The sequence below is a fragment of the Pseudomonas sp. ADAK21 genome (assembly GCF_012935735.1).
Lineage (GTDB): Bacteria > Pseudomonadota > Gammaproteobacteria > Pseudomonadales > Pseudomonadaceae > Aquipseudomonas > Aquipseudomonas proteolytica.
In genome coordinates this window covers 3843160-3957725 of record NZ_CP052857.1, presented here as the reverse complement: position 1 = coordinate 3957725, position 114566 = coordinate 3843160, and the positions used below count along the sequence as shown (strand labels likewise).

The following is a 114566-nucleotide window of genomic DNA, read 5'->3' as shown; positions in this document are numbered from 1 at the left end:
CCCTTGGCCGCATGCACACTGGCTGTGGCGGTGTAGCAATACAGGTTGAGGAAGCGCTTGCCGGCCGCTTCTTTCTGGATGCGCATGCGCATCGGGCGATGGTCGAGGAACAGCCCGGTATCCAGGTAGTCGGTCAGGTTGACCAGCAGCTTCACCCCGCCTTCGCTGACTTCAGTGAACTTGCCCTGGGCGCTCTGGCGCTCGTACTGCTTGGTACCGCTCTGGCGCTCGCGGCGCTTGACCACTACGCGGCTCTTGTCGATGTTCAGCGCCTGGGGAATCGCAGCCAGGGCATCGAACATGCGCGCCGAGGCCTTTTCCGGATCGATGGACTTGGGCGCCACGTATTCCTGGACGTGCACCCAGTCGTGGTACAGGTCGATAGCCATGGAGTATTCCGGCATATCGGCGTCGTACACGCGGTAGCAATCGACACCCTCGCGCTTGGCCCACTTGCCCAGCAACTTGAGGTTCTTTTGCAGGCGGTTGGCAAACATCTGCCCGCCTTCGCTCAAGCGCGCCTGCTCGACCACCGGAGCCGGTGCCGGCGCGGGTTTGATCGGGTTACCGTTCTTGTTGTACTGGCGCTCTTGCGGCTCGGTCGGGGCCTGATCGTAAGCGGCTTGCTCACGTTCGGCCTGGCGCTGTTCCGGGGTGCGGCGCTCGCCGGTCACGAACTGGTCCGGGTTGACCTTGATCAGCAGCAGCTTGCACGGCAACGCGCCGTTCCAGAACGAATACTGCTTGTGGCTGCGGATCCCCATGCGCTTGCCCAGGTCAGGTGCGCCAGTGAATACCGCCGCCTCCCAGCCCATGCACGCCTGGCGCAGACGCTCACCGAGGTTCTGGTAGAGATACAACAGGCTGGCTTCGTCACCCAGGCGCTCGCCGTACGGCGGGTTGCAGATGACCAGGCCTTTCTGGTTCTGGTCCGGGCGCGGCTCGAAGGTACCGACTTCGCCCTGGTAGATCTTGATCCAGTGGCTCAGGCCGGCACGCTCGATGTTGTTGCGCGCAGGCTGGATCAAGCGCGGGTCAGCTTCGTAGCCACGGATCCACAGTGGCGGTTTGTTCATGCCGATGGCGGCACGTTCGCTGGCCTCGGTGTGGAGTTTTTTCCACAACGCCGGCACGTGGCCGAGCCAGGCGGTGAAGCCCCACTGCTCGCGATTGAGGTTGGGCGCCATGTCCGCAGCAATCATCGCACCTTCCACCAGGAAGGTACCGACGCCGCACATCGGGTCCGTCAGCGCGCCGTTTTCTGCGGCAATGCGCGGCCAGCCGGCACGAATCAGAATCGCCGCCGCGAGGTTTTCCTTCAACGGTGCGGCGCCCTGCTGCAGGCGGTAACCGCGCTGGTGCAGGCTATGGCCGGACAGGTCGAGGGAGAGGATCGCTTCGCCACGGTCCAGGCGCAGGTGAATGCGCAGGTCGGGGTTGATCTTGTCGATGGACGGGCGTTCGCCGGTCGGGGTGCGCAGTTTGTCGACAATCGCATCCTTGACCTTCAGCGCGCCGAAGTGGGTGTTGTCGATGCCCGAGCCATGGCCGCTGAATTCCACCGCGAGGGTGCCATCGGGGACCATATGGTCTTGCCATTCAATATCCAGTACGCCGTGGTACAGGTCTTCGGCGTCCTTCATCGGGAAGCGCTTGAGCACCAGCAACACACGGTTGGCCAGGCGCGACCAGAGGCACAGGCGGTAGGCGGTTTCCATGTCGGCCATGCCGCGCACGGCCGAGGTGTGCTCGCGGGCGTCTTCAAGGCCAAGCCCGACGGCTTCCTCGATCAGCAGGCCTTCGAGGCCCTTGGGGCAAGTGAGGAAGAGTTCGTAACGGTCCGACATGGGCATTCCAGGCTTTTCAGCAATAATTGAACGGGCGACGCATCGCGCGTTCGATTTTCAATCAAGCGCTTTTCTTGAAGAGCGCTCGCGTGGCACGAATGTGTGCCGTTCCACCCCGGCGTCCAGGCTTTGTGGGCCTTGATTGCCGGGGCAGAGAGATAATTTTTGCAACAAAAGGAAATATTCCGACCCTTCGTCGAATAATAACCGACTGCAGGCGGCGGGTATTCTCACTAAAGGATTAAACCCATCCTCTATACAGGGCACATCATAGCTGGCTTTGGCCAAAAAAAGGGGCGAAAAGCCATCCCAGCTTATGGCTATAGCATCGTTATCGTTACGTGCTTATGACAAAACGATCATTGAATCCATGTGACCTATTGGTTAGAACTCAACACAGGTTAGCGCCGCAACGACGCTGACACATTGGCTCGCCACGCCGGCAGCGAGCCGCACCAACGGCAGAAAAACTCTGCCCGGCCTCGGATGAGGTCGAAGGATATCAAGACAGTCAACAAGTGAGGGAAACACCCTATGAGAAGACTTAAGCGTGATCCGTTGGAAAGAGCATTTTTACGCGGATATCAGTATGGCGTTCATGGCAAATCCCGTGAGCTTTGCCCATTTACTCTACCGTCGGTACGCCAGGCCTGGATTAACGGGTGGCGCGAAGGACGCGGCGACAACTGGGACGGTATGACCGGCACTGCGGGGATCCACAGACTCAACGAACTTCACGCCGTCGGCTAATCAGGGCACTTAATTCCGACAACCACCTTGAAGAATGTAACGACTTAACCACGCACGCCCCATCCGGGCGGCGGGCTTCGGCCCAGGGGCTCCTTCGAGGAGCCCTTTTTTATGGCCGGACGTTCGCGTCAGGGTTTTGGCAAGGCCGCGATGGCGTCCACCGACTGGCGAATCAACGCCGGCCCCTTATAGATAAACCCGGAGTACAACTGCACCAGGCTGGCGCCCGCGGCGATTTTCTCGGCGGCGTGCTTGCCCTCGGTGATCCCGCCCACGGCGATGATCGGCAAACGCCCGGCCAGCTCGGCCGCGAGCACCTTGACGATATGGGTGCTCTGGTCGCGCACTGGCGCGCCGGAAAGCCCACCGGCCTCGTCACCGTAGGCCAGGCCTTCAACGCCAGCACGGCTGAGGGTGGTGTTGGTGGCAATCACCGCGTCCATCCCCGAATCCACCAGGGCCTGGGCCACCAGCACGGTTTCTTCGTCGCTCATGTCCGGGGCGATCTTGATCGCCAACGGCACACGCTTGCCATGGCGCACCGCCAGGTCTTCCTGGCGCTGGCGCAAGGCCTCGAGCAGTTGCTTGAGGGAGTCGCCAAACTGCAGGCTGCGCAGGCCCGGGGTATTGGGCGAGCTGACGTTGACCGTCACATAGCTGGCGTGGGCGTAAACCTTGTCCAGGCAGATCAGGTAGTCATCCACCGCACGTTCCACCGGGGTATCGAAGTTCTTGCCGATATTGATCCCCAGGATGCCCTTGTACTTGGCGGCCTGCACCCGCGACAGCAGATGGTCAACGCCCAGGTTGTTGAAGCCCATGCGATTGATGATCGCCTCGGCTTCCGGCAGGCGGAAAATGCGCGGCTTGGGATTACCCGGCTGCGGGCGCGGCGTGACCGTGCCAATCTCCACAAACCCGAACCCCAGTTGCGCAAAGCCGTCGATGGCCGCGCCGTTCTTGTCCAGGCCGGCGGCCAGGCCAACCGGGTTGGGGAAGTCGAGCCCCATCACCGAGACCGGCATTTGCGCCGGCGCCTTGCACACCAGGCCATTGAGCCCCAGGCGGCCGCCCGCGCCGATCAGGTCCAGGGACAGATCGTGGGAAGTTTCCGGGGAGAGTTTGAACAACAGCTGGCGGGCCAGGGTATACATGGGCGGGCTTGACTCGGATGGCGGCGAAAGGTGGCGGCGATTATAGCCGGGGTGGCGGGTGCGCGCGAGGCATGGCACACCGCCGGTCGATCATCCCCTGCGGGAGGCCATCAACTCTTCGTAGCGCGCCCAGATCTTGCGCGCATAGCGCAGGCGCAATTCATCACGTTCGGCCCCGGCTCCCGGCCCGGCGTTATAGGCGCCCACGGCGGTCCAGTTGTAGCCAAACTGCTTGATAAAAGCCGCCAGGATCGATGCCCCCACCTCCACCGACAGGCACGGTTCATCCAATAACCGTTGTTCGGTAATCCCCTGTTTAAGCAGGCGTGGCAGATGAATGCTGTTGATTTGCATCAGGCCAATATCGCGGGTGCCATTTTTGTTGCTGTGGTTCATGGCTTCGGCGCGGTAGCCGGACTCTACTGCGGCAATCGCCTGCAACAGCTCTGGCTCGATATCGTACTGGCGGGCGGCCTCGGCCCAGCAATACGCCTGGGCCTGACCGACTCCACCCAGGCTCAATAACATCAGTCCCAGCCGGCAAGCACGCCTCATACCCGCTCACCACACCATCCACAGGCCGGGCACACAGCGGTGTGTGACCGCACCGCCTGCACCAGCCCAGGGCACGCGACCACCCGCACCCGGCCATTGAAACGATAACCGCGGCCATACACCGTTGCGATCAACCCACGATCGCCCTCCAGTTGCTTGCGCAATGAGTAGATGCAGCGGGTCAGGGATTCTTCGGCAACGTCGATATCCGGCCAGACATGCTCCAGCAGGCAATCCTTGGTGACCAGCACCCCAGGCGTGGTCAACAACAGGCGCAACACGTGACTCTCTTTGGGCGGTAGCTGAATGTCGCGACCTTCGGTGGTCAGCCTGCCATCCTCCTGCAACGTCCACTGACCAAAGGCGAGGGACGCCGTCATCAAGCCCTCAACTGCAACAACCATTCAAACCTCTGTACCTGTCTGCGGGCATTCACGGCGCCTGAGGATTGCGTCACGCACCGTCTGGGAGAGGCGCGACTATAGAAACCCGTCATCAATTTCACGTTAGGAAAAAGCCCGATGCGTCGAAGTTTTGCAGGAGTTTTGCGTAGGAAATTTCGAAGCCTGGCGCTACTGCTCACCTACCCGGGCAAACGCGCGCCGTACACGTTCGTACTGATCGGCGCTCAGGGATGTCGAAGCGCCCTGCCCCTGGGCAAAAGAACGCGGGGGCACATCCAGTTCCGCCACCCGTTCCCTGATCATCCTTAGTTGCTGCTCACTGCCACTGATCAACAGGCTGTTGACCTGCGGATACGCAATCACCGTGATGCCGGTGCGCGCCTTGCCACCCAGTTCGGCGAGCCGCTTCTCGAGGAGCGTGGCGAGACCGGGTACGGTGATGGTCTGCGCGCCCCTGTCGTACTGGCGGTCTGCTACATCGGCGTTGAGCACCTGGATGACCCCGACTCTTTGCATGTCCTCACGCCGCGCCGGGCGCGGGCGGTCCATCAACTGGGCCAGGCGCATGACGTGATCGACATAGTTGGCGGGCCCCGACACGTAAAACAGACGGGGGCCGGCCTTGCGCAGGGGGTAGCGCGCCTCGTCGAGCCCCGAACGCCCCATGACGTCGCGCAGGCGGTCGACCGTCATGTGCCGCAGGGCCACCCCGGAACTCTTGGCCTCGCCAGCGTCGTAGAGATGCAGCACCTGGCCGTCGCTGTACCAGATCAATTCATGCTGCAACGCCACGGCCTCGAGGACGGCTTGCGCGTTGGCAAAATCAAACTGCCCGCTGATACGTTTGCCCGCCGCCAACTTGCTGACCACGATGGGCTGGCCGAGGGGCACCGCAAGCCGACCGAAGAAGCCTTGCAGGCTTTCGTCCCACGCCAGATAGGACTCGCCCATCGCCGGCAAGGCATTGAGCATCAGCAGAGCGCCCAGCAGCCAGCGCTGCAAAAGGCCCTGGACGGTCGCTGTGGTAAATCGGGCAAGGAGCACGCTGGGTTTCCTGGACGGTGTTGCCTGAAGGGCCGCCATAGTGAAAGGCCCCCACGGCGCAATCTTGATGAAAGCCTGACGGCCTACCCCATGCCACACGCCGTGGCATGTGCCTTGCTTTACCTTGCCCAGGGCAGCCCGCGCCAATGACGGAACGGGCTCAAGGACAAAGGCGTCGTTACCGCAGGTGGCTTGTAAGACACCCTACGGAGCGACGCCTTTTTTCACACAGAAGGTAGGTGTTGATGAGTGATCAGGTCGGCTACAGCCAGGCAACCAATCCCCTGGCCTGGGTCAACGGCAGCGATGCCCCGGAAAAGAGCAGCCTCGACCTGGGCTTCATGGCCTTGAGCGATTGCGCCTCGCTGGTGGTCGCGGCGACGCAGGGGTTTGCCCAACCGTATGGCCTGACCTTGAACCTCAAGCGCCAGTCGTCGTGGGCCGGGCTGCGGGACAAGCTGGTTAGCGGCGAACTGGACGCCGCCCACAGCCTGTACGGCCTGATCTATGCGGTCCACCTGGGCATCGGCGGCGTCGCTGCAACCGACATGGCGGTGCTGATGGGCCTGAACCAGAACGGCCAAGGCATCAACCTGTCCCAGGGCCTGCAACAACAAGGTGTGACCAGTCCTGAGGCACTGGAGCGCAAGGTGCACCAAAGTCGGACAAAACTCACCTTCGCCCAGACCTTTCCTACCGGTACCCATGCCATGTGGTTGTATTACTGGCTGGCCAGCCAGGGCATTCACCCGCTGCGGGATGTCGAGAGTGTGGTGGTCCCGCCGCCGCAAATGGTCGCGCACCTGCAAGCCGGACGGATCGACGGCCTGTGCGTCGGCGAACCCTGGTGTGCCAGCGCGGTGCAGCAGAACCAGGGCTTCACCCTTGCCACCAGCCAGGCGATCTGGCCGGACCACCCGGAAAAAGTCCTGGGCTGCACCCAGGCGTTTGTCGAGCAATACCCCAACACCGCACGCGTGCTGGTGATGGCGGTTCTGGAAGCCAGCCGTTTTATCGACGACAGCCTCGAAAACCGGCGCTCCACCGCGCAACTGCTTAGCGCCAGGGATTACCTGGACGCGCCACTCGACTGCATCGAACCGCGGCTGCTGGGCATCTATGACGACGGCCTGGGTAACCACTGGCAAGACGTACACGCGCTGCGCTTTCATGGCGGGGGCGAGGTCAACCTGCCGTACCTGTCCGATGGCATGTGGTTCATGACCCAATTCCGCCGCTGGGGCCTGTTGCGTGAAGACCCCGATTACCACGCCGTTGCCCGTCAGGTGCAGCAACTGGATCTGTATCGCCAAGCCGCAAGCGCCGTGGGCGTGGCGACCAAGGCCGAAGAAATGCGCAGCAGCCAGTTGATCGACGGCAAGGTCTGGGATGGCTCGGACCCGGCCGGCTACGCCCGCAGTTTCCGCCTGCACGCCCTGGCCGACGATGTCGTCCGCCACGCCTTGCGCTGACGGGAGGCCACCCATGTTGCGAATCCTGCTGATCAATGACACCCCGCGCAAAGTCGGGCGCCTCAAGAGCGCGCTGACCGAGGCCGGCTTTGAAGTGATCGATGAATCGGGCCTGACCATCGACCTGCCGGCGCGCGTCGAAACGGTGCGCCCGGATGTGATTCTGATCGATACCGAATCACCCGGCCGCGATGTGATGGAGCAGGTGGTGCTGGTCAGCCGCGACCAGCCCCGGCCCATCGTGATGTTTACCGACGAACATGACCCCGGCGTGATGCGCCAGGCAATCAAGTCCGGGGTCAGTGCCTATATCGTCGAAGGCATCCAGGCCCAGCGCCTGCAACCGATCCTCGATGTCGCCATGGCGCGCTTCGAGAGCGACCAGGCCTTGCGCGCGCAACTCATAGCCCGCGACCAGCAACTGGCAGAACGCAAGCGCATCGAGCTGGCCAAGGGCCTATTGATGAAAATGAAAGACTGCAACGAGGAACAGGCCTACACCCTGATGCGCCGCCAGGCCATGAGCCGCCAGCAAAAGCTGATCCAGGTAGCGGAGCAGATTATTGCCATGAGTGAGTTGTTGGGCTGAGATAGCGGCACCGACACACCTTTCAGACACTGACGCCCCCCTGTGGCGAGCGGGCTTGCCCCGCGCTGGGCTGCGCAGCAGCCCCAACAAGATCACAATGTTTTATCAGATAGTCCGAGGTGACTGATTTTGGGGCTGCTGCGCAGCCCAGCGCGGGGCAAGCCCGCTCGCCACAACAGCCGTGTCTGCCTGGATTTATGCGCTGCGGCAAAACTGCGTAGATGGCGGTGTCACGATTGGCGCAAGACTTGCTATGTAAACATCACAGGTAGCCAACGGCGGTTGCCCCTCCACGACAAAGACGTCGCACATCCGGTTTGCATACGCGAACCCGGTGGCGGCGTTTTTTCGTTTTGGTGGGGCGGCCTTCGCGGGTCGTTCCATCACCAGGCCTTCTACAAGATCCCCAATCGTGAGGTGCGTGATGAAATCAAGCTTCTGGAAATCCGGGCACACCCCGACCTTGTTTGCCGCGTTCTTGTATTTCGACCTGAGTTTCATGGTCTGGTACCTATTGGGCCCGCTGGCGGTGCAGATCGCTGCCGACCTGCAACTGACCACTCAGCAACGCGGGCTGATGGTCGCCACGCCGATCCTGGCGGGGGCGATCCTGCGCTTTTTGATGGGTATGCTGGCGGACAAATTGTCGCCCAAGACCGCCGGGCTGATTGGTCAGGTGATCGTGATTGTGGCGCTGTTCTTCGCCTGGAAACTGGGGATCCACAGTTATGAACAGGCGCTGCTCCTGGGGCTTTTCCTCGGTATGGCCGGGGCCTCGTTTGCCGTTGCCCTGCCGCTGGCGTCCCAGTGGTACCCCGCCGAGCACCAGGGCAAGGCCATGGGCATCGCCGGGGCCGGCAACTCCGGCACCGTGTTTGCCGCGCTGCTGGCGCCGTTGATCGCCGCCGCATTTGGCTGGAGCAATGTGTTCGGCTTTGCCCTGATCCCGTTGATCCTGACCCTGATCGTCTTTGCCTGGCTGGCGCGCAACGCCCCCGAACGGCCAAAAGCCAAATCCATGGCCGACTATTTCAAGGCCTTGGGCGATCGCGACAGTTGGTGGTTCATGTTCTTCTACAGCGTGACCTTCGGGGGCTTTATCGGCCTGGCCAGCGCCCTGCCCGGCTACTTCAACGATCAATATGGCTTGAGCCCAGTCACCGCCGGCTACTACACCGCCGCCTGCGTGTTCGGCGGTAGCCTGATGCGCCCTCTGGGCGGCGCCCTGGCCGACCGTTTCGGCGGGATCCGCACGCTACTGGGCATGTACGCCGTGGCAGCCGTCTGTATCGCCGCCGTGGGTTTCAACCTGCCCAGTTCCTACGCGGCACTGGCCCTGTTCGTCTGCACCATGCTGGGCTTGGGCGCCGGTAACGGTGCGGTCTTCCAACTGGTACCCCAGCGCTTTCGCCGGGAGATCGGCGTGATGACCGGGTTGATCGGCATGGCCGGCGGCATCGGCGGCTTCGCCCTGGCAGCGGGCATGGGCGCGATCAAGCAAAGCACCGGCAGCTACCAGTTGGCGCTGTGGCTGTTCGCCAGCCTGGGCGTGCTGGCGTGGTTCGGTCTGTATGGTGTGAAACGGCGCTGGAGAACCACCTGGGGTTCGGCTGCCGTCACCGCAGCGCGGGTCTGATGAGCCTGCAACTGAGTGTTGCCCAGGCCAGCGCCATCGGGCCGCGTGAGGAAAACCAGGACGCCATGCGCCTGGTTACCCCGGCCCCGGACCTGGCCGCCAGCAAAGGCTACCTGTGTGCCATCGCCGACGGCGTCAGCCAGTGTGCCGATGGCGGCCTGGCCGCGCGTTCGACCTTGCAGGCCCTGGCCCTGGACTACTACGCCACGCCACAAACCTGGGGCGTGGCCCAGGCCCTGGACCGGCTGTTGCTGGCGCAGAATCGCTGGCTGCAGGCCAATGGCGGCGGCCAGCCGTTGTTGACCACCCTCAGCGCCGTGGTGTTTCGCGGCCAGCGCTTTACCCTGGCCCATGTCGGCGACTGCCGGGTGTATCGCTGGTTCGACGGCGAGTTGCAGCGCATCAGCCAAGAACATGTCTGGGAGCAACCGGGCATGCAGCACGTGCTCAAGCGCGCCCTGGGCCTGGATCAGCATCTGGTGGTGGACTTTCTCGACGGTGAACTGCGCCAGGGTGAATGTTTCCTGCTGCTCAGCGATGGTGTGTGGTCGACCCTGGCGGATCACAGCATCCGTGCGATCCTGCGCGAACAGGCCGACCTGGACCTGGCCGTGAATACGCTGGTCAACGCCGCACACCTGGCGGGTAGCCAGGACAATGCCAGCGCCCTGCTGGTGCGCATCGACCAGCTCGGCGCCGCCACCCTGGGCGATGCACTGGTGCAGTTGCAGCAGTGGCCATTGCCGCCGCCGTTGAAGGCCGGGCAATCCTTTGAAGGCTGGCAGGTGGAGAGCGTGCTGGCACAAAGTCGGCAGTCGTTGCTGTACCGGGTACGCGATACCCAGCAGCAACCCTGGCTGCTGAAAACCCTGCCCCCTGGCCACGACGATGACCACGACGCCGCCCAGGCCCTACTCTCAGAAGAATGGTTTCTGCGCCGGGTGGCCGGACGGGCATTTCCTGAAGTCCATCCGGCCGGCGGGCGTCAGCATTTGTACTATGTGATGCGTGAATACAGCGGGCAGACCCTGGCCGCCCTGTTCCAGCAGCAAGGCCCCTTGCCGCTGGCACAATGGCAATCCATCGCCGAGCGCTTGCTGCGCGCGGTGGGCATGTTGCATCGCCGGCAGATCCTGCACCGCGACATCAAGCCGGAAAACCTGCTGCTGGGGGACGACGGTGAATTGCGGGTACTGGACTTTGGCCTGGCCTATTGCCCGGGGTTATCCGAGGACCGCGCTCACCTGCTGCCGGGCACCCCCAGCTTTATCGCGCCTGAAGCCTTCAGTGGTGAACGTCCGACCCCTCGGCAGGATTTGTACAGCGTCGGCGTGAGCCTGTATTACCTGCTGACCGGGCACTATCCCTACGGTGAAATCGAAGCTTTCCAGCGCCCCCGCTTCAACACGCCGGTCAGCGCCAGCCGCTATCGACCGGATCTGCCCGACTGGTTGCAGCAAAGCCTGGAACACGCGGTGGCGGCACAACCGGACCAACGCTACGAAACCGCCGAGGAATGGCTGCTGGTACTGGAACAGGCCGACCGCCGCGAGCTGAGCCTGCGCCCTCGGCCACTGCTGGAGCGCGAGCCTCTCAAGGTCTGGCAAACCCTGGCGCTGGTGTCGCTGCTGCTCAACCTGCTGTTGCTGTATCTGTTATCCCTGTAGGAGGCAGGCGCGCCAGTTGTGGGCATCGCGCCTTTAAATGGTGCGAAAAAGCCTTGTGGTATCCACCAGAACCTCAGTAAATCCGGCTTTTCACGACTTGGCACAACCACTGCATTAGCTCTTGCAACACCCCACATACAGCCCACCCCTCAACGACGAAGGTGGGGCTTTCCCGAGAGAACGGGACCAGGACAAAGGCGTCCTCGCTAGGCAACTAGCGGGACGCCTTTTTTTGTTTGCGCGTGATTTGTCGAGCCATTGCGGAGAACGACATGAAAAAACTCAAACTGGTGATGATCGGCAACGGCATGGCCGGGGTTCGCACCCTTGAAGAACTGCTGAAACTGAGCACCGAGCTGTACGACATTACGGTCTTTGGCGCCGAGCCCCACACCAACTACAACCGCATCCTGCTATCACCGGTGCTGGCCGGTGAGCAGACGTTCGAAGAGATCGTGCTCAACGACCTCGACTGGTACCTGCAAAACAACATCAAGTTGCTGCTCAACCGCAAGGTGGTGCAGATCGACCGGGTCAAACGCAAAGTCATCGCCGAAGACGGCACCGAGGCCGAATACGATCGCCTGCTGATCGCCACCGGTTCGACTCCGTTCATCCTGCCGATCCCCGGCAATACCTTGCAGGGCGTGATCGGCTACCGCGACATTGCCGACACCCAAGCCATGATCGACACTGCCAAGACCCACAAGCATGCCGTGGTCATCGGTGGCGGCCTGCTCGGCCTGGAAGCGGCCAATGGCCTGATGCTGCGCGGCATGCACGTCACCGTGGTGCATATCGGCGAATGGCTGCTGGAGCGGCAACTGGACAAGACCAGCGGCCAGTTGCTGCAAACCGAACTGGAAAGCCGTGGCCTGGTGTTTCGCCTGTGCGAACAGACCCAGGCCCTGCATGACGCCGGCAATGGCCGCGTGGGTTCGGTGCAATTCAAAAACGGCGACGTGATTCCCGCCGACCTGGTGGTGATGGCCGCCGGGATCCGCCCCAATACCGAACTGGCGGAAAAGTCCGGCATCCCGTGCAACCGTGGGATCCTGGTCAACGACACGATGCAAACCTACGACCCGCGCATCTATGCCATCGGCGAATGCGCCAGCCATCGCGGGATTGCCTACGGCCTGGTGGCGCCGCTGTTCGAGCAGGCCAAGGTCTGCGCCAACCACCTGGCCCAGTTGGGGTTCGCCACCTATAAAGGCTCGGTGACCTCGACCAAACTGAAAGTCACCGGTATCGACCTGTTTTCCGCTGGCGACTTCATGGGCGGCGAAGGCACCGAAACCATCACCCTTTCCGACCCCATCGGCGGCGTCTACAAGAAGCTGGTGATCAAGGACGACATTTTGGTCGGCGCCTGCCTGTACGGCGACACCGCCGATGGCGGTTGGTATTTCCGGCAGATCCGTGAGAACCATGGCATTGGCGAAATCCGCGACCACCTGATGTTCGGCGAAAACGCCTTGGGCGACGTCGGCCACCAAGGCCAGGACAAAGCCATGAGCATGGCCGACAGCGCCGAAGTCTGCGGCTGCAACGGCGTGTGCAAGGGCACCATCGTCAAGGCGATCCAGGAACAGGGCCTGTTCAGCGTCGATGAGGTAAAGAAACACACCAAGGCCGCCAGTTCCTGCGGCTCCTGCGCCGGGTTGGTGGAGCAGATCCTGATCAACACCGTGGGCGGTGCGGCTGACGTCAAGCCAAAGAGCGAGAAAGCCATCTGCGGTTGCAGCGACCTGAACCACGGGCAAATCCGCCAGGCGATCCGCGACCAGCACCTGCTGACCATCGCCGACACCATGAGCTACCTGAACTGGCGCACCCCCAACGGCTGCGCCACTTGCCGCCCGGCGTTGAACTACTACCTGATCTCCACCTGGCCGGGGGAAGCCAAGGACGATCCGCAATCGCGCCTGATCAACGAACGGGCCCACGCCAATATTCAGAAAGACGGCACTTACTCAGTAGTCCCGCGGATGTGGGGCGGTGTGACCAATCCTTCCGAACTGCGGCGGATTGCCGATGTGGCCGACAAGTACAACGTGCCGATGGTCAAGGTCACCGGCGGGCAGCGCATCGACTTGCTGGGCATCAAGAAACAGGACCTGCCCGGTGTCTGGAAAGACCTCGATATGCCGTCCGGGCACGCCTACGGCAAATCCATCCGTACCGTGAAGACCTGCGTAGGCAGCGAGTTCTGCCGCTTCGGCACGCAGAACTCCACACAACTGGGCATCGAGTTGGAGCATGACCTGTTCAATATGTGGTCGCCCCACAAGGTCAAGCTGGCGGTCTCCGGTTGCCCGCGCAACTGCTCGGAAGCCGGGATCAAGGACGTGGGAATTATCGGCGTCGACTCGGGCTGGGAGATGTATATCGGCGGCAACGGCGGGATCAAGACCGAGGTCGCAGAGTTCTTCGTCAAGCTCAAGACCGCCGAGGAGGTACGCGAATACAACGGCGCCTTCCTGCAGCTGTACCGCGAAGAAGCCTTCTACCTGGAGCGCACCGTGCATTACATGCAGCGGGTCGGCATGGACCATATCAAGAAGGCCGTGCTGGAAGACCCAGCGCGGCGCCAGGCCCTGAACGAGCGCCTGCAGTTCTCCCTGTCGTTTGAACAAGACCCATGGAAAGAACGCCTGGAGCAGCCGTTGCTGAAGAAGGAATTCGACACCATCGCCGTCAAACAGCTGGAGGTAGTGGTATGAACTGGCTGGATATCTGTGCCCTCGACGAAATCAACGCACTGGGCTCGCGCATCGTCAGCGGCCCGAAAGGTGAAATTGCGATTTTTCGGACCAGTGACGACGAAGTCTTCGCCCTTGACGACCGCTGCCCGCACAAGGGTGGGCCATTGTCCCAGGGGTTGATTTACGGCAAACGCGTAGCATGCCCATTGCACAACTGGCAGATCGACCTGGCGTCCGGCGAAGCCCAGGCCCCGGATATCGGTTGCGCCCACCACCACCATGCCCGGGTTGAAAACGGCCGGGTGATGCTGGCCCTGCGGGACGCTGGTTGATGAACCGCCAGGTCACCGCGTCGACCTGCTGCTACTGCGGGGTCGGCTGCGGCGTGCTGATCGAGCATGATGGCGCGCAGATCCTCGGGGTCAGCGGCGACCCGTTGCACCCGGCCAATTTCGGCAAGTTGTGCAGCAAGGGTTCCAGCCTGCACCTGACTGGCGACCTGGCAGCGCGGGCGTTGTACCCCGAATTGCGCCTGGGCAAAGGCCTGGCCCGTGGCCGTACCGATTGGGACAGTGCCCTGGACCACGCGGCCCATGTGTTCGCCGACACCATCGCCGAGCACGGCCCCGACAGTGTGGCGTTCTATATCTCCGGGCAACTGCTGACCGAGGATTACTACAGTTTCAACAAGCTCGCCCGGGCGCTGGTGGGCACCAACAATATCGACAGCAATTCCCGGCTGTGTATGTCCTCGGCGGTGGTCGGCTACAAGCGCAGCCTGGGGGCCGACGCGCCGCCGTGCAGCTATGAGGACCTGGAGGCCAGCGATTGCGTGATGATCGTCGGCAGTAATATGGCCTACGCCCACCCGGTACTGTTTCGCCGGCTGGAAGAGGCCAAGGCGCGCCGTCCGGAGATGAAAGTGCTGGTCATTGATCCACGGCGCACCGATACCTGTGACCTGGCGGATATGCACCTGGCAATCCTGCCGGGTACCGATGTCGCGTTGTTCCATGGGATTTTGCATCTGCTGCTGTGGGAAGACTGGATCGATCGTGACTTTATCCAGACTCATACCGATGGTTTGGTCGAACTCAAACGCCTGGTCCACGACTACACGCCGCAGATGGTCACGCAATTGTGCGGGATCAGTGTCGAGCAACTGCGCCAGTGTGCGCAGTGGGTCGGCACCTCGCCGAGCTTTCTGTCGCTGTGGTGCATGGGGCTCAACCAGTCCACCGCCGGCAGTGCGAAAAACAGCGCCCTGATCAACCTGCACCTGGCCACCGGCACCATTGGCCGCCCAGGTTGCGGGCCGTTTTCCCTGACCGGCCAGCCCAACGCCATGGGCGGCCGGGAAACCGGTAGCCTGTCGAACCTGCTGCCGGGCCATCGTGATGCCAACAACCCCGAGCACCGCGCACAAGTGGCCGCCTACTGGGGGGTTGAGCAACTGCCATCCAGTACCGGCTTGACCGCCATCGAACTGTTCGAGCAGGTACAGGCCGGCAAGATCAAAGCGCTGTGGATCGCCTGCACCAACCCCGCGCAATCGTTGCCGGACCAGAGCAGCGTGCGCCAGGCCCTGGCCGCGTGCCCATTCGTGGTGTTGCAGGAAGCCTTCCGCACCACAGAAACCGCAGCCTTTGCCGACCTGTTGTTGCCAGCCGCCAGTTGGGGTGAGAAAGAAGGCACCGTGACCAATTCCGAGCGGCGTATTTCCCACGTACGCCAGGCCATTGCCCCACCGGGTGAGGCGCGGTCGGACTGGGCGATTACCGTGGATTTCGCACAGCGCCTGGAGCAACGTTTGCGACCGGGCCTACCGAGCCTGTTTGCGTTTGCGCAACCGGCGCAGATTTTTGATGAGTTCAAACTGCTGACACGCGGTCGGGACTTGGACCTGTCAGGTATCAGCCATGCCCTGCTCGACCGGATCGGCCCGCAACAATGGCCGTTTCCCGCCGAGGCTCAGAGCGGCACACCACGGCTGTACACCGACGGCATCTTCCCGACCGACAGTGGTCGTGCGCACTTTATCGCCGAGCCTTATCGCGCTGCCAAGGAACAACGTGATGCGCGCTTTCCCCTGACCCTGATCACCGGCCGCCTGCGTGACCAATGGCATGGCATGAGCCGCACCGGTACGGCTGCGCAACTGTTCGGCCACGTCAGCGAAGCATTGCTCAGCCTGCACCCGGACGAACTACGCCGGCACCGCTTCAAAGAGGGCGATCTGGTGAGCCTGAAAAGCCGCCGTGGCCAGGTGATTGTGGCGGTGACCAGTGATGACAGCGTGCGGCCCGGCCAGGCGTTCCTGCCCATGCATTGGGGCGATCGCTTCCTCAAGGGCGGCGTCAACATGCTGACTCAGCCGGCATTCGATCCCTTGTCGAAACAACCCGAGCTCAAGCACAGCGGTGTGCGCCTGGAAGCCGTGCAATTGCCTTGGCAGCTGTTTGCGTTGATCGAAGGTGACGTGCAGCAACACTTCGAGGCGTTGCGTCCGCTTTGCGAGCGCTTTGCCTACGTCAGCCTCAGCTTGACCGGGCGTGAGCGGCCGGCGCTGCTGCTGCGTGCTGCCCATACCGAGGCGCCGGACCTGCAGTTGCTCAAGAACATCGACCAATTGCTGGGCCTCAATGACGGTCCGGTCATGGCCTATGACGACCCACGGCGCTCCATCGGCAAGCGGGTAAAAATCGAGAACGGCCGGATTACCGCGATCCGTCTGGCCGGCGAAACCCTGGCCCGTCATTGGCTGCAAAGCCTTTGGCTGGAGGGCCGGACCGATGAACAACTGCGCCGCTGGTTGCTGGCCCCGCTAAGCGCGCCACCCGGCGCGGGTACGAGCAGCAACAAAATTCTCTGCAACTGCAAGAACGTCAGTGAAAACGCGATATGTGCAGGCATCAGTCGCGGCCTGGACCTCGCGGGGCTGAAGCAAGAACTGGGCTGCGGCACGCAATGTGGCTCCTGCGTCCCCGAAATCAAACGGCTTTTGGCGAGCACCTCGCAGCCAATCGCTATCAGTGTGTGAGGGCAATAAATATGAGTGCAAAAGTCTGGCTGGTGGGCGCAGGCCCGGGTGATCCGGAGTTGTTGACCCTCAAGGCGGTGCGGGCCCTGCACGAGGCCGATGTGGTGTTGATTGATGACTTGGTCAACCCGGCGGTGCTTGAACATTGCCCAGGTGCGCGGGTGATTACCGTCGGCAAACGCGGCGGCTGCCGTTCCACGCCCCAGGATTTCATTCACCGTTTGATGCTGCGTTACGCGCGGCAGGGTAAATGTGTGGTGCGCCTCAAAGGCGGTGATCCGTGCATTTTTGGCCGTGGCGGCGAAGAAGCGACCTGGCTCAGGGAGCGAGGCGTGAGTGTGGAGCTGGTCAATGGCATCACCGCCGGGCTGGCAGGTGCGACCAATTGCGATATACCGCTGACGCTGCGCGGGATCAGTCGCGGCGTAACGCTGGTCACTGCCCATACCCAGGACGACAGCAGCCTGAATTGGCGGGCACTGGCCGAAGGGGGCACAACACTGGTGATCTACATGGGCGTGGCGAAGCTTTCAGAGATTGCCCGGCAACTGCTGGAAGGTGGCATGGCCGCTGATATGCCAGTGGCGATGATCGAGAACGCCTCGCTGCCCCAACAGCGTGAGTGCCGCAGCTCCCTGGCACGCATGCACGATGATGCCCAGGCATTCGCCTTGAAGAGTCCGGCTATCCTGGTGATCGGTGCGGTGGCGGCAGCGGCGGTTGAAGCAGCATTGGCCGCCAGCGCCTGAGGCAAATCGCAGGCGAAAAAAAGCCCGGCTCAAGAGCCGGGCTTTTTTCTACCACTCAGTAATTACTGAGCTTGAGCTTCAACCGATGCTTCTACGCGACGGTTAACAGCACGACCAGCTTCAGTTGCGTTGTCAGCAACTGGGCGGGATTCGCCGTAACCTACGGAGGTGATACGGCCAGCGTCAACGCCGTCTTTAACCAGGACTTGCTTAACAGCGTCAGCACGACGCTGGGACAGCTTCTGGTTGTAAGCGTCTGGACCGACGGAGTCAGTGTGACCAGCAACTTCTACGTTGGTAGCTGGGTACTGAGCCATGAAGTCGGCCAGGTTTTTGACGTCGCCGTAGCTGTTAGGCTTAACAACGGCCTTGTCGAAGTCGAACTTAACGTCCAGCTCAACACGAACAACCTGAGCAACCGGAGCTTCTGGCTCTGGAACTGGCTCTGGAGCTGGTGCTGGGGTAGGAGCTGGAGCGGCTGCGCCAGCGTTACCGCCGAAGTTTACGCCCAGGCCGACCAGTGCGGAGTAATCCCACTTGCCGTTGTCCAGACCGTAGTCAGCTTCAACACCGGCACGAGCGTACAGGTTGTTGGTGAAGTAGTACTTAACGCCAGTACCAACGGTAGCGAAGGTAGTCTGGTCGCGACCGGTGTGGCCATCAGCACGTACGTTGCCACGGCTCTGGTGACCGAAACCACCTTCTACGTATGGACGCAGGGAGTCGACGCCAGCTTGACCGAAGTGGTATTGGGCAACGAGGCTGCCGGTATCACCTTTGATCTTCTGGTTGCCAGTACCGTCAGTCGAACGGGTGTGGTTGGTCTTGTCGTAGGACAAGTTCAAGGACAGGTCGTCGGTCAGGAAGTAACCGATGCGAGCGCCAGGATTGAAGCCGTCTTCGATGTGCTTGACGCTATCGTTGTACTGCTTCTTGTAGAACAGCTCGCCTTCAACTGCGCCTTGGCCTTGTGCCAGAACGCCGAAAGAAGTAGCGGCAATAAGAGAACCAATGGCCAAGCCCAAGGTGTTTTTCAGTTTCATCCGTTAAATCCCCATCTGGTGATTGTAAAGCAGTCCCACATACCGGGGGACAACTCGGCGACAAGTCTAACAGAACTTGCCTACACGTAAGAGATATTTGCACCGAACTAAGTTTCAGTACTGTCCGCAAATTTCTCACGTAATTTATCAAGAGCACGTTTGTAACGCATTTTTGTAGCACTCAAACCCATATGCATAATGTCAGCGATTTCCTGAAATTCCAGTTCTGCGACAAATCGTAGCACCAGAATTTCCCGGTCAATCGGGTTCACATGCACCAACCAGCGATCAAGTCCGCCCTTCTCCTCGGGTGCCGGCGCCTTTTCTTCAGACGCTTCCTCAAGGGGGTCCAGACTCAATGCGTCCATCAAGCGACGCTTTCGCCGTTCCTTACGATACTGCGTGATGCACTCGTTGTACGTGATGCTGTAGAGCCAGGTTTTGAACTTCGATTTACCCTCGAAGTTCTTCAGGCCATACAACACCTTGAGCATCACTTCCTGACAGACATCATCCGCATCACGATCGTTCCCTAAATATCTTGAACAAACGTTGAACAGAGTGCGTTGATACCTGCGCATCAATTCTTCGTACGCGCGTGTTACGTGAAACAGCTCCGTGTGCGAGCGCGCGACCAACTCCTCATCAGAGAGCTCACGGGGGTCATAGCGCGTGGACAGCGTTTGGGCTTTATTCAAAACAAGTCGTGCCGACAGTCAGGTCAATGTCCGCCACATCCTGGATAGCCAGGATCGCGGCGGCGTACATTAGCAGGGTTTGCCGGGTTAGCGGCTACTGACCTGCTGTTCCAGCAGAACCCGATTGGACAGCGACACTAATTCGCCATCATCGGTCAACAGGGTGGTTTTCACCGTGCCGATCTCTTCAATCTGCCCTTCGACCTCGCCAACACGCACGCTTTGCCCCACCTGATACAACTCACGCACATAGATTCCCGCAAGAATCTGCCCGGCAATTCCCCGGCTTCCCAAACCCATGGCCAGCGCAACGGCCAGACCAACGGTAATCAAAACGATCACAATCACATGGTTGAGCAGGTCAGTCTTGACCTCCAACTGGCTGATCGCCACCGAAATACTGATGATGATCACCAGCCCTTGGGCAATTCGCCCCAGGCCACCTGCATAGTCCAGGCCTACGCCTTCAGCGGCGCCGCGCACCAGGCCATTGGCCAGTTGCGCCAGCAGAACGCCGACCAGCAACACCAGCGCGCCGCCGAATACTTTCGGCAAATACAGCGCCAGCATGTCGAGCGTAGCTGAAACTCGCTCAAGTCCAAGGGATTGCGCCGCAGAAACCAGAAAAATCAGCAAAACAAACCAGTAGACGATCTTGCCGATCAGTGTCGAGATCGGCACTTGCAGCCCGGCGCGCCCCAGCAACTTGGTCAATCCGGTGCCGGCCATCAAACGATCGAGGCCCAGCTTGGCGAGCAATTTGGAGAGCAGGGTGTCGAGCAGCTTGGCCACGACAAAACCCAGCAGCACCAGCACCAGCGCACCAAACAGGTTGGGAATGAAATTCGCCACCTTGGTCCACAACGCAGTCATTGCAGTGACCAGACTCTGCGTCCAGAGATCAAGTTCCATATTCAATCAGCCTTATCAGCAGTGCGAGCAATAGGTTTACGACGAGAAACAGGCGATACGTGGGCCGAACCATTGTTCAGCGCCATCATCAGTGCCGGTAGCCAGCGGCCAAGCAGACCAAACAGGTCGCCCGCGCCCACCTGGCGGTTGGCGGTTTTCAGTACGCGCCCCAGGCAAGCATCGTCGTCACGGTTGGACGGCGAAGCGTTAAGCATGTCACGCAAAGACTGTTCAAACGGATCGTGCATAGGGACCTCTCGCAAGTGATTTAAAAGACGAGGGCAAAATTCGTCTGGTCACATGACCTCTCCTGCCGTTCAGGTCACGTTCAGGTCAAACCCAGCGTAAACGTCGAAACAGCCACCACTGCCCAAGGGCCACCGAGACCATCAACAAGCAGGCAATCGCGAAGCCATAGGGGCTCTCGGAAAACGGAATCCCGCCTACGTTGATCCCCAGCAAGCCGGTCAGGAAACTCATCGGCAAAAAGATCCCGGTGATGATCCCGAAGCGGTACATCGTGCGGTTCATGCGCACGCTCAAACGCCGATCCTCGGCCTCCAGCACCAGCCCCACGCGCTCCCGGCTCAATTCCAGCTCTTCCAGGTAACGGGTCAGGCTGTTATTCAATTCATTCCAATAGTCAGCATCGTCATCGACGAACCAGGGCAGTTTTATGCGTGTCAGTTGCGCGAAAATATCGCGCTGGGGTGCCAGGAAGCGCTTGAGCGCGGCGGCCCGCCGACGGATCTGCAGGACGCTGCCATGCTCCGGGGTATACCGTTCGTCGGTATCCAGTTTTTCTTCTTCGATATCGACGATTTCAGACAAGTCGCTGACCAGATCCTGCACTTTATTGGTCAGGTACTGCGCCATGTACAGGATCAGCTCGGAAGCAGTCCTGGGGCCTTTTCCATCCGCCAACTGCACCAGCAACTCATCGGTAGCGCGCAAGGGCCGCAGACGCAGGGAAATGACCCGGTCAGCCGCAGCAAAGATACGCACCGACACCATGTCTTCCGGCTCCGCCCCCGGGTTGAGGTTGATCCCACGCAGAAACAGCAGCAACTCGTCGTCCGGTAGCGGCAGCAAACGTGGCCGGGTGTTCTCCTCCAGCAGCAGGTCACAGGCGAACTCGCTCAGGCCACTGGATTTGCGCAACCAGGTCTGGGTCTGGGGATGACTGCGATCCCAATGCAGCCACAGGCTTTCCTGGGGCTGCATTTGCAGGTCGTCAAGCTCAGTCCGGGCAATCGAACGCGCACCGCCTTTACCGTCCAGCACGAGGGCGTGTACCAGCCCCCACTGCGCGTTTTCTTCCTCGAACATCCTCACCCCTGTCGGCTATTGCAGTTATTCAGGCATTTTCAACGGGCTGGGCGAAACAATCACGCCATTGTTATCGGCATAGACATATTCACCGGGACGGAATGTCACGCCCGCAAATGTCACGGCCCCGCCCAGGTCGCCCACGCCTTGGCGATGGCTCTTTTTCGGGTGGCTGGCCAAGGCCTGCACGCCCAAGTCGGTCTGGGCGAGCACGTCCACATCACGCACACAGCCGTAGATCACCAAGCCTTCCCAGCCGTTCTTTGCGGCTCGATCGGCGATCATGTCGCCCAGCAAGGCGCAGCGCAATGAACCACCACCGTCGACCACCAGCACTTTGCCGGTGCCATCGAGTTCGGCCTGTTCCTTGACCCTGGAGTTGTCCTCAAAGCACTTGACGGTCACTATCTGGCCACCGAAGGAGTCCCGCCCCCCAAAGTTGGCGAACATCGGCTCCAGCACCTGTACCAGGTCCGGGTAGGCGTCACACAGGTCGGGGGTAACGTAATGGTTCATCGAAAAACTCCTGTCGGTGAAAGAAGGTGTCGAACATCCACAGCTACATCAAGAAAACGCATCGCAACCGGCATTCTTTAAGAATTGCCGCTGCAAGGGCGACAATGATCAGACCCGCCAGGCTGTAACGCAATAGCCACTGCGCGACTGAATATGACCAGAATAGCCCGGCGCGTCATATCTTAGCCGCAAGCTACCTCAAGCGAAACGCCCTCTTTAGAGCCTTTCTTCAGACAGCCGCCGGCACCTGCACCTGTGCACCCGCCAAAGGTGTCAGGGGATCTTTCAGCCAACGCTGCACCAACGGCCATACTTCGGCCTGCGCCGCTTTACTCACCAGCATCTCGACATGCCCGAAATCACCGCTGAACCCTTGCTTGCGCCCCAGGCACAGGTATTGGCGGTGCTCGCTGCCCACTTGGTCAAACAGCTTGCGGCAGGCCCAGTCCGGGTCTTGATGATCGCCAGCGGCACTCACTGCCAGCAGCGGTACATCGACCTCGGCCAGGCCTTTCCACCAGTCGCGCTCGGCATCGCCAAAACGCCCGAACAGGCCGTGCCAGCGCATGCTTTCCAGGGCCAGGCCGATGGGCTCGTCTTCCGGGCCACGCTTGAGTCGCGAACCGGAAAGCTGGGCAAAGCGCTTCAAGATCAAGCGCCCACCCCACTCCACCGGCGGAATTTTCAACGGCCAGTAAGTGCGACTGACCTGGCAGCCAAACAGCGCCACCGACGCCACGGCCGGCGCCCCCAGATACTGGCCACCCAGCGCTGCCGCCAGGGTCGTGCCGCCCAACGAGTGACCGATCCAGTGCGGGATCTGCGCACTTTGCTCACGCACAAAAGCAGCGATGGCCGGTAAATCGTAACGAGCATAGTCGGCGACGCGATTCTTGGCGTAGTCCTGGTTACGTCGGGAAAGCCCGTGACCACGCATTTCCGGGATCCATACATCAAAGCCCTGGCGCGCCAGATACGCCCCCAGGCCAATCCCTTTGGGCGAATACCAGAAACGGCGATTGGAAAAGCTGCCATGTACCAACACCACCGGTACGCCACGACTTTGCGCGACATCGGCCAGCCCCAGGCGTGTCACCGCCAGTTCTACGGTGCTGTCGGGGCTGTTGCCAGGCTTGAGACGGTAGACATCTTCACTCAGATCGCCACGACGCTCAGCGCTGATCAAGGCGACGGGAAACAGGTTGCTGCTGCTTTGCATAATGTTCTTGCACAAAAAAGGGCGGCGTCCGGAAGGAGTTCCGCCCTGTACAGAATGAGAAATGCCGTCCAGCCATATAGGCCGACCGGCAGATGGCAATTACGCCGAGGCTTGGCCTTCAGCCAGGAAGAACCAGGTTTCCAGCACGGAGTCGGGGTTCAGCGAAACACTTTCGATGCCCTGTTCCATCAGCCATTTGGCCAGGTCCGGGTGATCGGAAGGGCCTTGGCCACAGATACCGATGTACTTGCCAGCCTTGTTGCAGGCCTGGATGGCGTTGGCCAACAGTTTCTTGACCGCAGGGTTACGCTCGTCAAACAGGTGGGCGATGATCCCGGAGTCGCGATCCAGGCCCAGGGTCAGTTGGGTCAGGTCATTGGAACCGATGGAGAAGCCATCGAAGAACTCCAGGAACTCCTCGGCGAGGATGGCGTTGGACGGCAGCTCGCACATCATGATCACGCGCAGGCCGTTTTCGCCACGGGTCAGACCGTTCTCAGCCAGCAGGTCGACCACCTGGCTCGCTTCGCCCAAGGTGCGCACGAAGGGCACCATGATCTCGACGTTGGTCAGGCCCATCTCGTTGCGCACACGCTTGAGGGCGCGGCATTCGAGCTCGAAGCAGTCACGGAACGCTTCGCTGATGTAGCGCGAGGCGCCACGGAAACCCAGCATCGGGTTTTCTTCTTCCGGCTCGTAAAGCTTGCCGCCGATCAGGTTCGCGTATTCGTTGGACTTGAAGTCCGACAGGCGCACGATGACTTTCTTCGGCCAGAAGGCCGCCGCCAGGGTGCTGATGCCTTCCACCAGCTTCTCGACGTAGAAGCCAACCGGGTCGTTGTAGCCGGCGATGCGCTTGTCGACGCTGTCCTTGATTTCCACCGGCAGGCCGTCGTAGTTCAACAGGGCTTTGGGGTGCACGCCGATCATGCGGTTGATGATGAACTCCAGGCGGGCCAGGCCCACCCCGGCGTTCGGCAACTGCGCGAAGTCGAAGGCGCGGTCAGGGTTGCCGACGTTCATCATGATCTTGAACGGCAGGTCGGGCATGGCATCGATGGAGTTTTGCTTGATGTCGAAGCCCAGTTCACCTTCAAAGATGAAGCCGGTATCGCCTTCGGCGCAGGATACGGTGACGCCCTGGCCATCCTTGAGCAACTGGGTGGCGTTGCCGCAACCGACTACTGCCGGGATCCCCAGTTCACGGGCAATGATCGCCGCGTGGCAGGTACGCCCGCCACGGTTGGTGACGATGGCGCTGGCGCGCTTCATCACGGGTTCCCAATCCGGGTCGGTCATGTCGGAGACCAGCACGTCACCCGGCTGGACCTTGTCCATCTCGGACACGTCCTTGATGATCCGCACCTTGCCCGCGCCGATGCGCTGGCCGATGGCACGGCCTTCCACCAGCACGGTGCCGGTTTCTTTCAACAGGTAGCGTTCCATGACATTGGCCGAAGTGCGGCTTTTCACGGTTTCCGGACGTGCCTGGACGATGTACAGCTTGCCGTCATCGCCGTCCTTGGCCCACTCGATGTCCATCGGGCACTTGTAGTGCTTCTCGATGATCATCGCCTGCTTGGCCAATTCACTGACTTCGGCATCGCTGAGGCAGAAGCGCGCACGCTCGGCCTTGTCGACATCAACGGTTTTCACCGAGCGACCGGCCTTGGCCTCGTCGCCGTAGATCATCTTGATAGCCTTGCTGCCCAGGTTGCGGCGCAGGATCGCCGGGCGACCGGCCTCAAGGGTGTGCTTGTGCACGTAGAACTCGTCCGGGTTGACCGCGCCTTGTACGACGGTTTCGCCCAGGCCGTAGGCGCCGGTGATAAACACCACGTCACGGAAGCCCGATTCGGTATCCAGGGTGAACATCACACCGGCGGTACCGGTTTCCGAACGCACCATGCGCTGCACGCCGGCAGACAGGGCAACCAGCTTGTGGTCAAACCCCTGATGCACGCGGTAGGAAATGGCGCGGTCGTTGAACAGCGAGGCGAACACTTCCTTCGCTGCGCGGATGACGTTTTCTACGCCACGGATGTTCAGGAAGGTTTCCTGCTGGCCGGCGAAAGAGGCGTCGGGCAAATCTTCGGCGGTGGCCGAGGAACGCACGGCGACAGCCATGTCCGGGTTGCCCGCCGACAGGGTGGCGAAGGCGGTGCGGATTTCTGCGTTGAGCTTCTCGGGGAACTCGGCTTCCATGATCCACTGGCGGATCTGCGCGCCGGTCTTGGCCAGAGCGTTGACATCATCGACGTCCAACGCGTCCAGGGCAGCGTGGATCTGGTCGTTGAGACCACTCAGTTCGAGGAAGTCGCGATATGCCTGGGCCGTGGTGGCGAAACCACCGGGCACTGAGACACCGGCGCCCGCAAGATTACTGATCATCTCGCCGAGGGATGCGTTCTTGCCCCCCACATGCTCTACATCATGGACGCCGAGCTTATCGAGGGAAACTACGTACTCTACCAAGGTGATCTCTCCACTAACTGTGTTGGAAAAGCTCAGGGCGCCGGAGGCTCAATAGGAGCATTTACCGGCGTTTGTGGCCTGGACCTGGAAAATAAGTGAGAATGCGGCCCACTGTGGGACGGCAAAATCGCGCCTATCATATCCAAGATTCGTCATCAGCTTAAGGCCCAAGGCTCAAATGAAACGATCTGCTTTCTTCATCTCCGATGGCACCGGCATTACCGCCGAAACCCTGGGTCAGAGCCTGCTGGCGCAGTTCGAAAGCATTACCTTCGCCAAATTCACCCGGCCTTATATCGATAACGTGGATAAAGCGCGGGCCATGGTACAACAAATCAATCTGGCCGCTGAAAAAGACGGTGTACGCCCGATCATTTTCGACACCATCGTCAACCAGGACATCCGTGAGATCCTCGCCACTTCCAATGGTTTCATGATCGACATCTTCTCGACCTTTCTTGCGCCCCTGGAACAGGAGCTCAGTGAGCATTCCTCATACTCCGTGGGCAAGTCCCATTCCATTGGCCACAATTCCAACTATATGGAGCGGATCGAGGCGGTGAACTTCGCCCTGGACAACGACGACGGCGCCCGCACCCACTACTACGACAAGGCCGACCTGATCCTGGTCGGCGTGTCGCGCTGCGGCAAGACCCCGACCTGCCTGTACATGGCCATGCAGTTTGGCATCCGCGCGGCCAACTACCCGCTGACCGAGGACGACATGGAACGCCTGCAACTGCCGGCGGTGCTGCGCAAACATCAACACAAGCTCTTCGGCCTGACCATCGACCCGGACCGACTCACGGCCATCCGTAACGAACGCAAGCCCAACAGCCGCTATTCGAGCTATGCCCAGTGCGAATTCGAAGTGCGGGAAGTGGAAAACCTGTTCCGCCGGGAAAACATTGCGCACATCAACTCCACGCATTTTTCGGTGGAAGAGATTTCGGCGAAAATCCTTGTAGAAAAGGGTGTTGAGCGGCGCTTCAAATAACCCGTAGCCGCTAATGTGGCGAGCCCATTTGCCACATTAGCCCGTGCGCCACAACTGGGTTCACAGGTGAAACCGGTCCCCACCCTGCCCCAGCGCCGTGGCCAGCGCGTCAAATCCCGCCTTCAGCAATTGATCATCCCCCGACGTATTGCAAATGCTCGCCCGGATAAACTGCGGTACCGCCGTCTGCCCCACGGCAAAGGCTTCGGCCGTGGCGATCAGGTAATTATTCTGCTTGAGTTCCGCCTCGATTTCCGACGCTCGCCAAGGCTCAGGGACTTCAATCCAGAAATGCGGGCTGTTGGGGTGCGTCCGGTATTCCAGGCCGGCCAGCAGGCCTGCGACCAACGCTTTGCGCCGGCTGATTTCATTGATCTGCTGATGCAACAGGTACTCTGCCGTGCCGTTTTCAATCCACTGCGTGGCCAGTTCCAGGGTCACTGGTGTGGCCATCCAGCAGGTTGAACGCAGAGCCGCAGAAATACGGCTGACCAGCGCGGGCGGTGCATGCACATACCCCACCCGCAAGCCCGCCGACACGGCCTTGCTCAGGCTGCTGATCAGAATCGTGCGCTCCGGGGCAAAATGACTCAGGGGCGGCGGGCGATCTGCCACCAACACCCCATGCGCCTCGTCCTCCAAGATCAGCAGATTGTGCTCACGACAGACCTTCACCAGCGCCTCACGGCGGGCCACCGACAACACCGCGGTCGTCGGATTCTGGATGGTCGGCGTGCAATACAAGGCCGATACCCGGTGATTGCGACAGACCTCCTCCAGAGCTCCCGGCAACACGCCTTCCTCATCCATTTCCAGACCGATCAGGCGGATGCCGAGCATCCGCGCGGCGGTAATCAGGCCCGGATAGGTCAATTGCTCGGTGACTACCGTGTCGCCCGCACGCACCAACGCCATCAATGCGCACAGCAGCCCGTGCTGGCCGCCGTTGACACAGATGACCTGCTCTGGAATCGGATGAAAGTCACGCTGCACCAACCATTGCGCCCCGGCCGCGCGGTAGCGTGGCAGGCCGGCGTCCGGGGTGTAGGCGCTGATGTCCTGCAGGAACTTGGCATTCTTGGCCAGGGTTTCAAAGCCCTGGGCCAGGAACGTGGTCTCCTGCCCCGGGATATGCATATTGCGGCTCATATCGAAGTACTGGCGCGGCTCCTCGCTGACATTGCGAAAGCCTTCGTCACGCTGGCGCTCCATCCCACGCTTGCGTACGAACGTTCCGTCACCCACTCGCGCCACCACCAGGCCCAGGCGTTCCAGTTCGCCGTAGGCGCGGCTGATAGTGCCGATGGTCACCCCAAGATTGTCAGAAAGCACCCGGTGAGGCGGCAGTTTGCGCCCAGGCTCAATCAGACCTTCTAGGATGCCCCGTTCCATGACGTCGGACAGGCGTTTGTACTTCACGCCCTGCCCGCTGGACAGCCCCTCTCGCATAATTGACACCATGTCAATATTTGTTTTGACAGCCATCATTCGCCCTAATAGTGTGCTTTTACGGGTTCAATCACCGGGTGAAACCTCTAATTACAAGTTCAATATAGAGTTCAATTCCGGCTCAGGGAAGCAATAAACGATGCCAATGTCCGCCGTTCTCGAAAATACCGAAAAAACCAAATCCCCCAAACAATGGCTGGCTGGCCTGATCACCAGTGTGATGTTCCTGATTGTCTGCCTGAGCTGGGGCACCACCTGGTTGGGGATCAAGATCGCGGTGGAAAGCGTGCCGCCCCTGACGTCGGCGGGCTTGCGCTTTTTGATCGCCTTCCCACTGTTCCTGTGCTTTGCCTTTCTGCGGCGCGAGCCGATCCTGTTCCCCCGGGAAAGCCGCTGGTTCTTTGTGTTCGTGACCCTTTGCTACTTCAGCGTGCCTTACTACCTGCTCAACTACGGCGAGATGCACGTCTCATCCGGGCTCACCGCGCTGCTGTTCAGCTGCATGCCGGTGTTCATCCTGATCTTCTCGGCACTGTTCCTGCGCGAGCGCATCTACTTTTCCCAGGTCGTCGGCATCGGCATCGGCTTCGGCAGCCTGTACATGATCATCCGCAGCCAGGGACTGCACCTTGACCACGCCGAATTCTTCGGCGTACTGGCAATTCTGACCGCCGCAATCCTGCATGCCTTGTGCTATGTCATTACCAAGCAAAAAGGCAGCGCCATCAGCGTGATCACCTACAACACCCTGCCCATCGGGATTGCCGGGCTGATGCTGTTTGTCGCCGGGCTGTGGTTTGAATCACCGACCTTCGAGGCCATCACCCTGCGGTCCTGGAGCGCCCTGTTCTACCTGGGCCTGGTGGCCTCGGTCGGCGGGTTTATCGTGTATTTCATGCTACTCAAGCGCCTGAGCCCGATCATCCTGTCGTTCGTCTTCATTATTTTCCCGGTGTTCGCCGTAATCATCGGCGCCTGGTACGAAGGCCTGGAGTTGTCCCGGGACCTGATGCTGTACTCGGCGATCCTGCTGGCCGGCTTTGCCATCACCAAGTTGCCGATCGAAAAGTTGCTGGCAAAAGCCAATTGACCCTTTCCCCATCACGCGAGAGAAACATGGACGTCCTCCGCCAAACCGCCCTGGAACAGATCTACGCCCACGCCAGCAGCACCTACCCCGAAGAGTGCTGCGGCTTTGTCTTTGCAGACGGCAGCGTCTACCTGGGCAGCAATATCCAGAACGAGCTGCATCGCAAGAACCCCGACGCCTACCCCCGCAGCGCGGCCAACGGCTACACCTTCTCGGTGACCGACACGCTGCTGATGAACAAGGCCTTTCGCACGGATAACCCGGTGGTGGTGATCTACCACTCCCACCCGGATGTCGGTGCGTACTTCAGTGACGAGGATCAGGACAAGGCCCTGTACATGGGCGAACCGATCTACCCCGTCAGCTACCTGGTGGTGGATGTCCGCCAGGGCAAGGCCCTTGGGTCGAAGCTGTTTGCCTGGGATGGCACGCACTTCGCCCTCAACCCCTTCAACGACCTGCAAACGGAGTTGTACATGAACGCTGTCTCTTTCCCCGACATCCTGGTCCGCGTGGCCAAGTTGCCAGAATCGACCCTCGAGGGTGCCGGATCGACATTGCGCGAAGTCATTGAAGACACCTGCACCCGCCACCCCCAACTGCGGGCGCACCTGTTCCACGAAAACAACGGCCAGCTCAAGGAGCATTTCCTGTTCACCGCAGGGGAAGAACTGATCGGCCCCGACGAGCCACTGCCCGCAAAGGCCAGAATCGAAGTGCTGCTGGCCACCTCCGGCGGCATGGACATCGAATCGTTGAGCAACGAGGAAGTGCAGCGCTATGTGCGCCATATCACCCTGCCCGGCGTTGGCCGCGAAGGGCAACTGAACCTGAAGAAGGCCAAGGTGCTGATCATCGGTACTGGTGGCCTGGGCTCGCCCATCAGCCTGTACCTGGCCGCCGCCGGCATTGGCACCCTGGGGCTGGTGGACTTCGACGTGGTGGAAAGCAGCAACCTGCAACGCCAGGTCGTGCACGGCAACAGCACCCTGGGCCTGCCGAAGGTCGAGTCCGCCAAGCGCCGGCTGCAGGACCTCAACGCGCATATCAAAATCAACACCTACGACACCGCACTGAACGCCGACAATGCCCTGGAACTGGTCGGTGCCTACGACCTGGTGATCGACGGCACCGACAACTTCGAGACCCGCTACCTGGTCAATGATGCCTGCGTACAGCTGGGCAAGCCGCTGGTGTATGGCGCGATCTACCGTTTCGACGGCCAGATCAGCGTGTTCAATTATCAAGGCGGGCCCTGCTACCGCTGCCTGTACCCCCACGCGCCACCTGCGGAACTGGCGCCCAATTGCAGCGCCGGCGGGGTCATCGGCGTACTGCCCGGCGTGGTCGGGATGATCCAGGCCACCGAAGCAATCAAGTTGTTGATCGGCCTGGGCGACTCCTTGTCCGGACGGTTGATGCGCTTTGATGCCCTGGCCATGAAGTTCAGCGAAATCCGTTTCAAGCGCCGCGCCGACTGCCCGTGCTGCTCCGAACTGCGTGAAGAACACCAACCCGCAGCAGCCGTGTGTGCCGATACCCTCCGCGCCCCCAGCCTGGCCGCAGAGCACTACATCAAGCCCCAGGTGCTCAAGCAGTTGCTGGAGCAGCGCAGCAGCGCCGATATCCTGCTGGATGTGCGCGACGCCAGCGAGCTGGAGGTATGCCAACTACCGGGCGTGCTGCACATCCCCCTGGCCCAGCTCGACGCGCAACTCGACAGCCTGAGCCGTGCAAACACCCATTACCTGATCTGCTATGCCGGCAGCCGCGCCGAGCAAGCCGCCAGCACCCTGCTGGCTGCGGGCTTTGCCAACACCCGGGTGCTGCAAGGCGGTATGAAACACTGGGTGCGCGACGTCGAACCCGACATGCCGTTGTACTGATCACAGGCCTTGGGGGACTTATCTGATGCTGCATAACTCCATACTCGACGCCATTGGCCAAACGCCCATCGTGCGCCTGGAACAATTCTCCGAAGACCTCGGCATCGAGGTCTTCGCCAAACTTGAATCCCTGAATCCGGGCGGTAGCCACAAGGCGCGGATCGCCCTGGGGATGATCCTCGACGCCGAGCGCCGGGGCGTCCTGATTCGCGACTCGGGGCAGACCATCATCGAACCCAGCGGCGGCAACACGGGCATCGGCCTGGTCATGGCCGGCAATGTGCTGGGCTACAAGGTGGTGCTGGTGATTCCCGATAACTACAGCCCCGAAAAGCAAAAACTGCTGCGCCTGTATGGGGCCAAGGTGGTGCTCTCGGACAGCCGCCTGGGCAACAACTCCCATGGCGAAAAGTGCATGGAACTGCAGTTGGAAAACCCCAGCTTCGTCATGCTTAACCAGCAGCGCAACGGCGCCAACCCCCAGACCCATCGCGACACCACCGCCCCGGAAATCATCCGCGCCTTTGGCCAGCGCCAGGTCGACTACTTCGTCAGCGGCATCGGCACCGGGGGCCATATCACCGGTATCGGTGAAACCCTCAAGGCCACCTGGCCGCAGATCCGCGTGATGGGTGTCGAGCCCGAGGAGTGCGACCTGCTCAGCGACCGTCATGCGCCGCACCATATCCAGGGCCTGTCCATCGGCCTGATCCCGAGCATTCTCAACCTGAATGTACTGGACGGCATGCTCAAGGTTTCGCGCCTCGATTGCCTGGAAATGATGAAGCGCATCATGCGTACCGATGCCATCAGCCTGGGGCTGTCGTCCGCCGCCAACATGGTGGCCATCGCCAGGCTTGCCCCGGAACTGCCCACCGACACCGTCGTCCTGACCATGGTGTACGACAGCGCCGACAGCTATCTGCCCTGTTTCGAATAACGACAATTGCGGGGGTGCCTTCCATGGGAGGCTTTATCGACATGCAACAGTTGCACGATGAGCTGCTGACGCACCTCATCAAGACCCTCTCGCCGGCACAGATCTCACAACTGCAGCCACACTTGGCGGCATTGATCCAGCCAGCGGCGCAGGAAGTGGCCGAGGACCTGATCGCCTATGCCTGGCGCGACCCGGCGTCCAGGGGCCGGGGCGAATTGATCCTGGAGTCCTACGCCTCGTTCAAGGCCGTGCTGTACTACCGCTTGGCGCATCGGGTATGGAACCTTCCCGACCAGCCCCACGGCCAGTTCTGCGCCATTGCGCTGACTTTGAGCAACCAGGGCAAGATCCTGTCCGGGGCCGAAATCCACCCGGCAGCCCGCATTGGCCGGCGCTTTGTGCTGGATCATGGCTTTGGCACGGTGATCGGCGAAACCTGCGAGATCGGCAATGACTGCTACATCCTGTGCGGCGTGACCCTGGGCGCCCGGGGCATCGCCAACAACCCCGACGGCAAGCGCCACCCACGCCTGGGCAACAACGTCGAAGTCGGCTCGGGCGCGAGGGTGCTCGGGTATGTGCTGATCGGCGACGACGTGTTTATCAGCCCTTCCTGCGTCATCACCCAGGACGTGCCTGCAGGCACCAAGGTCAAGGTGGTCAACCAGATCCAACTGCAAAAGAACGACGAATCAGATGCCAGCAATTACCTCGGGGCGTTTGCCCTCGACGAGCGCCTGCATGTGGTCGGCGAAGTCAGCACCAGCCACCGGGTCACGGTGCTGGATGCGGACTTCCATCCGCTGTCCAGCCTGGTGCTGGAGCCAACGGTCAAGGAACGTCATCACCTGCAATTTCGCCTGCGCACGCTGCAGGCACCCACTTGCTCACCGCGCCTGCCCCTGAACCTGAAAGTGTGTGGGCCGAAGTTCGAGGTCACCCTGCTTTCCCCACCCGGGCTTAGCGCAATGGTGCGGCGCCTGCTGCAAACCAGCCCACTGATCGTTGGAGGTTGAACATGTCCGTACACACCATGGAAACCCTGGCGCTGTTCGACAGCGCGCCTTACCAGAATGCCTTCAGCGCCCGGGTGATCGCCGTCAGCGAACAGGGCGTCGCCCTGGAACACACCCTGTTCTATCCCACCGGAGGCGGCCAGCCGGGCGACACCGGCTACTTCACCCTGCCCGACGCAAGCCAGGTCAACGTGACCGGGACGGTGCGCGACCCCGTGCTGCGCTCGATCATCTGGCATCAAGTGGAGCATTGCCCCGAATCATTGCGAGCAGGCGTGCAGGTAGACGCCGGCCTGGACTGGGAGCGGCGCTACCAGCACATGAAGATGCACACCTGCCTGCATCTGCTGTGCGCGATCATCGACGCACCGGTGACCGGTTGCAGCATCAGCGCCGACAAAGGCCGCCTGGACTTCGACCTGCCGGAAATGACCCTGGACAAGGAGCAAATCACCCGCGACCTGAATGCCCTGATCGAACAGGCCCATGCGGTCAAGTCGCTGTCGATGCCGGCCTCCGAGTATTCCACCCTGCTGCAGATCACCCGCACCCAGGCCGTCGCGCCACCGGTGGTCCAGGGAGCGGTGCGGGTCATCGAGATTGCCGGCATCGATATCCAGCCGTGTGGCGGCACCCATGTGGTCAACACCGAGGAAATCGGCCGGGTGTTCTGCGAGAAAATCGAGAAGAAGAGCAAGCACAACCGTCGGGTGATCCTGCGCTTTGAAACCTGAACCGGCCACCTGTAGGCGCTGGCTTGCCTGCGATATGAGCACCTCGGTATCGCAATCGCATCGCGGTGATGCTATCGCAGGCAAGCCAGTTCCTACAGGGGTCGGGGGCCTCCGGCGTCAGATGACGAGCAGATCTACAAACCGGTTCACCGGCGTTGCTTCAAGCCGTGCCTGATCCTTGCACAGTGTAAAAATCTCGGCGCTACGCTGCGCGGTGAAGCGTGTCGCCAGGTTGGCCTTGAACTTGTCTTCCAGCAAAGGAATGCCATCCGCCCGGCGCCGACGATGGCCAATCGGGTATTCCACCGCAACCTGCTCGGTGCTTGAGCCATCCGTGAAGAACACCTGCACCGCGTTGGCAATGGAACGCTTGTCGGCCTCCAGGTATTCGCGGCTGTAGCGCGGGTCTTCGACAATAACCATCTTCTCGCGCAATTGATCGATGATCGGGTGCGCGGCATGGAACTCATCTTCGTACTGCTCGGCCACCAGGTTGCCAAACGCCAGTGGCACGGCCGTCATGTATTGCAGGCAATGGTCGCGGTCAGCCGCATTGGCCAGTTGGCCGACCTTGGAGATGATACGAATGGCCGACTCGTGGGTGGTGATCACGATCCGCTCGATTTCATGCAGGCGCTGCTTGACCTGCGGGTGCAAGGTGACGGCCGCTTCACACGCGGTCTGGGCGTGGAACTCCGCAGGGAAGCTGATCTTGAACAGCACGTTTTCCATCACATAAGTGCCATAGGGCTGGGGCAGGCTGAATGCGCGCTTGTCCTCAGGCTTGAGGGCCAGATCCTTGTTGGTATGGCTGAACAGTACGTCGTAGAACCCCCACTGCGGCGCGCTCAGCACACCCGGGATGCCCATTTCGCCACGCATGGCGATATCCGCCAGACGCACGCCACGGCTCGACGCATCCCCCGCCGCCCACGACTTGCGCGAACCGGCATTCGGCGCGTGACGGTAAGTGCGCAGGGCCTGCCCATCGACAAACGCCTGGGACAGTGCCGCCAGCAGTTGCTCGCGATTGGCGCCCATCAACTTGGCACAGACCGCTGTGGACGCAATCTTGACCAACAGCACATGGTCAAGGCCGACGCGGTTGAAGGAGTTTTCCAGGGCAATCACCCCCTGGATTTCGTGGGCCATGATCATCGCTTCCAGCACAGCCCGCACGGTCAACGGCGCCTCGCCCTGCGCCACGCGCTTTTGCGACAGGTGATCGGCAACGGCCAGGATGCCCCCGAGGTTGTCTGAAGGATGGCCCCATTCGGCGGCGAGCCAGGTGTCGTTGTAATCGAGCCAACGCACGATACAGCCGATGTCCCACGCCGCCTTGACCGGATCCAGGCGATAGGACGTGCCCGGCACCCGCGCACCAAACGGCACCACCGTGCCTTCGACAATCGGCCCCAAATGCTTGGTGCACTCTGGGAAACGCAGGGCCAGCAGTCCGCAGCCGAGGGTGTCCATCAGGCAGTTGCGGGCGGTGTCCAGGGCGTCCCGGGAATCAACGCGGTAGTTGAGGACGTAATCGGCGATGCCCTGCAAAACCTGGTCGTAGTCGGGGCGGTTGTTCTGGTCGACGTTGGCGCTCATGGCAGTACTCCAAAATAGGTTGGGTGTGTTCCTTCCTCAGGCTCAGGGTTGGTTGTTTGTGGCAGGTCTGAGTGCCTGCTCTCGTACATAAATTCAGAAGCTACCGATAATCCCCAGTGGAAGCGGGTTTGTGTGGGAGCGGGCTTGCCCGCGAAAGCGGTGGATCAGTCAGTACAGATGCTGACTGAAATACCGCAATCGCGGGCAAGCCCGCTCCCACAAAAGCCCGCTCCCACATTGGGGCCGGTGCAAGGTTTAGAACGCGTCGCCGGGGACGCGCACGAAGCCTTCCATCAATACGCGCGCACTGCGGCTCATGATGGCTTTTTTCACCACCCATTCGCCGTTGACCTGGCTGGCTTCGGCACCCACGCGCAGGGTGCCGGACGGATGCCCGAACCGCACCGCATTACGCTCCACGCCGCCGGCCGCGAGGTTGACCAGGGTTCCGGAAATCGCCGCCGCCGTGCCAATCGCCACCGCCGCCGTGCCCATCATCGCGTGATGCAGCTTGCCCATGGATAACGCCCGCACCAGCAGGTCCACATCCCCTGCCTTGATCGCCTTGCCGCTGGAGGCCAGGTAATCCGCAGGCTTGGCCACGAACGCCACCTTCGGCGTGTGCTGGCGCTGGGCGGCTTCGTCCAGGTGTTTGATCAGGCCCATGCGCAACGCGCCATGGGCACGCACGGTCTCGAACATGGCGAGGGCTTTGGGATCGCCATTGATCGCGCCTTGTAGCTCGGTGCCGGTGTAGCCGAGGTCTTCGGCGTTGATAAAAATCGTCGGGATCCCCGCGTTGATCAGCGTCGCCTTGAACGTGCCGACGCCCGGCACTTCCAGGTCGTCGATCAGGTTGCCGGTGGGGAACATCGAACCACCGCCGCCCTCTTCTTCCGCTGCCGGGTCGAGGAATTCCAGTTGCACTTCGGCCGCCGGGAAGGTCACGCCATCCAGCTCGAAGTCGCCGGTTTCCTGCACCGCACCGTCGGTGATGGGCACATGGGCGATGATGGTCTTGCCGATATTCGCCTGCCAGACCCGCACCACGGCTACGCCGTTATGGGGCACGCGGCTGGGGTCAACCAGCCCGGCGCTGATGGCGAACGAACCGACCGCCGCCGACAGGTTGCCGCAGTTGCCGCTCCAATCGACAAAGGGTTTGTCGATAGACACCTGGCCAAACAAGTAGTCCACGTCATGCTCGGCGCGGGTGCTTTTGGCGAGGATCACCGTCTTGCTGGTGCTCGACGTGGCACCGCCCATGCCGTCGATCTGCTTGTCATAGGGGTCGGGGCTGCCGATCACCCGCAACAGCAAGGCATCGCGGGCCGCGCCCGGGACCTGGGCCGATTCGGGCAGGTCCTTGAGGTTGAAAAACACGCCCTTGCTGGTGCCGCCCCGCATGTAGGTGGCGGCGATCTTGATTTGCGCTACGTGTGTCATGGTCATCCTCTTCAGGCCGTCGCCGCCGATTCCAGGAAGTCCTGGGCAAAGCGTTGCAATACGCCGCCCGCCTCGTAGATCGACACTTCTTCGGCGGTGTCCAGGCGGCAGGTCACCGGCACTTCGACACGCTCGCCATTCTTGCGGTTGATCACCAGGGTCAACTGCGCGCGCGGGGTGCGCTCACCGATCACGTCATAGGTTTCGCTGCCATCGATCTGCAGGGTCTTGCGATCCGTGCCCGCCAGGAACTCCAGGGGCAACACGCCCATGCCCACCAGGTTGGTGCGGTGGATGCGCTCGAAGCCTTCGGCGGCAATCGCCTCCACTCCGGCCAGGCGTACGCCCTTGGCCGCCCAGTCGCGGGACGAACCCTGGCCGTAGTCGGCCCCGGCAATGATGATCAGCGGCTGCTTGCGTTCCATGTAGGTTTCGATGGCTTCCCACATGCGCGTGACCTTGCCTTCCGGCTCGATCCGCGCCAGGGAACCCTGCTTGACCTTGCCGTTTTCCACGACCATTTCATTGAACAGCTTGGGGTTGGCAAAGGTCGCGCGCTGGGCGGTCAAGTGGTCGCCGCGGTGCGTTGCATAGGAGTTGAAGTCGACTTCCGGCAGGCCCATTTTCGCCAGGTATTCGCCGGCGGCGCTGTCGAGCATGATCGCGTTGGATGGTGACAGGTGATCGGTGGTGATGTTGTCCGGCAGCACCGCCAGCGGGCGCATGCCCTTGAGCGGACGCGCGCCGGCCAGGGCACCTTCCCAATAGGGAGGGCGGCGGATGTAGGTACTCTGCGCACGCCAGTCGTACAGCGGCGTGACTTTCGGGCCGGTGTCCTCGTGGATGGCAAACATCGGGATATAAACCTGGCGGAACTGCTCCGGCTTGACCGAAGCCTTGACCACCGCGTCGATTTCTTCGTCGCTCGGCCAGATGTCCTTCAGGCGGATTTCCTTGCCGGTCGCATCCAGGCCCAGCACGTCTTTCTCGATATCGAAACGGATGGTGCCCGCAATCGCGTAGGCCACCACCAACGGCGGCGACGCCAGGAACGCTTGCTTGGCGTACGGATGGATGCGCCCATCGAAGTTGCGGTTGCCCGACAACACGGCGGTGGCATACAGGTCGCGGTCGATGATTTCTTGCTGGATCACCGGGTCGAGCGCACCGGACATGCCGTTGCAGGTCGTGCAGGCGAAGGCTACGACGCCAAAACCCAACTGCTCCAGCTCGCTGGTCAGCCCGGCTTCGTCGAGGTACATGGCCACGGTTTTCGAACCCGGCGCCAGGGACGACTTGACCCACGGTTTACGGGCCAGCCCCAGCTTGTTGGCATTGCGCGCCAGCAGGCCGGCGGCGATCACGTTGCGCGGGTTGCTGGTGTTGGTGCAACTGGTGATGGCAGCGATGATCACCGCGCCATCGGGCATTTGCCCCGGTACGTCGTCCCATTGCCCGGAAATGCCCTTGGCCGCCAGGTCGCTGGTGGCCACGCGAGCGTGCGGGTTGCTTGGGCCGGCCATGTTGCGCACGACGCTGGACAAATCGAAGCTCAAGCCACGCTCGTACTGCGCGCCCTTGAGGTCATCGGCCCACAGGCCTGTGTGCCGGGCGTACTGCTCGACCAGGGCAACTTGCTCGTCTTCACGCCCGGTGAGCTTGAGGTAGGCAATGGTTTGCGCGTCGATGTAGAACATCGCCGCCGTGGCGCCATATTCCGGGGCCATGTTGGAGATGGTCGCGCGGTCGCCCAGGGTCAGGGCCGAGGCGCCTTCGCCGAAGAACTCCAGCCAGGCACCGACGACTTTCTGCTGGCGCAGGAACTCGGTCAGCGCCAGCACCATATCGGTGGCGGTGATGCCCGGTTGCAGCTTGCCTGTCAGTTCGACGCCAACGCTTTCCGGCAAGCGCATCCACGACGCGCGGCCGAGCATCACGCTCTCGGCTTCCAGGCCGCCAACGCCGATGGCGATCACGCCCAGGGCGTCCACGTGGGGGGTATGGCTGTCGGTGCCGACGCAGGTATCCGGGAAGGCCACGCCGTCACGCACCTGGATCACCGGGGACATTTTCTCCAGGTTGATCTGGTGCATGATGCCGTTGCCGGGCGGGATCACGTCGACGTTTTTGAAGGCTTTTTTGGTCCACTCGATAAAGTGGAAACGGTCTTCGTTGCGGCGGTCTTCGATGGCGCGGTTTTTCTCGAAGGCGTCCGGGTCGAAACCACCGGCCTCGACGGCCAGGGAGTGGTCGACGATCAGTTGGGTTGGCACCACTGGGTTGACCTGGGCCGGGTCGCCGCCTTGCAGGGCAATGGCGTCACGCAGGCCGGCGAGGTCCACCAGGGCGGTCTGGCCGAGGATGTCATGGCACACCACACGCGCCGGAAACCAAGGGAAGTCAAGGTCGCGCTTGCGCTCGATCAGTTGGCTCAAGGAAGCGTTGAGGGTCGCCGGGTCGCAACGGCGCACCAGGTTCTCGGCGAGCACGCGGGAGGTGTAGGGCAAGGTGGCGTAGGCACCAGGCGTGATTGCCTCGACTGCCGCACGGGCGTCGAAGTAATCCAGGCGGCTGCCGGGGAGCGATTTGCGAAATTCAGTGTTCATCGTCAGGACTCGGTCACGGTAGGTTCACAGGGCGAACTGTCGACACTGGCTTGGCTTTTTTGTGGGAGCGGGCTTGCCCGCGATAGCGGTGTGTCAGCCCACAGTGATGTTGGCTGACAGTCAGTCATCGCGGGCAAGCCCGCTCCCACAGAGAAGCACAATCGCCAATGTGCTCGGCTCATCCCATTCAGCGACGTTCGATTGGCACGAACTTGCGCTGCTCGACGCCGGTGTATTCGGCGCTTGGACGGATGATGCGGTTGTTGGCACGCTGCTCGAACACATGCGCGGCCCAGCCGGTAAGGCGCGAGCACACGAAGATCGGGGTGAACAGCTTGGTCGGGATGCCCATGAAGTGGTACGCCGAGGCATGGTAGAAGTCGGCGTTGGGGAACAGTTTCTTCTGTTCCCACATGGTCTTGTCGATGGCTTCGGAGACCGGGAACAGCACCTTGTCGCCCACTTCATCAGCGAGTTTTTTCGACCAGCCCTTGATCACTTCATTACGCGGGTCGTTGTCTTTATAGATCGCGTGGCCAAAGCCCATGATCTTGTCCTTGCGCTCCAGCATGCCGAGAGTGCCCTTCACAGCCTCTTCAGCCGAGGAGAAACGCTCGATCATTTCCATCGCCGCTTCGTTGGCGCCGCCATGCAGCGGGCCGCGCAGCGAGCCGATGGCGGCGGTGACGCAGGAATACAGGTCCGAGAGGGTCGAGGCGCAGACACGCGCGGTAAAGGTGGAAGCGTTGAATTCGTGCTCGGCGTAGAGGATCAGCGACACGTTCATGACCTTGACGTGCAACTCGCTCGGCTTTTTGCCGTGCAGCAGGTGCAGGAAGTGGCCGCCAATAGACGGCTCGTCGGTCACACAGTCGATGCGCTTGCCGTCATGGCTGAAGCGGTACCAGTAGCACATGATCGCCGGGAAGGCCGCCAGCAGGCGGTCGGTGACATCGCGCTGCACGCTGAAGTCTTTTTCTGGCTCGATATTGCCCAGGAACGAGCAACCGGTGCGCATCACGTCCATCGGGTGGGCGTCGGCGGGAATGCGCTCCAGCACTTCTTTCAGCGCTTGGGGCAGGTCGCGCAGCTTGGCCAGCTTGGCGGTGTAGGCCGCAAGTTCGGCTTTGCTTGGCAACTCGCCGTACAGCAGCAGATAGGCAACTTCTTCGAACTGCGCATCGGCGGCCAGTTCCCGCACATCGTAGCCGCGATAGGTCAGGCCGGCACCCGCCTGGCCCACGGTGGACAGTGCGGTCTGCCCGGCCACCTGGCCACGCAGGCCGGCGCCACTCAGTACTTTTGCTTCAGCCATGGTTCTTCTCCAATTTTGTAGTTATCTGGGAGGCGCTGCGCTTATTTCTTGGCGGCGAACAGCGCGTCAAGCTTTTGCTCGAAGGTGTGGTAGTCGATGCGATCGTAAAGCTCCATGCGCGTTTGCATGGTGTCGATCACGTTCTGTTGGGTACCGTCGCGACGGATCGCGGTGTAGACGTTTTCGGCGGCCTTGTTCATGGCGCGGAATGCCGACAACGGGTACAGCACGATGGAAACATCGGCAGATTTCAACTGTTCGGTGGTGTACAGCGGCGTCGCGCCGAATTCCGTGATGTTGGCCAGGATCGGCGCCTTCACACGGGAGGCGAACAGCTTGTACATCTCCAGTTCTGTGATGGCTTCGGGGAAGACCATGTCGGCGCCGGCCTCGATGCACGCGGCGGCACGCTCCAGGGCAGACTCCAGACCTTCCACGGCCAGGGCGTCGGTGCGCGCCATGATCACGAAGCTGTCATCGGTGCGGGCATCCACGGCCGCCTTGATGCGGTCGACCATTTCCTGCTGCGAGACGATTTCTTTGTTAGGGCGATGACCGCAGCGCTTGGCGCCCACCTGGTCCTCGATATGAATCGCAGCAGCGCCAAACTTGATCATCGACTTGACGGTGCGCGCCACGTTGAACGCGGAGGAACCGAAACCGGTGTCCACGTCCACCAGCAGCGGCAGGTCGCATACATCGGTGATACGGCGCACATCGGTCAGCACATCATCCAGGCCGGTGATGCCCAGGTCCGGCACGCCCAGGGAGCCCGCGGCCACACCGCCACCGGACAGGTAGATGGCCTTGAAACCGGCGCGCTTGGCCAGCAGGGCGTGGTTGGCGTTGATCGCGCCGACGACTTGCAGGGGGTGTTCGCTGGCGACTGCGTCACGGAAACGCTGGCCTGGGGTGCTGTTTTTATAGGAACTCATGACTCACCTCTGGAGGGGGCGCCGTCGGGGAAGTGACGGGCGATATTGCGTTTGGAAGCGCCGATATGGCGGCGCATCAACAACTCGGCCAGTTCACCGTCGCGATCGGCAATCGCGTCAAGAATGCGGTGATGCTCGGCAAATGCCTGGCGTGGACGATTGGGGGTGGCGGAGAACTGGATGCGGTACATGCGCACCAACTGATACAACTCGCCGCACAGCATTTGGGTCAAGGTGCGGTTACGCGCGCCCTGGATGATGCGGTAGTGAAAGTCGAAATCGCCTTCCTGCTGGTAGTAACCGACCCCGGCCTGGAACGCGGCATCACGCTCGTGGGTGTGCAGGACCTGGCGCAGTTCCTCGATTTCTTCGTCGGTCATGCGCTCGGCGGCCAGGCGGCAGGCCATGCCTTCGAGGGACTCGCGGATTTCATAGAGTTCCACCAACTCGGCCTGGCTCAGGGAAACCACCCGCGCGCCGACATGGGGCACGCGCACCAGCAGGCGCTGGCCCTCCAGGCGGTGGATCGCCTCGCGCAGCGGGCCACGGCTGATACCGTAGGTGCGCGCCAGCTCCGGTTCCGAGATCTTGCTGCCGGGGGCTATCTCGCCCTTGACGATGGCGGCCTGGATACGGCGGAAGACGTTCTCGGACATCGTCTGGGAATCGTCCTGCCCTGCTACCGGAATTTCCAGCTGATCCAGCATGATTGTCGACACCTTTAAAAGCAATGCCGCAAAAACTAGCCAATCAGCCCCTGATAGTCAAAGAATAAATACACATTGTCGACAATCGTCTAATAACCCCTGTTGCACTCTATGGGGGCATGGCCGCCTGCCAGCGCTGGCGCCAGAAAACCTTCATGTTAGAATGCCCGCCGCATTTGCCTGACATCTCCGGATGAAAAGGCGCACGAGGGAGCTTGCGCAGCAATGCCAGTCGCCTTGAATCAAACATCGCACTGCACCGCCTCAGGATCTATGAGACTCAAGCCCTTCCCCCTATTGTTCTGCCTACTGATGTTCCCGGGCCTTGGCTTCGCCGCCGAGAAGACCGTTTATGGCCTCAATGAATACGCCAAGTTGGCGGGCATTGACCTGGAAGTCGCCGCCAAGCTCGACACCGGCGCCAAGACTGCGTCCTTGAGTGCCCGGGATATCAAGCGCTTCAAGCGCAACGGTGAATCCTGGGTACGCTTCTACCTGGCCATCGACACCGCCCACTCGCACCCCATCGAACGCCCACTGGCCCGCGTCAGCAAGATCAAGCGGCGCGCCGGTGACTACGACCCCGATGAGGACAAGAACTACACCGCCCGTCCGGTGATTGCCCTGGACATCTGCATGGGCACCGCTTTACGCAGCATCGAAGTGAACTTGACTGACCGCAGCGCCTTCCAATATCCGCTGCTGATCGGCTCCGAAGCCTTGAAACGCTTTGATGCGCTGGTCGACCCCAGTCTTAAATACGCAGCGGGCAAACCTGCCTGCGCCACCGACGCTCATACCGCCGAGTAATTCCAATGCGCTCTCTTACTATGCACCTGAAGATTCTGATCGCCGTCCTGGTGGTACTGGGCATTTCGGTCACGGCCTATCAGATCTTCGTCCTCGGCATCCCAGTGACCGAAGATGCCACCGATGACCTGTGGAACATCGACGCCAAGGTCGAGTTCGTCGCCAACGCCAAGGACCCGGTAAAGGTCCAGATGTTCGTGCCGCCCCTGAGCCGCGACTTCGTCAGCCTCAATGAGAGCTTCATCTCCAATAACTACGGGGTGAGCGTCAACCGCATCGACGGCAACCGCAAGGTCACCTGGTCGGCCCGGCGCGCCAAGGGCAACCAGACCCTCTACTACCGCCTGGTGCTGACCAAGCGCTACAGCGGTGAAAAGGTCAAGGTCAAGGGCCCGACCTTCCGCGACAGCATCGCCGTGGAAGGCCCGGAAAAAATCGCCGCCGAGGCCCTGCTGGCGCCGATCCGCCAACACTCGGCCGACGTCGAGACGTTTATCAGCGAAGCCATCAAGCGCACCAACAACCTCAACGACGACAACGTCAAGCTGCTGCTGGCGGGCGATCCATCGACGCCGCACAAGGCCAAGATCGTCGAGTTGCTGCTATCCATCGCCCACGTACCGGTGGAAAAGGTCCACACCCTCCGCCTGGTAGCCGACCAGCCGCAGACCCCGGAGTTGTGGCTGCGCAGCTTCAATGGCAACGACTGGCTGTACTTCAACCCGGAAACCGGCGAACAGGGCCTGCCCTCCGACCGCCTGCTGTGGTGGACCGGCGATGAAAACCTGATCACCGTCGATGGTGGCAAGAAAGCCGCCGTGACCTTCAGCCTGAACAACAGCGAGATGAACGCGATCCGCCTGGCCAAGCTGACCGACGAGAACACCGACGCCAACTTCCTCGAATACTCGCTGTATGGCTTGCCGCTGCAAACCCAGCAGACCTTCATGATCATGGTGATGATCCCGATTGGCGTGCTGGTGATCCTGATCCTGCGCAACCTGATCGGCTTGCAGACCCTGGGTACGTTCACACCGGTGCTGATCGCCCTGGCGTTCCGCGAGACGCAGTTGGGCTTCGGTATCGTGCTGTTTACCGTGATTACTGCGCTTGGGCTGTCACTGCGTTCATACCTGGAGCACTTGAAATTGCAGATGCTGCCGCGCTTGTCGGTGGTGTTGACCTTCGTGGTAGTGCTGATCGCGGCCATCAGCCTGTTCAGCCATAAGCTGGGCCTGGAGCGCGGCCTGTCGGTGGCGCTGTTCCCGATGGTGATCCTGACCATGACCATCGAACGCCTGTCCATTACCTGGGAAGAACGCGGCGGTGGCCATGCGATGAAAGTCGCGATCGGCACCCTGTTCGCCGCGTCCCTGGCACACATCATCATGAGCGTGCCGGAGCTGATCTACTTCGTGTTCACCTTCCCGGCGATCCTGTTGATCCTCGTGGGCTTCATGCTGGCCATGGGTCGCTATCGTGGCTACCGCCTGACCGAGCTGGTGCGTTTCAAGGCCTTCCTCAAGGCTGATTCGTAATGTTCGGGTTCTGGAAGACCTGGAAGGCCCTGGAAGCGCGGGGCATCATGGGCATCAACCGGCGTAACGCCGACTACGTGCTCAAGTACAACAAGCGCAGCCTGTACCCGATTGTCGATGACAAGATCATCACCAAGGAACGGGCGATCCAGGCCGGCATCCACGTGCCGCAGATGTATGGGATCATTTCCACCGAGAAAGAAATCGACAAGCTCGACGAAATCATCGGTGGCCGTAGCGACTTCGTGATCAAGCCGGCCCAGGGCGCCGGCGGCGACGGCATCCTGGTGATCGCCGACCGCTTTGAAGGACGCTATCGCACGGTGTCCGGCAAGATCATCAGCCATGAGGAAATCGAGCACCAGATTTCCAGCATCCTTACCGGCCTGTATTCCCTGGGCGGTCACCGTGACCGCGCATTGATCGAATACCGCGTGGTACCTGACCAGATCTTCAAGAGCATCAGCTACGAAGGCGTGCCGGATATCCGCATCATCGTGCTGATGGGCTACCCGGTGATGGCCATGCTGCGCTTGCCGACCCGCCAATCCGGCGGCAAGGCCAACCTGCACCAGGGCGCGATTGGCGTCGGTGTGGACCTGGCGACCGGCCTGACCCTACGCGGTACCTGGCTGAACAACATCATCACCAAGCACCCCGACACCACCAACGCGGTGGACGGTGTGCAACTGCCCAACTGGGACGGTTTCATGAAACTCGCCGCTGGCTGCTATGAGCTGTGCGGGCTGGGTTACATCGGCGTGGACATGGTGCTGGACCAGGAAAAAGGCCCGCTCATCCTCGAGCTCAATGCTCGGCCTGGGCTGAATATCCAGATCGCCAACGACTGCGGCCTGACCTTGCGCACCCACGCCGTGGAAGCGCGCCTCGAAGAGCTGAAAGCGGCCGGAGTGACAGAAACGGCGGAAGAACGTGTGAAATTTGCCCAGCAAATGTTTGGGCATATTCCGCCCGTGGAAGGCTGAACCCAAACCCGGCTCCGCCCTCCACCCAACAATCCCCGACATCCCCTCTAGGAGCAAATCCTACAGGGGACTACAATGCCATCCCCACGCCCATGGCTGATCCACCCCCCGCATGTCGACTTGCTCCGTACACCCACTGCCCTACCACGCCAACCCCGCCGAGTATTTTGCGGCGATCCGCCATGCACCCGGCGCCGTGCTGCTGGACAGCGGCCGACCGGCCGCCGAGCGTGGTCGTTATGACCTGCTCAGCGCCTGGCCAGAAGTAACACTGGCGGTGTGGCCGGACGAAAGTGGTAGCGATTTTTTACAACGGCTGCGGGAAAATCTGACGCTGCTGGGCAAGGCCAGCCTGCCGGCCCCCTATGAACTGCCGTTTGCCGGCGGGTTGATCGGCTACCTGAGCTACGACTTTGGCCGCCACCTGGAACGACTGCCGCATCAGGCTATCGACGACATCGGCTTGCCCGATGCCCGTTTTGGCCTGTACGCCTGGGCGTTGGTCAGCGACCACCAGGCGCGCACCAGTCAACTGGTGTTCCACCCCAAACTGATGGAAAGCGAACGGCAGCGGCTGCTGACCCTGTTCAGCCAACCTGCCGTGCACACCCCTGCCAGTTTCAAGCTGCACACCCGGATGGCTCCGGACCTCAGCGCCGTAGCCTATGAACAGGCCCTGGCCCGTATCCAGGCCTATATCCAGGCCGGTGACTGCTATCAGGTCAACTTCGCCCAACGCTTTCGCGCAGCGTGCAACGGTGATCCGTGGGTCGCCTATTGCGCCCTGCGCGCAGCGTGCCCAACGCCGTTCTCCGGCTTCCAGAGCCTGCCGGACGACGGCGCGGTGGTGAGCCTTTCACCGGAGCGTTTCGTGCGGGTCAGCCAGCGCCAGGTGGAAACCCGCCCGATCAAGGGCACCCGCCCCCGGGGGCTGACGCCTCAAGAAGATGCCGCCAATGCGGCCGAACTCCTGGCCAGCCCCAAGGACCGCGCAGAGAACCTGATGATCGTCGATCTGCTGCGCAATGACCTGGGCCGCACCTGCCGCACCGGATCGGTCAAGGTGCCGGAGCTGTTCAGCCTGGAAAGCTACCCGAATGTGCATCACTTGGTCAGCAGCGTCACCGGTGAACTGGCCGACGACAAAGACGCCCTGGACCTGATCGCCGGCAGCTTCCCGGGCGGCTCGATCACCGGCGCACCGAAGATCCGCGCGATGCAGATCATCGACGAACTGGAACCGACCCGGCGCGGGCTGTACTGCGGCTCGTTGCTCTACCTGGATGTGCGCGGCGAGATGGACAGCTCCATCGCCATTCGTAGCCTGCTGGTCAAGGATGGCCAGGTCTGTTGCTGGGGCGGCGGCGGGATCGTCGCGGACTCCGAGTGGCAGGCGGAATATCAGGAATCGATGACCAAGGTGCGGGTGTTGCTGGAAACGCTGGAAGGACTGTAAGCGCACCTCCCAGGGAAAAAACCTGAATCAGAACGGCCGTGGACAGCATCGGGGCGCAGGGATAGCGTCTCGCTTCGATATTACTTGGCCGTCTGTGAGGGATCACATGGATCGACTGCTTGTTGCCTTTGTCGTTGTATCGCTTGCCGCGTTGAAACAAAGCCCATTTCCTACACATCGCGCTCCCTACCAGGACTTGAAAACCCCGGAAGTGACGCCTAATATCTCCCAAATTGGGAGGTTCGATAGATGCGAATAATCGCAAGAGCCGCCTTAAGGGAGTTCTGGGAAAGCAGCCCGGCTTATACCGACTCAAAAACACCACTGGTTGAATGGTATCGCCATCTAGAGAAATCCACTTATCACTCGCCACAGGACCTGAAGAGGGTGCTTCGAACCGCAAGCACGCTCAAAGGAGCAAGGGTCGTGTTCAATATTGGTGGCAATAAGTATCGGTTGGTTGTGGCGATCGACTATTTGCGGCAGCTGGGTTTCATACGGTTTGTTGGCACCCATGCCCAGTACGACCAGATCAACGCGGAGACTGTGTGATGAACATCAAACCTATTCGTACCCCAGAAGACCTGGCCGCTGCGCTGGCGCGGGTGGATCAGCTGTGGGGGGCAGAGATCGGCTCGCCGGCAGGCGATGAGCTGGAAATTCTCGCGCTGCTGATCGAAAAATACGAAGACGAACACTTCCCCATGCCGCCTTCCGATCCGGTGGAGGCGATCAAGTTTCGCATGGACCAGATGGGCCTGACGGCGCGCGACCTGGAGCCCTTTATCGGCTCCAGCGGTCGCGTCTCCGAAGTGCTGAACCACAAGCGCAAGCTGAGCCTGGCCATGATCAAGCGCCTGCATGAAGGTTTGCGCATTCCTTATGAGCGGTTGTTTGAAGGGGCTTGAGGGCCTTATCGCGGGCAAGCCCGCTCGCACATTTTTGCCCTGCAAACACAGTCGAAAATGTGGGAGCGAGCTTGCTCGCGATGAGGCAATGAGCCTCGCTAAATCACTTACAGGCTCAACGAACGATTCGACGCCTTGATGAACTCCCGCTTCAAGTCCTCAAAGGTATGCACCGCCGGGAATTGCGGGAACTCGCGAATCACATTCTCCGGCGCATGGAACAGAATCCCACGATCGGCCTCACCCAGCATGGTGGTGTCGTTGTACGAATCACCCGCAGCAATGACCCGGTAGTACAGGGTCTTGAAGGCCAGCACCGACTGGCGCTTGGGGTCTTTCTGGCGCAGTTGATAGCTCACCACCCGATCGTTTTCATCGGTAATCAAGCGATGGCAAAGCAGGGTCGGGAAGCCCAGTTGACGCATCAACGGCTGGGAGAACTCATAGAAGGTGTCCGACAGGATCACCACCTGGAAGCGCTCGCGCAGCCAATCGACGAACTCGATGGCACCTTCCAGCGGCTTGAGGGTGGCGATCACTTCCTGGATATCCGACAGTTTCAAGCCGTGCTCGTCGAGAATCCGCAGGCGCTGCTTCATCAATACGTCGTAGTCAGGAATGTCCCGGGTGGTAGCCCGCAAGGATTCAATACCGGTTTTTTCAGCGAAGGCGATCCAGATTTCCGGAACCAGCACCCCTTCCAGGTCGAGACAGGCAATTTCCACAAGACACTCCCATTTTGATTTTTTTTCAGTTGAGCGAGTAAAAGGACTGCCGAACTCTAGCGATTCGCGCTGGCCGCCGCAACGCAGAGCGGATTTTGTTAACATCTCACTCCTAGAGAGCGCTCAGCGCCACTGACCTGTAGGAACCGTCCTGATGAACCAAGCCTTCGACGTCGCTGAACTCGCCGCGACCTATGCCAACAAGTCCGCCCAGGACATCCTCAAGCTGGCGTTCAGCCAGTTCGGCGATGACCTGTGGATTTCCTTCAGCGGTGCCGAGGACGTGGTGCTGGTGGATATGGCCTGGAAGCTGAATAAAAACGTCAAGGTCTTCAGCCTCGACACCGGCCGCCTGCATCCGGAGACCTACCGGTTTATCGAGCAGGTGCGCGACTTCTACAAAATCGATATCGAGTTGATCTCGCCGGACCAGAGCAAGCTGGAACCCTTCGTCAAGGAGAAGGGCCTGTTCAGCTTCTACAAGGACGGCCATGGCGAATGCTGCGGCGTGCGCAAGATCGAACCGCTGCGCCGCAAACTCTCCGGCGTCAGCGCCTGGGCCACCGGCCAGCGCCGCGACCAGAGCCCCGGCACCCGCAGCCAGGTGGCGGCCCTGGAAGTCGACACGGCGTTCTCCACGCCGGAACGCACCCTCTACAAGTTCAACCCGCTGGCACAAATGACCAGTGAAGAGATCTGGGGTTATATCCGCATGCTGGAGCTGCCCTACAACAGCCTGCACGAGCGCGGCTTTATCAGCATCGGCTGCGAGCCGTGCACCCGCCCGGTGTTGCCGAACCAGCATGAGCGCGAAGGCCGTTGGTGGTGGGAAGAAGCAACCCAGAAGGAATGCGGGCTGCATGCGGGGAATATCATCAGCAAGGCCTGAAACCGGCTCCCTCCGATATAGCGCTGTGTGGCGAGCCCGCTCGCCACAACAAGCCCGCACATTTCATTCACCCCGCCGAAAAATCCCGTACACAATATTGTCACTAACAGTGCCATTTTTGTGTGCACTTCAATTATTTCGCACCGAAAAGTTACACCCCACTTCGGCCAACTTCCTACATCCTCCACACCTACATTCCCGCAACAAAATAAATACCTGTTCAAACGGTCAATTTATAGTTGTTTAAATTCAGCTATTTATTAATAGAACCTGCAAAAACGAAATTAGCCCAGCTTTTGATAGATAAAAACCTGGCACACAAGTGGCTAAGGGAGTTGAAGTCTTTGTATACAACTTCAACAACAACCTTCATACACTTTGTGTCCGCATGCCAGGCGCCCTGCAACCCAGCGCCTGCTGCAGATGCCAGGAGCCTGCCGGAATGCGCACCACTCTCTCCAATAATCTCGCACTGGATCTGCCCTCCTCCACAGCCAGCCCCACGGCCGCAAACCCCGGCCCGCTGGTGCTCAGCCCACGCCTGCACAACAAGGACCTGGCGCCCACCAAGGTCGAAGGCCGGCGCTGGGGTGGCTATAGCATCTTTGCCTTGTGGACCAACGATGTGCACAACATCGCCAACTATTCCTTCGCCATCGGCTTGTACGCCCTGGGCCTGGGTGGCTGGCAGATTCTGTTGTCACTGGGGATCGGCGCGGCGCTGGTGTATTTCTTCATGAACTTGTCGGGTTACATGGGCCAGAAAACCGGTGTGCCGTTTCCGGTGATCAGCCGTATCAGTTTCGGCATTCATGGCGCACAGATTCCCGCGCTGATCCGCGCAGTCATTGCCATCGCCTGGTTTGGTATCCAGACCTACCTGGCCTCGGTGGTATTCCGGGTACTGTTGGTGGCGATTCATCCTGGATTCGCCGACTACGACCACAACGCGATCCTCGGCCTCTCAACCCTGGGCTGGGCGTGTTTTGTGATTATCTGGTTCGTGCAACTGGTGATCCTGGCCTACGGCATGGAAATGGTCCGCCGCTACGAAGGCTTTGCCGGCCCGGTAATCCTGCTGACTGTTGCGGCGCTGGCCGGTTGGATGTACTTCCAGGCTGGCGGCAATATCGCCTGGTCCATCCGCGAGCCCCTGAGCGGTGGCGAGATGTGGCGCAATATCTTTGCCGGTGGCGCCTTGTGGTTGGCGATATACGGCACCCTGATCCTCAACTTCTGCGACTTCGCCCGTTCATCGCCCTGCCGCAAGACCATCCAGGTCGGCAACTTCTGGGGCCTGCCGGTGAACATCCTGGTGTTCGCGATCATCACCGTGCTGTTGTGCGGCGGGCAGTTCCAACTCAATGGCCAGGTGATCGAAAGCCCGACCCAGATCATCGCGGCCATTCCCAATACCTTCTTCCTGGTGCTGGGATGCCTGGCATTCCTGATCGTCACCGTGGCGGTGAACATCATGGCCAACTTCGTTGCCCCGGCCTTTGTATTGAGCAACCTGGCGCCCAAATACCTGAACTTCCGCCGCGCCGGGCTGATCAGCGCGTTTCTCGCGGTGCTCATCCTGCCGTGGAACCTCTACAACAGCCCGCTGGTGATTGTGTACTTTCTCTCCGGCCTGGGCGCCCTGCTGGGCCCGCTGTATGGCGTGATCATGGTGGATTACTGGTTGATCCGTAAGGGCCGGATCGACGTACCGCAGTTGTACAGCGAAGATCCCAACGGCGCGTATTACTACAGCCGCGGGGTCAACCTGCGGGCGGTGGCCGCATTTGTCCCGGCCGCGGTGATTGCCATTGTGCTGGCCCTGCTACCGGGTTTTGCCAGCGTCTCACCGTTCTCGTGGCTGTTTGGCGCCGGCATTGCCGGGATGCTGTATTGGCTGATCGCCAAGCGCCAGCCGTTCTATGCCGATATCAGCGGCGAGAGCATCGCTGTCGACAACGTCAGCCATTGATCAAGGAGCATTCCATGCGCATTCTCGTCGTCAACGTCAACACCACCGAATCCATCACCGAAGCCATCGCCCAGCAGGCCCGCAGCGTGGCGGCGGCGGGCACCGAAATTGTCGGGCTGACCCCGTTTTTCGGCGCCGAATCGGTAGAAGGCAATTTCGAAAGCTACCTGGCGGCCATCGCGGTGATGGATCGGGTGATGGCCTACGATCAGCCATTCGATGCGGTCATCCAGGCCGGTTATGGCGAACATGGCCGCGAAGGCCTGCAAGAATTGTTGAACGTGCCGGTAGTAGATATCACCGATGCCGCCGCCAGCACCGCCATGTTTCTCGGCCATGCTTACTCAGTGGTTACCACCCTGGACCGCACGGTGCCGTTGATCGAAGACCGGCTCAAGCTTTCTGGGCTGTATGAGCGCTGCGCCTCGGTGCGGGCCAGCGGTATGGCGGTGCTGGAACTGGAGGAACACCCGTTGCGGGCCATGGAAGCCATCGTGCGCCAGGCCGAGCTGGCCATCAGCGAAGACAAGGCCGAAGTGATCTGCCTGGGTTGCGGCGGCATGGCCGGGCTGGATGAACAGATCCGCCAGCGCACCGGGGTGCCAGTGGTGGATGGCGTGACCGCCGCTGTAACCCTGGCCGAAGCACTGGTGAGGCTGGGGTTGTCGACTTCGAAGGTGCGCACCTATGCGACCCCCCGGCCAAAGAGCATCATCGGTTGGCCGGGCAGGTTCGCACGCTGAATCGCCGATTTCGGTCAGTTCAAGACGTCATTGAGCACTTCATAAATGATCCCGGTGGCAATGGTTACCAGGATCAGGTCGGTGCCCGCCTGCTGCCATTCGTAGCCGTCGTAATGGGGCAGACGCCCCAACAGGCGCCCATCGAGCTTCTTGGCAATCCCCGGTGGCAGGGGTTTGCCACGGGCGAGATTTTTCTGGATGCCCGGCGGCAGGGACGAACCGCCGCGCCAATAGTCGCGGTTGTCACCGAGGATTACCCGCACGCCCCCGATGTCAATTTGCGGGCCATTGTAATGGGCTCCCGCGCCCTTCTTGCCTCCACCCTGGCCCTGATTACCCTGGCCGCCCTTATTGCCATGGGCACTGCCTTTGTCCTTGCCGTTGCCGTTGCCGTTGCCGTTGCCGGGATCGGCCAACAGCGCCGGGGAGCCTGCAATCAACGCCAAGCTGGTAAATACGAGTAAAGCGCGTGATATGGACATGATCCGTCTCGACAGTCGCAAGCCCCATTGGCTCGTATCAGCTTAGAACAATAGCGGGCAACAAGTTCAGCAGTGAGCGCTAAACCGCACTGAAGCGCTGCGCCAACTGCTGCTGGGCAAACTGCTCGAGGATGAAATCGACAAACACTCGGGTCTTGCCCGGCAGCAGTTTGTGCTCGGCGTAATACAGGGAGATGTTGCCGTCATCCACGTACCAGTCGGGCAACACCCGCACCACGGCGCCACTGTCCAGAAACGGCACGGCCATCGGCATGCTGACCAGGGCAATGCCCAGGCCTTGGGTGCAGGCACAGCACGCGGCTTCGGAGTCGCCCATGGTCATGCGTGGCTTGAGCATCAACGGCCGCTGTTCGCGGGCGCGGTTGCTCAATTGCCAGGTCCGCACGCGGCCGGTTTGCGGCGAACGGATCAGGATGCCGTTGCACAGCGCCAGGTCTTCGGGAGCACGCACGGGCAGGCGTTGCGCCAGGTAATCGGGCGAGGCCACCAGAATCCGGTGAGCGGGGGTCAACTTGCGTGCGACCACGCCCTGAGGCAGCTCGAACCCGCCGCCGATGGCCGCGTCAAAGCCCTGGCCGATCAGGTCGACCTGGCGATTATCAAAATGCCAGTCAGGGCTGATATCGGGAAACCGCCGCAGGAACTCTGCCAGCAGCGGTACCACATAGCGGTTGCCGAATACCGTGCCCATACTGACTTTGAGCGTGCCCACGGGCCGGCCTTCAGCGCTGGCCAGGTTGGCCACGGCATTCTGGATAGTGGTGAGACTGGCGCTGACCTCTTGCAGGAACAACTTGCCGGCTTCGGTCAATGTCAGGCGCCGGGTGCTGCGCTGGAATAGCCGCACCCCCAGGCGTGCCTCCAGCTTGGCGACGCTCTTGCCGACAGCCGCCGGCGTCAGGCTCAGGTGCCGGGCCGCTTCGGCAAAGCTACCGCCTTCGGCGCTGCGCACGAAGCATTCGATACTGCCGAAGCTCTCCATACCACCTCACTCTAAACTTTTGGTTTACACAGACTATAGCAATCACGGCCTACCGGGACCGGCCAGCGCGGTCGATACTCGCCTCCAACAACGCGGCAACCCTGCCTCGAATGATCTGGAGATCGACATGACCACACAAAACCTCAGCGGCAAAGTTGCCTTGATCCAGGGCGGCTCCCGCGGCATCGGTGCCGCCATCGTCCAGCGCTTGGCGGCCCAGGGCGCAGCTGTTGCCTTTACCTATGTCAGCTCTGCCGCCAAGGCCGAAGACTTGCAAAACAGCGTCATCCGCGCTGGCGGCAAGGCCCTGGCGATTCACGCCGACAGTGCCGATGCGAGCGCCATCCGCAATGCAGTCAGTGCCACTGTCGAAGCGTTCGGGCGCCTGGATATCCTGGTGAACAACGCCGGTGTGCTGGCGGTCGGCCCACTGGAGGACTTCACACTGGAAGACTTTGACCAGACCCTGGCCATCAACGTGCGCAGCGTGTTTATCGCCACCCAGGAAGCGGCCCGGCACATGGGCGAAGGGGGTCGCATCATCAACATCGGCAGCACCAACGCTGAGCGCATGCCCTTCGCCGGTGGCGGGCCATATGCCATGAGCAAAGCCGCGCTGGTGGGCCTGACCAAAGGCCTGGCGCGCGACCTGGGGCCACGGGGGATTACCATTAACAACGTGCAGCCAGGCCCGGTGGACACCGACATGAACCCGGCCAACAGTGAGTTTGCCGAGAGCTTGATCGGGTTTATGGCGGTCGGCCGTTATGGCCAGGTGGAAGAGATCGCCAGCTTTGTGGCTTACCTGGCGGGGCCAGAGGCCGGATACATCACCGGTGCCAGCTTGACCATCGATGGTGGCTTCAGCGCCTGACCCTTGTAGGAGCCGGCAAGCCGGCTCCTGCACTTCAGCGCAGCGGCGGCAGGCCGTAGGCAGCCAGATCGAAGTCCGCGAGTTTGCGGATAATCTGGTCGGCGTGAGCGTACTTGCTGTCGGCCATGGCTTCATCAGGTACCGCGATGGCAGTCATGTTCGCGGCCTTGGCAGCGGTCACGCCAAACGGTGAGTCTTCAAACACCAGGCAATCCTCGGGCGCAACGCCCAGGCGGCGGGCGGCGGTGAGGAAGATGTCCGGCGCAGGCTTGGCAGCGCCAACTTCCGGATCGTCAGCGGTGACGATGGTGCCGAACAGGCCAAACCACTCCCGGTGCAGCGTGGTCTTGTGGCCAAACGAATTGCGCGACGAACTGGTGCCCACGGCGATGGGGATGTTATGCGCCTTCAAATGCCGCACCAACGCCTCGGCGCCCGGCATGCCCAACGCCTTGGGAAAACGTACGCTCATCAACGGCTCGCGGATGCGCAGGAATTCTGCAGGCGTGATCGGCAAGTCCAGGGCCTCGACCACATATTCGGCCAGGTCCTGGGCGCCACGGCCGATGATGTGCTGCTTGATGCCCCAGTCGTAGGTGCGGCCATAGCGCTCGGCGATGATCTGCGTGACTTCGGTGTAGATGCCTTCGGTGTCCAGCAACAACCCGTCCATATCGAAAATCACGGCCTTGATCGGGCCGACAGCAGTACGCGATGCGCTCATCACAAAAGATCCGTGGCAAAGGACTAAAAGGATTCAGCACAATAACGGCCCTGCCAGCCTGCAAGCAACTCATTATCCCTTAGACTGGCGGCCTACCCGTTCAAGCGAACCCGATATGCTTTTGCGCATTGCTGCCGACAGCCTGGTGCTGTTTCACCTGTGTTTTATCCTGTTTGTGCTGTTCGGAGGCCTGCTCGCCCTGCGCTGGCGCCGGGTCATCTGGCTGCATTTGCCCGCCGCAGCCTGGGGCATGGCCGTCGAGTTCTTCCACCTGCCCTGCCCCCTGACCCGCTGGGAAAACCTGCTGCGCCACCTCGCCGGGCAGGAGGGGTACGGCGCAGGTTTTATCGAGCATTACATCATTGCCCTGATCTATCCCGCCGGGCTGACACCACAGATCCAACTGGGCCTGGGCGCGCTGGTGCTGGTGATTAATATTGCGGTGTATACGCGCCTGGTCAGGCGCTGGTAGCGATTCGTTGCAGGCATGGGTAGCCCGATCACGACTCTTCGCCTGACCATCGCGCCAGAAATTCAACGATCAATGAGGTGGTCTGCTGCTGGATCACCTCACGCGGTCGGGCCCCCGCGCCATCCCGGCAGATCATGCCATCGCCCGGCGAACTCTCTTCGATCAACGCCTCCCCGCCCGGCTTGCACACCGCCATAAAGCTGAAGTGAGTGGCGTCGCTGATTTCGACATAACGGGTCGCTGCCGGTGGCAGGCGCTTGGCCAGATCAGCGGACTCCAGCTCGGCGGGAAGCTCGGTCGAGGGCACGCCCGCCGCAATCACCAACGTCGGCACCGACACCGCCGCCAGGCTTTGATCAGTAAACCCACGGGACAGGCCCAGATCCAGCGACACAATGGCGCTGACCCGCTTGTCGCTCAAATCCGCCGCCAACTGCGCCTGGGCTGCCGGGGTACTGGCGGGGTTCATCTGCTGGTAGACCGCGCAAGGGGCTAGCTGCGAGTGAACCTTGCAGTCCTGGGCGAACCGCGCGGGGTCGAAACGTGCGCCGGCGACTTCCAGCGCCGTCCAACCGCCGAGTGAATGACCCACTACCGCAATGCGGGTCGGCTGCACGTTGCCGAATTGATCTGGCTGCGCCAGTACCGCGTCGATCGCGCGGCGGATATCCACCGGCCGCTGCCATAACTGCGCAGCGGCTGGAGCACTGCGGTCTTTGCTGGTAGTGCCAGGGTGATTGACCGCCGCCACGATAAACCCCTGATGCGCCAGGGCACTGGCCAACCACGCCTGGTTGCCCCAATTGCCACCAAAGCCATGGGAAAGCACCACCAGTGGATGCTTGCCGAACGACGGTGGCGCATCGCGCACGGCTGAGGCGCCAATGAATACGGCGTTATCGGCGATCAACTCGGGCGTGGTGGTGGTGGCGCTGGGGTACCAGACGACCATCTCCAATGGGCGATCGTTGCTTGGGTCTGCCAGCGTGGAGGCCTGGAAGCCGATGGAGTTATTGCTGGCAAGTGCGGGAGTGGTTGCACAGATCAGAAGCAGAGCGCCGAGGGATGCTTTCAATGGATCTTCCTTGATTGGGCCAACTGCGAGAGCGTTGGAATATAACGGAACAGATTCGCTGCGTATGCCCATATCACGCGCTTTCAGGCGCCGAAAAATCAAAAACCACCGACTTTATCTAGCCGAATCATGGGGTTGTGTTGTAGAAATCCCACAGTAATAACGTGCGCGAGCGCATTACCTATGCGCTGTGCCCTCGACTCAGATCCGGCTCAAACAACAAGACCCTATAAAAATGAAAATACTGCTCATCGCTTCGCTGGGATTGCTATCGCTCATTCAAACTTCACTATCCATTGCGGATAATGCCAATGGAAAAAACCTCTATTTGCAACGATGTGCCATGTGCCACGGAACAGATATCAAGGGAACAGGGCCCTTGGCGAATAAAAGCAATCCCCCTACGCCGAACCTCACAACAACCGCCTTCAAGAAACGGCTGCATGATTATCCGGGCGTTATTGTCTCCTCGATAATACTTAGGCCAAATGGAGACTTGATTCCAAGAACCCTAAAAGAGAATGGTGTGAAGTTGTCGCCACACGCTTGGAGCATTCAGGACTTACGCGATTTAAACCAATACATGAGCCGGGTGATTTCAAAAAGCTGATAACGCTTAGAAAAGAGCAGCCTCTAAAAGGCTGCGCACCGGACTTCAAGGTTTACCTAAGTGGCGATCAACACTGCACCTGCGTCCTGTGCTGGCACTTCAAGGCAAAGGCGCAGCATTGACGGTGTACCAACCCGACGGGGTCTTGGCACACACCTTCGGTCTTAGCGGCGTTTCCACCGTGGTATTGGCCTGAGTGGAGAGTTGGCGAACGGCAATTACGCAGCCGGCCTTGAACGTGCTCAGCTTTATAACTTGAAGTTCCATCTCATAGTCTTTGCCAGGCTCGGGGATGAGCCTGACGGGCGCTGGAAAGCAGGAGATTTGCGATCCGCCCATGGCAAACCCCGCAATAAAGGGTTTACCGGCCGCAATGACATGCTCATCAAACACCTTGGGCGACTGATTGATGGCTTTGCTCGCCTTGCTGGCAGGCATGCCAATCACACTGTTCTGGCTGTCGGTCGCCCGAAAAGGATACAGACCCGGCGAGTCGACATGCGCAGGTTGCCACCCAGCTTCTTCAGGTGTTTTGGTCAGCAGGGACTCGTTGTAAAACATCTCGCAGGTCTGCCCACTGATAAAGCCCGCGTTGGTGGTATCACCCGTGATCAGGCGAATACGAGCAGTGTTGGCCGGGTCATATTGGCTGATTTGTACTTCGTTGCGAACATCGGTTTTAGTTGTGGCGCAGCCAATAAGAGCCAGGCTGACGGCCAGCGGGAAAAGTAAACGCATGGGTAACCTTCATATCCTGTGAGGGTTGGTGGCCGCGACGATACTATAAGGACGCGCAGTTGCCCACTTGCCACCCGGCCACGCATAAATGCTGCTTCGCTCAAAAAGACCGGCTGGCCAATGGGGTGGGGAACCGTTCGCAGACATGGAAAACCAGTCATCTGCCCCGTATCGCCTTTTTCCAGATGCCAGAAACCACAAACCCCCGGCTTTCTTGAAGAAAACCGGGGGTTTGTGTTTGTAGAATGTGGCGGTGAAGGAGAGATTCGAAACTACCCGTTCGCGGTTTTCGAAACCAAGCCCCCGGGTTTATAAGGGCTGCAGCCTGGTGGTGCGCACAGGATCTGTCCCATGGCAGTCCCATGGCTTAAATGCACTAGGTTGCAGAAAACGGTCACAACAGGCGTTTTGAACGATTTATGTTGAGCCATGGGTAAAAGGTAATTTGGGTAATGAGCTGCTAAGAATTGAATAAAAACCAATAAAGTCAAGTATTTGATATAGTTTTATAAAAGTAATAATAAGGTAAGTAAGTGGTTAGAGAATTACTTTCAGAGCTAGTAATGCAAGTGAGCCGCCAAACCCAGTAAAATAGGGACTTGAACAAAATATTACCTCCCTCGTTACCTTATATTACCTCCAAGGTAATGGTTTAAACCCCCGTTCTATAAGGGCTATAGCCCATTCTTACCTACCGATTACTAAAATAACCCTTTTCCCACCCCTCGCCTGGAAAATAGCTATGCGCCCATCGTTTCGGCGTTTTTTTCCACACGCTCTGGATTGGTACTGACAGCCTGAAGTTGATGGTGATGCTGTGCAATGCCGCAGAATGCTGGAAACCACGACTGGTCGAGCCCTAATATGAACGGTTCCGAAAACGAAAACACCGCCTCCAGCAGGTTTTCACAGCCATAGCCCCCGTAAACCGGGCACCTCGTCTGCGTTACCACTCCCCTACCGCCTTGTGGCGCATATGCAAGGCCACTGCACTTTTTTGCAAAGCCTTGCACTCTGTGCAATTGCGAAACCTCCCCCAGAGCCCGCAGCGGGCTTGAGCTGGGGCACCGTTTGCACCCCACTACCCGTTTGCACAAAAAAGGGACACAAAGCCCGTCGGCGGGAGGGGGATAAGTGCTTTTTCGTCTTTCTTTTTATTCGCGGGTTGATTTTCGTCAGCGTCATTTTTGACAATTGGTCTATCAGTCACTTCTCTGTTCGCGAACGGGTACGGTCCTGCAGCAGATAAACAGGTCATGCATACAGCTCATCGGGCGAAGCAGAGAACCTCTCCATACCCAAAGCCCCCGAAAAGCTCCACGATGTACACACCCAGCTCTCAAGGAGGGGTATTGGTATACACACAAAAATGAAAACCAAACCAGAACATCCCTGGGTCCGATTGCTGCCTTGGTACGACGCATGCCGAAGCCCTTCACTCCAGCGCAAAGCAATGCCATATTGACACCATCGTATAGGGGGGGGGTATACATACTCAACCAATTCGCGGAGTACGGAAACTCACACGAGAAGTGTATGAATAGTTTCTTGTCGCAAACGAATTCTAAGTTGCTTTAGCAAAACACAACGTTAATACTCTTAAAAAAACAGAACGCATCAGCAGAGACAACAACAAAATGAACCTATTAAAATTAATCATCTTGATCATTGCCCCAGCAATATTCACAACACTGGTTATCTCATCCATTTTCAACAAAAAACAATTTCAACTGACCGAAGCTTTCAAACACCTCACCCTCAATCCTGACATTGGATTAGCAAAACAACCTTTATTCTGGCTGAGCATTTGCACTCCGGCTGCATACTTTATAACTTTTGGATTCGTTTCATGGTCAGGGTATGACATATCCATTTCCGCAGAAGGTTTCAAAAATTTCATTGCAATAAGCACCCTCCCCATAGCACTTCTTTCACTATCAATACCTCTTGGAGTGATTGTTGCAAGATTTCACTCCACAGAACAAACTGCTCGACAGATATTGATCGCAAAACAAAAAAACAACCTAGACGCGTTCTACTCCCACCGAAAGGAGTTTTTTGCATATTTTGAAAAAATCGGAGACGTTACTTTTCTCGATACATTTGAAGTCAAGTACCAAGTAAATCCAAAGTTGCACGGCCTCTTATTTGAAGGAACGCCGGAAAATGGAACCCCTGAAATAAATAACGAATTAATATCATTACTAATTGAGAAGGTTGACCTCATAAGACTCGGACTTAATGAAGTACTTCTTGACCGCAATCCAGATGAAACCCTTAATTGGTACATGACAGCTGCGAACGAAATCTACTGGATTTCTGCAAAACTTGGTATTCGTGAGATATACAATCAACTTAGCAATGCAAGTGAAACCATAATAGGGCGTTCGCAGGACGGAAGTTTTCGACGCCAACGCTCCATAGGTACCACTACAATCCAAGCCATATGTGCGTTTAGATATGTCAAAAGCTACATATTGACGATCCTACACTTCGCCGGTGATAAGCGATCTGTTGACAAGATATACGAAAACGAAATCGACTATATCGATGCAACAGGAGGGTACGCCATTGTAAATATGAACGGACTAGTCATTGAACGTAATTTTTCTCACGAGTCTGCTACACCATGGATTGTCGCACAGAAGCCCTAGCACTCTGGGGGTAAGGGGGGTAAGGGGACAGATTTATTTTCTGTCTAACGCCCGCCATTGACCCAGTGAATGGCAGACCGGCCGGCGCGGAAGGGTATGTTCGTAGTGAAGCCTCCCCAGTCTGTCCCAGACTTGTCCCATATGGCCATTTTTCGAACGCCAGAAACCACAAACCCCCGGTTTTCTTGAAGAAAACCAGGGGTTCGTGTTTGTAAAATGTGGCGGTGAAGGAGAGATTCGAACTCTCGATACAGTTTCCTGTATACACACTTTCCAGGCGTGCTCCTTAAGCCACTCGGACACTTCACCGTATCTCGTCAAACTGATTCAGTCTGTCGAGGCGCGCTAATGTAGTCGAAAGCTTTTCCGATGGCAAAGGTTTTTTTCAGAATTTTCATGCGCTTAGACAGTTATCTCGGCCCACGCGCCTCTGGTAGGGGGTGAAGGGTGACGATTGTGCCATTCTCAAGGCCTGTCGACAGGCATGCAGAGTGGCTGGCGAGCGCTGTCGTGGCCTGCTCCAGGCCGGCGGGTGGGGAAAAGGCTGACTGGCCAGTCAGTCACGGCGCTTTACCGGGGCGGTCATGCTGGGTAACGTCTGCGGCCTGCCCTTCTATTAAACGTATTACAAGGAATCGCGTCATGAGTGAGTTGATTGCCTACCACCTCGAAGACGGTATCGCGACCCTGACCTTGAGCAACGGTAAGGTCAATGCCATTTCCCCTGCCGTGGTCAGTGCGTTTAATGAAGCGCTGGACCAGGCCGAGAAGGATCGCGCGGTGGTGATCATCACCGGTACGCCGGGGATTCTGTCCGGTGGTTATGATTTGAAGGTGATGACGGCCGGCCCTAAAGAAGCGGTCAGCCTGGTGACGTCGGGCTCGACCCTGGCGCGCCGTCTGTTGTCGCACCCCTTCCCGGTGATTGTGGCGTGCCCAGGGCATGCGGTGGCCAAGGGGGCGTTCCTGTTGTTGTCGGCCGATTACCGGATTGGTGTCGAGGGGCCATTTAGCATTGGCCTGAATGAAGTCATGATCGGCATGACCATGCACCACGCTGGCATTGAATTGGCACGTGATCGCCTGCGTAAGTCGGCGTTTAATCGTTCGGTGATCAATGCCGAGATGTTCACCCCGCAGGAGGCATTGAATGCCGGTTTCCTCGACAAGGTGGTAGCGCCAGAGGAGTTGCACGCGGCGGCCCTGGAAGCAGCGCGGCAGTTGAAGAAGATCAATATGAACGCTCACAAGCACACCAAGCTGAAGGTGCGTAAAGGCCTGTTGGACCTGCTGGATAACGCGATCATCCAGGACCAGGAACATCTGGGCTGAGTCACCCACGCCTGTATCAAATAAAGCCCGACCACGTGTCGGGCTTTTTCTTACGTGCCATTCAGAATTGCCTCGCAACCGCTCTAGATGGCATCTGTCTCAATCTGTTGAAACATGTACTTAAACATCGCCCATCTCCTACCTCTACAGGGGTAATTGCCGAATACAGTGCACGTCCGTACACTGCGCCACCTTTTGTCCCGATGGTCCGTGTCGATGCTCTATTTTTTACGCATGTTATTGATGGGCCTGCATTTTCTGATCGCTGGTGTTCTGGGGGTGTTGCTGGGTGTGTGCCGGCCGTTCAACCCGGATAACAGCCGCCTGTGCGCGCGCCTCTATGCACTGCCGGCCATGTGGATCCTGCGGCTGCGGGTCAAGGCGCAAGTGGACTCGCTGCGCAACAAGCCCAGCAGCTGCGTGATTATTGCCAACCACCAGTCCAACTACGATTTGTTCGTGTTCGGCAACGTAGTGCCCTACCGCACCGTGTGTATCGGCAAAAAAAGCCTGAAGTGGGTGCCGCTGTTCGGGCAACTGTTCTGGCTGGCGGGCAATGTGTTGATTGACCGTGGCAATGCCCAGAAGGCGCGAAGGTCGATGTTGTCCACCACTCATACCCTGCAACACGAGGACACGTCGATCTGGGTGTTTCCGGAGGGCACCCGCAACCTGGGTGAATCTTTGTTGCCGTTCAAGAAGGGCGCGTTCCAGATGGCGATTGCCGCCGGGGTGCCGATTGTGCCGGTGTGCGTCAGTACCTATGTGAAGCAGATGAAGCTCAATCGCTGGAACAGTGGCGATATTTTGATCCGGTCATTGGCGCCAATTCCTACGACTGGTTTGACGATGGATGACATGCCCAGGCTGATGGAGAAGTGCCGGGGGCAGATGGTCGAGTGTATTGAAGCCATGGATCAAGAACTGCAAAACCGCTGAACCGCAGGAGCTGGCAAGCCGGCTCCTACAATGTGGTGTTTCAGGCTAAGCTGGCCGGTTACTGCCACTTGTAAAGAAGCGATCAGCATTATGGGTAGAGTTGTTGCGGCGGCCGTCTATAGCGCCGGGAAAAAAGTCAGGGATATCACCCTCGATGAAGGCGCCGCCTGGGCGGCCAAGCCCGGCCACTTTGTGTGGATCGGCCTGGAAGAGCCCGACGCCCAGGAGCTGGCCAACCTGCAACGCCAGTTCAACCTGCATGAACTGGCCATCGAAGACGCCCTGGAAAAACACAGCCGGCCGAAGCTGGAAACCTTTGGCGACGCGCTGTTTATCGTGACCTACTCGCCGGTGCGCCACGAGGGCAAGCTGGAGTTTATCGAGACCCATATCTTCGCCGGCAACGGCTATATCATCACCGCCCGCAACGGCCACTCGGCGTCCTACGGCTATGTGCGCCAGCGCTGTGAGGCACGGCCGCTCTTGCTGGAGCACGGGGAAGATTTCGTACTCTATGCGCTGTTGGATTTTGTCACCGAAAACTACCAGCCCGTGAGCGAGGCGATTCACGCCGAGATCGATGCGCTGGAGCACAACGTGTTGTGCAACTCCCTCAATGAGCGCGATATCCAGAACCTGCACGGCCTGCGCCGTGACGTACTGCGGCTGCGCCGGCACGTGGCGCCGATGGTAGAGATCAGCGAGGAACTGCAGAAGCTGAGCTTCCCGTTTATCGACAAGAACATGCGCCCGTACTTCCGTGACGTAGAGATCCACGTCACACGGCAGATGGAAGACCTTTCGACCCTGCGCGACATCGCCAGCCAGACTATCGAGATCGGCGTGCTGCTCGAAGCCTCGCGCCAGAGCGTGGTGCAGCGCAAGTTTGCGGCCTGGGCGGCGATCCTCGCGTTCCCCACGGCAGTCGCCGGGATCTATGGGATGAACTTCCAGAACATGCCGGAGCTGCAATGGCACTACGGCTACTTTGCGGTATTGGGATTTATCGCGGTGGGGTGCACAGGGTTGTGGGCCAGCTTCAAGCGTTCGGGGTGGCTGTAGCCTGCCCACCCCGGCCGGCCAGGGTCAGGCAACCTGCGGCTTGTGGGCCACAAAGCGCATCATCCATTCCGCCACGGTGACGCCGTGGTGGTCGCGGGCAAGGCTGGCGACGCCTTGCTGATAGATCTGCTCGCCAAGGTTGAGCTGGCGAATATCGAGCAGGGCCCGGGAGTAGTCGTGGATAAACTCCGGATGCCCCTGGAAGCACAGCACCTGGTCATTGATGTGATAAGCGGCAAACGGGCAGAAATCGCTGGAGGCAATCACCGTGGCGTTTTCCGGCAAGGCCGTGACCTGGTCCTGATGGCTGATCAACAGGGTCAGTTCTTCCACCACCGGGCTCATCCACGGGGCCTTGGCGGCCAGTTGATAGTTGTGGGTGCCCACGCCCCAACCCTGGCTCGCGCGCTCGCTCTTGCCGCCCAGCAGCAGCGCCAGCAGTTGATGGCCGAAGCAGATGCCGAGCAGCTTGTCGCCCCGCTCGTAGCGGTTCAACAGGTAGGCCTTGAGGGTTTCGATCCACGGGTCGGTGGCGAAGGAATCCGCCTTGCTGCCCGTCACCAGGTAGGCGTCGAAAACCTGGCTGTCAGCCGGGTAGTCACCTTGCATCACGTTGTAGACGATGAACTCGGCGGCAATCGGCTGCTGTGAAAACAGGCGCTGGAACATCTGCCCGTAACCTTGATATTGATCGACCAGTTCCGGACGCAGGATATCGGTTTCCAGAATGCAGACGCGTAGCGACATAAAAAATACCTGACACGGTGATGGGAATAACGCACACCCATCAGCCTGCCCTGAAATACCCTTTCAAGGCAAGCCCCACCCACGCCCTGTAGGAACCGGCTTGCCGGCGATGAGGCCCTTGAGTTCAACGTGGAATTCAAGATCGCCATCGCCGGCAAGCCGGCTCCTACGGGGGATCGGTGTGTGGCTAGAACGTGGTGCCTTGGGCGGCCTTTTCCAGCAGCAAGGCCGGCGGGTTGAACCGCTCGCCGTATTGCTCGGCCAGGTAACGCGCCCGCGCCACGAAGTCGTTCAGCCCGTACTGGTTGATAAACTGCAACGCCCCGCCGGTCCAGGCGGCAAAGCCGATGCCGAAGATCGAACCGATGTTGGCATCGGCGGTGGACATCAATACGCCCTCCTCCACACACCGCACCGTTTCGATAGCCTGGATAAACAGCAGGCGGTCGCGAACGTCTTGCGCCGAAATCTGCTGGCCGGGTTTTTCAAAGCGCACCTTGAGCTCCGGCCACAGGTATTTCTGGCCACCACTGGGGTACTCGTAGAAGCCACCACCCGCCGCCTTGCCTGGGCGCTTGTACTCATTGAGCAACAGGTCGATCACCGCAAAGGCCGGATGCTCGGGCAGTGCCTTGCCTTCGGCCTGCAGATCCTTGGCTGTCTGCTGGCGGATATGGCTCATCAGGCTGAGGGAAACTTCGTCAGAGATTGCCAGCGGGCCAATCGGCATCCCGGCCTTGCGCGCTTCAGTCTCGATCATCGGCGCAGCCACGCCTTCGCCAAGCAAGGTGATGCCTTCGTTGGTGAAAGTACCAAACACCCGCGAGGTGAAGAAGCCACGGCTGTCATTCACCACAATCGGGGTTTTCTTGATTTGCAGTACGAAATCAAAACCGCGGGCCAGGGTTTCATCGCTGGTATTGGCGCCCTTGATGATTTCCACCAGGGGCATTTTTTCCACCGGGCTGAAGAAGTGCAGGCCAATAAACTTGCCTTGATCAGGCACCGCGCTCGCCAGGCCGCTGATGGGCAAGGTGGAGGTATTGGAAGCAATCACCGCCTCGCCCCCTACCACACGCTGGGCCGCCGCCGAGACCTTGGCCTTGAGGTCGCGGTCTTCGAATACCGCTTCGATGATCAGGTCGCAACCGGCCAGGTCGGCGTCGCTGTCTGTCGGATGGATCCGCGCCAGGGTGCTGTCGCGCTGCTCAGCCGTCAGTTGCCCACGGCTGACTTTCTTGTCCAGTAGCGCCGCCGAATGGGCCTTGCCCTTCTCTGCCGCCGCCAGCGTCACATCCTTGAGCACCACGTCCACCCCCGCCGATGCGCTGGTGTAGGCAATCCCTGCGCCCATCATGCCGGCACCGAGGATGCCGACCTTGCGCGTGACATACGGCGCAAACCCCGCAGGCCGTGAGCCTCCGGCGTTGATCTGGTTAAGCTGGAACCAGAAGGTGCCGATCATGTTCTTCGCCACCTGGCCGGTGGTGAGTTCGGTGAAGTAGCGGGTCTCGATCAGGTGCGCTGTATCGAAGTCCACTTGGGCGCCTTCCACGGCAGCACAGAGGATTTTCTCCGGCGCTGGGAAGCAACCATTGGTTTTGCTGCGCAGGATCGACGGTGCAATGGCAAGCATCTGCGCAACTTTTGGGTTGGACGGCGTGCCGCCGGGGATCTGGTGGCCCTTGATATCCCAAGGTTGCCTGGCCGCAGGATTGGCCAGGATCCAGGCCCGCGATTTGGCCAGCAGCTCATCCCGGTCTGCCGCCAACTCGTCGATCAAGCCCGCTTGCAAAGCCTTTTGCGCGCTGACCTTCTTGCCTTCGAGCAAATACGGCAAGGCCTTCTCCAGGCCCAGCATGCGCACCATGCGCACTACGCCGCCGCCGCCCGGCAGCAGGCCGAGGGTCACTTCCGGCAAGCCGATCTGTACGCCAGGATGATCCAGCGCCACCCGATGCTGGCACGCCAGGCACAGCTCCCAGCCACCGCCGAGGGCTGCGCCGTTGATCGCGGCCACCACCGGTTTGCCGAGGGTTTCCAGGCTGCGCAATTGCGCCTTCAGGCCCAGGACCATGTCGTAGAACGCCTTGGCGTGCGGCTTGTCGACTTTGATCAGTTCATTGAGGTCGCCGCCGGCAAAGAAGGTTTTTTTCGCCGAGGTGATGATGACCCCGGCGATCTCATCCTTATCAGCCTCCAGCCGCGCAACAGTGTCGGCCATGGCCTCGCGGTAGGCCGCGTTCATGGTGTTGGCACTCTGGCCAGGCATGTCGAGGGTCAGCACCACGATCTGGTCCTGGCCTTTTTCGTAACGAATGGCATCGGTCATGACAGATTCCTTAGGCTCAGAGGCGTTCGATAATGGTGGCGATACCCATGCCGCCGCCCACACAGAGCGTGGCCAGGCCGTAGCGCTGCTGGCGCGCCTCCAGTTCATCGAGCAAGGTGCCGAGGATCGCGCAGCCCGTGGCCCCCAGCGGGTGGCCCATGGCAATCGAACCGCCATTGACGTTGACGCGGGCGGCGTCGATGCCCATGTCCTTGATGAACTTGAGCACCACCGAGGCAAAGGCCTCATTGACTTCAAATAGGTCAATGTCCTCGACTCGCAGGCCGGCCTTGGCCAGGGCCTTGCGGGTGGCGGGCGCTGGGCCGGTGAGCATGATGGTCGGGTCGGTGCTGGTCACCGCCGTGGCGACAATGCGCGCCCGCGGTTGCAGGCCCAGTTCGCGGCCCCGGGCTTCGGAGCCGATCAACATCAAGGCCGCGCCATCGACAATTCCGGAGCTGTTACCCGGTGTGTGCACATGGTGGATGCGCTCGACATGGCTGTAGACCCGCAGGGCAGTGGCATCGAAGCCCATCTGGCCCATCATTTCGAAGCTGGGCTTGAGCTTGCCCAACCCTTCGAGGGTCGAATCGCCACGGATGAATTCGTCGTGATCCAGCAGCACGATACCGTTCTGGTCCTGCACTGGGACCAGGGATTTCTTGAAGGAACCGTCTGATCTGGCCCGCGCCGCTTTCTGCTGGGAGTGCAAGGCATAAGCATCGACATCCTCGCGGGTGAAACCCTCCAGGGTGGCGATCAGGTCGGCGCCAATCCCCTGGGGTGTGAAGTGGCTGTGCATATTGGTCTGCGGGTCCAACACCCACGCCCCGCCGTCGCTGCCCATGGGCACGCGCGACATGGACTCGACACCGCCCACCACCACCAGATCCTCGAAGCCGGAGCGCACCTTCATCGCGCCGAGGTTGACCGCCTCCAGGCCCGACGCGCAGAAGCGGTTGACCTGTACACCGGCGACGCTCACATCCCAATCAGCCACCAGCGCGGCGGTCTTGGCGATATCCGCACCCTGGTCCCCAACGGGCGTAACGCAGCCAAGCACGATGTCATCCACTTGGCGGGTATCCAGGTCGCTGCGCTGCTGCAGCGCAGTGAGCAAGCCGGCCACCAGGTTCACCGGCTTGACGCTATGCAACGCGCCATCGGCCTTGCCTTTGCCCCGGGGCGTGCGTATCGCATCAAAGATCAAAGCTTGGGTCATGACGTCCTCGAACCACTGTGCAATGGAGCTCTCAAGGCGAGAGCCGACCGTGCCCTTACCTTAAGCGCCACGAGGGCAGATTCAATGACCAATGCGCTCATTGACCTTGACGACCGCGCTCAGACGAACGGTAGCGGACTATCGGAAACACCGGGTTAATCGTTTTAGCTGTCTAGCCAAGGGCCTGGCGCGAAGATGGCTATATGCCTCATACCCTTTTAAAAGGATTTAAATATAACTTGATATGAAAGCGATCTAAGCCACGCCGCACATGGGCTCTAAGGTTGAATCAGCAAGAAGTGTATGAAGCTGCTGCCGGGTCTTGCTGGAGCAGCTGTAAGAAAAATGCCATCTAGTCGGCTTAACGTAACGAATGGATGGTGCTTGCATCGGCGCATTTGACGCTCAGGAATAACAACAAAAGGCAGTCAGCCATGTTCAAACAATCGAAAGTTCGCCAGGCGGGGCTAATTCTCTTCGCCACTACTCTGATTCTGATTTTGCCCAATCTCACCAAGATCATTGGCTGAACGGGCAGGTCACACCTCGACATTGCAGCCTTTGGCAGCACCGCCCGGGCAACCGCGTAAAGCGTTCCCGTGGCTGGGGCTGTCTTTTTTTGCATACAGTTGAGCGGCGGTTTTCCGCTATCGTAGCCCGTATCGCCATTGCCACATGGGCTGCGCCTTGAAACAAATCATTGTCCTACTAATGGTCCTGGCCGGCCCCGCCAGCGCCGCCGAGTTAACCATCGAGCTGGATCACAGCCGCACCAACTGGCACACCGCCGAGCTGCTCAAGCATCCGGCTGCCCAGACCGTGCAGATCGTCGATGACGTTTCCTACAAGCGCAATATGACCTATCGCGCCGTACCGATGGCCGCACTCTTACCGGGCCTGACCGTGCAGAACCATGTGCAGGCGGTGGCGCTCGATGGTTTTGCCGCCGAACTGGCCGCCGCGCCGCTGCTTGCGCAAAGCGGCGCGCAGGCGTGGCTGGCGGTTGAAGATCCGGCCCGGCCCTGGCCACCCTTGGCCAATGGCAAGCCCAGCGCCGGGCCGTTCTATCTGGTGTGGACCCAGCCCCAGGCGAGCGGGATCAGCTCGGAACAATGGCCCTTCCAGATCTCGACGATCAAACAACTGAAAACCGTTGCCGAACGCTTCCCGGCGCTGCTGCCCGACCCGGCTCTGGCGGCGGATGATCCGATCAACCAGGGGTTCGCCCTGTTTCAGAAAAACTGCCTGGCCTGCCATCGTCTAAATGGCGCGGGGGACGCGCAGGTAGGGCCGGACCTGAATATGCCCTACAGCCCGACCGAGTACTTCGGTAGCGACTTCCTCAAACGCTACATCCGCGATCCCCAGAGCCTGAGGCATTGGCCGCAGGCGAAGATGCCGGCGTTTGCCGCCAGCGTGTTGCCTGATGCCGAACTGGACCTGCTGGTGGGGTATTTGAAGCATATGGCCGCTCGCAAAACCGGCGCGGCCTTGTAGGAACCGGCTTGCCGGCGATGGCGATCTTTCGGGCCTTATCGCCGGCAAGCCGGCTCCTACATAGGGTGTGATGGGTTATTGCTGCTGCACCAGGATCACCGGGGTCGGCGCCACGAATACCCGCGCGTGCATCTGCTCATGCCCGCCGCCACGCCGCATGCCGCGCACCGGGCAGGCGTCGAGGTAATCCAGGCCCACGGCCAGTTTCAAATGGCGCTCCGGGCGGGCCAGTTGGTTGGTCACATCGAAGCTGTACCAGGCGTCATCCAGCCAGGCTTCAGCCCAGGCATGGCTGGCCAGGTGCTCGCTGTCCTCGCTGTACAAATACCCCGACACATACCGCGTAGCGATCCCCAGGCTGCGGGCGCAGGCCAGGAAGGCGTGGGCGTGGTCCTGGCAGACACCCGCACGCCCGGCGAACGCCTCGGCCGCACAGGTCTCCACTTGCGTAGCTCCCGGCACATAGACGATGTGCTGGTTGAGGGCGTGCATCAGGTCGATCAGTGCATTGCGATCCCGGCGCTTGCCGCAGTGCTGTTGGGCAAAGGCGCGCAGGGCCTCGTCCGGTTCGGTCAGGCGCGTGGCACGCTGGTAGGGAAATGGCGATTGGCTGTCATGTTCGGCCTCGCGCCACTCGTCAATATCCACCTGGCCGCGAGCACCGATGATGATCGATTCATGGGGCTCATCCATGGTCAGCACATGCAGGATATTGCCGAACGGGTCCAACTGGGCCCGCACCGGACGCGGCAAATCGAGCTGCCAACTGAGTACATGCTGGCGCTCGCTGTCGTGAGGCGTCAGGCGCAAATATTGGATGCTGGCGCGCACCTGGTCTTCGTAGCGGTAGGTGGTTTCGTGGCTGATGGAAAGTCTCATGCCGCCTCCAGGTAGGAATGATGAATGGCGTTACCCAACTGGCGTACCAGTGGGATGAAATCGGTCAGCCAGGCGTGCAGGCCTTCCTCGAGGATTTCGTCAATGGCCGTAAAGCGCAGGCGTGCGTCCATCTCGGCAGCCAGGCGCTGGGCCGGGCGGCCATTGATGCCAGGCAGGCTGGCGAGAATCTGGTCGATTTCTTCACTGCACGCGCGCAAAGAACGCGGCACGTCGGCGCGCAGCAGTAACAGTTCGGCCACCTGGCGAGCACCGGGCGCATCACGGTAGATCTCGGTGTAGGCCTCGAAGGACGACAAGGCGCGCAGCAGCGCACTCCATTGGTAATAGGCATGGGCGGTGCCATCAATCACCACTTCGGCCTGGTCCCCGGCCATCTCGTAGCGGGCGTCCAACAGGCGCAGGGTGTTGTCGGCCCTTTCGATAAAGGTGCCAAGGCGAATAAAACGAAAGGCGTCGTTGCGCATGATGGTGCCGTAGGTCGCGCCGCGAAACAGGTGGGAACGTTCCTTGACCCACTCGCAGAAACGGCTCATGCCATAACGGCTCAGGCCTTCCTGGGCGATGACGCGAATATCCAGCCAGGTGGCGTTGATGTTTTCCCACATGTCCGCGGTAATCCGCCCACGCACGGCATGGGCACTGGCGCGGGCCGCCCCCAGGCAACTGTAGATACTCGCCGGGTTGGCGGCGTCCAGGGCGAAGAAATGCAGCAGGCGCTCGGCGTGTAACTCGCCGTGACGCTCGCGGTAGTCGTCCAGGGTGCCGGTGATCAGCAGGGGCATGGCCAGTTCGTGCAAGCCATCGCCGCGCCCATCCTGGGGCATCAGTGACAGCGAATAGCTGACATCCAGCATGCGCGCGAGGTTTTCCGCGCGCTCCAGATAGCGTGACATCCAATACAAATCCGAGGCAGTTCTGCTCAACATGGTTTTATTCCTCGACCACCCAGGTGTCTTTGGTGCCGCCGCCCTGGGACGAGTTGACCACCAGCGAGCCTTCGCGCAGCGCCACACGGGTCAGCCCCCCCGGTACTACGCGGGTTTCCTTGCCAGACAGGACGAACGGCCGCAGGTCGATATGCCGGGGCGCAATGCCGTTTTCGACAAAGGTCGGGCACGTCGACAGGCACAGGGTCGGTTGGGCGATGTAGGCATGGGGCTTGGCTTTGATCCGCGCACGGAAGGCTTCGATCTCGGCGGCCGTGGCGGCCGGGCCGACCAGCATGCCGTAGCCACCGGAACCTTGGGTTTCCTTGACCACCAACTCCGGCAGATTCGCCAGCACATGGGAAAGCTCGTCAGGCTTGCGGCATTGGAACGTCGGAACGTTCTTGAGGATCGGCTCTTCATCCAGGTAAAAACGGATCATGTCGGTGACGAAGGGATACACCGACTTGTCATCCGCTACCCCGGTGCCAATGGCATTGGCCAGCACCACGTTGCCCGAACGGTAGGCGGCCAACAGCCCCGGCACGCCGAGCATCGACTCCGGGTTGAAGGCCAGCGGGTCGAGGTAGGCATCGTCGAGGCGACGGTAGATCACGTCCACCGCCTTGGGACCGTCAGTGGTACGCATGAACACGCAGTCGTCACGCACGAACAGATCGGCGCCTTCCACCAGTTCCACGCCCATTTCACGGGCGAGGAAGGCATGTTCGAAAAACGCGCTGTTGAATCGCCCGGGCGTCAGCACGACCACGCTGGGGTTCTCCAGCGGACTGGCGCTTTTCAAGGTGTCGAGCAACAGGTTGGGGTAATGATCGATCGGGGCGATGCGCTGGGCAGCGAACAGTTCGGGAAACAGGCGCATCATCATCTTGCGGTCTTCGAGCATGTAACTCACACCGCTGGGGGTGCGCAGGTTGTCTTCCAGCACGTAGTAGCTGCCGTCGCCATCCCGTACGAGATCGACCCCCGAAACGTGGGAATAGATATCACGGTGCAAATCCAGGCCCTGCATCGCCAGTTGGTATTGCTCGTTGGCCAGTACTTGCTCGGCCGGAATGATCCCAGCCTTGATAATCCGTTGGTCGTGATACAGGTCGGCAAGGAACAGGTTCAATGCCTTGACCCGCTGAATGCAGCCGCGTTCGACCACTCTCCATTCGCTGGCGGGAATGCTGCGCGGGATGGTATCGAAGGGAATCAGGCGCTCGGTGCCCTGCTCGTCGCCGTACAGGGTGAAGGTGATACCGGCGCGGTGAAACAGCAAATCGGCTTCACGCCGGCGCTGGGCCAGCAGTTCGGGCGGGGTTTCAGCCAGCCAACGGGCGAACTCGCGATAGTGAGGCCGGACCTGGCCGGCCTCATCGTACATTTCATCGTAATAAGTGCGGATCATGCCGAACTCCTTGTCACCCGGACGCAACGGACTGTCGCAAGGCCCGTGCCAGCGGCATAAACACTTAAGTATCAATCAGTTGGATATAGTCAAAGGCAGTACCGCACCGTCCTGGTGCAGCAAATGCCCGGGCCTCGCCCCGCACGCTTCATAGAGACGCAGGCATTGCCTATCACCAGCATAGTCAGAGTTGATTTCACTGCCGGGGAATGCCTGCGGATAATCACCCACATTCGCTGAACAGGATTCGTCCTACAGCATCTCCACAGCACCGTCGGTAATTTGCCTGTGCAAATACTGATCGGTTCCCCTTCTCACCGATCTTCCCTTTTGGCCACCCTGCTCCGGTGGCCTTTTTTTTGTGCCGGTTTTTTCATATTTAGTTCCCGGCACTTTGCACCGCCACAAACAAAATCGGCCGACCCAAGGGTCAGCCGATACGCTACGTTATTGATCATGTGTCTACATGGGTAACCCACGAACCTCGTGCTTGACGCCCCACCCTTCGATAATCCCGCCCAAGGGCTCGACTACCGCCTCAAAGTCCTGCTCGAAATCACCGATACCGTCATAGGTGGCGAACATGACCTTGCTCAATTCCAGGAACCAGGCACCGTCATCCCGTGCGCTGACCTGGGCATTGATGGACTCCCCACGAAACCGACCCGCAGCCCGGCGCGCACGTTCCTCATCCGGGAAAATGGCGTAGAACTCGATGGGGTGGAAACGCGAGAAGTCAAAGCCGCCCTCTTTCATGCGGCGTAACACGTGGGTGCTGATGTCTTCTTGATAGGCTGTGCTCATGAAACGTCCTCCTCAACCGATGGATAGACTTTCCGTGCTTCCCAGGGCCTGCGCGTGAACGGCGCAGGTGGACGGCAATGACATCACCGCAGGAAAACAAGCATGTAGCTGACAAGACCAGACCTTAGCGATTCATTCGCTGATCTCTCTTGCAGAGTAGCGCGAAGCTATCAGCTCCACCAGCAGCGCTTTAACGACGTACAGGGAATGTTCAGGGGGCGGGAGAAATGTCGAGGATCTGGATACTGTTCTGGTCCTTCAGGCTTTTGACCGTCGGCTCGGCGATCCGGCCGTCCAGGTCGTTGAGGTCCAGTTGAGCGGGGATGGGCAGCAATTTGGCGCGAATCATCTGTGCGGCGTCTTCGAGGCTGGGCTTCTGGGCGCAGCTGAACTGCTCTACGGACTGCACACCGTGATCATCAACGAAGGTAACTTGCCAGTTTTGCATCAGTGCCTCCTCGATAAAGCCCATGGATGGGCTCACATCTATCTGGACCTTGAGGGCGCGATGATCGTTCCACTCAAGGCTGGAGGCACTGCTCGGCTGCGCTTAAGGCTTCTCGGCGCTTTCCTTGAGGGCTTTCAAGGTATTGAAGGGCGCTTCAACCACGAACTTGTTGGCCAACCAGGACGGCACGCTGCCACCAGGCTCGGTGTGGACCTGGTAGGTCACTTCAGTCTGGTCGGCGCCTTTGGGCACCAGTTTCCAGAAGCCTTCGACCTGGGCCACACGCACATAGCCTTTCTCTTCCGGCAGATAGGTGGGCACTTCCAGCAACTTGCGGGTCACGCTGCCGTCGGCCGCCTGGGTCGTGGTGATTTCCAGGATCGAGTCACGATCGGTGACTGGGAACGGGGCTTTGAATTGGGTGTAGGTCCAGCTCTTGTCGCCTTCCTTCTTGAGCAGCTTCTGCGACTTGCATTCGTGAATCCACTTACAGGCACCGACCACATCGTCCTGCAGGGCCTTGATCTTGGCCAATGGCGCCTTGATCACAGTCACGCCGCGATAAGCCTTGTATTTGGACCCGGCCACTTCACTCAAGGCAACCTTGATACCTTCCTCGTCCTTGGCAACCTGCCACTCTTCTGCCTGTGCAGCAGCCGCAAACAACACTGTAAAACCGCACAACACAGCCATTCGTTTCAGCGAACCCATTGTTGTATTCCTTATTGTTGAAGTTCTGACATTAAAGCCCACTACGCCGCCGTCATCTGCTCCCACCAGCCGATCAACCTGATCGCTTCTTCCTGGCTAGTACCACAGACCTCAAGATCCGCCGCGAAGGCACCGCACACCGCGGGCCGTTCAGGCAGGCCAAACAATTGGCACAGCTGTTCGACCGACAGATGCAGGCAGCGTTCGCCCGCGGGTTTGCCATTGGGCATACCGGGCAACGGCGAACTGATGGAAGGGGCTATACAGCAGGCGCCACAGCCTTCACGGCATTTCATGACCAGCAGGTCCTCGACGACAAAGTGTTGATGGCCGGGCTAGAGTACGCCCTAAAACATCCGTTTTAAAATGGTCTAACAGGGGTTTTTCGCAGAAAACAAAAGTGACTGACCAGTCTGCGACAGAAGGTCAGGGGATCAGGTCACTTTGGCAGGCAAGATTAATTCTTGAACTCAAAATCCAGAGCCGCGCCTTCCACATCGCGCCGCTCTTCATTGCGCATTTGCAGTTGCATTTCGTTGCTCAGCAAGCGCCCGTTGATCTGGAATGCGCTGTTATCCACCGGTTTCTCATCGAACATGGGCGGTAACAAAGGGACGTTCTTGGGTTGCGGCATGGTGCCGAGGGGTTGCAAATGCCGCACCATTTCCTGGGGTAGGCTGAGGTCCAAACGCGCTGGTGGCAGCTGGGTCTGCGCTACTTCACGCGCCGACTTGGACTTGCTCGCGATGGGTGCGCGCTTCTTCACCTTCGCCGCTTTTTTGGCCGCGGCGGCTTGTTTTGCCTGGACCGTTTTTTTAGCCGGCGTCGGCTTTTGTTCGGCGGCTGCCAGCACCACTGGCGCACTGGCAGGCGCTGCCAGTACAGACGTGGTGCTGCACAGGCTCGCCAGACAGATCAACAGCGCGGCAGGAAAAATAGAGGTCATATCGCCAACAGCATTAACGGCAGAAGGCCATATGCTCGCTTGTTGAGCGCGGCATGACAAGCGCGGTGATTAGCCAGCTACCGTTCATGCCCCGTTTTGGCGCTTCAAAAACCACCCGCAGCCTCTTGGCATAACTGGTTGGCCAGCATGCCCAGGGTCATCAGGGCGCGCTCCGCCTCGCGATTCCACGGCGTGCCGCAATTGAGCCGAATACAGTGGTTGAACTGTTCGGTATTGCTGAAGATCAGCCCCGGCGCAATGCTGATGCCCTGCTGCAAGGCGCGCACGTGTAGCTCCTGGGTATTGACCCTGCCCGGCAGGCTGACCCACAGGATAAAGCCGCCCGTCGGCCGGCTCATCTGCGTGCCTTCCGGGAAATACTGCTGCACCGCCAACTGGAAGGCACTGAGATTCTTGCGGTACTCCTGGCGAATGTAGCGCAGGTGGCGGTCGTAACCGCCGTTCTCCAGGTACGCCGCCACCCCCATCTGCGTGACGCTGCACGCCGAATGCGTGCTGAACATCTGCAGGCGCTGGATCTCCTGCTGGTATTTGCCGGCAATCATCCAGCCGATACGCACGCCCGGGGACAGGGTCTTGGAGAAACTGGAGCAGTAGATCACCCGATCCAGGCGGTCATAGGCCTTGAGGGCTTTGGTGCGGCCCAGTTCGAACATCAACTCGCCGTAGATATCGTCTTCGACGATCTGGATATCGAAGTCAGAGGCCAGGCGCAGCAGTTGTTTCTGCCGTTCTTCGGGCATGGTGCCGCCCAGGGGGTTGCTCAGGCGGGTGGTCAACACCAGGGCCTTGATCGACCATTGGTTGGCCGCCAATTGCAGGGCCTCCAGACTCATGCCGGTGGCCGGGTCGCTGGGAATCTCGATGACTTTGAGGCCAAGCAAGTCGGCCAGTTGCAGCAGCCCGTAGTAGGTCGGTGATTCAGCGGCGATCAGGTCGCCGGGGCGGGTCAGCACCCGCAAGGACATCTGCAATGCATCGACACACCCGTGGGTGATCACCACTTCGGACGGATCGACCACCACCCCGGCATCGCGCATACGGATAGCGACCTGGCGCCGCAGCGGCTCGAACCCCGGGCTGAACATATAGCTGAACGCCCGTGGGCTCTGGAAGCGCGTGACCTTGGCCAGTTGCTGGTGCAGCGCCCGCACCGGCAGGTAATCGACACTGGGCACAGCGGCCCCCAGCGGGAACACCCCTTCGCGACGGGATTCCACCAGGACCTGCTGGATGATACTACTGCGAGTGACCAGGCCGGGGCGCTCGACCCGGGCGATATCCGGCGTCGGGGCGGTCAGGGCCGGTGTCTGGTGCACGTAATACCCGGACTGCGGCCGCGCACGGATCAAGCCCTGGTCTTCAAGGTTGGCGTAGGCCTGTAACACTGTGGCATGACTGACATTGAGCTGGGAGCTCATCTTGCGCACCGATGGCACGCGCTCACCCGGTTGATAGACACCGCGCCGGATATCCTCAGCCAACTGCTGAGCGATACGTTGGTAAAGCAAGAGATTGGTCATGACGCAGCACTCGATTTCACGGGTATTTTATTTTTGTGTGAAACATACCGGCACAGTTTAGAAGTGTACGGGGACAGTTGCCACAATAGTCGAGGACGAGCGGCAGTGATAGAAAAAACTGTATGGGTTGAGAACTGGATTGCGGGCATGAAAAGCCCGATCAAGGATCGGGTTCTATAGCGGGCGCGCCACATACCCTGTAGGCGCTGGCTTGCCTGCGATGCTGGCGATGCGAGTGTTCAGATGTACCGCGCCCATGCTATCGCAGGCAAGCCAGCTCCCACATCGACCGCACGCGCCCTGGGTTAGCGCGCAGCGCCGAGTTGGCCCTTGTCATCGGAGAAGACGATTTCCACACGCCGGTTCTGCGCACGACCACGCTCGGAGGCATTCGCTTCCACCGGGTACTGATCGCCATAGCCTTCCACCTGGATGCGTTTTTCATCAATCCCCAGGTCGACCAGTACGTCCGCCACGGCCTGTGCACGGTCACGGGACAGTTTGAGGTTTTCCTGCTCGCCGCCGGTACTGTCGGTATAGCCCTCGATCCGCACCACCCGCTTGGGGTTCAGTTGCAGGAATTGCACGATCTTCAGCACTGTACGGTTGGCAGAGTTTTTCAGCTCCGCCTGGCCGGTGTCGAACAGTACGTCGCCCAAGGTCATTACCAGGCCACGATCGGTCTGGGTGGTGGTCAGGCTGGCGATCTGCTCCTCCAGCCACTTGCCCTGCTGCTGCACGCTCAACAACTTGGCCTCGCGCAGCGCCAGTTGCAGGCGTTGACGTTCCAGCTCGAGCTTGGCCGCACGTTCTTCGTTGAGCACCAGCTCGGTATGCTCCCGGGCGATGGCGCTGTAGCGCTGGCTCAGGTAGGCGTAATGCACGACGTCGCCACCGCTGCCCCAGTAGCTGGACAGACGGTCGGCGCGGGCCAGGGACTCACCGGCGCGGATCACGTCCTTGGGCGCAATGCGCAATACATTGGAGTCTTCCTTGACCTTCTGGAAGTCACTGCCCGCCTGCTGCAACACGGTGTCGCTATTGGGATGGCTGGCACAGCCTGCCAGCACCAAGCTGCTCAATAGCAGCCCATATGTCAGGCGGTTCATTGGGCATCTCCCAGCTGCTTGCGCAGGCGGGTGATACGGGTGTTGAGGACATTCAACTGTTCCTGACTCTTTTGCGTCAGTACCCGCGCCTCGGCCAGGCGGGCGTCGAGTTCGGCCTGTTCAGCCTGCATGCGGGCGTCCTTGTAGGATTCGTCAGCCATGTCGGCCTTGGCCTGGGCCAGCTTCGTCTCGGCGAGTTTCAACTCAGGCACGTCGTCAGCGACGGCCCCCACGGCGGCGGCTTGCTCCAGGGCTTGCTGGGTCAGGCGCATTTGCTCATTCGGCGCAGGATCTGCGGCACAGCCCGCCAGCGTTACTACGGCGAGGGCGGCGAAAAGAGGTCGAATAGTCACTAAAAATCCCTACTTTGTTGGGGTACCGACGGGTTGCTGCAACTGCGTCTTCCAGCGTTCGATATTGCGCTGCAACGCGGCTTCCGTCAGACCGGACGCGGCCAATTCTGTCATCTTTTTGGCGAGCTGTCCGCGCAACCACGGATCATTGCAGGCCGAGTTGTGGGAAATCGCCAGGAACAACCCCGGCTGATCAATCGGCAGTTCACGGGCCAGCAGGTCTTTGCTCATGCCCAAGGTCTGGGCCATGGCCATGCCGGAGTATCGTCCAGCCAGCACGTAGTCCACTTCGCCAAGCAGCAGCTTCTGCAAGGCCGGGGTCACGGTTGGCAGGCGTTCCAGGGTCAGGTGTTCACTGGCAAAGGCTTCAAATTCCGGGGACAGGCGCGCCCGCTCCGAGACCGCGCCCTTGTGGCCATGCAGGTCTGCTGCACTGCTATAGACCAGGGGCGAGTCGATGCGGGTCCACACCCGGTAATCGGCCTGTATCAGTGCCGGATGGATGTAGTCCAGGGTCTCCAGTTCGCTGACACTCAACGGCGCATCGACCAGCATGTCCATGCGCCCGCTGCGTACTTCCTCAAGGGCCAGGGAGCGCTTGCCGCCATACAGCAGGTCGACTTTCAGCCCCAATTCCTTGGCCACTTGTTGCAACACATCGGCATTGGCGCCGATCAGGTGGGTGGGGTCTTGCGGATCACGCCACAGATAGGGCGGCGCATCCGGGCTGCCGGTCACCACCAGGCGCTCGCATTTGCCGGCTGCGATAGACAAGGTCGGCAGCAGTGACAGGCCCAGCAGTACAGTCCAGCGACGCAGTTCCATGGCGTGGTTCCCGATCAAAAGTGGCGTGCAAAAAAAAGCCCGGTCATAAGACCGGGCTCTTTATAAGTGAAGCGGCTGGTTTAGACCAGCTTCTCCAACTCAGGTACGGCTTCGAACAAGTCCGCCACCAGGCCGTAATCAGCCACCTGGAAGATCGGTGCTTCTTCGTCCTTGTTGATCGCAACGATCACTTTGGAATCCTTCATACCGGCCAAGTGCTGGATCGCGCCGGAGATGCCGACGGCGATGTACAGCTGTGGCGCCACGATCTTGCCGGTCTGGCCGACCTGCATATCGTTGGGTACGAAGCCTGCGTCGACCGCCGCGCGCGAAGCGCCGACTGCCGCGCCCAGCTTGTCGGCCAGGGCGTACAGGTGCTTGAAGTTGTCACCGTTCTGCATGCCACGTCCGCCGGAAACGACGATCTTGGCAGCGGTCAGCTCAGGACGGTCCGACTTGGCCAGTTCTTCGCCAACAAAGCTGGAAGTGCCAGCATCGTGAGCAGCGGAAACAGCCTCAACGGCAGCCGAACCACCTTCGGCGGCAACTGGGTCGAAACCGGTGGCACGCACGGTGATGACTTTGACGGCAGCAGTCGATTGCACGGTGGCAATGGCGTTACCGGCGTAGATCGGGCGCTTGAAGGTGTCGGCGCTTTCGACCGAAACGATCTCGGAGATCTGGTCAACGTCCAGCTGCGCAGCAACGCGTGGCAGGATGTTTTTGCCGTTGGAAGTGGCGGCAGCCAGGATGTGGCTGTAGCCAGTACCTAGCTCTGCAACCAGAGGGGCAACGTTTTCCGGCAACTGGTGCGCGTAGGCAGCGTTATCGGCCAGCAGTACTTTGCTCACGCCCGCGACTTTTGCTGCGGCTTCAGCCACGGCGCCAGCGCCTTGACCAGCGACCAGTACGTGGATGTCGCCACCGATTTTGGCGGCAGCAGCAACGGTGTTCAGGGTGGCCGGGGCCAGCACCTTGTTGTCGTGTTCTGCGATTACCAAGATAGTCATTGTTAGATTACCTTCGCTTCGTTTTTCAGTTTCTCGACCAGTTCAGCCACCGACTTGACCTTGATACCCGCGCTGCGTGCAGCTGGCGCTTCGACTTTGACGGTCTTGTTGGTGGAGGCGGTGGAAACGCCCAAAGCATCCGGAGTCAGCACTTCGAGCGGCTTCTTCTTGGCTTTCATGATGTTTGGCAGGGACGCATAACGCGGCTCGTTCAAACGCAGGTCGGTGGTGACGATGGCCGGCAGTTTCAGGGAAACCGTCTGCGCGCCGCCGTCGATTTCGCGGGTCACGGCAACGCTGTCGCCGCTGACTTCGACTTTGGAAGCGAAGGTGCCCTGGCCGTAACCGGTCAGTGCAGCCAGCATCTGGCCAGTCTGGTTGTTGTCGCTGTCGATGGCCTGTTTGCCAAGGATCACCAGTTGCGGCTGTTCCTTGTCGACAACGGCCTTGAGCAGCTTGGCAACGGCCAGCGAGGTCAGTTCTTCAGCGGATTCGACGAGTACGGCGCGATCAGCACCCAGCGCCAGAGCAGTACGCAACTGCTCTTGAGCAGTGGATGGCCCTACGGAAACGACGACGATTTCAGTCACAACGCCTTTTTCTTTCAGGCGTACGGCTTCTTCCACGGCGATTTCGCAGAAAGGGTTCATCGACATTTTGACGTTAGCCAGATCGACGCCGGAATTGTCCGCCTTGACGCGAACTTTCACGTTGTAATCGACAACGCGTTTGACAGCTACAAGAACCTTCATGGATTCCTCGTTACTCTCCGGTGAAAAGGAAGCCGCCCGGATAAACCTGGCGGTAGATGCTCAACGGCGCACAAGGGCACCTCTAAAAACGCAGGCCGTCATGACAGGTAACGTTGCACGTACTCAATAATAAAGACCGTTCGTCAGCGGTGACTGACAAGTCATTCATCGTCGCAACGTGTAAACTGCGCGCCAGCATTACGTGCGCGTCAACCTGCCCAAGCAGTGCCTTGTCTTTGGACGTGGCCTTGAAACCGGCAGTCCGCCTACGAGAAGCGCAAAACCGACCGTATATTGACCGGAACACCTTTTCCGGTCAATACAGCAAAATGGTCAGATATAAGCCGCGTTGCTTTGATTTACCTAGCTCGCGGGCAATTCAAACAAACGTTTGTATTGGACGCTGAGAGTGGTGTAGATATAATGCGCCACCTAGAGAGAAAGGTGGGTCGTCCCCTGCCCTTTTGTAAGAAATTGGCGCAGAAGACGACAGATAAAACACCGAACCTCCACCCATTAGAAAAAAAACTGTTGAGCCTTGAGTAGGAGATAGCCTGTGGAACGCGAATACATGGAATTCGACGTGGTCATCGTCGGCGCAGGGCCGTCGGGCCTGTCTGCCGCCTGCCGACTGAAGCAGAAGGCCGCCGAAGCCGGTAAGGAAATCAGCGTCTGCGTGGTCGAAAAAGGCTCCGAAGTCGGCGCACACATCCTGTCCGGTGCCGTGTTTGAGCCACGCGCCCTGAATGAATTGTTCCCAGACTGGAAAGAACTGGGCGCCCCGCTCAACACCCCAGTCGTGCGCGACGACATCTATGTACTGCGCAGCAGCGACAGTTCCACCAAGGTTCCAGATTTCTTTGTGCCCAAGACCATGCACAACGAAGGCAACTACATCATCTCCCTGGGCAACCTGTGCCGCTGGCTGGCCCAGCAGGCCGAGAACCTGGGCGTGGAAATCTACCCAGGCTTCGCCGCCCAGGAAGTGTTGTTCGACGAAAACGGCGTAGTGCGCGGGATCATCACCGGCGACCTTGGCGTGGACCGTGAAGGCCAGCCAAAAGACGGCCTGTACACCCCCGGCATGGAACTGCGCGGCAAGTACACGCTGTTCGCCGAAGGCTGCCGTGGGCACCTGGGCAAGCAACTGATCCAGCGCTTCAACCTGGACAGCGACGCCGACGTGCAGCACTACGGCATCGGCCTCAAGGAAATCTGGGAAATCGACCCGGCCAAGCATCAGCCAGGCCTGGTGGTCCACACCGCCGGCTGGCCGCTGGACATCATGAGCAACGAGAACACCGGTGGCTCTTTCCTCTATCACCTGGAAAACAATCAGGTGGTCGTAGGCCTGATCGTCGACCTGTCCTACAGCAACACCTTCCTGTCGCCGTTCGATGAGTTCCAGCGCCTCAAGCATCACCCGGTGCTGGCCCAGTACCTGGAAGGCGGCAAGCGCATCAGCTACGGCGCGCGCGCCCTGGCCAAGGGCGGCATCAACTCGCTGCCGAAGATGATATTCAAAGGCGGCGCCTTGATCGGTTGTGACCTGGGCACCATGAACGTGGCCAAGATCAAGGGCAGCCATACCGCAATGAAGTCCGGCATGCTCGCCGCCGACGCCGTGGCTGATCGCCTGTTCGCCGAGTCTGAAGGCGGCGATGAACTGACCGCCTACGTCGACAGCTTCAAAGCCAGCTGGCTCTACGAAGAACTGTTCGCCACCCGCAACTTCGGCCCGGCGATGCACAAGTTCGGCCCGATCATCGGTGCTGGCTTCAACTGGTTCGACCAGAACATCCTCGGCGGCAAAATGCCGTTCACCCTGCATGACACCAAGCCGGACTACGCCTGCCTCAAGCTGGCCAAGGACAGCCAAAAGATCGACTACCCAAAACCCGACGGCAAGTTGAGCTTCGACAAGCTGAGCTCGGTGTTCCTCTCCAGCACCAACCATGAAGAAGAACAGCCGTGCCACTTGAAACTCAAGGACCCGAGCATCCCGATCGGCACCAACCTGCCGCTTTACGATGAACCGGCGCAGCGTTACTGCCCGGCCGGCGTGTACGAAGTCATCACCAAGGAAGACGGTGAGAAGCGCTTCCAGATCAACGCCCAGAACTGCGTGCACTGCAAGACTTGTGATATCAAGGACCCTTCGCAGAACATCACCTGGGTGACACCGGAAGGCGCGGGCGGGCCGACTTACCCGAATATGTAAGCCATCTGCTTGAACATGAGGCTCTCCACTGGAGAGCCTTTTTTATGGCCGACACAAATCTAATGTGGGAGCGAGCAAGCCCCCACATTTAGATAGAGGCATCTCCGAGATTTATGCGGCGCGTTCTTCACCCGGGTTACGCTCGAAATAGCGTTTATATTCCCGACTGAACTGCGACGTACTCTGATACCCCACGTTGTGCGCCGCCTGCGCCACGCCCATGCCTTCCACCAGCAACAGCTGTTGGGCCTTGAGCAGGCGCAGACGCTTGAGGTACTGCACCGGCGACAACAAGGTGCAACGTTTGAAGTGCTCATGGAACGTCGACGCACTCATATGCGCATAACCGGCCAAGGTCTCGATGTTCAGGGGTTCGGCGTAATGGGCATGCAGGTGGTTCAAGGACGTGGCAATCCGCGAGAACTGCCCCTGCTGCTCCACCAGGGCGCGCAGTACGTCGGCCTGAGGCCCACGCAGTGCGGTGAACAATAATTCCCGCACCCGCGCCGGCCCCATGATCCGGGCCTCCAATGGATCGTGCAGGCACTGCAACAGGCGCTCGACGCAACCGCGCATCGCGTCATCCAGTACCACCGAGCTCATCGACTCCAACGTCTGCGCCGTCGGCGGTGGCCCGGCCTGCATGCCCATGGCCATCACCAACTCGCCCAACACCACCCGATCAATACCCACAGTCACCCCATACAGCGGGGCATCGGCGGCCATGGCAAACGTCTCGCACTCGAACGGCACCGGCATTGCCTGGATCAGGTAATGCCCGGCGCCGTACTCCAGCGTCCTGGGGCCCAGGTAGGCGACCTTGCTGCCCTGAGCCACGAACATAAGGCTCGGTTCGTAGATCTGCGGGCCGCGTGCGACGTCGCAACTGGCGCGCAACACCTTCACACCCGCCAGGTGAGTCGGGGAAAAACCATCGCGGGGCGTCAGCCCCTCAATCAAGGAAACCAGCGTGGCGTTGGCATCAAGATGGCGAGTCAACAACATGGCAAAAACTTCGCGAAAAAGGGATGAGAACATCATCGCAGGTCTGGCGGCCAATGAATCCAATCCAGGGGCACTCCCGGACGAATAGGCATGAGACTCGGAGCATTTGCCATGTTCGCCCACCGGGTCCACGCGCAGAATTCGCCACCTTTCCCGTCCAAGCTTTTGCGAGGTTTTCACCATGTACACCGCCATCGGTTACGCCGCCCAGTCGGCCACCACTCCCCTCGCCCCCATGTCTTTCGAACGCCGCAGCCCGCGGGCCGATGACGTGGCAATCGAGATTCTTTACTGCGGCGTCTGCCACTCCGACATCCACCAGGCTCGCAACGAATGGGGCATCGCCGTCTACCCGCTGATGCCGGGCCATGAGATTGTCGGCAAGGTCACGGCCGTCGGCGCCAGCGTCAGCGCGCATAAAGTCGGCGACCTGGTCGGCGTGGGCTGCATGGTGGACTCGTGCCGCCACTGCGAAGCCTGCAAATCGGACCTGGAGCAATACTGCCTCGAAGGCCCGACCATGACCTATGCCACCCCGGATCGCGTGGACGGCAGCAACACCATGGGCGGCTACTCCGATAGCATCGTGGTCAGCGAGCACTTCGTGGTGAAGATTCCGGCCAAGCTCGACCTGGCCAGCGCCGCACCGATCCTCTGCGCAGGCATCACTACCTACTCGCCGCTCAAGCACTATGGCGTCAAGGCCGGCGACAAGGTCGGGATTCTCGGCATGGGCGGCCTGGGCCATATGGGCATCAAGTTCGCCAAGGCCATGGGCGCTGAAGTGACGCTGTTCACCCGCTCCGCGAGCAAGGCAGAAGAAGGCCGGCGCCAGGGCGCCGATCACGTGATCGTGTCAACCGATGCCGAGCAGATGAAAGCCGCCGCCGGGCATTTTGATTTCCTGCTGGACACCATCCCGGTGCAGCACGACCTCAACCCCTACCTCGATACCCTGCGCTTTGACGGCGTGCATATCCTGGTGGGTTTGATCGAGCCGGTAGACCCTCCGGTCAACGCTGCCAAGCTGGTGCTGGGCCGTAAAGTGCTGGCCGGCTCACTGATCGGCGGCATTGCCGAAACCCAGGAAGTACTGGATTTCTGCGCCGAGCATGGCATTACCTGCGACATCGAAATGCTCGATATCCGCCAGATCAACGAAGCCTATACACGCATGATTGCTGGCGACGTGAAGTACCGCTTCGTGATCGACATGACCACCCTGAAGGCTTGATCAGGCCTTCGCCCCCAACTCCGCTGACAGCCGTGCTGCGACCTGTTTGACCAAAGGAATCAGCTCGGCCATTTTTTCCAGCGGCATGTAGGGCACCGTACTGGCGATGCTGATGCCGGCGACAATCCGCCGGCTGGCATCGCGCACGGGCGCGGCCACACAGCGGATCGACGGCTCGTTGTCTTCCAGGTCGAACGCATAGCCGCCCGCGACATAGTCGCGCATGCGTTGCTCGAATTGCTCCCAGGATTGTTCCGGGTGCTGCGGCCAGTGCAGGTTTTTCCCGCCTACCGGCAAGCTGGCCTGATACAGGCGCTGCCATTCCTCTTGCGAATCATCGAGCAACAAGGCCTTGCCGATCCCGGTACGTGCCAGGGGCATGCGGTGGCCGACCCGCGAGCGCATTTCCGGGCCGTTGCGCCCAGGATTCTTGTGCAGGTACAGCACATCGTCGTATTCACGGATCGCCAGGTGGATGGTGTCGCCGGTCAGCGCCGACAGCTCATCCAGATAAGGCATCGCCAGCGTCACCAGCGGCAGTTCTTCCCGGGCCTGGAAGCCCAACTCGATCAGCTTGGGGCCCAGCAGGTAGCCGACTTGCGGCACTACCCGCAGGTAGCGTTCGTCCACCAGGCAACTGGCCAGGCGATGCGTGGTGCTGCGAGTGGTGCCGATGCGCCGGGCAATCTCCTTGAGATCCCGCGCCCCGGACGCCACCGCCTGCACCACGCCCAGGCCGCGCAACAGGGTCTGGGTGCCCGTGGGCGCGGAGTCTTTGGCGGGCGTCGGTGGGTTTTCCTGCATGTCGGAGCCTATCTGGAAATGCGAAAGCGGCGGCCATTATGGCAAATGCCGGGCCTCATAACAGGGCCGATCTCAGCCTTGGGCAAACTCACGCAACGCATCGCCTTCCATGCGGTAGCGCACCCACTCTTCCTGGGGTTGGGCGCCGATGGATTTGTAGAACGCAATGGCCGGTTCGTTCCAGTCCAGCACGCTCCACTCAAAGCGCCCACAGCCATTGTCGTAGGCGATCTTCGCCAGGTGGCGCAGCAACTTCTTGCCCGCCCCACCCCCGCGCTGCTCCGGGTTGATGTACAGGTCTTCCAGATACAGGCAGTTGCTGCCAAGCCAAGTGGAGTAGCTGAAGAAGAACACCGCAAAACCAATCGGCAAGCCATCGCGCAGGCAGATCAGGCCATGGGCGGTGGCACCTTCGCTGAACAGGCTGCGCTCGATATCCACCACGCTGGCGATCACTTCGTGGCGGGCTTTTTCGTACTCGGCCAGTTCAGTAATAAAGGTCAGGATCTGCGCAGCATCGCTGGGTACGGCGGGACGGATCTCGATGGTCATGAACAGGCCTGCGGCTAAAAAAGAAAGGACACATACTAAGGCGCTTTGATGACCGCTTGCAGGGATTTATGCACGCGATTACTCCGCTGCGCAGCAATGCTGACGCCAGTAACCACAGAACAAAGCACGGGGTGGCCCGTGGTAAAAAGTCCGCCATAAATCCAACAAACCCCAAGGCTTGCCCATGCGCCCCTCTGCTCCAGTTGGCGGAACGCTCTTCGCCCTGTTCTGCCTTGCCAGCTACCTGCTGTCACTGTCGTATGGCTCGACGTTTTTGTTGTCGCTGCTGATCGATTCCAGAGGCGGCAATGAACACGACGCCGGCAGCGTGATTTCCATGGCGATGCTCAGTACGTTTATCGCGGTGATTGCATCCGGGCACCTGGCCGATGCCCTGGGTGCCGCGCGCTCAATTGCCTGCCTGGGGACCCTGCTGGTGGTGGCCTGCCTGGGCTTTGCCCTGACGCCGGGTTTTGGCCAGGGCCTGATGTTGTTTGGCCTGACCCTCGGGCTGGGCTGGGGCGTGTTCTACACCCTGGGCCCGATCATCGTGGCGATGCTGGTGGCGCCCAGCCACAGGGCCAAGTATTTCGCCTGGCTGTCGGGGAGCATGATGACCGGCATCGGTTCGGGCCCCCTGTTGGGGCGGGCGGCCAGCGCCATGGGCCTGCCTCTGGAAAGCGCATTTTATATTGCAGCTCTCGCCAGCCTGGTGGGCGTGCTGATGTTCTGGCGCCTGGGCAGCTATCTCAAGCAGCAACCCAACTTGTTGGGGACTGGCACCGTGTCGAAAATCTCCTGGGCCAGCACCCGGCGCGTACTGGGGTCGAAGGCGGCATTCGCGATCATCATGGTTGGCCTGGGCGGCTGTGTGTTTGGCGGGCTGTCGAGTTTCCAGACCAGCTACGCGGCAAGTCAGGGGCTGGATTACTCGCTGTTTTTCCTGGGCTTCATGGGCGCGGCGATCACCAGTCGATTGTTGATTGCCAGCGTGGTGGTCAAGCGGGATGCGTACTGGTCGGCCTGTGTGTTATCCGGATTGATGCTGGTGTCGATCCTGATGTTCAGCTTCGGCGTGCATGACAGCTTCAGCTACTTGCTGGCGGCTATCACCTTGGGAGTGGGTTACGGCCTGACCTATTCAGTGATCAACGGCCTGGCCGCCAACGAAGCGCCAACTGCCAGCACGCCCCAAGCCTTGCTGCTGTTCAGCCTGTCGTACTTTATCGGGGTGTTCGGGTTTCCGCTGCTGGCGGGCAAGCTGATTGTCGAGCATGGCGTGCCAACCCTGCTCGCCAGTGTATTGGGCATCGCCTTGCTCAACTGGCTGATCACGGTGCTGCGCCTGATTTGGCGCCGGGTGTCGAAACACAAAATCTTACAGGTGACCTAGCACCGTTCGTCGTGATCCAGGCACCAACAATAAGAGTGGGCTGACCAACCTAAGGTAAGGACTTTATTCCTATGGAGGCTCCACCATGAATACTTCCAAAGTGACTGCCCTCGCGTTCGCTGGCTTGCTGTCTGCGGTGTCCCTGGCCAGTGTTGCGGCAACCGACCCTTCCACCGGCAAGACCGACCCTATTGGCAGCCCGCCCAACCCCGCCACCCAAGAAACCGAGAACTCCATGGGCACCGGGCTCGATACCAATGGCGGAGCCATCATCCAGGACGGCGCCGACCCACGCACCCGAGGCAATGACGGCAACCGCCAGGGCCTGGGCACCGATGTCGAGAACGGCAAGATCGGCCCCGGCAAGAATGCCACCCCAAGCGGCAACGATGACAACCTGCCCGGCGCGCCAAAACAGCCTTGAGCCACTGGCCGACAGACGAACACTACCCCACCACTGACCCTGAAGAGGTATGCATGAACGTCGATAAAAACCTTGAGAAAGAAGTCCTCACCCGCTTGCTGCACGCGCACCCGAATGGCTTGGGCAAGGAGGTGCTGGATAACTACCGGGGCGAAAAAGTCGTGGCCAGTACCCTGGCGATCCTTCAGGACCGCGGGCTGATCAAGGAAGGCCACGTGACCTGTAACGAGGCCGGCGAACACGCATTGCACCTGCCGATCAAACTGACAGCATCCGGCGTGGACGCGGCGCGCAAGCTCGAAGACGCGTAATAAACGGTTTGCCGGCGATAGCGGTGTACCTGGTGATGATCTAGCGCTAGGCAGGCCGTCATCGCTGGCAAGCCAGTTCCTACAAACATTCCAAACCTATGCAGGAGCCGGCTTGCCGGTATCAGTCCCTGGGCTCCAGGCCTATCGGGAAGAACACCCCGCCACTCCAGACGCCCAGCCAACTCTCGCCGTCGATCCGGCGTGTTACTGCCAGTTCCACCAACTGGTAGAACACGTTGCGGTGGACCAGCGCCTCAAGGTTGTTGCGCACCAGCACGTAGGGCGAAGGCTCCTGAGTGTCTGGATCAATCACCACCCGCAACGGATGCGCCGGGCCGGCTTCGATCAGGTCTTCGACATTGGAGGTAAACCGCAGGAGCTGGTTCTCGCCATCGCCCTCGACCTCCAGCGACACGGCCACAAAGGGCGCGTCATCCACCTTGATCCCGACCTTTTCCACCGGCGTGATCAAGAAGTAATCATCGCCATCGCGACGGATGATGTTGGAGAACAGCTTGACCATCGGTTTGCGCCCGATAGGCGTGCCCAGGTAATACCAGGTGCCATCACGGGCGATGCGCATGTCGATATCGCCACAGAAATCCGGGTTCCACAGATGAACCGGAGCCGGTCCCTTGCCCTTGGGCAACTGCGCCAACAAATCATTGGCCTTGGCCGAATCCGTCATGCTGTTCTCCTCTGAATTACTGGTCGCTCATGCCCAACAGGCTGCGGGCGTACTGGCGCAGCGGTGGGCCAAGCAGATCTTCGGGTTTGTTGTCATGGAACGTCAGTAAACCGCCACGACTGCGAATCCGTGCAGTATCGATCAAATATTGGGTGCTGGTCTCGATCAACATGATCTGGATGACCCCGCTGTCGACGCCCAGTCGGTCCAGGGCTTCCTGATCGGCCCACTCATCTGCATTGCCGATGCGATCATCGGCCTTGGCGAACCGCGTATACAACAGGTAATGGGCGCCTACCTCGCGGGCTTCGGCCATGGCCTGCTCCAGCCCTTGCGGGGCGCGGGCGCGGCGGACCATGGGGAAGTATTCGATAAAGCCATTGAAGGCTTCCTCGGCCACCACATTGGGACGCGGATAGGCACTGCCCGGCGGCGTGAACGCGCCCTGGGCGATAAATACAAACGAATCGGGCTGTATGCGAACCGAGTTGGATCGACGGGTGTCGCTGTGATCCAGCAAACCGGCATCGCTCATCTGATAGCGAGTGCCTTCGGCCATATCGCTGACTGTCATGCAGCCACCCAGCGCGAACGACGCCAGCAACAAAACCAGACTACGCATCCTATCCTCCAGGAGCCGGTGACGGAAAACCGGCGAATGGGCACCAGATGCAGATTTTGCGCCAGCTTGCCTGGCTACCCGCCAATGATCTTCATCACGGTCGCCCCGCCGGAAAACGCCACTTCCTGCTTGTCGCCCAAGGCCTTGACCAGCAGGCGCTGTAACGCCGGCAGGGCCTGGTGGCGCGGCTTGTCCAACAGGTCGCCGACATAGTGGCGGTTGCTCGACGACAGGCAGCCGTGCAACCAGCCGGTCGAGGAGAGGCGCAGGCGCGAACAGGTACGGCAAAACGGCACGCTTTCATTGGCGATCACGCCGAAGAAGCCCTGACCGGGAATTTCATAGCGCACGGCCGTGGCATCTACCGGGGCGTCAGCCTGCAGGTATTCGTGATGTTCGCCAATCAGGCTCAACAGTTGCTGCAGGCTGACGAACTGTTGCAGGAACGCGTTGGAGTCACTGGCAAGGTGGCCCATGCGCATCAACTCGATGAAACGCAGTTCATAGCCGCGCTCCAGGCAATACTCCAGCAGGGGCATGACCTGGTCGAGGTTCTGCCCGCGCAACGGCACCATATTGACCTTGATCTTGATTCCCGCCGCACGCGCCTGGTCCATGCCATCGAGGACCGTGGCCAGGTCGCCCCCCCTGGCGATCCCGCGAAAGGCAGCGGCATCGAGGGTGTCGAGGGAAACATTGATACGGCGAATACCGGCATCGACCAGTAATGGCAACTTGCGCGCTAGTAACTGGCCATTGGTGGTCAAGCTGATATCGCTCAAGCCCATCTGCCCGACGGCCTGCATAAAGGTTTCGAGCTTGGGACTGACCAGCGGCTCGCCGCCGGTGATGCGCAGACGATCGATGCCCGCAGCCTCGATCAGGTAGGCCACCCCACGGGCCATGGCCTCGGCCGAGAGCTCGTCCTGCGCAGCCACCAACCGCTTGCCGTTGGGCACGCAGTAGGTACAGGCGTAATTGCAGGCTGAGGTCAGGCTGATCCGCAAATTGCGAAAACGCCTGCCTTGACGATCAACGATCATGGATCACTCCGGCAGCGGATAATTCGGGCGCGCTAAAACCTGACTCATAAATCAGATTTTAGCAAGGTCCTTGCCTGAGTATATTCCTGGGTTACTACATACGGCAGTAAATCAACCGGCCATTGTCCGGATGAATGCCTTATGTGGCAGGCGTCTCGGGGTTCGGCAGGTCGGTGCTGTGCTTGCGCTTGTTGCCCATGCGTACGCCGATGTCCATCAGGAACTGGAAGAAGCCTTCCTGGTCTTCCAGCACATTGCTCCAGAATGGCGAGTGGTACAGCGCCACGGCACCGTGCACCAACGCCCAGGCGGCGCAGTAGTGGAAGTAAGGCGGCACATCTTCCAGCTTGCCTTCACTGATCCGGCCCTTGATCAGCAGGGTCAGGCGCTCGAAGTTCGAAGCACGGATCTTGTGCAACTCCTCGACCATTTCCGGCACTTGGTGGCCCTTGACCACCTTTTCTTCGAGGCGGTCGAACAGGCGGTAACGCTGCGGGTCACGCATGCGGAACTCAAAGTAAGCCCGGGACAGCGCTTCCTTGTCTTTGTCGACATCGGCCGAGTGCAGCAGCTCGTTCAAATCGCGCTCGTAATCGAGCATCAGGCGCAAGTAGATCTCGGCCTTGGACTTGAAGTGCTTGTAGATCGTGCCTTTGCCGATACCCACGGCATCCGCAATCATCTCGACGGTGACGCTGTCTTCACCCTGTTCGAGGAACAATTTGAGCGCGGTGTCGAGAATTTCCTGCTCACGGCGGCGAAACTCACGGACCTTACGGGGTTCTTTGTGCATAGAAAGAGGTCTGCAGAGGTCAGTATTGGGAGGGTTGAATGCCCCGATGACGGAACGTTTTACCCGGTGCGAGGGATTATCCCGACTGGGCGGTCGTTGGGCAACGTCTATATGAACAACCCATACACTAAACTTACAGCCCGCCAACGAATCAAGCGATATGGGTCAGAAATAAAACACAGGTTCGCGCAATGTATTGCCGCTCAATGAGAACTCAAGCGAAGCGCACGTATTCCAAATCTGTTTAAAAAACGATCAGATGCGGCTGGACTGCACGGGATACTGATCAATACTTCATCTGTCGGTGTGACATCTCCCCCAAGTGAAACACCGATAGGGGTACCAATGGACCGCGTACCTTTATTTACTCCTAATGGTCTTAACCCGGATTCACCCCCCAGAACCCGGGTTTTTTTTGCCTTGGATTCAGCGAACGTGCGCCAACGGGAACAGGCGCTTGAAGTTCTCGGTGGTCTGCTCGGCAAAACGCTCGACAGACTCGCCGCGCAGCATCGCCAGGTAATCCGCCACATCCCGCACGTATTCCGGGAGGTTCGGTTTACCGCGATGGGGGATTGGCGCGAGGTAAGGCGAATCGGTTTCCACCAGCAGACGATCCGCCGGCACCTGGCGCGCCACATCCCGCAGGGCATCAGCATTGCGGAAGGTGACAATCCCCGACAGGGAAATATAGAACCCCAGGTCGAGCGCCGCCTTGGCCATCTCCCAGTCTTCGGTAAAACAATGCAACACGCCCGCCTGGGGCAGCGCCGCCTCGCGCAGCAAGGCCAGGGTGTCGGCACGGGCGCCACGGGTATGGACGATCACTGGTTTACCGGTCTGCTGCGCCGCTTGCAGGTGCAGGCGGAACGAGGCCTGCTGCAAATCGGCGGCTTGCGGCTCGTAGTGGTAATCCAGGCCGGTCTCGCCAATGGCCACCACTCGCGGGTGATTGAGTTCGCCCAGCAGCCAGTCGAGGGCCGGGGCTTCGCCAGGCTTGAGGTCCAGGGGATGGATGCCTACCGAGCAATCCACGTCGGCATAGCGCTCAGCCAGGGCCTTGACGTCGGCGGCGTTCTCGGCGCTGACGCCGATGCACAGGAAATGCCCGACGCCACGCTGACGTGCGGCGTCGAGGGCGGCATCCAGGGAACCGCCGTGGGCGGCGAGGTCGAGGCGATCAAGGTGGCAATGGGAATCTACGAGCATAAGAAGTTACAACTTGCGTCACAGGAAGTGTCTGGCCAACGAGACATCCGTCAGCCCCGAGAATATCAACGTCGGCCGAGTAACCCGACCCACTGCACCAACAGTGCCTCAAGCAACAGCACCCGGTTCAGGTTGGCCTTGCCCAGGACCTTCTGGCGCTGGGCGAGGATCCAGTCCTGAATGTTCAAAACCTTGTCCTGGGCGCTCTTCTGCGCCAGGTACTGCACGACCTTGCGCATGTCCATCAAGCCCAGGCCGCTCTCATCCTGAGTCAGTTGATAGCGCAGGATCAAGCTGGACCAATCACAGAACCAGTCAAACAGCAGCAACAGCGGCACGTCTTTCCAGCCCTCGGCCAGTTGCGTGGCAGACTGTTCTTGCTTGAGTAGCTTCTTCACCCCGTCGACCACCAGCGCACGCTGCTCGCGTACGCCCTGGGCCTGCAGGCTGACCGCCGCCAAGGGTGAGCCGGCCGCCAGGGTCAGCAATTCAACCCGTTCCTGCTCACTGCACTCCGGCAAGGCCTGGCCCAGCCATTGCAAACTCATGGACTCGCTCGGCAGCGGGCAGGCCTGTTGCACGCAACGACTGCGAATCGTCGGCAGCAAACGGCTGGACTGATGACTGACCAGCAGCAGCACGGTGTCGCCCGAGGGCTCCTCAAGGCTCTTGAGCAAGGCGTTCGCGGCGTTGATGTTCATCGACTCCACCGGCTCGATCAGCACCACCTTGCGCCCGCCCATCTGCGCGGTCTGCACCACGAAGCTCACTAGGTCACGCACCTGGTCGACCTTGATCGCCTTGTCGGCCTCTTCAGGCTCCAGCACGTAGTTGTCCGGATGGCTGCCGGCCTTGAGCAGCAGGCACGATTTGCATTTTCCGCACGCCTCCAGCCCTGCTGGCTGCTGACACAGCAGGCGAGCCATCAAGCGCTCGGCCAAGGCGCGCTTGCCGATGCCTGCCGGCCCATGGAGCAGATAGGCATGGGCATGCTGGGCACGTCCGGCCAATTGCTGCCATAGGCTGTCCTGCCACGGATAGGCTTCAGCCACGGTAAAGCTCCAACAGTTTCGGGAGCAGCGCATCGATGGCCTGTTGCACTTGCTCCAGCGGTTGCGCGGCATCCAGCAAGCAATAGCGCGACGGTGCAGCTTCGGCACGCTGGAGGTACGCCGCGCGCACCGCTTCAAAAAATGCCCGGCCTTCCAGCTCGAAGCGGTCCAGGCGACCACGGGCGCTGGCCCGCGCCAGGCCGACGTCCACCGGCAGGTCGAAGACCAGGGTCAGGTGCGGGCGCAGATCGCCCTGGACAAAGGTCTCCAGGGTCGCGATGCGCTCCAGGGACAAGCCACGGCCGGCGCCTTGGTAGGCGTAGGTGGAATCGGTAAAGCGGTCGCAGATCACCACCGCACCACGGGCCAGCGCCGGCCGGATCACTTCGGCCAGGTGCTGGGCACGCGCGGCAAACACCAGCAACAACTCGGTGTCCGGGTTCATGACCTCGTCGCCAGTGGCCAGCAACACCTCGCGGATCTTCTCCGCCAAGGGCGTGCCGCCGGGTTCGCGGGTCAGCAGCACCTCGATCCCTGCGGCCCGCAAGCGCTCGGCCAGGTATTCACGGTTGGTACTCTTGCCGGCGCCTTCCGGGCCTTCCAGGGTAATAAACAAGCCAGTCACAGGCAGTCCTTAATCAGAGTCATTGCGGGCTTTGCGCGGGCGCAGCTTCAGGCGCGACAGGCTCAACGGTCGCAGGTGTGGCCGGCGCAGGGCTGGAGCGATAATCGGCGCGACGCTTGAGTTGGTACTCGCGCACCGCCGCATTATGGGCATCCAGGCTATCGGAAAAAATATGGCTGCCATCGCCCCGCGCCACGAAATACAGGCTGCTGCCCGGTACCGGATTCAACGCGGCATGGATCGCTTCGCGGCCGACCATGGCAATCGGCGTCGGTGGCAAGCCGCTGATCATGTAGGTGTTATAGGGCGTGGCTTCTTTCAGGTGCGCGCGCGTCAACTTGCCGTTGTAGCGCTCGCCCATGCCGTAGATCACGGTGGGGTCGGTCTGCAGCAGCATGCCGATCTTCAGACGCCGCACAAACACCCCGGCAATCTGCCCACGCTCTTCAGGCACGCCGGTTTCCTTCTCGACCAGCGATGCCATGATCAGCGCCTGGTAGGGGTCGGTATAGGGCGCATCCGGGGCACGTCGGCTCCATTCCTGCTCAAGTACATCGTCCAGGCGGTTGTAGGCTTTCTTCAAGAACTCGACATCGGTCATGCCGCGCACGAAACGGTAGGTATCAGGGAAGAACCGCCCCTCCGGGAAGACGTCGGGATGGCCGATTTTTGCCATCACCTCGCGGTCACTCAAGCCCGTCAGGGTCTGCTCGATCTTTTCGTGCTTGGCCAGCGCACTGCGCACCTGGCGGAAGTTCCAGCCCTCCACCAGCGTCAGGCTGTACTGCACCACTTCACCGCGTTGCCACAGGCCGATCAGGCCCTGGGCCGTCAGGCCTGGCGTCATGCGGTACTCGCCACTGTGCAGTGGCTGACCCTCAAGATTGAAGCGCCAGTAAAGGCGCAGCCAGAAGGCATCCTCAAGTACACCGTCGTTTTCCAGACGATTGAAAGTCCCGGTAGGGGTCGCACCAGTCGCTACATCCAGCAATTGCTCCTGGGACAGATTCAGCGGCTGCTTCAAGGCCGAGTCCAGCTTCCAGGCCGAAAAGCCCAGCAGCAAACCCGCCAGGACCAGACCGATCTCCAGCAGCAATACAATTTTACGTCTCAAATCAAACACCCAATAGCGCGCGAACAATGCCCTGCAGTTTACGGGTGAGCGGCCCAGCCGACCAGCTCATTGGCCCACATCCAAGCACCGGCCAAATGCCATATACGCTGTTGCAGACGAACACTTCATCAGCCTGTTGCAACTGCGCAAGGCTGATATCGGCAACGGTGGTGACAATGCCCAACCCCTCGGCCCTGGCCAACAGCTCGGCACGCATGACGCCGGCCACGCCGCAACGGCTCAGGTCGGCCGTCAGCAACTGGCCGTCATGCACCAGGAACAGGTTGCTGAACACGCCTTCGATGACGCGCCCGGACATATCCAGCATCAATCCTTCCACGTGATCGGCATCTTGCCACTCGGCGCGGGCCATGACCTGTTCGAGGCGGTTTAGGTGCTTGAGACCTGCGAGCAAAGGTTGCTCGGACAAACGGGTAGCGCATGGGAACAGGCGAACGCCTGAAGAACCATGAGCCTGGGGATAGGTGGCAGGCGGGCTGCCTTGCAGAATACGGCGCACCGAGGCGCCAGCGTTGATGCCATAACCCCGCTGGCTATCGCCACGGGTGAGGATCAACTTGAGTACGCCATCGCCCATGGCTGCGGCAAAGGCCAGCACTTCGCTGCGGACCAGTTCCTGGTCTGCGGCAAGCGCAAGGCGCCTGCAACCCTCGTCGAGGCGTTGCAGGTGACGATCAAGCAGCACGGGCTGCCCGGCCTTGACTGCGATGGTTTCAAACAGACCATCGCCGTAGGCCAGGCCGCGATCTTTCAGCGGCACGGCGTCCGCTGGCTGACCGTCGACCCAGCTGTGCATCACTCGGCGAACCGGCGGAACACCAGGGAACCGTTGGTACCGCCAAAGCCGAACGAGTTGGACAACACCACGTCGATCGGCATTTTCTGCGGCTCGTGAGGCACGAAGTTCAGGTCGCAGCCCTCATCTGGTTCATCAAGGTTGATGGTCGGCGGCGCGACCTGATCCTTGATTGCCAGCACGCTGAAAATCGCTTCGACCGCACCTGCCGCACCCAACAGGTGACCGGTCATGGACTTGGTGGAGCTGACCGCCAGCTTGTAGGCGTGCTCGCCGAATACCGACTTGATGGCCTGGGCTTCCGCCAGGTCGCCCGTCGGCGTCGAGGTGCCGTGGGCGTTGATGTACTGCACTTGATCGACGTTGATCTTCGCGTCGCGCAGGGCATTGCTGATGCAACGCGCGGCGCCCGCACCGTCGGCAGGGGGCGAGGTCATGTGGTACGCATCGCCACTCATGCCAAAACCGATCAGTTCGGCATAGATCGTCGCGCCACGGGCCTTGGCGTGCTCCAGCTCTTCGAGGACCAGGGCACCGGCACCGTCGGACAGTACAAAGCCATCACGGCCCTTGTCCCACGGACGACTGGCGCGGGTCGGCTCGTCATTGCGCGTCGACAGCGCACGGGACGCGCCGAAGCCACCCATGCCCAGGCCGCAGGCAGCCATTTCGGCGCCACCGGCGATCATCACGTCAGCCTCGTCATAGGCGATATTGCGCGCCGCCATGCCGATGCAGTGAGTGCCCGTGGTGCACGCCGTGGAAATGGCGTAGTTAGGCCCCTGGGCACCCAGATGGATGGACAGGAAGCCGGAAATCATATTGATGATCGAGCCCGGGACGAAGAACGGTGAAATTCGACGAGGGCCGGATTCGTGCAACGTACGGCTGGTTTCTTCGATATTGGTCAAACCGCCAATACCCGAGCCCATGGCCACGCCAATGCGCTCACGGTTGGCATCGGTCACTTCCAGGCCGGCGTTACGCACCGCCTGAAAACCGGCTGCCAGGCCGTATTGAATGAACAGGTCGAGTTTGCGGGATTCTTTGATCGAGAGATATTCCTCGACATTGAAGCCCTTTACCGAGCCGCCAAAACGGGTGGAATAGGCAGAAAGGTCCGTATGTTCAATCAGACCAATACCACTGTGGCCAGCCAGAATGCCCTGCCAACTGCTCGGCACATCCGTACCCAGTGGCGACAACATACCCATACCGGTGACTACGACGCGTCTACGCGACACAGCACTCTCCTTTTTCTTGATGACGACACTTGAGCTGACTTTTCATCAGAGCTAATGAAAAAACCGCACGCCGTTATAGCAGTGCGGTTTTTCCATAACAGCAAGCGACGATTACAAACTATTACGCCTGGTGGCTAGTAACGTAGTCGATAGCAGCTTGAACAGTAGTGATTTTTTCAGCTTCTTCGTCCGGGATTTCGGTCTCGAATTCCTCTTCCAGAGCCATCACCAGCTCAACGGTGTCAAGGGAATCGGCACCCAGGTCTTCTACGAAGGAAGCAGTGTTGGTCACTTCTTCTTCTTTAACGCCCAGTTGCTCGGCGACGATTTTCTTGACGCGCTCTTCGATGGTGCTCATACCTTGTTTAACTCCTAATGGACAAATTCAGGCAGCTGGCCAGTGGGTAAGTGTATAGAAAGGCTTTTCAGCTTTTCAACTGAAAGCTTCACCCTCGTACCCTACCGACCACCTGTCTATAAATAGATTGCAGCTTTATAACGGATTTTAGACAGCTCGTATGACATTTTTTTGAAGCGATCCGTCACAATTTAACTCATGTACATCCCGCCGTTCACCGGGATTGTAGCCCCAGTCACGTATGCCGCACCGTCAGACGCCAGGAAAGAGACCACATTGGCGATCTCTTGGGCCTGGCCCAGACGGCCCAGCGGAATTTGCGTCAGCAACGCTTCACGCTGCGCTTCAGGCAATTCGCGGGTCATATCGGTATCGATAAACCCTGGAGCCACCGAGTTGACCGTAATCGACCGCGAGCCGACTTCACGCGCCAGGGCACGGCTGAAACCTTCCAGGCCGGCCTTGGCAGAGGCGTAGTTTACTTGGCCTGCGTTGCCCATGGCACCCACTACGGAGCCAATATTGATAATTCGACCCCAACGCGCCTTGGTCATGCCGCGCAAAACACCCTTGGACAGGCGAAACAGACTGTTCAAGTTGGTATCGACCACGTCGTACCACTCGTCGTCTTTCATGCGCATCATCAGGTTGTCGCGGGTAATACCGGCGTTGTTCACCAGAATGGCTGGCGTCCCGAACTGTGCAGTGATCTGCGCCAGCACGGCAGCCACGGACTCATCGCTAGTCACGTTGAGTTCCAGGCCAGTGCCCTGCACGCCGTTTTCCTTGAGGGTTGCCGCGATACGCTCGGCGCCGGAGGCGGAGGTCGCAGTACCGATCACTACCGCGCCCTGACGGCCCAGTTCCAGGGCAATCGCCTGGCCAATGCCACGGCTTGCGCCGGTAACCAGTGCAACTTTACCTTGCAGACTCATGCAGGCTTCTCCTTAGTTCAGGCCAGTGCGGCGCGGGCGGCTGCGAAGCCATCCGGGGTATTGAGATTGGAAGTCGACACGCCTTCGGCGCAGCGCTTGTTGAGACCGGCCAGGACTTTGCCCGGACCACACTCAACCAGTTGAGTAGCGCCCTTGGCAGCCAGGGTCTGAACCGACTCAACCCAGCGCACCGGCTTGTACAGTTGCTCCAGCAGGTCACGCTTGAGGGTTTCGAGGTCGGGAGCCACGTCGGCGCTGACGTTTTGTACCAACGGGATCTGCGGCGCCTGCCAGTTGATGGCTGCGATGGACTCGGCGAAACGCTCGGCCGCCGGGCGCATCAACTCGCAATGGGATGGCACGCTGACCGGCAGTGGCAATGCACGTTTGGCACCGCGGGCCTTGCAACCTTCGATGGCACGCTCGACCGCAGCCTTGGCACCGGCGATCACCACCTGGCCAGGGGAGTTGAAGTTCACCGCGCTGACCACGTCGCCCTGGGCCGCTTCGGCACAGGCTTCGATCACCACGGCGTCGTCCAGGCCCAAAATAGCGGCCATGCCGCCCTGCCCGGCCGGAACAGCCTCTTGCATCAGTTGACCACGGCGCTCTACCAGCTTGACCGCCTCAGCGAGGGTCAGGCTGCCTGCGGCGACCAAGGCGCTGTACTCGCCCAGGCTGTGGCCGGCGACAAAAGCCGGGCGTGCGCCGCCTTCAGCTAGCCAGACACGCCACAGCGCGACAGAAGCCGTCAGGATCGCCGGCTGGGTTTTATCGGTTTGGTTGAGCAGTTCTTCCGGCCCGTCCTGGGTCAATGCCCAAAGGTCGTAGCCCAAGGCAGCGGAAGCTTCCTTGAATGTTTCCAGGACCAGCGGGTATTGCGCGCCCAGCTCGGCCAACATGCCGAGGGACTGCGAACCCTGCCCTGGAAAGACGAATGCGAGGGATGTAGACATGTAACAAGCCCCTAATGATCTGGTCGTCGGTGAATTGACGCCCCACAGCTGGGAGCGCAAGAAACTGACAGATTGGATGGTCAATTGAACTGACCGGTCACATTTAAGCATTCTCGGCCCGATTCGCCTAAGGCAACAGATCCTCAAGACGGCCATGCAAGCGTTGCGGCAGGTTCTCCTGGATCTCGATCAGCGCGCGCGCAATGGCACTCTGAAAGCCCTGGACCCCTGCCGAACCGTGGCTTTTTACCACAATGCCCTGCAAACCGAGGAAGCTTGCGCCATTATGCCGCGCCGGGGCCAGGTCCGCCTGCAGGCGCCGCATCAAGGGTAGCGCCAGGGCACCCACCAGCCGGGAAACCAGGTTGCGCTTGAACAACGCCTCGATCCGCGCGGCAATCATCGTTGCCAGGCCTTCGCTGGATTTGAGCAGAATATTTCCGACAAAACCGTCACAAACCACCACATCGGCCTCGCCGCGATACAACCCATCGCCCTCGACAAACCCGATGTAGTTCAAGCCCCGCGCCTGTTGCAACAGGCTGGCGGCCAACTTGACCTGCTGGTTGCCCTTGATGTCCTCGGTACCGATGTTCAGCAAAGCCACGCGCGGACGCACCACACCCAGCGCTTCGGCCGCAACCGACCCCATCAGGGCAAAGTGCAACAGGTGCTCGGCGCTGCAATCGACATTCGCTCCCAGGTCCAGCAACTGACAGTAGCCACGCTGTGTCGGGATCGCCGCGACCATCGCCGGCCGATCAATGCCCGGCAGAGTTTTCAGCACATGACGGGACAAGGCCATCAAGGCCCCGGTGTTGCCGGCACTGACACAGGCCTGGACCTTGCCATCACGCAGCAACTCAAGGGCTACGCGCATGGAGGAATCGGGCTTGCCACGCAGGGCCTGGGCTGGCTTTTCATCCATGCCGATGGTTTCGCTGGCTGGCGTTATCGTCAGGCGCGCGCGATCCACAGCCGGATGGCTGGCAATCAGTTCTTCAAGTAGGGAAGGTTGACCGACAAGGGTCAGGTGCAGCGAGGGCGTAGCGGACAGGCTGGCAATGCACGCCTGAACAATGCTGCGGGGACCGAAGTCCCCGCCCATTGCGTCAATCGCGATGACTTGAGCAGACAAGTGATTACTCGTCAGCGCCCTTGTCGATCACTTTACGGCCACGGTATACGCCTTCTGGCGATACGTGGTGACGCAGGTGAATTTCACCGGTGGTTTTTTCTACAGACAGAGTGCTTGCCGTCAGGGCATCGTGGGAACGACGCATGTCACGGGCAGAGCGGGATTTTTTGTTCTGCTGAACAGCCATAATTGATTAACTCCTAAACGTTTGGGTCACGCTTTAACTGCGCCAATACACTGAACGGGTTGGACCGCGTTACCTCGTCCTCGCTCGGTTCGGACTCGTCATCGAGCCCCGCCGGCTGCTGGCATTCTTCCGGATGATGAGCAGGCACAATGGGCAAGGCGAGCAGAAGCTCCTCCTCGATCAGTGCATGCAGATCCAAAGGATCTTCGCCCAGTTCCAGCACGTCATAACCTTTCGGCAACGACTGGGTATTCGCACCCTCTTTCACCACAGCATAACTGCATTCGCTGTGGATCGGCAGGGTGACCAGCTCAAGACAACGCTGGCAAACCATTTTGACCTCGGTGTCGATAAAGCTGTGAATTACCACAGATCTACGTTCATCTCGTTCAAAAACGAATTTAGCCTGCACCGTACCGACATTGTCGGAAAGCGGGTCGCAGAGTCTCTCCAAATCGGCCAGCAACACTTCACCTTGAAGGGTGGTGCCACGATCAGCCAATTTGCGCGGGTCAACGTGAGGTGGAATCGGGTCATTCAACATAGGCGCAGCATTATAGGGATGCACCCGCCCATGTCAAAGGAAATTCAGCCCTGTGCGCCAGACTGCCCACTCGCTAGAATCCGCGACTGCCTTGAGGAGAGCCACATGTTGCCTTTATTACTCGCTTCCAGCTCGGTTTATCGCCGAGAACTGTTGAATCGCCTGCAGCTGCCGTTCATCTGCAGCTCTCCGGATATCGACGAAAGCCATCGTGCAAATGAGTCCGCGGTCGACCTGGTCAAGCGCCTGGCTGAAGAGAAAGCCCGCGCCCTCGCCAACAGCCATCCAGGGCACCTGATCATCGGCTCGGACCAGGTCGCGGCGCTGGATGGCCAGATCATCGGCAAGCCCCACACCTTTGAAAAGGCCCGTGAACAATTGCTGGCGGCCAGCGGCCGACAGGTCAGCTTCCTGACCGGCCTGGCATTGCTCAATAGCGAGACCGGGCGCTGCCAGGTGGACTGCGTCCCCTTCACCGTCACAATGCGCCAACTGGAGCCGGCGCAGATCGAGCGCTACCTGCGGATTGAACAGCCCTACGATTGCGCTGGCAGCTTCAAGGCTGAAGGGCTGGGGGTGAGCCTATTTCAAAGCACCGAAGGCCCGGACGCCACCAGCCTCATCGGCCTACCGTTGATTCGCCTGGTAGATATGCTGCTGGCCGAAGGTGTGCAGGTACCGTAGACCACCACAAACCCCATGCGAGAGGGGGCTTGCTCGCGAATGCGGCGTGTCAGATACACAGCCAGTGACCGACACTGCACATTCGCGAGCAAGCCCGCACCACACTTTGAGCTATGCCAACCTGAGATCAGCGCAGGGTCGGGCCCTGGAAGCCCATATACAGCGCCAGCTTCTCCGCCACACTGGCACCCAGACGCTTGGAGAAGCGATCGAACGGCGATTCCTGGACGGTGAAGTCCACCAATTCCTTCTCGCCAATCACATCCCGCGCCACCGAACTGGCACTGCCCAGGCCATCGATCAAGCCCAATGGCAAGGCCTGTTCGCCAGACCAGATCAGCCCGGAGAACAACTCCGGATGTTCTTTATCCTTGAGCCGCTCACCGCGCCCCTGCTTGACGCTCGCAATGAACTGGCGATGGGTGGTGTCGAGCACGCTCTGCCAGAACTGGGTTTCGTCAGCCTTTTGTGGCTGGAACGGGTCGAGAAACGACTTATGCTCGCCCGAGGTGTAGGTACGCCGCTCAACCCCCAGCTTCTCCATGGCCCCGACAAACCCGTAGCCGGCCGCCGTCACGCCAATGGAACCCACCAGGCTGGCCTTGTCGGCGTAAATCTGGTCGGCAGCACTGGCAATGTAATAGGCGCCCGAAGCCCCCAGATCAGAGATCACCGCGTACAGCTTGATCTCAGGATGCAACGCGCGCAGGCGGCGGATTTCGTCATAGACATAGCCAGACTGCACCGGACTGCCACCCGGGCTATTGATGCGCAGCACCACACCCTTGACCTTGGGATCCTCGAAGGCGGTGCGCAGGCTGCTGACGATATTGTCGGCGCTGGCAGACTCCTTGTCGGCAATCACCCCGCGCACCTCGATCAGCGCGGTGTAGCTGCCGCTGCGGGCGGCGCTTTTTTCCATATCCACCAAGGGACTGAACAGCACCAACATGCCGATCAGGTAGGTAAAGGTCAGGAGCTTGAAGAAGATCCCCCAGCGCCGCGCCCGACGCTGCTCCTGGACACCCGCCAGCAGGGTTTTTTCCAGCAGTTTCCAGCTTTTATCATCGCCATTGTCGGCAGCGGCCTTGGTCGGCGCCTTCCACTCATCGGTCATGCCATCTACCCCAGCAAAAACTTAACGGGCCTGGTTGAGCCAGGCGTGCAATTGGGAAAACCTGTCAATCGTCAGGCGCGGCTCGTAAGCCTGCAGCGCTTGCGGGGACTGGGCGCCATAACTGACGGCAACACTGTCCATGCCGGCATTGCGCGCCATCAGCAGGTCAAACGAGGCATCGCCGACCATCAACGACTCACGGGCAGAAACGCCGCAATGGGCCATGATCTGCTCCAGCATCAACGGATGAGGCTTGCTCGCGGTTTCATCGGCGGCCCGTGTGACGTCGAAGTAATATTCCCAGCCATTGGCCTTGAGCACCCGATCCAGCCCGCGCCGGGCCTTGCCGGTGGCCACTGCCAGGTGATAGCCCTGCTCACGCAATGCCGCCAGGGACTGCACCACCCCATCGAACAAAGGCGAAGGTTCGGACTCAAGGGCAATGTAGTGATCGGCGTAGTGCTCGCGGAACGCTACCAGTTCACTGTCGGATATCTGCGGGTACAAGGTACGAATGGCTTCGGGCAAACCCAGGCCAATGATGCCCTTGACCGCCAGGTCACTGCACAGCTCAAAGCCGGAGCGGGTCGAGGCCATATGCATGGACTCGACAATCCGGCCAATGGAATCGCACAGGGTGCCATCCCAGTCAAAAATCAGCAGTTTATAGTCAGGGCGCGACACTCAGGCGCTCCACGGTCTTGGCCCACATCTCATCGACGGGCGCCTGTAACTTCAATTCACCACCATCTGGCAACGGCACCGTCAGCATGTAGGCGTGCAGGAACAGGCGCTTGCCGCCCAGATCACGGATTTCCTTGGAGAACCCCTCGTCGCCATACTTGGTATCGCCAGCAATACAGTGGCCGGCGTGCAAGGTATGTACGCGAATCTGGTGGGTACGCCCGGTCACCGGCTTGGCCTCGACCATGGTCGCAAAGTCGCCGAAACGCCGTAGCACCTTGAACAGGGTCAGCGCCTCCTTGCCCTCCTCGTCCACTTCGACCATACGCTCGCCGGATCGCAGGTTGCTCTTCTGCAACGGCGCACGCACGCTCTTGATCGACGATGCCCAATTGCCACGCACCAGGGCCATATACCGCTTGTCCACGCCATCGCCGCGCAAGGCGGTATGCAGGTGGCGCAACATGCTGCGTTTCTTGGCGATCATAAGAAGGCCGGAGGTATCGCGATCCAGACGATGGACCAACTCCAACTCCTTGGCATCCGGACGCAACTGACGAAAGGCTTCGATCACCCCGAAATTCAGGCCGCTGCCGCCATGAACCGCAATGCCACACGGCTTGTTGATCACGATCAGCTTGTTGTCTTCGAAGACAATCGAGGCTTCGAGGCGTTGCAACAGGCCCTGGGCCAGCGGCACGGGCTCGTCACGCTCAGGCACCCGCACAGGCGGCACGCGGACGATATCGCCCGCCTGCAGCTTGTACTCAGGCTTGATCCGCCCCTTGTTCACCCGCACTTCGCCTTTACGCAAAATGCGATAAATCAAGGTCTTGGGCACGCCTTTGAGCCTGGCCAGAAGAAAATTGTCGATGCGTTGGCCGGCATATTCCGGCGAGACCTCAAGCAGCTGGACGCTGGGGGTCGGGGGGGTGGTAGTCGTCATGGCGGGAATGATAACAATTTTTTATGGAATTGAAGCACTTAATCATTGCTGCTATAGTCGCGAACGCCGCCAAAAGCGGCCTGGACAGAGGACTCGCGGCAAACTGCCGCCCCTGACCATCGCAATTCATCAGGACGCGAGGCCGTCCTACGGGGCTCTTGCCACACTGGAAGGCTCAAGATTGTAACAAGCGCAGGTGACATGAGGCCTGAAGCGAGTGCGATAAGCAGAGTGATTACTCGCCTATTGCGCCGATATTTACGGCCAGTTCACAAAGTGCAGTCAGTCTTGTACCAGACCACGGCGAATGCTTCGGAAACAACGCCTGTTATTAGCCATGAGCGTGAACTCCCCATTGGAGAACACGGTAAATGCCAACCCGCTGCGGATTCTGCGCGCGGCAGCACCCGAATTATCAGGGATACGTGTAGGGTGGAGATGCACAACCGTCGGACTGTGTAGCACTAGGCTTATATTTAGACGCTTCATCTCGTCCACAGTCGCCGGTTGATTCCTCCTCCTGACTGAGTGCTTATTAAGTCACCACAGCAAGCAGGACGCGTAAGTCGCGATACCAGCCCAATTGGCCGGTATTGCTGGACACTGGAGTGGCCAACCACTCTTGACGCACCTGACACCGACCGTGAGAAGTCGTGTGTGCCGAACGCCGTTTCCGGCAGCCCGGAAACCGACGGTACAACATGAAAAGAATGCTGATTAACGCAACTCAACCCGAAGAGTTGCGTGTTGCACTGGTAGATGGCCAACGCCTCTACGACCTGGACATCGAGTCCGGTGCACGCGAGCAGAAGAAGGCCAACATCTATAAAGGCCGGATTACTCGCATCGAGCCAAGCCTTGAGGCTGCCTTTGTCGATTTTGGCTCTGAGCGCCATGGCTTCCTGCCCCTCAAGGAAATCTCCCGCGAATACTTCAAGAAAGCCCCTGAAGGCCGCGTGAACATCAAGGACGTCCTGAGCGAAGGCCAGGAAGTCATCGTCCAGGTCGAAAAAGAAGAACGTGGCAACAAGGGCGCAGCCCTGACCACTTTCATCAGCCTAGCTGGCCGTTACCTGGTCCTGATGCCGAACAACCCGCGTGCCGGCGGCATCTCCCGTCGCATCGAAGGCGAAGAGCGCAACGAACTGCGTGAAGCGCTGAACGGCCTGATCGCCCCGGCCGACATGGGCCTGATCGTGCGCACTGCCGGCCTTGGCCGCAGCAGCGAAGAAATGCAGTGGGACCTCGATTACCTGCTGCAACTGTGGACTGCTATTAAAGAAGCGTCCCTGGACCGCTCCGCGCCATTCCTGATCTATCAGGAAAGCAACGTGATCATCCGTGCCATCCGCGACTACCTGCGCCAGGACATCGGCGAAGTGCTGATCGACAGCGTTGAAGCCCAGGACGAAGCCCTGACCTTCATCCGCCAGGTGATGCCGCAGTACGCCAGCAAGATCAAGCTGTACGAAGACAGCGTACCGCTGTTCAACCGTTTCCAGATCGAAAGCCAGATCGAAACCGCCTTCCAGCGCGTAGTCGAACTGCCTTCCGGTGGCTCCATCGTCATCGATCCGACCGAAGCCCTGGTGTCCATCGACATCAACTCGGCGCGCGCCACCAAAGGCAGCGACATCGAAGAAACCGCCCTGCAGACCAACCTGGAAGCAGCCGAAGAGATCGCTCGCCAACTGCGCCTGCGTGATATCGGCGGCCTGATCGTGATCGACTTCATCGACATGACCCCAGCCAAGAACCAGCGCGCCGTGGAAGAAAAAGTCCGCGAATGCCTGGAAGCCGACCGTGCCCGCGTGCAAGTTGGCCGCATCTCGCGCTTCGGCCTGCTGGAAATGTCCCGTCAGCGCCTGCGTCCATCCCTGGGCGAGAGCAGCGGCATCGTCTGCCCGCGTTGCAACGGCACCGGCATCATCCGTGACGTTGAATCGCTGTCCCTGGCGATCCTGCGCCTGATCGAAGAAGAAGCCCTGAAAGACCGCACCGCCGAAGTCCGCGCGCAAGTGCCGATCCCGGTCGCCGCCTTCCTGCTCAACGAAAAACGCAACTCGATCACCAAGATCGAACTGCGCACCCGTGCCCGCATCGTGATCCTGCCGAACGATCACCTCGAGACGCCGCACTTCGAAGTCCAGCGCCTGCGTGACGACAGCCCGGAAGCCCACAGCGGCCAGTCCAGCTACGAAATCGCCGCGGCTGCTGCCGAAGTCGAAGAAGTCCAGCCAGCCGCCGCGACCCGCACCCTGGTTCGCCAGGAAGCTGCCGTCAAGACCGCGCCGGCCCGTGCCAATGCACCCGTGCCGGCTGAAGCCGCTGCCCCGGTTGCCACGCCTGCTTCCCTGCCGGAACCAAGCCTGTTCAAGGGCCTGGTGAAGTCGCTGGTCAGCCTGTTCGCCACCAAGGAAGAGCCTGCTGCTCCAGCCGTGGTCGAGAAGCCTACCGCTGAACGCCCTGCACGCAACGAAGAGCGTCGCAACGGTCGCCAGCAGAGCCGTAACCGCAACGGTCGCCGTGACGAAGAACGCAAGCCTCGCGAAGAGCGTGCACCGCGTGAAGAACGCGCACCACGTGAAGAGCGTCAACCGCGCGAAGCCCGTGAAGAAGCCCCGGCCGCAGCCCGTGAAGAACGTGCTCCGCGTGAAGAGCGTGCGCCACGTGAAGAACGCGCACCGCGCGCGCCTCGCGCCCCACGTGAAGATCGCAAGCCGCGTGGCGAGCGTGAAGAACGTGTACGTGAACTGCGCGAGCCACTGGACGCCGCTCCAGCCGTGGCCGCCGCTGGTGCTGTTGCAGTGGATACCGCGACGGAAGAACGTCCGGCCCGCCAGCCCCGTGAAGAACGCGCCCCACGCCCACCGCGTGAAGAGCGTCAACCACGTGCCGAGCAAGCTGCCGCCGCCAGTGAAGACGAACTGCTGAGCAACGATGAGCAGCCACAGGAAGATGGCCAGGACAACGCCGAAGGCGATCGTCCACGCCGCCGCTCCCGTGGCCAGCGTCGTCGCAGCAACCGTCGTGAGCGTCAACGTGATGCTAACGGCAATGTGATCGAAGGCTCGGAAGAGACCGGCGAAGCCACTGAAGAAGCAGCCAACAACGAGCCGACCAGCACCGAACTGGCTGCCGGCCTGGCCGTTACCGCAGCGGTTGCCAGCTCGGTCATCAGCGCACCTGCCGAAGCCGAAGCCAACCAGCAGGCCGAACGTGCCACCGCTGCCGTGCAGGAAACTGCCGTCGTCGAAGCACCGGTTGTCGAAGCGACCACCGTGGTCGAAGCACCTGCCGCGCCAGAAGTGGAAGTTGCACCGGTTCACGAAGCCCAGCCTGAAGCTGAAGCCGAAGTCGTGGCCACACCTGCGGTCGTGGTTGAGCCACAGCCTGCGGTTGAAGCGGTTGTCGAAGCGCCAGTTGCCGAGCCAACCCCAGAAGTGCGTGAAGTTCGTGAAGTTCGTGAAGAACAGACCGCCTTCCAGTGGACTGCCGAGCCAGCCGTCGTCGCCGAAGCACCAGCCCCGGCTCCGGTAGAGGAAGCTCCAGCACCTGTCGCCGAACCTGCGGTGGTTGCAGAACCAGTCGTGGTTGCCGAGCCGGCTCCGGTGGTGGTGGAAACCCCAGTGGTAGCCGAAGTGGCCGCCCCAGTGGTCGAAGCCCCTGCCAGCGCCCTCACCGAAAACGGCCGTGCGCCTAACGACCCGCGTGAAGTGCGTCGTCGCAAGCGTGAAGCCGAGCGCCTGCAGAAAGAAGCCGAAGAAGCAGCGGCAGCGGCCCCGGCCGTAGTCGAGGCCGTTGCGCAAGCACCGGCCATCGAAGCTGAAGTTGAGCACACTGCCCCGGTCATCGACGAGAACCTGCGTTCCGTTGAAGAAGTGGTAGAGCACAACCCCAAAGCCCTGGAAGAAGAGCACGAGCCTAAACCCCTCGCCTGATTCCAACGGCAACTAAAAAGCCCCGCCTGAGCAATCAGGCGGGGCTTTTTTATGGGTTCAACGACAGAAATCAAATGTGGGAGCGGGCTTGCCCGCGATGGCGGTAGAGAGAGGCGTGGTGAATTTGAGGCCGCCATCGCTGCCAAGCCACCCCCTACCTGAATTCCAGTGCTTGCGGCACATCCACATCCCACAACACCCCGGGATCATCCACCGGCACCTGCCGAACATCAGCCTGGGCAAACAGGGCCTTGGCACCACGATCCCCCGTCAGTTCCATTAAGGCGAGCCCCAATGCCTGGCCAAATGCAACGGGATGGCCCTGCCGGCCGGCGTGCACCGGCACACTGATCCCATCCACCCGCTCTATCACCCGCTCAATACTCGACGCCTGAATAAACGGCATATCCCCCAACACCACCAGCCAACCCGCTGCCGGGGCACTGGCCGCCACCCCTGCCGCGATGCTGTCCCCCATGCCTGCCGACTCCAGCAGCAACACTTCGCAGCCATGATCCGTGGCCAAACGGATGACCTCGCTGCACGCTGGCGATGTAACGACCCATCGCCCAGTGATGCTGGCCGGCAGATTGAGCAGCACATGCTCGAAGACCGGCCGTGTCACTCCATCACGCCCCACACAATGAGCCAGCAGTTTGTCCTGCCCGCTTTGCGCACGGAACCGGCTGCCCTGCCCCGCCGCCAGGACGATTGCGGTGATCGCACTCGTCAACTGACCGCCTCCCGTACGGGTTTGGCTTGCAACACTTCCACACCGTTCTTGATCGCGACGATGTGCGCCATCAGGGACAAGGCGATCTCTGCCGGCGTATGACTGCCAATATGAAGACCGATCGGGCCGTGCAGCCGCGCAATTGCCTCGGCCCCCAGGCCCAGTAACGCGAGGTTTTCCCGACGCTTGCGGCTATTGAGCTGTGAGCCCAGGGCCCCGATGTAGAACGCCCGGGAGTTCAACGCGGTCAGTAGCGCCATATCGTCCAGGCGCGGATCGTGGGTCAGGGCAACAATGGCCGTGCGCTCGTCTGTCTGGATATTGAGCACCGCCTCATCGGGCATTCCCGGCACAAAGCGCCCGTGCTGTTCTTCCCAGCCATGCACAAACTCCGCGCGGGGATCGCAGATCAGTACTTCAAAATCCAACAGGCGCGCTATCTCTGCCACATAACGCGACAACTGGCCCGCACCGATCAGCAGCAGGCGCCAGCGCGGACCGTAGATGGCCCGCAAACGCTCACCGTCAAAACTGACGATGTCGGACTTGCTCGCCACGCTCAAGCGCACACTGCCCGTCGCCAAGTCCAGTTCCCGCGCCACAATTTCATGGGCCTCACAACGCGCCAACAACTCCGCCACCCAGGCATATTCTTCCACCCGCTCCTCCGTCAGGCGCAAGGTACCGCCGCATGGCAGACCAAAACGCGCCGCTTCGTCGCGGGTGACGCCGTAGGTCACCAACTGCACCGGCGGCCCATTGTCTGGCAGGCGGCCATCGTGCAGACGGGCGATCAGGTCATCTTCGATGCAGCCACCGGATACCGAGCCGATCACCACCCCGTCGCCACGCAGGGCCAGCATCGCCCCCGGCGGCCGTGGTGCGCTGCCCCAGGTCTGGACCACGCTGTACAGCACCACCCGTTGCCCTGCGCGGCGCCACTCCAGCACGCTGCGCAGGACATTCAGATCCACGCTGTCCATCAGGCCTGCGCCTCCTGCTGCCAACCCTGCAACTGATAACGCACCGGCAGGTTACGGATGCGCTTGCCGGTGGCGGCAAATATCGCATTGCACAGCGCCGGCGCAATCGGCGGCACGCCCGGCTCACCCACACCGCCGAGGGGGACCTCGCCTGCCGGAGTGACCAAATGTATGGCAATTTCCCGGGGAGCCAGGGACATACGCGCCACTTCATACATGTGGAAATTGTCCTGCTGGACCTTGCCATCCTTGAAGCTGATTTCTCCCAGGACCGCATTCCCCAAGCCCATGACGCAAGCACCCTCGAACTGCGAGCGGATGCGCTCCGGGTTGATTTGCGGGCCGCAATCCACGGCGATATCCGCCTTGTGCACGATCAGCGTGCCATCACCCTTGACCTCCACCTCGATCACCGCCGCCACATACGTCACAAAGCTGTAGTGCACCGCCAGCCCCAGGCCGCGCCCCTTGGGCAGCGTGCGCCCCCAGCCGGCAGCCTTGGCCGCGGCCTCGAGCACGCCACGCATGCGCGCCGTATCAATCGGGTAACGCTCGGGTGACTCGCCGTAGTTCCACTCTTCACTCAAGGTGCGTGGATCGATCTGACGATCCGGGCCCAGCAGCTTGAGCTGATATTTCAGCGGATCCTGGCCGGCCTTGTGCGCCAGTTCATCGACAAAGCTCTGGATGGCAAAACCGTGGGGGATGTTCGACACCGAACGGTACCAACCCACACGGGTGTGGGCGGCGGCCTCGGGGTTTTCCAGGCGCACATTGGGAATGGCGTACGCCATGTTGGTAAAGCCCATGCCCAATTCAAACGCGGCCTCATGGTTCATACCCGGCGCAAACAGCGCGGTGATGCTCGGCGCCACGGTGCGGTGCAGCCAGGCGGAGGGCATGCCGTCCTTGTTCAGGCCGGACTTGAGGTACTCGGCAGACACGGTGTGAAAGTAGGAGTTATGGATATCGTCTTCACGGGTCCACTGCACGCGCACGGCCTTGCCGGGAAACTCCTTGGCCAGCACCGCAGCTTCAATGATGAAGTCCGGCTTGGACTTGCGCCCAAAGCCGCCGCCCAACAGGGTGACGTGGATCGTGACGTTATCGAATGGCAAACCAAGGCGCTCGGCGACCCGCTCCCGCGTGACCTGCGGCGCCTGGCTCGGCGCCCAGGCCTCGCATTGCCCGTCTTGATAACGGGCCACGGCAACCATCGGCTCCATGGGCGACTGCGCCAGGTGTGGCAAGTAATACGCGGCTTCCAGGGTGCTGTCGGCATCGCTCAGGGCCTGGTCGATGCTGCCGGTATTGCGCACCACTTTGCCGGGCTCAAGGGCCGCGGCTTCCAGGGTCTTGCGGTAGTCGATGGAGTTGTAGCCGGCATTGACGCCGTCCTCCCAGACAATCTGCAGCGCTTCACGCCCCTTGATCGCCGCCCAGGTATTGCTGGCGACCACCGCTACGCCGCCCAAGGGCTGGAACTCCGAGGGCACGGGCCGACTTTCGATTTGCAGGACCTTGATCACCCCGGGGACTTTCAACGCCGCGCTGGCATCGAACGACTTGACCTTGCCGCCATACACCTTGGGCCGCGCAATGGTCGCAAACAACATGCCGTCAAAATGCACATCGGCGCCGTACACCGCCCGGCCGTTGACGATATCGGCACCGTCGATGGCCTTGGTGGCCTCCTTGCCGATATAGCGAAACTCCGATGGCTGCTTGAGCCGCAGACTGTCCCGCGCCGGCACCGCCAGCGCACCGGCGGCTGCAGCCAGGGCGCCATAGCCCAGCTCACGGCCGCTGGGCTGGTGAATCACTTTATGCAACTGCGCACGGCACTCGCCCAGCGGCACTTTCCACTGCTCGGCGGCAGCCTGTTCCAACATGCTGCGCACGGCTGCGCCGCAACGGCGCATCGGCTCGTACCAATGGCGCATGCTGCGCGAACCGTCGGTATCCTGGTTGCCAAAACGCACTTCATCGCCCGGGGCCTGCGCAACCTTCACCAGCGCCCAATCGGCCTCCAGCTCGTCGGCCACCACCATGGTCAGGCTGGTGCGCACTCCTTGGCCCATTTCGGAGCGGTTGCAGATCACGGTGACAGTGCCATCGGTGGCGATGCTGACATACACCTTGGGGTC

107 protein-coding genes and 1 tRNA gene (2 of these 108 only partly in view) are annotated in these 114566 nt (G+C 60.4%); 39 read left to right on the top strand and 69 right to left on the bottom strand.

Annotated features, from left to right (window positions below; genetic code table 11):
* A protein-coding gene (gene rlmKL / locus HKK57_RS17980) for a bifunctional 23S rRNA (guanine(2069)-N(7))-methyltransferase RlmK/23S rRNA (guanine(2445)-N(2))-methyltransferase RlmL (RefSeq protein ID WP_057439518.1) crosses the window boundary here: on the bottom strand, window positions 1-1847 show its 5' portion. It extends 424 nt beyond the left edge of the window; 1847 of the gene's 2271 nt are visible here — the first part of the coding sequence; its start codon is at window positions 1845-1847; its stop codon lies beyond the left edge, outside the window.
* Window positions 1848-2381: 534 nt separating this feature from the next.
* Here rlmKL and rmf point away from each other — a divergent pair.
* Entirely contained in the window at window positions 2382-2597 is a 216-nt protein-coding gene (gene rmf, locus HKK57_RS17975) for a ribosome modulation factor (protein ID WP_002553055.1), read from the top strand.
* 128 nt (window positions 2598-2725) lie between these two features.
* Here rmf and HKK57_RS17970 read toward each other — a convergent pair whose 3' ends face one another.
* The 4 genes from HKK57_RS17970 to HKK57_RS17955 form a co-directional block, all read right to left on the bottom strand.
* Window positions 2726-3751, bottom strand: coding sequence for a quinone-dependent dihydroorotate dehydrogenase (locus tag HKK57_RS17970; protein ID WP_029298245.1), 1026 nt, complete (start codon window positions 3749-3751; stop codon window positions 2726-2728).
* Between the two features lie 90 nt (window positions 3752-3841).
* Window positions 3842-4306 (bottom strand): lytic transglycosylase domain-containing protein, encoded by a 465-nt coding sequence (locus tag HKK57_RS17965; protein WP_070995174.1) that lies wholly within the window; start codon window positions 4304-4306, stop codon window positions 3842-3844.
* Window positions 4303-4686: a winged helix-turn-helix domain-containing protein gene (locus HKK57_RS17960; protein WP_237150381.1), complete on the bottom strand. Its 384-nt coding sequence runs from the start codon at window positions 4684-4686 to the stop codon at window positions 4303-4305. Before HKK57_RS17960 ends, HKK57_RS17965 begins: the two co-directional genes overlap by 4 nt.
* 192 nt (window positions 4687-4878) lie before the next feature.
* The gene (locus HKK57_RS17955) at window positions 4879-5754 is read right to left on the bottom strand and encodes a secretin N-terminal domain-containing protein (protein WP_237150382.1); all 876 of its coding nucleotides are present in this window, start codon (window positions 5752-5754) and stop codon (window positions 4879-4881) included.
* A gap of 245 nt (window positions 5755-5999) precedes the next feature.
* Here HKK57_RS17955 and HKK57_RS17950 point away from each other — a divergent pair, with 245 nt between their 5' ends.
* From HKK57_RS17950 to cobA, 8 genes are all read left to right on the top strand, one after another.
* Window positions 6000-7226: a CmpA/NrtA family ABC transporter substrate-binding protein gene (locus HKK57_RS17950; protein WP_029298252.1), complete on the top strand. Its 1227-nt coding sequence runs from the start codon at window positions 6000-6002 to the stop codon at window positions 7224-7226.
* Between the two features lie 13 nt (window positions 7227-7239).
* Window positions 7240-7815, top strand: coding sequence for an ANTAR domain-containing response regulator (locus HKK57_RS17945; RefSeq protein ID WP_029298254.1), 576 nt, complete (start codon window positions 7240-7242; stop codon window positions 7813-7815).
* Between the two features lie 424 nt (window positions 7816-8239).
* The gene (locus tag HKK57_RS17940) at window positions 8240-9451 is read left to right on the top strand and encodes a nitrate/nitrite transporter (RefSeq protein WP_070995172.1); all 1212 of its coding nucleotides are present in this window, start codon (window positions 8240-8242) and stop codon (window positions 9449-9451) included.
* Complete coding sequence (locus HKK57_RS17935) at window positions 9451-11118, top strand: bifunctional protein-serine/threonine kinase/phosphatase (protein ID WP_169390504.1); 1668 nt, start codon at window positions 9451-9453, stop codon at window positions 11116-11118. The genes HKK57_RS17940 and HKK57_RS17935 overlap by 1 nt, the downstream gene beginning before the upstream one ends.
* Window positions 11119-11390: 272 nt before the next feature.
* Complete coding sequence (gene nirB / locus HKK57_RS17930) at window positions 11391-13844, top strand: nitrite reductase large subunit NirB (RefSeq protein ID WP_070995170.1); 2454 nt, start codon at window positions 11391-11393, stop codon at window positions 13842-13844.
* Window positions 13841-14158 carry a nitrite reductase small subunit NirD gene (gene nirD / locus HKK57_RS17925; protein WP_029298262.1) on the top strand — a complete coding sequence of 106 codons (318 nt, stop codon included), beginning with the start codon at window positions 13841-13843 and terminating at the stop codon, window positions 14156-14158. The genes nirB and nirD overlap by 4 nt, the downstream gene beginning before the upstream one ends.
* Entirely contained in the window at window positions 14158-16866 is a 2709-nt protein-coding gene (locus HKK57_RS17920) for a nitrate reductase (RefSeq protein ID WP_169390503.1), read from the top strand. Before nirD ends, HKK57_RS17920 begins: the two co-directional genes overlap by 1 nt.
* Window positions 16867-16877: 11 nt before the next feature.
* Window positions 16878-17615, top strand: coding sequence for a uroporphyrinogen-III C-methyltransferase (cobA, locus tag HKK57_RS17915; protein ID WP_029298265.1), 738 nt, complete (start codon window positions 16878-16880; stop codon window positions 17613-17615).
* A gap of 62 nt (window positions 17616-17677) precedes the next feature.
* Here cobA and HKK57_RS17910 read toward each other — a convergent pair whose 3' ends face one another.
* The 8 genes from HKK57_RS17910 to ppsA form a co-directional block, all read right to left on the bottom strand.
* Window positions 17678-18658, bottom strand: coding sequence for an OmpA family protein (locus HKK57_RS17910; protein ID WP_029298268.1), 981 nt, complete (start codon window positions 18656-18658; stop codon window positions 17678-17680).
* A 107-nt stretch (window positions 18659-18765) separates the two neighbouring features.
* Window positions 18766-19356 (bottom strand): RNA polymerase sigma factor SigX, encoded by a 591-nt coding sequence (gene sigX, locus HKK57_RS17905; protein WP_029298270.1) that lies wholly within the window; start codon window positions 19354-19356, stop codon window positions 18766-18768.
* A gap of 87 nt (window positions 19357-19443) precedes the next feature.
* A complete protein-coding gene (locus tag HKK57_RS17900; RefSeq protein WP_029298273.1) occupies window positions 19444-20268 on the bottom strand; it encodes a mechanosensitive ion channel family protein in 825 nt (274 codons plus the stop codon).
* A gap of 2 nt (window positions 20269-20270) precedes the next feature.
* Complete coding sequence (locus HKK57_RS17895) at window positions 20271-20516, bottom strand: hypothetical protein (RefSeq protein WP_029298275.1); 246 nt, start codon at window positions 20514-20516, stop codon at window positions 20271-20273.
* 85 nt (window positions 20517-20601) lie between these two features.
* Window positions 20602-21597, bottom strand: a complete 996-nt coding sequence (locus HKK57_RS17890) for a zinc transporter ZntB (RefSeq protein WP_029298277.1) — start codon at window positions 21595-21597, stop codon at window positions 20602-20604.
* A 24-nt stretch (window positions 21598-21621) separates the two neighbouring features.
* Complete coding sequence (gene rraA, locus HKK57_RS17885) at window positions 21622-22113, bottom strand: ribonuclease E activity regulator RraA (RefSeq protein WP_029298280.1); 492 nt, start codon at window positions 22111-22113, stop codon at window positions 21622-21624.
* Between the two features lie 229 nt (window positions 22114-22342).
* Window positions 22343-23332 carry an alpha/beta fold hydrolase gene (locus tag HKK57_RS17880; protein ID WP_092231846.1) on the bottom strand — a complete coding sequence of 330 codons (990 nt, stop codon included), beginning with the start codon at window positions 23330-23332 and terminating at the stop codon, window positions 22343-22345.
* Window positions 23333-23431: 99 nt separating this feature from the next.
* Window positions 23432-25807, bottom strand: a complete 2376-nt coding sequence (gene ppsA, locus HKK57_RS17875; protein ID WP_029298284.1) for a phosphoenolpyruvate synthase — start codon at window positions 25805-25807, stop codon at window positions 23432-23434.
* Window positions 25808-25985: 178 nt separating this feature from the next.
* Between ppsA and ppsR the strand changes: the two genes are divergently transcribed.
* The gene (gene ppsR / locus HKK57_RS17870; protein WP_029298286.1) at window positions 25986-26804 is read left to right on the top strand and encodes a posphoenolpyruvate synthetase regulatory kinase/phosphorylase PpsR; all 819 of its coding nucleotides are present in this window, start codon (window positions 25986-25988) and stop codon (window positions 26802-26804) included.
* A gap of 60 nt (window positions 26805-26864) precedes the next feature.
* Here the strand turns inward: ppsR and HKK57_RS17865 are convergent, their stop codons facing one another.
* Entirely contained in the window at window positions 26865-28289 is a 1425-nt protein-coding gene (locus HKK57_RS17865) for an aminotransferase-like domain-containing protein (protein WP_070995177.1), read from the bottom strand.
* A gap of 160 nt (window positions 28290-28449) precedes the next feature.
* Here HKK57_RS17865 and HKK57_RS17860 point away from each other — a divergent pair, with 160 nt between their 5' ends.
* Genes HKK57_RS17860 through HKK57_RS17840 form a run of 5 tightly spaced genes read left to right on the top strand, consistent with a single transcriptional unit; the run spans window position 28450 to window position 33919 of the window.
* A complete protein-coding gene (locus HKK57_RS17860) occupies window positions 28450-29343 on the top strand; it encodes a DMT family transporter (protein WP_166647876.1) in 894 nt (297 codons plus the stop codon).
* A gap of 26 nt (window positions 29344-29369) precedes the next feature.
* Entirely contained in the window at window positions 29370-31229 is a 1860-nt protein-coding gene (moeB, locus tag HKK57_RS17855; RefSeq protein WP_169390502.1) for a molybdopterin-synthase adenylyltransferase MoeB, read from the top strand.
* A 25-nt stretch (window positions 31230-31254) separates the two neighbouring features.
* Window positions 31255-32169, top strand: coding sequence for a PLP-dependent cysteine synthase family protein (locus HKK57_RS17850; RefSeq protein WP_029298292.1), 915 nt, complete (start codon window positions 31255-31257; stop codon window positions 32167-32169).
* 23 nt (window positions 32170-32192) lie between these two features.
* Window positions 32193-33185: a serine O-acetyltransferase gene (locus HKK57_RS17845; RefSeq protein WP_029298293.1), complete on the top strand. Its 993-nt coding sequence runs from the start codon at window positions 32193-32195 to the stop codon at window positions 33183-33185.
* Between the two features lie 2 nt (window positions 33186-33187).
* Window positions 33188-33919 carry an alanyl-tRNA editing protein gene (locus tag HKK57_RS17840; RefSeq protein WP_070995166.1) on the top strand — a complete coding sequence of 244 codons (732 nt, stop codon included), beginning with the start codon at window positions 33188-33190 and terminating at the stop codon, window positions 33917-33919.
* 117 nt (window positions 33920-34036) lie between these two features.
* Here the strand turns inward: HKK57_RS17840 and prpD are convergent, their stop codons facing one another.
* The 6 genes from prpD to HKK57_RS17810 all read right to left on the bottom strand — a co-directional run bounded on the left by prpD (window position 34037) and on the right by HKK57_RS17810 (window position 42530).
* Window positions 34037-35521: a 2-methylcitrate dehydratase gene (prpD, locus tag HKK57_RS17835; protein ID WP_169390501.1), complete on the bottom strand. Its 1485-nt coding sequence runs from the start codon at window positions 35519-35521 to the stop codon at window positions 34037-34039.
* 255 nt (window positions 35522-35776) lie between these two features.
* Window positions 35777-36967 (bottom strand): 2-methylaconitate cis-trans isomerase PrpF, encoded by a 1191-nt coding sequence (prpF, locus tag HKK57_RS17830; RefSeq protein ID WP_169390500.1) that lies wholly within the window; start codon window positions 36965-36967, stop codon window positions 35777-35779.
* Window positions 36968-36978: 11 nt separating this feature from the next.
* Entirely contained in the window at window positions 36979-39573 is a 2595-nt protein-coding gene (gene acnD, locus HKK57_RS17825; RefSeq protein WP_070995164.1) for a Fe/S-dependent 2-methylisocitrate dehydratase AcnD, read from the bottom strand.
* A gap of 187 nt (window positions 39574-39760) precedes the next feature.
* Window positions 39761-40888, bottom strand: coding sequence for a bifunctional 2-methylcitrate synthase/citrate synthase (gene prpC, locus HKK57_RS17820; protein ID WP_029298298.1), 1128 nt, complete (start codon window positions 40886-40888; stop codon window positions 39761-39763).
* Between the two features lie 41 nt (window positions 40889-40929).
* On the bottom strand, window positions 40930-41823 hold the full coding sequence (prpB, locus tag HKK57_RS17815; protein WP_029298299.1) for a methylisocitrate lyase: 894 nt from the start codon (window positions 41821-41823) through the stop codon (window positions 40930-40932).
* Complete coding sequence (locus HKK57_RS17810) at window positions 41820-42530, bottom strand: GntR family transcriptional regulator (protein ID WP_029298300.1); 711 nt, start codon at window positions 42528-42530, stop codon at window positions 41820-41822. Before HKK57_RS17810 ends, prpB begins: the two co-directional genes overlap by 4 nt.
* Before the next feature lie 273 nt (window positions 42531-42803).
* Between HKK57_RS17810 and rloA the strand changes: the two genes are divergently transcribed.
* From rloA to HKK57_RS17780, 6 genes are all read left to right on the top strand, one after another.
* Window positions 42804-43340 (top strand): retropepsin-like aspartic peptidase RloA, encoded by a 537-nt coding sequence (rloA, locus tag HKK57_RS17805; RefSeq protein ID WP_029298301.1) that lies wholly within the window; start codon window positions 42804-42806, stop codon window positions 43338-43340.
* Between the two features lie 5 nt (window positions 43341-43345).
* On the top strand, window positions 43346-44878 hold the full coding sequence (rloB, locus tag HKK57_RS17800; RefSeq protein WP_029298302.1) for an osmotic stress tolerance membrane protein RloB: 1533 nt from the start codon (window positions 43346-43348) through the stop codon (window positions 44876-44878).
* On the top strand, window positions 44878-45864 hold the full coding sequence (locus HKK57_RS17795; protein WP_029298303.1) for an alpha-L-glutamate ligase-like protein: 987 nt from the start codon (window positions 44878-44880) through the stop codon (window positions 45862-45864). The genes rloB and HKK57_RS17795 overlap by 1 nt, the downstream gene beginning before the upstream one ends.
* Window positions 45865-45976: 112 nt before the next feature.
* Complete coding sequence (gene pabB, locus HKK57_RS17790; protein ID WP_169390499.1) at window positions 45977-47320, top strand: aminodeoxychorismate synthase component I; 1344 nt, start codon at window positions 45977-45979, stop codon at window positions 47318-47320.
* A 249-nt stretch (window positions 47321-47569) separates the two neighbouring features.
* Window positions 47570-47872: a type II toxin-antitoxin system HigB family toxin gene (locus HKK57_RS17785; protein ID WP_169390498.1), complete on the top strand. Its 303-nt coding sequence runs from the start codon at window positions 47570-47572 to the stop codon at window positions 47870-47872.
* Entirely contained in the window at window positions 47872-48228 is a 357-nt protein-coding gene (locus HKK57_RS17780; protein ID WP_029298306.1) for a helix-turn-helix domain-containing protein, read from the top strand. The genes HKK57_RS17785 and HKK57_RS17780 overlap by 1 nt, the downstream gene beginning before the upstream one ends.
* A 107-nt stretch (window positions 48229-48335) precedes the next feature.
* Here HKK57_RS17780 and thrH read toward each other — a convergent pair whose 3' ends face one another.
* Window positions 48336-48953 carry a bifunctional phosphoserine phosphatase/homoserine phosphotransferase ThrH gene (gene thrH, locus HKK57_RS17775; RefSeq protein WP_029298307.1) on the bottom strand — a complete coding sequence of 206 codons (618 nt, stop codon included), beginning with the start codon at window positions 48951-48953 and terminating at the stop codon, window positions 48336-48338.
* A gap of 154 nt (window positions 48954-49107) precedes the next feature.
* On the opposite strand from thrH, the gene HKK57_RS17770 reads away from it, so the two are divergent.
* From HKK57_RS17770 to HKK57_RS17760, 3 genes are all read left to right on the top strand, one after another.
* Window positions 49108-49842: a phosphoadenylyl-sulfate reductase gene (locus HKK57_RS17770; protein ID WP_070995159.1), complete on the top strand. Its 735-nt coding sequence runs from the start codon at window positions 49108-49110 to the stop codon at window positions 49840-49842.
* A gap of 442 nt (window positions 49843-50284) precedes the next feature.
* Window positions 50285-51814, top strand: a complete 1530-nt coding sequence (locus HKK57_RS17765; RefSeq protein ID WP_029298309.1) for an NCS1 family nucleobase:cation symporter-1 — start codon at window positions 50285-50287, stop codon at window positions 51812-51814.
* Window positions 51815-51828: 14 nt separating this feature from the next.
* Window positions 51829-52557, top strand: a complete 729-nt coding sequence (locus HKK57_RS17760) for an aspartate/glutamate racemase family protein (protein WP_029298310.1) — start codon at window positions 51829-51831, stop codon at window positions 52555-52557.
* A gap of 14 nt (window positions 52558-52571) precedes the next feature.
* Here the strand turns inward: HKK57_RS17760 and HKK57_RS17755 are convergent, their stop codons facing one another.
* Window positions 52572-53039 carry an anti-virulence regulator CigR family protein gene (locus HKK57_RS17755; RefSeq protein ID WP_154906789.1) on the bottom strand — a complete coding sequence of 156 codons (468 nt, stop codon included), beginning with the start codon at window positions 53037-53039 and terminating at the stop codon, window positions 52572-52574.
* A 79-nt stretch (window positions 53040-53118) separates the two neighbouring features.
* A complete protein-coding gene (locus HKK57_RS17750; RefSeq protein WP_029298312.1) occupies window positions 53119-54042 on the bottom strand; it encodes a LysR family transcriptional regulator in 924 nt (307 codons plus the stop codon).
* Between the two features lie 127 nt (window positions 54043-54169).
* On the opposite strand from HKK57_RS17750, the gene HKK57_RS17745 reads away from it, so the two are divergent.
* Window positions 54170-54916, top strand: coding sequence for a 3-oxoacyl-ACP reductase family protein (locus HKK57_RS17745; RefSeq protein WP_092231883.1), 747 nt, complete (start codon window positions 54170-54172; stop codon window positions 54914-54916).
* Between the two features lie 34 nt (window positions 54917-54950).
* Here the strand turns inward: HKK57_RS17745 and HKK57_RS17740 are convergent, their stop codons facing one another.
* Window positions 54951-55640, bottom strand: a complete 690-nt coding sequence (locus tag HKK57_RS17740; protein ID WP_169390497.1) for an HAD-IA family hydrolase — start codon at window positions 55638-55640, stop codon at window positions 54951-54953.
* Between the two features lie 115 nt (window positions 55641-55755).
* Between HKK57_RS17740 and HKK57_RS17735 the strand changes: the two genes are divergently transcribed.
* On the top strand, window positions 55756-56112 hold the full coding sequence (locus HKK57_RS17735) for a DUF2784 domain-containing protein (protein ID WP_029298317.1): 357 nt from the start codon (window positions 55756-55758) through the stop codon (window positions 56110-56112).
* A 28-nt stretch (window positions 56113-56140) separates the two neighbouring features.
* On the opposite strand, the gene HKK57_RS17730 is transcribed toward HKK57_RS17735, so the two are convergent.
* Window positions 56141-57187, bottom strand: coding sequence for an alpha/beta hydrolase family protein (locus HKK57_RS17730; protein WP_169390496.1), 1047 nt, complete (start codon window positions 57185-57187; stop codon window positions 56141-56143).
* Between the two features lie 235 nt (window positions 57188-57422).
* On the opposite strand from HKK57_RS17730, the gene HKK57_RS17725 reads away from it, so the two are divergent.
* The gene (locus HKK57_RS17725; RefSeq protein ID WP_154906785.1) at window positions 57423-57797 is read left to right on the top strand and encodes a c-type cytochrome; all 375 of its coding nucleotides are present in this window, start codon (window positions 57423-57425) and stop codon (window positions 57795-57797) included.
* A gap of 99 nt (window positions 57798-57896) precedes the next feature.
* On the opposite strand, the gene HKK57_RS17720 is transcribed toward HKK57_RS17725, so the two are convergent.
* Window positions 57897-58535 (bottom strand): hypothetical protein, encoded by a 639-nt coding sequence (locus tag HKK57_RS17720; protein ID WP_169390495.1) that lies wholly within the window; start codon window positions 58533-58535, stop codon window positions 57897-57899.
* Window positions 58536-60172: 1637 nt separating this feature from the next.
* On the opposite strand from HKK57_RS17720, the gene HKK57_RS17715 reads away from it, so the two are divergent.
* Window positions 60173-61189 (top strand): hypothetical protein, encoded by a 1017-nt coding sequence (locus HKK57_RS17715; protein WP_169390494.1) that lies wholly within the window; start codon window positions 60173-60175, stop codon window positions 61187-61189.
* 219 nt (window positions 61190-61408) lie between these two features.
* On the opposite strand, the gene HKK57_RS17710 is transcribed toward HKK57_RS17715, so the two are convergent.
* Window positions 61409-61498, bottom strand: a tRNA-Ser gene (locus HKK57_RS17710).
* A gap of 333 nt (window positions 61499-61831) precedes the next feature.
* On the opposite strand from HKK57_RS17710, the gene HKK57_RS17705 reads away from it, so the two are divergent.
* From HKK57_RS17705 to HKK57_RS17695, 3 genes are all read left to right on the top strand, one after another.
* On the top strand, window positions 61832-62521 hold the full coding sequence (locus HKK57_RS17705; protein ID WP_029299621.1) for a crotonase/enoyl-CoA hydratase family protein: 690 nt from the start codon (window positions 61832-61834) through the stop codon (window positions 62519-62521).
* Window positions 62522-62737: 216 nt separating this feature from the next.
* Entirely contained in the window at window positions 62738-63460 is a 723-nt protein-coding gene (locus HKK57_RS17700; protein ID WP_169390493.1) for a 1-acylglycerol-3-phosphate O-acyltransferase, read from the top strand.
* Window positions 63461-63550: 90 nt separating this feature from the next.
* The gene (locus HKK57_RS17695; RefSeq protein ID WP_029299625.1) at window positions 63551-64522 is read left to right on the top strand and encodes a magnesium and cobalt transport protein CorA; all 972 of its coding nucleotides are present in this window, start codon (window positions 63551-63553) and stop codon (window positions 64520-64522) included.
* A 24-nt stretch (window positions 64523-64546) separates the two neighbouring features.
* Here HKK57_RS17695 and HKK57_RS17690 read toward each other — a convergent pair whose 3' ends face one another.
* The 3 genes from HKK57_RS17690 to HKK57_RS17680 all read right to left on the bottom strand — a co-directional run bounded on the left by HKK57_RS17690 (window position 64547) and on the right by HKK57_RS17680 (window position 68823).
* Window positions 64547-65269, bottom strand: a complete 723-nt coding sequence (locus tag HKK57_RS17690) for an amidotransferase (RefSeq protein ID WP_154906782.1) — start codon at window positions 65267-65269, stop codon at window positions 64547-64549.
* Window positions 65270-65456: 187 nt separating this feature from the next.
* Entirely contained in the window at window positions 65457-67601 is a 2145-nt protein-coding gene (locus HKK57_RS17685) for a 3-hydroxyacyl-CoA dehydrogenase NAD-binding domain-containing protein (protein ID WP_154906781.1), read from the bottom strand.
* A gap of 16 nt (window positions 67602-67617) precedes the next feature.
* Entirely contained in the window at window positions 67618-68823 is a 1206-nt protein-coding gene (locus HKK57_RS17680) for an acetyl-CoA C-acetyltransferase (RefSeq protein ID WP_154906780.1), read from the bottom strand.
* A 687-nt stretch (window positions 68824-69510) separates the two neighbouring features.
* On the opposite strand from HKK57_RS17680, the gene HKK57_RS17675 reads away from it, so the two are divergent.
* On the top strand, window positions 69511-70320 hold the full coding sequence (locus HKK57_RS17675) for a c-type cytochrome (protein ID WP_169390492.1): 810 nt from the start codon (window positions 69511-69513) through the stop codon (window positions 70318-70320).
* Between the two features lie 75 nt (window positions 70321-70395).
* Here HKK57_RS17675 and HKK57_RS17670 read toward each other — a convergent pair whose 3' ends face one another.
* The 14 genes from HKK57_RS17670 to HKK57_RS17605 form a co-directional block, all read right to left on the bottom strand.
* A complete protein-coding gene (locus tag HKK57_RS17670; RefSeq protein ID WP_029299635.1) occupies window positions 70396-71199 on the bottom strand; it encodes a transglutaminase family protein in 804 nt (267 codons plus the stop codon).
* Window positions 71196-72146 carry an alpha-E domain-containing protein gene (locus HKK57_RS17665; protein WP_029299637.1) on the bottom strand — a complete coding sequence of 317 codons (951 nt, stop codon included), beginning with the start codon at window positions 72144-72146 and terminating at the stop codon, window positions 71196-71198. Before HKK57_RS17665 ends, HKK57_RS17670 begins: the two co-directional genes overlap by 4 nt.
* Before the next feature lie 4 nt (window positions 72147-72150).
* Entirely contained in the window at window positions 72151-73560 is a 1410-nt protein-coding gene (locus HKK57_RS17660; RefSeq protein WP_133714980.1) for a circularly permuted type 2 ATP-grasp protein, read from the bottom strand.
* Window positions 73561-74022: 462 nt separating this feature from the next.
* Window positions 74023-74364: a ribonuclease E inhibitor RraB gene (locus HKK57_RS17655; RefSeq protein ID WP_029299641.1), complete on the bottom strand. Its 342-nt coding sequence runs from the start codon at window positions 74362-74364 to the stop codon at window positions 74023-74025.
* Between the two features lie 211 nt (window positions 74365-74575).
* Window positions 74576-74812: a hypothetical protein gene (locus HKK57_RS17650; RefSeq protein ID WP_029299643.1), complete on the bottom strand. Its 237-nt coding sequence runs from the start codon at window positions 74810-74812 to the stop codon at window positions 74576-74578.
* Window positions 74813-74914: 102 nt separating this feature from the next.
* A complete protein-coding gene (locus HKK57_RS17645) occupies window positions 74915-75523 on the bottom strand; it encodes an START domain-containing protein (protein WP_070995139.1) in 609 nt (202 codons plus the stop codon).
* Window positions 75524-75564: 41 nt separating this feature from the next.
* A complete protein-coding gene (locus HKK57_RS17640; RefSeq protein ID WP_029299645.1) occupies window positions 75565-75819 on the bottom strand; it encodes a YkgJ family cysteine cluster protein in 255 nt (84 codons plus the stop codon).
* Between the two features lie 161 nt (window positions 75820-75980).
* Entirely contained in the window at window positions 75981-76469 is a 489-nt protein-coding gene (locus HKK57_RS17635) for a hypothetical protein (protein WP_029299647.1), read from the bottom strand.
* Window positions 76470-76573: 104 nt separating this feature from the next.
* Window positions 76574-78013: an aminotransferase-like domain-containing protein gene (locus HKK57_RS17630; RefSeq protein ID WP_029299649.1), complete on the bottom strand. Its 1440-nt coding sequence runs from the start codon at window positions 78011-78013 to the stop codon at window positions 76574-76576.
* A 305-nt stretch (window positions 78014-78318) separates the two neighbouring features.
* Complete coding sequence (locus tag HKK57_RS17625) at window positions 78319-79122, bottom strand: OmpA family protein (RefSeq protein WP_029299651.1); 804 nt, start codon at window positions 79120-79122, stop codon at window positions 78319-78321.
* The gene (locus HKK57_RS17620) at window positions 79119-79475 is read right to left on the bottom strand and encodes a DUF4398 domain-containing protein (RefSeq protein WP_029299652.1); all 357 of its coding nucleotides are present in this window, start codon (window positions 79473-79475) and stop codon (window positions 79119-79121) included. The genes HKK57_RS17625 and HKK57_RS17620 overlap by 4 nt, the downstream gene beginning before the upstream one ends.
* 9 nt (window positions 79476-79484) lie before the next feature.
* On the bottom strand, window positions 79485-80300 hold the full coding sequence (locus HKK57_RS17615) for a substrate-binding periplasmic protein (RefSeq protein WP_070995136.1): 816 nt from the start codon (window positions 80298-80300) through the stop codon (window positions 79485-79487).
* A gap of 80 nt (window positions 80301-80380) precedes the next feature.
* Window positions 80381-81310, bottom strand: coding sequence for an electron transfer flavoprotein subunit alpha/FixB family protein (locus HKK57_RS17610; RefSeq protein WP_169390491.1), 930 nt, complete (start codon window positions 81308-81310; stop codon window positions 80381-80383).
* Between the two features lie 2 nt (window positions 81311-81312).
* Window positions 81313-82062: an electron transfer flavoprotein subunit beta/FixA family protein gene (locus HKK57_RS17605; RefSeq protein WP_029299657.1), complete on the bottom strand. Its 750-nt coding sequence runs from the start codon at window positions 82060-82062 to the stop codon at window positions 81313-81315.
* 556 nt (window positions 82063-82618) lie between these two features.
* Here HKK57_RS17605 and HKK57_RS17600 point away from each other — a divergent pair.
* Window positions 82619-84283 carry an electron transfer flavoprotein-ubiquinone oxidoreductase gene (locus tag HKK57_RS17600; RefSeq protein ID WP_070994632.1) on the top strand — a complete coding sequence of 555 codons (1665 nt, stop codon included), beginning with the start codon at window positions 82619-82621 and terminating at the stop codon, window positions 84281-84283.
* A 111-nt stretch (window positions 84284-84394) separates the two neighbouring features.
* Here HKK57_RS17600 and HKK57_RS17595 read toward each other — a convergent pair whose 3' ends face one another.
* On the bottom strand, window positions 84395-85288 hold the full coding sequence (locus tag HKK57_RS17595) for an AraC family transcriptional regulator (RefSeq protein ID WP_029299660.1): 894 nt from the start codon (window positions 85286-85288) through the stop codon (window positions 84395-84397).
* A gap of 181 nt (window positions 85289-85469) precedes the next feature.
* Here HKK57_RS17595 and HKK57_RS17590 point away from each other — a divergent pair, with 181 nt between their 5' ends.
* Window positions 85470-86522, top strand: coding sequence for an NAD(P)-dependent alcohol dehydrogenase (locus HKK57_RS17590; RefSeq protein ID WP_029299662.1), 1053 nt, complete (start codon window positions 85470-85472; stop codon window positions 86520-86522).
* On the opposite strand, the gene HKK57_RS17585 is transcribed toward HKK57_RS17590, so the two are convergent.
* Complete coding sequence (locus HKK57_RS17585) at window positions 86523-87326, bottom strand: IclR family transcriptional regulator (RefSeq protein ID WP_169390490.1); 804 nt, start codon at window positions 87324-87326, stop codon at window positions 86523-86525. It abuts the gene before it with no gap.
* A gap of 72 nt (window positions 87327-87398) precedes the next feature.
* Entirely contained in the window at window positions 87399-87878 is a 480-nt protein-coding gene (locus tag HKK57_RS17580) for a GNAT family N-acetyltransferase (RefSeq protein WP_029299666.1), read from the bottom strand.
* A 184-nt stretch (window positions 87879-88062) separates the two neighbouring features.
* Here HKK57_RS17580 and HKK57_RS17575 point away from each other — a divergent pair, with 184 nt between their 5' ends.
* The 3 genes from HKK57_RS17575 to HKK57_RS17565 all read left to right on the top strand — a co-directional run bounded on the left by HKK57_RS17575 (window position 88063) and on the right by HKK57_RS17565 (window position 90006).
* Complete coding sequence (locus HKK57_RS17575) at window positions 88063-89271, top strand: MFS transporter (protein ID WP_169390489.1); 1209 nt, start codon at window positions 88063-88065, stop codon at window positions 89269-89271.
* A gap of 85 nt (window positions 89272-89356) precedes the next feature.
* Entirely contained in the window at window positions 89357-89695 is a 339-nt protein-coding gene (locus tag HKK57_RS17570) for a hypothetical protein (RefSeq protein ID WP_070994635.1), read from the top strand.
* Window positions 89696-89748: 53 nt separating this feature from the next.
* Window positions 89749-90006, top strand: a complete 258-nt coding sequence (locus HKK57_RS17565; protein ID WP_029299672.1) for a hypothetical protein — start codon at window positions 89749-89751, stop codon at window positions 90004-90006.
* Window positions 90007-90127: 121 nt separating this feature from the next.
* Here the strand turns inward: HKK57_RS17565 and HKK57_RS17560 are convergent, their stop codons facing one another.
* The 16 genes from HKK57_RS17560 to HKK57_RS17485 all read right to left on the bottom strand — a co-directional run bounded on the left by HKK57_RS17560 (window position 90128) and on the right by HKK57_RS17485 (window position 103331).
* Window positions 90128-90694, bottom strand: coding sequence for a DUF1285 domain-containing protein (locus HKK57_RS17560; RefSeq protein WP_159908529.1), 567 nt, complete (start codon window positions 90692-90694; stop codon window positions 90128-90130).
* A gap of 16 nt (window positions 90695-90710) precedes the next feature.
* Window positions 90711-91316, bottom strand: a complete 606-nt coding sequence (locus HKK57_RS17555; protein WP_029299675.1) for a DUF4823 domain-containing protein — start codon at window positions 91314-91316, stop codon at window positions 90711-90713.
* Between the two features lie 74 nt (window positions 91317-91390).
* A complete protein-coding gene (locus HKK57_RS17550) occupies window positions 91391-92359 on the bottom strand; it encodes a GTP 3',8-cyclase MoaA (RefSeq protein WP_029299677.1) in 969 nt (322 codons plus the stop codon).
* Between the two features lie 139 nt (window positions 92360-92498).
* A complete protein-coding gene (locus tag HKK57_RS17545; RefSeq protein ID WP_029299679.1) occupies window positions 92499-93152 on the bottom strand; it encodes a TetR/AcrR family transcriptional regulator in 654 nt (217 codons plus the stop codon).
* Window positions 93153-93578: 426 nt separating this feature from the next.
* Window positions 93579-94361 (bottom strand): TatD family hydrolase, encoded by a 783-nt coding sequence (locus tag HKK57_RS17540; protein ID WP_029299680.1) that lies wholly within the window; start codon window positions 94359-94361, stop codon window positions 93579-93581.
* Between the two features lie 65 nt (window positions 94362-94426).
* On the bottom strand, window positions 94427-95413 hold the full coding sequence (locus HKK57_RS17535) for a DNA polymerase III subunit delta' (protein WP_070994637.1): 987 nt from the start codon (window positions 95411-95413) through the stop codon (window positions 94427-94429).
* Window positions 95406-96038 (bottom strand): dTMP kinase, encoded by a 633-nt coding sequence (gene tmk / locus HKK57_RS17530; protein ID WP_029299683.1) that lies wholly within the window; start codon window positions 96036-96038, stop codon window positions 95406-95408. The genes HKK57_RS17535 and tmk overlap by 8 nt, the downstream gene beginning before the upstream one ends.
* 19 nt (window positions 96039-96057) lie before the next feature.
* Complete coding sequence (gene mltG, locus HKK57_RS17525; protein WP_154906774.1) at window positions 96058-97152, bottom strand: endolytic transglycosylase MltG; 1095 nt, start codon at window positions 97150-97152, stop codon at window positions 96058-96060.
* A gap of 1 nt (window position 97153) precedes the next feature.
* Window positions 97154-97969, bottom strand: a complete 816-nt coding sequence (gene pabC, locus HKK57_RS17520) for an aminodeoxychorismate lyase (RefSeq protein WP_169390488.1) — start codon at window positions 97967-97969, stop codon at window positions 97154-97156.
* Window positions 97969-99213: a beta-ketoacyl-ACP synthase II gene (gene fabF / locus HKK57_RS17515; RefSeq protein ID WP_029299686.1), complete on the bottom strand. Its 1245-nt coding sequence runs from the start codon at window positions 99211-99213 to the stop codon at window positions 97969-97971. The genes pabC and fabF overlap by 1 nt, the downstream gene beginning before the upstream one ends.
* Window positions 99214-99334: 121 nt before the next feature.
* Entirely contained in the window at window positions 99335-99571 is a 237-nt protein-coding gene (acpP, locus tag HKK57_RS17510) for an acyl carrier protein (RefSeq protein ID WP_010165887.1), read from the bottom strand.
* 191 nt (window positions 99572-99762) lie between these two features.
* Window positions 99763-100506, bottom strand: a complete 744-nt coding sequence (gene fabG, locus HKK57_RS17505; protein ID WP_029299688.1) for a 3-oxoacyl-ACP reductase FabG — start codon at window positions 100504-100506, stop codon at window positions 99763-99765.
* A 17-nt stretch (window positions 100507-100523) separates the two neighbouring features.
* On the bottom strand, window positions 100524-101462 hold the full coding sequence (gene fabD / locus HKK57_RS17500) for an ACP S-malonyltransferase (protein WP_070994640.1): 939 nt from the start codon (window positions 101460-101462) through the stop codon (window positions 100524-100526).
* 127 nt (window positions 101463-101589) lie between these two features.
* Window positions 101590-102600 (bottom strand): phosphate acyltransferase PlsX, encoded by a 1011-nt coding sequence (gene plsX, locus HKK57_RS17495; RefSeq protein WP_081041812.1) that lies wholly within the window; start codon window positions 102598-102600, stop codon window positions 101590-101592.
* A 4-nt stretch (window positions 102601-102604) separates the two neighbouring features.
* Window positions 102605-102787 (bottom strand): 50S ribosomal protein L32, encoded by a 183-nt coding sequence (rpmF, locus tag HKK57_RS17490; protein WP_008152339.1) that lies wholly within the window; start codon window positions 102785-102787, stop codon window positions 102605-102607.
* A gap of 13 nt (window positions 102788-102800) precedes the next feature.
* Window positions 102801-103331: a YceD family protein gene (locus HKK57_RS17485; RefSeq protein ID WP_169390487.1), complete on the bottom strand. Its 531-nt coding sequence runs from the start codon at window positions 103329-103331 to the stop codon at window positions 102801-102803.
* Window positions 103332-103436: 105 nt separating this feature from the next.
* Between HKK57_RS17485 and HKK57_RS17480 the strand changes: the two genes are divergently transcribed.
* Window positions 103437-104015, top strand: a complete 579-nt coding sequence (locus tag HKK57_RS17480; protein ID WP_154906770.1) for a Maf family protein — start codon at window positions 103437-103439, stop codon at window positions 104013-104015.
* A gap of 127 nt (window positions 104016-104142) precedes the next feature.
* Here the strand turns inward: HKK57_RS17480 and HKK57_RS17475 are convergent, their stop codons facing one another.
* The 3 genes from HKK57_RS17475 to rluC are packed head-to-tail and all read right to left on the bottom strand — an operon-like array spanning window position 104143 to window position 106762.
* Window positions 104143-105132, bottom strand: a complete 990-nt coding sequence (locus HKK57_RS17475) for a S49 family peptidase (protein WP_092237589.1) — start codon at window positions 105130-105132, stop codon at window positions 104143-104145.
* Between the two features lie 21 nt (window positions 105133-105153).
* Window positions 105154-105816 carry an HAD-IIIA family hydrolase gene (locus tag HKK57_RS17470; protein ID WP_169390486.1) on the bottom strand — a complete coding sequence of 221 codons (663 nt, stop codon included), beginning with the start codon at window positions 105814-105816 and terminating at the stop codon, window positions 105154-105156.
* Window positions 105803-106762 carry a 23S rRNA pseudouridine(955/2504/2580) synthase RluC gene (gene rluC, locus HKK57_RS17465; protein ID WP_005790558.1) on the bottom strand — a complete coding sequence of 320 codons (960 nt, stop codon included), beginning with the start codon at window positions 106760-106762 and terminating at the stop codon, window positions 105803-105805. The genes HKK57_RS17470 and rluC overlap by 14 nt, the downstream gene beginning before the upstream one ends.
* A 701-nt stretch (window positions 106763-107463) precedes the next feature.
* Between rluC and rne the strand changes: the two genes are divergently transcribed.
* On the top strand, window positions 107464-110703 hold the full coding sequence (gene rne, locus HKK57_RS17460; protein WP_169390485.1) for a ribonuclease E: 3240 nt from the start codon (window positions 107464-107466) through the stop codon (window positions 110701-110703).
* Between the two features lie 154 nt (window positions 110704-110857).
* Here rne and HKK57_RS17455 read toward each other — a convergent pair whose 3' ends face one another.
* The 3 genes in view from HKK57_RS17455 to HKK57_RS17445 are tightly spaced (each overlapping or abutting the next) and all read right to left on the bottom strand, a layout consistent with a single transcriptional unit that may run on beyond the window.
* Entirely contained in the window at window positions 110858-111436 is a 579-nt protein-coding gene (locus HKK57_RS17455; protein WP_178121977.1) for a nucleotidyltransferase family protein, read from the bottom strand.
* A complete protein-coding gene (locus tag HKK57_RS17450; RefSeq protein WP_029299707.1) occupies window positions 111433-112419 on the bottom strand; it encodes an XdhC family protein in 987 nt (328 codons plus the stop codon). Before HKK57_RS17450 ends, HKK57_RS17455 begins: the two co-directional genes overlap by 4 nt.
* On the bottom strand, window positions 112419-114566 hold the 3' portion of the coding sequence (locus HKK57_RS17445) for a xanthine dehydrogenase family protein molybdopterin-binding subunit (protein ID WP_169390484.1). Its footprint extends 174 nt past the window's final position; 2148 of the gene's 2322 nt are visible here — the last part of the coding sequence; its start codon lies off the right edge, out of view; it ends in the stop codon at window positions 112419-112421. Before HKK57_RS17445 ends, HKK57_RS17450 begins: the two co-directional genes overlap by 1 nt.

Excerpts from the sequence above, each read along its gene's own strand:
- moeB (WP_169390502.1), top strand. The coding sequence starts at position 29,370 with ATGGACGTCCTCCGCCAAACCGCCCTGGAACAGATCTACGCCCACGCC.
- HKK57_RS17635 (WP_029299647.1), bottom strand. The coding sequence starts at position 76,469 with ATGACCTCTATTTTTCCTGCCGCGCTGTTGATCTGTCTGGCGAGCCTG.
- fabG (WP_029299688.1), bottom strand. The coding sequence starts at position 100,506 with ATGAGTCTGCAAGGTAAAGTTGCACTGGTTACCGGCGCAAGCCGTGGC.
- HKK57_RS17780 (WP_029298306.1), top strand. The coding sequence starts at position 47,872 with ATGAACATCAAACCTATTCGTACCCCAGAAGACCTGGCCGCTGCGCTG.
- HKK57_RS17570 (WP_070994635.1), top strand. The coding sequence starts at position 89,357 with ATGAATACTTCCAAAGTGACTGCCCTCGCGTTCGCTGGCTTGCTGTCT.
- rluC (WP_005790558.1), bottom strand. The coding sequence starts at position 106,762 with ATGACGACTACCACCCCCCCGACCCCCAGCGTCCAGCTGCTTGAGGTC.
- HKK57_RS17735 (WP_029298317.1), top strand. The coding sequence starts at position 55,756 with ATGCTTTTGCGCATTGCTGCCGACAGCCTGGTGCTGTTTCACCTGTGT.
- HKK57_RS17755 (WP_154906789.1), bottom strand. The coding sequence starts at position 53,039 with ATGTCCATATCACGCGCTTTACTCGTATTTACCAGCTTGGCGTTGATT.
- HKK57_RS17575 (WP_169390489.1), top strand. The coding sequence starts at position 88,063 with ATGCGCCCCTCTGCTCCAGTTGGCGGAACGCTCTTCGCCCTGTTCTGC.
- rpmF (WP_008152339.1), bottom strand. The coding sequence starts at position 102,787 with ATGGCTGTTCAGCAGAACAAAAAATCCCGCTCTGCCCGTGACATGCGT.
- rloB (WP_029298302.1), top strand. The coding sequence starts at position 43,346 with ATGCGCTCTCTTACTATGCACCTGAAGATTCTGATCGCCGTCCTGGTG.
- HKK57_RS17670 (WP_029299635.1), bottom strand. The coding sequence starts at position 71,199 with ATGAGACTTTCCATCAGCCACGAAACCACCTACCGCTACGAAGACCAG.
- HKK57_RS17610 (WP_169390491.1), bottom strand. The coding sequence starts at position 81,310 with ATGACTATCTTGGTAATCGCAGAACACGACAACAAGGTGCTGGCCCCG.
- HKK57_RS17750 (WP_029298312.1), bottom strand. The coding sequence starts at position 54,042 with ATGGAGAGCTTCGGCAGTATCGAATGCTTCGTGCGCAGCGCCGAAGGC.
- HKK57_RS17845 (WP_029298293.1), top strand. The coding sequence starts at position 32,193 with ATGGGAGGCTTTATCGACATGCAACAGTTGCACGATGAGCTGCTGACG.
- HKK57_RS17480 (WP_154906770.1), top strand. The coding sequence starts at position 103,437 with ATGTTGCCTTTATTACTCGCTTCCAGCTCGGTTTATCGCCGAGAACTG.
- HKK57_RS17725 (WP_154906785.1), top strand. The coding sequence starts at position 57,423 with ATGAAAATACTGCTCATCGCTTCGCTGGGATTGCTATCGCTCATTCAA.
- HKK57_RS17560 (WP_159908529.1), bottom strand. The coding sequence starts at position 90,694 with ATGACGGATTCGGCCAAGGCCAATGATTTGTTGGCGCAGTTGCCCAAG.
- HKK57_RS17965 (WP_070995174.1), bottom strand. The coding sequence starts at position 4,306 with ATGAGGCGTGCTTGCCGGCTGGGACTGATGTTATTGAGCCTGGGTGGA.
- HKK57_RS17700 (WP_169390493.1), top strand. The coding sequence starts at position 62,738 with ATGCTCTATTTTTTACGCATGTTATTGATGGGCCTGCATTTTCTGATC.
- HKK57_RS17595 (WP_029299660.1), bottom strand. The coding sequence starts at position 85,288 with ATGTTGTTGACTCGCCATCTTGATGCCAACGCCACGCTGGTTTCCTTG.
- HKK57_RS17865 (WP_070995177.1), bottom strand. The coding sequence starts at position 28,289 with ATGGCTGTCAAAACAAATATTGACATGGTGTCAATTATGCGAGAGGGG.
- HKK57_RS17640 (WP_029299645.1), bottom strand. The coding sequence starts at position 75,819 with ATGAAATGCCGTGAAGGCTGTGGCGCCTGCTGTATAGCCCCTTCCATC.
- HKK57_RS17760 (WP_029298310.1), top strand. The coding sequence starts at position 51,829 with ATGCGCATTCTCGTCGTCAACGTCAACACCACCGAATCCATCACCGAA.
- HKK57_RS17555 (WP_029299675.1), bottom strand. The coding sequence starts at position 91,316 with ATGCGTAGTCTGGTTTTGTTGCTGGCGTCGTTCGCGCTGGGTGGCTGC.
- HKK57_RS17590 (WP_029299662.1), top strand. The coding sequence starts at position 85,470 with ATGTACACCGCCATCGGTTACGCCGCCCAGTCGGCCACCACTCCCCTC.
- HKK57_RS17785 (WP_169390498.1), top strand. The coding sequence starts at position 47,570 with ATGCGAATAATCGCAAGAGCCGCCTTAAGGGAGTTCTGGGAAAGCAGC.
- pabC (WP_169390488.1), bottom strand. The coding sequence starts at position 97,969 with ATGCACAGCTGGGTCGACGGTCAGCCAGCGGACGCCGTGCCGCTGAAA.
- nirD (WP_029298262.1), top strand. The coding sequence starts at position 13,841 with ATGAACTGGCTGGATATCTGTGCCCTCGACGAAATCAACGCACTGGGC.
- HKK57_RS17580 (WP_029299666.1), bottom strand. The coding sequence starts at position 87,878 with ATGACCATCGAGATCCGTCCCGCCGTACCCAGCGATGCTGCGCAGATC.
- HKK57_RS17615 (WP_070995136.1), bottom strand. The coding sequence starts at position 80,300 with ATGGAACTGCGTCGCTGGACTGTACTGCTGGGCCTGTCACTGCTGCCG.
- HKK57_RS17745 (WP_092231883.1), top strand. The coding sequence starts at position 54,170 with ATGACCACACAAAACCTCAGCGGCAAAGTTGCCTTGATCCAGGGCGGC.
- HKK57_RS17545 (WP_029299679.1), bottom strand. The coding sequence starts at position 93,152 with ATGCACAAAGAACCCCGTAAGGTCCGTGAGTTTCGCCGCCGTGAGCAG.
- acnD (WP_070995164.1), bottom strand. The coding sequence starts at position 39,573 with ATGAACACTGAATTTCGCAAATCGCTCCCCGGCAGCCGCCTGGATTAC.
- prpF (WP_169390500.1), bottom strand. The coding sequence starts at position 36,967 with ATGACACACGTAGCGCAAATCAAGATCGCCGCCACCTACATGCGGGGC.
- HKK57_RS17540 (WP_029299680.1), bottom strand. The coding sequence starts at position 94,361 with ATGCTCGTAGATTCCCATTGCCACCTTGATCGCCTCGACCTCGCCGCC.
- HKK57_RS17970 (WP_029298245.1), bottom strand. The coding sequence starts at position 3,751 with ATGTATACCCTGGCCCGCCAGCTGTTGTTCAAACTCTCCCCGGAAACT.
- HKK57_RS17680 (WP_154906780.1), bottom strand. The coding sequence starts at position 68,823 with ATGACCCAAGCTTTGATCTTTGATGCGATACGCACGCCCCGGGGCAAA.
- HKK57_RS17715 (WP_169390494.1), top strand. The coding sequence starts at position 60,173 with ATGAACCTATTAAAATTAATCATCTTGATCATTGCCCCAGCAATATTC.
- HKK57_RS17695 (WP_029299625.1), top strand. The coding sequence starts at position 63,551 with ATGGGTAGAGTTGTTGCGGCGGCCGTCTATAGCGCCGGGAAAAAAGTC.
- prpD (WP_169390501.1), bottom strand. The coding sequence starts at position 35,521 with ATGAGCGCCAACGTCGACCAGAACAACCGCCCCGACTACGACCAGGTT.
- HKK57_RS17890 (WP_029298277.1), bottom strand. The coding sequence starts at position 21,597 with ATGTTCGAGGAAGAAAACGCGCAGTGGGGGCTGGTACACGCCCTCGTG.
- HKK57_RS17720 (WP_169390495.1), bottom strand. The coding sequence starts at position 58,535 with ATGCGTTTACTTTTCCCGCTGGCCGTCAGCCTGGCTCTTATTGGCTGC.
- nirB (WP_070995170.1), top strand. The coding sequence starts at position 11,391 with ATGAAAAAACTCAAACTGGTGATGATCGGCAACGGCATGGCCGGGGTT.
- HKK57_RS17655 (WP_029299641.1), bottom strand. The coding sequence starts at position 74,364 with ATGAGCACAGCCTATCAAGAAGACATCAGCACCCACGTGTTACGCCGC.
- HKK57_RS17705 (WP_029299621.1), top strand. The coding sequence starts at position 61,832 with ATGAGTGAGTTGATTGCCTACCACCTCGAAGACGGTATCGCGACCCTG.
- HKK57_RS17685 (WP_154906781.1), bottom strand. The coding sequence starts at position 67,601 with ATGACCGATGCCATTCGTTACGAAAAAGGCCAGGACCAGATCGTGGTG.
- HKK57_RS17650 (WP_029299643.1), bottom strand. The coding sequence starts at position 74,812 with ATGCAAAACTGGCAAGTTACCTTCGTTGATGATCACGGTGTGCAGTCC.
- HKK57_RS17565 (WP_029299672.1), top strand. The coding sequence starts at position 89,749 with ATGAACGTCGATAAAAACCTTGAGAAAGAAGTCCTCACCCGCTTGCTG.
- HKK57_RS17585 (WP_169390490.1), bottom strand. The coding sequence starts at position 87,326 with ATGCAGGAAAACCCACCGACGCCCGCCAAAGACTCCGCGCCCACGGGC.
- HKK57_RS17935 (WP_169390504.1), top strand. The coding sequence starts at position 9,451 with ATGAGCCTGCAACTGAGTGTTGCCCAGGCCAGCGCCATCGGGCCGCGT.
- HKK57_RS17770 (WP_070995159.1), top strand. The coding sequence starts at position 49,108 with ATGAACCAAGCCTTCGACGTCGCTGAACTCGCCGCGACCTATGCCAAC.
- HKK57_RS17645 (WP_070995139.1), bottom strand. The coding sequence starts at position 75,523 with ATGGGTTCGCTGAAACGAATGGCTGTGTTGTGCGGTTTTACAGTGTTG.
- HKK57_RS17850 (WP_029298292.1), top strand. The coding sequence starts at position 31,255 with ATGCTGCATAACTCCATACTCGACGCCATTGGCCAAACGCCCATCGTG.
- HKK57_RS17485 (WP_169390487.1), bottom strand. The coding sequence starts at position 103,331 with ATGTTGAATGACCCGATTCCACCTCACGTTGACCCGCGCAAATTGGCT.
- HKK57_RS17920 (WP_169390503.1), top strand. The coding sequence starts at position 14,158 with ATGAACCGCCAGGTCACCGCGTCGACCTGCTGCTACTGCGGGGTCGGC.
- HKK57_RS17450 (WP_029299707.1), bottom strand. The coding sequence starts at position 112,419 with ATGGACAGCGTGGATCTGAATGTCCTGCGCAGCGTGCTGGAGTGGCGC.
- HKK57_RS17605 (WP_029299657.1), bottom strand. The coding sequence starts at position 82,062 with ATGAAGGTTCTTGTAGCTGTCAAACGCGTTGTCGATTACAACGTGAAA.
- HKK57_RS17840 (WP_070995166.1), top strand. The coding sequence starts at position 33,188 with ATGTCCGTACACACCATGGAAACCCTGGCGCTGTTCGACAGCGCGCCT.
- HKK57_RS17900 (WP_029298273.1), bottom strand. The coding sequence starts at position 20,268 with ATGGAACTTGATCTCTGGACGCAGAGTCTGGTCACTGCAATGACTGCG.
- rne (WP_169390485.1), top strand. The coding sequence starts at position 107,464 with ATGAAAAGAATGCTGATTAACGCAACTCAACCCGAAGAGTTGCGTGTT.
- HKK57_RS17625 (WP_029299651.1), bottom strand. The coding sequence starts at position 79,122 with ATGAACCGCCTGACATATGGGCTGCTATTGAGCAGCTTGGTGCTGGCA.
- prpC (WP_029298298.1), bottom strand. The coding sequence starts at position 40,888 with ATGGCTGAAGCAAAAGTACTGAGTGGCGCCGGCCTGCGTGGCCAGGTG.
- prpB (WP_029298299.1), bottom strand. The coding sequence starts at position 41,823 with ATGAGTTCCTATAAAAACAGCACCCCAGGCCAGCGTTTCCGTGACGCA.
- HKK57_RS17665 (WP_029299637.1), bottom strand. The coding sequence starts at position 72,146 with ATGTTGAGCAGAACTGCCTCGGATTTGTATTGGATGTCACGCTATCTG.
- HKK57_RS17660 (WP_133714980.1), bottom strand. The coding sequence starts at position 73,560 with ATGATCCGCACTTATTACGATGAAATGTACGATGAGGCCGGCCAGGTC.
- acpP (WP_010165887.1), bottom strand. The coding sequence starts at position 99,571 with ATGAGCACCATCGAAGAGCGCGTCAAGAAAATCGTCGCCGAGCAACTG.
- HKK57_RS17810 (WP_029298300.1), bottom strand. The coding sequence starts at position 42,530 with ATGCTGGATCAGCTGGAAATTCCGGTAGCAGGGCAGGACGATTCCCAG.
- HKK57_RS17940 (WP_070995172.1), top strand. The coding sequence starts at position 8,240 with ATGAAATCAAGCTTCTGGAAATCCGGGCACACCCCGACCTTGTTTGCC.
- ppsR (WP_029298286.1), top strand. The coding sequence starts at position 25,986 with ATGAAACGATCTGCTTTCTTCATCTCCGATGGCACCGGCATTACCGCC.
- HKK57_RS17910 (WP_029298268.1), bottom strand. The coding sequence starts at position 18,658 with ATGAAACTGAAAAACACCTTGGGCTTGGCCATTGGTTCTCTTATTGCC.
- HKK57_RS17740 (WP_169390497.1), bottom strand. The coding sequence starts at position 55,640 with ATGAGCGCATCGCGTACTGCTGTCGGCCCGATCAAGGCCGTGATTTTC.
- HKK57_RS17765 (WP_029298309.1), top strand. The coding sequence starts at position 50,285 with ATGCGCACCACTCTCTCCAATAATCTCGCACTGGATCTGCCCTCCTCC.
- HKK57_RS17475 (WP_092237589.1), bottom strand. The coding sequence starts at position 105,132 with ATGACCGATGAGTGGAAGGCGCCGACCAAGGCCGCTGCCGACAATGGC.
- cobA (WP_029298265.1), top strand. The coding sequence starts at position 16,878 with ATGAGTGCAAAAGTCTGGCTGGTGGGCGCAGGCCCGGGTGATCCGGAG.
- pabB (WP_169390499.1), top strand. The coding sequence starts at position 45,977 with ATGTCGACTTGCTCCGTACACCCACTGCCCTACCACGCCAACCCCGCC.
- HKK57_RS17880 (WP_092231846.1), bottom strand. The coding sequence starts at position 23,332 with ATGCAAAGCAGCAGCAACCTGTTTCCCGTCGCCTTGATCAGCGCTGAG.
- HKK57_RS17795 (WP_029298303.1), top strand. The coding sequence starts at position 44,878 with ATGTTCGGGTTCTGGAAGACCTGGAAGGCCCTGGAAGCGCGGGGCATC.
- HKK57_RS17550 (WP_029299677.1), bottom strand. The coding sequence starts at position 92,359 with ATGATCGTTGATCGTCAAGGCAGGCGTTTTCGCAATTTGCGGATCAGC.
- HKK57_RS17950 (WP_029298252.1), top strand. The coding sequence starts at position 6,000 with ATGAGTGATCAGGTCGGCTACAGCCAGGCAACCAATCCCCTGGCCTGG.
- fabD (WP_070994640.1), bottom strand. The coding sequence starts at position 101,462 with ATGTCTACATCCCTCGCATTCGTCTTTCCAGGGCAGGGTTCGCAGTCC.
- rmf (WP_002553055.1), top strand. The coding sequence starts at position 2,382 with ATGAGAAGACTTAAGCGTGATCCGTTGGAAAGAGCATTTTTACGCGGA.
- HKK57_RS17945 (WP_029298254.1), top strand. The coding sequence starts at position 7,240 with ATGTTGCGAATCCTGCTGATCAATGACACCCCGCGCAAAGTCGGGCGC.
- rloA (WP_029298301.1), top strand. The coding sequence starts at position 42,804 with ATGAGACTCAAGCCCTTCCCCCTATTGTTCTGCCTACTGATGTTCCCG.
- rraA (WP_029298280.1), bottom strand. The coding sequence starts at position 22,113 with ATGAACCATTACGTTACCCCCGACCTGTGTGACGCCTACCCGGACCTG.
- HKK57_RS17960 (WP_237150381.1), bottom strand. The coding sequence starts at position 4,686 with ATGACGGCGTCCCTCGCCTTTGGTCAGTGGACGTTGCAGGAGGATGGC.
- HKK57_RS17630 (WP_029299649.1), bottom strand. The coding sequence starts at position 78,013 with ATGACCAATCTCTTGCTTTACCAACGTATCGCTCAGCAGTTGGCTGAG.
- HKK57_RS17690 (WP_154906782.1), bottom strand. The coding sequence starts at position 65,269 with ATGTCGCTACGCGTCTGCATTCTGGAAACCGATATCCTGCGTCCGGAA.
- HKK57_RS17895 (WP_029298275.1), bottom strand. The coding sequence starts at position 20,516 with ATGCACGATCCGTTTGAACAGTCTTTGCGTGACATGCTTAACGCTTCG.